The organism is Neolewinella lacunae (assembly GCF_014349155.1).
Lineage (GTDB): Bacteria > Bacteroidota > Bacteroidia > Chitinophagales > Saprospiraceae > Neolewinella > Neolewinella lacunae.
The window spans coordinates 1-115,343 of the sequence record NZ_JACSIT010000091.1; the positions used below are offsets into that span (position 1 = coordinate 1).

The following is a 115,343-nucleotide window of genomic DNA, read 5'->3' on the forward strand; positions in this document are numbered from 1 at the left end:
ACTTACCACTTTTAGTGATGTAGCAGGGGTCGAAAGCAATAACCCTGTCTTTACTCAGATGTTGCTTGACTAGGAGCAAGTTGAGTTGAAAAAAATCAAAAGATCTAGCGAAATTGTGCCGAAACGTACTCTCGTCGCGTTCGTCGTAGCGGGCAAGGTGAGTGAAGTTGTAGCGGCCGTGGATACACAGCCACAAGTCGAACAAGTCAAGTAAAAAATCTCGTTGCCAGACGCCAATGTCATCCATTTGCTGTATAATTGTGCGAGCGAGGGCGCGAGTCTTCGTAGGACAAGTCATAGCTTGGTGTGTTTGGTAACTTCCAAGATATGTACTTGTCCGTTTTCATCCAAACTGGCCCATTTTTAGCCTAAAATCACTACGGACCATTGCCCAAATCAGCAAACCCTGCACTTTCATTGTCCGGATCCTGCTCCGCGAACTCCCCAATTGGAATACTTGGCCCCAAGGAAATTCCGAGGTAACCCCTTTCGCCTTGCGCAGCCATCCCGGTTGCGATGGCCAACAGCATCAGCATAATAAGTATAGTCTTCTTCATTTGTGGTGAATTTAATTTGTTAAGCATTAGGTTTTGGAAAGCTCCCCGTTTTTCAGGGGCAGGGATCCCCAATGTTGTACGTTCTTGCTTTAAGCATAGATGCCCCCAAAAGCACCTGAAATTGGTGCTTTTCTCACCACTTCATTTTGCAGTATACTTTCGTTTAGTTTCCAGCTGAATTTTACTCCCCAATTCTCCTGATTATGCAAAGGGCATCCCCTTCCGCGAGGTGCGGAATAGACCTTCTCAACGATTGAACCTTAAATTTTCTGTTCCGTTGCTAAAATACCCAACTAGGCCGTCGGAGAGACAACAAGGAAGACAGTAAAAAATATGATCAAATGAATAGGTAAGGGTATAGCTGTATCGAAAATGGGTTTATTTATCCAGTAATAGATGGCCGGAAAGGTAAAGCGTTTTTCTGAATTTCCCACCTTCGCTGGTATATTTTTTTACTCGGAGATATAATTTTTTAGGCTCGCTACCGGTTCCAGACCTCCGGTCCGGCTGGATTTTTTAGCCCATGGAGTTACATGGAGTGAGGCATGGAGTTACTTGGAGTGAGGGCAAAACTTGAGGAAAAGACCTTCCCCGTACGTACCGCAGGCCGGAACCGAGTCAATTCATTATCAGGAGTGTGCTTAAAACTTCAGGCCAAGCCCTACGCTGAAGTTTAACGTTCTAATCTTCTGGCTCACATCACGGGTCTGGGTGGCACCCTCACTGATGCTTATCACCACATTGGAAAACTCTGGCTCTGCGGTGAAATAATCAAGGTTGGTCGTTAAACAGAGCTTGTTCCCTAAATCAAAGGTAAAACCTCCCCCGTAGAGCTGTCCGAACGCTGATGCAGTTGCGCTGCTCCGCTCAATAGTTAATATCGTTATGCCTCTCGAATTTCCTACAGCTTCTATTTTAGGCGAAGTGGCACTTACAATACCGGCCATTACCCGCACGTAAAAACTTAGTTTATCCGAAAAGGGAACCGAGCCAAACCCACCCAGCATTGCTGTGCGAACGCCCCAACTACCACTTTCAACATCATAATCAAAATCTATATCGAGTATTTCATTGAACCTCTCATACCGGACTTCGTCATCAAATGGGTTTAGCTGTCCGCGCAACATGGCCGTTATCCCATAGTTGCCCTTGCCCAGCTGGTAGACGAGAGATAGGTCCAGCATTGCGCCCATCTCCCCAAACCCTGCTTCTTCACTTCTGTCGTCCTGGCTCGCGAACACCCCAATTGGAATACTTGGCCCCAAGGAAATTCCGAGGTATCCTCTTTTGCCTTGCGCGTCCAGCCCGGTTGCGATGGCCAACAGCGTCAGCGTGATAAGTATAGTCTTCTTCATTTGTGGCGAATCTAATTGGTTAAACATAAGGTTTTCGAAAGCGGGCCTTTTTCATGGGTAGGGATCCTCGTTTTGAAACCAATTTCTACGGAGGGGTAATCTTCCAAGGCAAATGTTTCTATGAAATGTACATCGTGAAGTCAAGACGTTTTACGTCGCAGCAGACGGGATCCGGACCTCTGGTCCGGCAGGGTTTTTAGCCCATGGAGTGGCATGGAGTTACTTGGAGTTTTTGCCGAGGTCTCACCGTGAGGTCAAGATGTTTTACTTCGCAGGCAGACATCCAGGGGGCATTATTCGACGTGAAACGTCTCAACCATCCCCTACCCCTTAATCACCCGAAAAACCTGCCCCTGCACCCGCACGTAGTAGCTCCCGCGCGGGAAACTCGTCAGCGAAAAATCCCGGGCCAGGTGGGCAGCGGGGCCAGCCCAAAGCCGCTGGCCCAGGCCATCGTAGACGCTGGCGGGTGCGGCGAGCAGTGCCGTTGGTAAATCCCAAAACAGCGTTCCGGTGGTCGGATTAGGGTACGGCGCGGGCCAGCGTTCCAACCCCGGTTCCGGCACCGCGTTGGGGCTACAGGTCTCAACTTCCAGCGTCAAGCCCAGATTTTGGATAAAATCCGGGCATTCCCCGGGGGCCGATACTACCGTATAGCTGCCCGGTTGGGTCACGACCAATTCAACACCATTTTCACCCTCCAATGGGCTGCCATCGCGGAACCAGCGAACGTTCACCGCCGTCTGGTCCAACAGCCGAAAACGCAGGGTATCGCCGGGGCAGAGCAGGGATTGCCCCTCGTCTCCGATCGTGAAATCGCCCGTACTTTCCACGGCGGGCGGCAGGAAAACCAGTCCATCCACCAACACTTCGGGCGCCCGCAAAGTAGTGCCCTCACGTACGATTTCGGCCGAGAGGTAAAGTGGAGTATCTCCGTAACAGATTGATACGGTGGAGTCGGTCGCGCCCTCCAGCAACAGCGTATCCGTACTCCCGAAGGCCCGCGTGAACCAGCGGTAAGAGGTGGCGGAATCGACCCGAAACGTCTCGCACGCGTTCGGGCACAGCAGCAAATTGCCGGTGATGGAGGGCGTTTGGGCCAAAAGGCCGGGTCCGGCGAAGGGCAAAAATGCCAGGCAGCAGAGTAAAATTCGCAGCATCGTGTAGGTGATTGGGTTACTGCCTGTCCAGACGGTGGTGCGCGGCGGAAGCGTTGGTGGGTTGGGGTGGAAAATGGTTTTTATTGGGGCGCGGCCGCAGGTGCCAGGAATTGAATAAGGAGCGGGGAAGGGTTCTCGGGGCGGTCTCTTGCCCATGGAGTGAGGTCAAGAACTTTTACGTCGCAGCAGCCTGGATCTGGGCCTCCGGTCCGGCGATGGTTTTTAGCCCATGGAGTAGCATGGAGTGAGTCATGGAGTTTTGCTGCGCAGTATTTCATGCTCATGGAGGGAGGTCAAGACGTTTTACGTCGCAGCAAACCGGATCCGGCTGGTTTAAGCCCATGGAGCTACTTGGGGATCTTGCTTTAGGGCTAGCGTTGACGCACAGATCGAGAAAATTTCACTTTGCTGGGGAGAACTTATCTGGGCAAGCCTACATTTACGGTGCGGAGCGCTCCCAAAGGCCCCTTGGTTCTGCCGAAGTCCTCTGCCGGGAGAATTTCCTCCCGCAGTCCTCGTCCCTGGCAAGAGAGGGAACGTCGCTGAGGAGCGCAATACGGTAGCCAGGTGCTGTGGCGTCTCTGTTGAGTTTGAGTGGCGGCCCCGCAAAGCCAGTTGCTTTGCCGCAGCAGCCGGGAGATAGGCTTAGTGTTTAAAACAACAATAAAGCAACGATGAATCCTTTCAAAAGCACGTACAGTTCAGACCAAACGGACCAAGAACTCATCCAACAAGTCTTGGAAGGGAACAAAAATGCTTTAACCCAACTTGTGGAACGCCACCAGCCTTTCCTCTACAACACAGCGTGGAAAATGACCGGCAGCATCGCCGACGCGGAAGACCTCACGCAAGAGACCTGGATCAAAATTATTAGTAATCTCAGCCGCTTTAAACAAGAAAGTACTTTCCAGACCTGGGCTTACCGCATCGCAAAAAACCATTTCCTCAATAGTAAAACTAAGGCATCGAGCGTATTTGCCAATAACTTTGAAGAATTGGGTGCACGTTTAGATGCTGCCCCCAACACCGATTTATCCGAAAGTGAGCAAATGGAACAGCGCGAAACCATCCGGGAAGTGCGCTTGAATTGTCTGTCGGGCATGTTGCTCTGCCTGACCAAAGAACAACGCCTGATCTACATCATTGGGGAAATATTTAGTGCCGACCACACGATTGGGTCAGAAATAATGGAAATCAGCAAGGCCAACTACCGAATGAAATTGAGTAAGGCCCGGAAGGATTTGTACAATTTCATGCAAAACAAATGTGGGTTGGTTAATAAGGCCAACCCGTGCCGCTGCCACAAGAAAGTAACTTTTGCTACCGCCAACGGCATGGTGGATGCCAAAAACCTCCTTTACAACCGAAAAGAGTACTCGACATTCAAGGAGCAACTAGGGGATGATGCCAACTTTTTGGTCGACGATTCAGAACTCAAATACGCGAGCCTGCACCACGACCACAGTTTTAAAACGCAATTCGAGAAGAAAAACTTCCTCGTCCAGCTCCTGGATGACGAGAATTGGAAAAGCAGATTGAATTTGAATTGAGCGCCCGGTTTTAGCCCTTTGTTGAGCCACCATCCCACTGCTCCGGCGCAAGAGGAACAGGCAATTTAGCGCAGCTTCGCGGCAGGGCGGCAGGGCGGGCAAAAAAAATTCTCGAAAGTCTTTACACCTGCGGAGTCCTCTTGTCTAAGGAGGAAAAGACCGCTGTATGGGAGTGAAGATCTTCGACAAAAGCCTGCCACGACACATCAAAACTGGCATCTGGGCGAGTATTGTGTCAGCAGTGATGCTGATTGGCATTGGCATTTTTTGGCTGGTTCACCCTGCCGCCGCGGAAGGCTCCTTCACGATTGTCCCGGACTCCGATGCAGCCCTGCGGTTTGCAAAAATCGCCTCCATCTTTAAGGCGGTTGGCGATGTACTTCCCCCCATTTTCGTACTGTTCGCAATCCGGTTTCGGCAATACACCCTGGCTGGCTACTTCCACCTGGCGACCCTCCTTCTGGTTATTGTCGTGGACATGTTTGTCTGGGGCCTTTTCGTACCCAACGCAAGGGCTACGGACATCCTACAACACATCCCCTTTGCCATCCCCATTATGGTTGCGGCGTACTGCTTTTTGAAACCAATCAATAAAAATCCATAATCATGCTTCTCTTCATCCGCGTTTTCCTGGTGCTGTACGGCCTCATTGCCATTGCCACAGGTTTTATGGGGACTACCACTGCGTATGACCCTGCGGCAGTTGATCCGATGACGGATAACAACCACCGTTACGTTGCAGCTATTTGGATGGCCACCTCACTAGCCTTTTTCTACGTGGCCTGGAACCCGTCCGAAACCGCCCTGTTTCGTTTCCTGATGATTGCTGTTTTCTTCGGGGGTATTGTCCGGACCGCAGCCTTGATCCACTACCCCCCAACCCCCTTCATCATTTTCGGCATTTTGATAGAATTGATTCCAACCGCACTAATGCTTTGGTTTCACACGAAGCTATTAAACGCTGGTTCACTATAAAAAAACATTTATAATGTTATATTCCAATCAAAAAGTACTCATCACCGGTGGGGGTTCAGGCATCGGGCTTTCCCTTGCAAAAAAATTCCTGACCCACAACAACACGGTCATCATCACGGGTAGGAACCTTTCTAAACTGGAAAAGGTTAAAGCCGAATTTCCTGGCATCCATATCTTCCAAAGTGACGTAACCCAGGAGGACGAGGTTAAACAGCTAGCGGCAGCCGTTCAAAAAGTCTTTGGCGGCATAGATGTCTTAATAAACAATGCGGGAATAATGCTGCTCCTGGATACGGGCAACGAAAACAATGACCTGCAAAAGCAAATGGAAGAAATAGAAATCAACTTCCACTCCCCTATCCGGATGCTGCACCACTTTTTACCCCAGCTGAAGAAAAGTAAAAATGGAGTACTGGTGAATGTTTCCTCGGGCCTGGCCTTCGTTCCATTCGCTCAATCACCTGTGTATTCGGGCACAAAAGCCGCCGTGCATTTCTGGACAAAATCTATTCGTCCTCAGCTAAAACCCTATAAAATTAAAGTAGTTGAGCTTTTGCCGCCGGTGGTAGACACCAAATTAGCGGCGGATGCGGACTTAAAAGACGACAACCTGAATCCAATGCCACCCGAGCGATTGGCAGATATTTTCTGGAAAGACTACACCAACGGTAAGGAAGAAATTACCCCGGGAATTTCAAAAACATTAAAGATCATGAGTCGCTTAGCGCCCGCCTTCATTTTCAAGCAACTTAACAAGCAAGCCATTCCAAACAAATAACGCAATGAATAAATCACTGGCGTACATTTCAATAATCGGCATTGCCGCATTTGTAGGCAACATGCTGGTCATTGGCCTCGGGTTTGGGACCTACTGGCAAACGCTGGACCCCGTGGAATTCATGAAGCAATTCACGCTTCAGTTCCCCAACCTACTCCCCCCGACCATGGGCATTCTCTTGCCCGCCCTGATTGCTACCATTGCTTTGGTGGTGAAGACGAAAGGTCAAATGGAAGTCCGTAAAAACTGGAGCATTGCGCTTGCGGGCCTGGTCATTGCTTGCACGATAACCAGCGTTTATCACTTGCCCGCCAACCTAGGCTTTATGCAATCAAAATATTCCGCCGAAGAAGCTTTGAGCAAACTCCATTGGTGGGTGATCCTTCACTGGGTCAGAACCATTGTGGTTTTCACCGCTGCCATTTTTGCAGTTAGGGCTTTTGAGGTGTCTCGTAGTAATTCAACAACATAACAAAACGATGAATCCGAAAACAATTACTTACGCACTCTTAATGCTAGGCATTATGGCGTTTCTCAATATCAAAGCACAAGATGTATATCCAGGAAAAGCCCAGAAGGTAGAAAAGGACATATCTGCAGATTTCCCTTTTGAATCAAAATACTTAAGCCTGGGCGCTGAGAATATTCATTATATAGAATCTGGCGAAGGAGACCCCGTTCTGTTACTACACGGATTGCCAGCCAATGTTTATCTGTGGAGAAATATTATACCCCAGATAGATGATAATAAAAAAGTAATAGCCCTTGATTTTCTAGGTTTTGGCAAATCGAGTTTCCCAAAGGATAGCATTGTTTCAGTAGAAGTACAGTATAAAATGTTCACCGACTTCATTGAAGCCAAGCAACTCAAAAATGTTACTTTGCTCATACAAGACATTGGCTCATTGGTAGGCATGCTGTACGCAATCAGAGAGCCACAGAACGTAAAAGGAATAGCCCTCTTCGAAGCACCTTTTATGCCTGCTGAAGTGATGTACGATCAACTGCCCTTTAGCTTCAGGTTCTTTATGAAATTAACGCGTACCCAAAAAGGGAATGAAGCGTGGATGGTAAAACGGAATTTTGCAGGCAAAAAATTAGCAGTAAATTTTTTCACGGGCAGAAAATTACCAAAAGAAGCGTACCAGTATTACACTCAACCCTGGGATGAGCAAGAACGACGCTACGCAATAACCAAGGGGCCGGACCCGGCGGTATTGTCATACACGAAAGGAAAAGGCGAAAGTGAATTTGCTACTTTATTAGACACAATTTCCAGCGGAATGAAAGTAACAAAACTGCCAATTCTATATCTCTATGCCAAAAAAGGCTTGGTAAACCGAAAAGAAGCCGTGGAATATGCGATGGAAAATTTCAGAAATGCCACTTATGTATACCTGGGTAAAGGGAAGCACTTCCTGAGCGAAAGCCACCCGAAACAGATGAGTGATGAATTTAACCAATGGTTTGAAATTTTAAAATAAAAAAATGGACAATTTTACAATTTTCAACATGCAAACCATCGCAGGTTTGCTCACTTTTTACTTCGCGTTCAAGTGGTTCGTCTTTCCTAGGCTCGCTAAACTCAGTGTCCATGACGCATTGGTGCCGATGGTGCTTATTCACGGCCTTCGTTACTTAGGGATGGTCTTTATGGTAGACACCCAAGTGTACGACGAATTCCCCGACGACTTAGCATTTACCGTTGGCATTTGGGATTACGCTACAGCGATCCTTGCCGTTGCTACCGCTTTTGCTTTGAGAAACAGGTGGAAGTACGCCATACCCTTAGTTTGGGTATTTAACATCTTCGGGGTCACAGACCTGGTGGTGGCCTTCCCCCAAGTATTTGCCATAGAGTTCTACAATTATGATCTGGGGACTATGTGGTGGGCATTCACAACCATCGGCGTTGTGAATTTGATTTCCCACGTCTATATTTTCTACCGCTTACTCCGGCCGCATCCTACCGCTCCCACAGTGGCTGTAGATTACAACAAGCTCAGCGATACAATCTAAGAACTTGTCCAAATTTTTACTCCCTGATAAACAAGCAGTTTGCGACGCAAACTTCAAATTGTCAGACTTTATTTCTCTCCCTTTTCAAGATATAGTGGTTAAGCTTCTTGAAGACCCCACACCGCCATTAAATAAATAAATCTTTTCAACAAATCAATTATGACCAAGCAAGAAATCACCAGGCAGCTGAAAAAAACCATCAAGCAGCTAAAAGCGATTATCGAACAAGACAAAAAGGGCAAGAAAGCCAAAAAAGCCAAAAACAAAGCGAGGTAAAGGAAACGGATAAAGGGGAATCAGCTGAATAGTCATTGCTTCGGCCACCAAGTATAATAATTTCACGCCCTTTCATTAACTGCAATCGAAACACCTCCTCCTCTCCAAGAACAGGAAACAGTTCGGAAAAAGCAATTTTGCAAACAACACATTTTTGAAAAACGGTCCGCACATCCAAACCACTACTCCAGCACCCGATACCCCCAAAACATTGAGTGGGTCGGTAGACTTGGAAGATTGGGAGCGGGTCTTGAGCATGAAAGCAACGGAGCAAAGTATCGAACAAGAAATTGCAGCGTGTATTCGAGCTTACGCTAATAAAGTTATAGCGAAACATTATGAACAACAAAACCAGACCCACCCTTATTTACGTAATTGTCGCACTAACGGCACTGACTGTTACGAGAGCTCAGGCTATTTATTTTCTCTTCACTTTAGAAATGTTTGGTGGCACCAGTCCTGACGAGTGGCTTGGGCCATGGGTCACTGATTCCATTTTGGGGATTATGTTGCCTTTAGTCATTTACTTTATTTTAAATGGCTCGGGAATGAAAACCTGGGCCCTGATTATCGTTTACAGCGCGCTCGGTTCGTTCGACTACGCCAATGGTTTAGTAACGGAATGGCTACATCCATTACCTGAAGAAACGGCTGGAAGGATGTTAGTATTTTCCGCCCTTGCCGCCACGTTAACCTTTCAGATCGTTGCCACCTATTTACTTTTTCAGGATAAAGCAGTAGGTCATTTTTTTAAGCAGAATCATTAGTTGTTTAAATTGCTATGAGAAAAATAAAGCTTCAAAGGGTTATTGTTATCGCCCTGACCATGAGCCTCGTAGGAGGGCTACAGTCATTGTACGATTATGCCATATTAATGAGTCTTTTTAGCTTAGGTCCGTCATCGCTGTATCAGTTTAAAACCGAGTTTGTGTTCAATCTTGCGTCAGGTTTCGGAGGTGGTTTGGTAGCTGGGGTGACGCTAAATTTAATTGACGAAAGATATCGTACTAAACCTTACTACCAGAGTCTGTTCATTTTGATCGCTATGTTCATAGCCGTCTGGGTCATCAGGAATATTATCGAGGGCTTAATTCAGGTGCAAATGGGAGGCACGTTCTATTTTTCATTCGACGCAACGGACATTAAAAATATTTTCTTCTGAATGATCATCGTCATTCTCGCTTACTTCTTCCTCGAAATGAATAACAAGTTCGGCCCTGGGAAACTGCAGAAAATATTTCTAGGCAAGTTCAATACACCAGTTGAAGAAGAGCGAATTTTCATGTTTCTTGACCTGAAATCTTCCACAACCATAGCCGAAAAACTAGGGGGCATACAGTACCACCTCTTTCTAAAAGAGGTTTTTTCTGATGTCACGATCCCCATTTTGGCTACTCAGGGGGACATTTACCAATACATTGGTGATGAAATTGTCCTAACCTGGGAGATAACCCACCCGGAGAATGCAGTCAACTGCATTCAATGCTTTTTTGAAATCCAGCAATTGCTTGAAAAAAAAGAAAGCAGATACCTACGGAAGTTCGGGCTGACGCCACAATTTAAAGCTGGGGCGCACTTTGGATATGTGATAGCGGGCGAAATAGGGGTAATTAAGCGAGACATCACCTATTCAGGGGACGTACTCAATACTACCGCACGCATCCAGGGCATGTGCAACGAATTGAAAAGTAATTTCCTAATCTCCCGGCCTTTATTTGAAATGGGTGGATTGAATGCCCAGGACTACAAATTCGAGCAAAAAGGCGATATCTTGCTAAAAGGAAAGGCAGAATCAATGGAGTTAATAGCGGTTACCTTGCAGCTATAATTTCCAGCCTGGGACATCCCAGGAGAAGAGTTTAAACGCGAGGTCAAGACGTTTTACGTCGCAGGGAATTACTGTGCGACGTAAAACGTCTCCACCTCACGGCTCAACCTCACGCCGCCCTAAGCAAAGTCCTGGGCTAAAACGGAACGCACATCGGTGGCGGGTCGACCGAGGAGCGTGGGGATATCCTGCGTGACTTTATTTGCCGCTCCGGAGCGCATGAGGTTGTAAACGGGGATCATGTAGTCGGCCACGAAGGGAGGAGCTCCGGCGGCAGCCAGTGCCCCACGGTAGGTTTCGTCGCTGGGTTCGGGGTAGACGATGGTTTTGCCCGTCAGCTCAGAAATCAGGGCGGCGATGTCGTGCATGCTGTGGACCTCCGGACCGGTCAGCTCGTACACCCGGCCAACGTGGTCTTCCGTTGCCAGGGCCAGGGCCGCCACCTCGCCGATGTCGGCCGGGGCGACGAAAGCGGCTTCCCCTGCCCCCGAGGGAGTAAAAATGATGCCTCGCTGCTCGATGTTTTCCCGTTCGTAGATGCCGAAGTTGCTGGCGAAGAAGCTGGGCCGCAGGATGGTCACCGGTAAGCCGGAGGTCCGCAGTTTGGCTTCCATTTCCGCGTGGAAGGGCAGCTCCGCCAGGTCGTTCATCCCCAGGGCACTGAGGTAGGTGACGCGGGGCCGGCCGTGGTCGGCCAGGTAATCCAGGAAGGGAGCGACCATCTCGCTGAGTCCCGGTTCCAGGGGTGGGCCAACGACAAAAACGGCCGCGTGGCCATCGACGGCCGAGTAAGTACTGGGGTCTTTGAAATCGAAAATGGCCGTAGCCGTGGGGGCTCCCGCGATGGCTTGGCGGCTGGCGGCCGTGACGGCCACGCCAGCGTGCTGTTGCAGGGCAGCAACTACCTGCCGGCCAATGGTTCCGGTAGCACCGGTGACGAATACTTTAGTCATGTTAAAATGCTTTTGTTAACGGGGCAAAGTTGGGTGCGATTAGTACCTTTACGCAAGTAGGTACGAAAAAGTCAGGTAGGTACCTAAAAGTAACCAATGTTGAAAATCAGGTAATTATGTCCGAAAAAAATATGCCCCTCCGCGATGCTGGCCCCAAAAACACCGGTTTTGGGCAGTGTCCGGTGATGACCTCCCTGGCCGTCATCGGCGGGAAATGGAAGCCGGCCATCCTGTATTTTCTCCAGCAACACGGGGTACTGCGCTTCGGCGAACTGCGCAAGGTGGTGCCGGGCATCACCCAGAAAATGCTCTCGCAACAGCTCAAGGAATTGGAAACAGATGGCATCATCGTGCGCCGGGTGTACGCCGAAATTCCTCCGCGGGTGGAGTACCGGCTCAGTACGTTGGGCGAGAGCCTCCGGCCCATGCTGGACGCGATGGCGAGCTGGGGGATGGATTATTTGCGGCGTGGGTGAGCTTTAGACCGGATTAGCCCATGGAGGGGCATGGAGTGAGGCATGGAGTTGCATGGAGTTTTTTTTGCGGGAGGTCAAGACGTTTTACGAGCCCATGGAGTTACCTGGAGTTAAGCATAGAGTTACGTGGAGTGGATCCCGACCTCTGAATTTACCCCGCCTTTACACCTTTTTACATTTGGATCGGGGCCGGTGGCCGGGGCTGGCGCTACTTTGCCGGCCTTATCATCACCCGTAGTCGTGGTGTGACGGATCGTCACCCCGCACCACCCTACTCAAGCGATTTTCCCATGCATTTTCGTTCCCTGCTTTTTCTTCTTTGCTGTTTGAGTGCGTCATTGTGGGCGCAGTTGCCGCCCGTTAGCCCGAAGGCCGAGTTGCGGCAGCAGGTGGGCAATACCCATATTACGGTGGAGTTCGCCCGGCCGATCGCCCGGGGCCGGAAGATTTTTGGGGGCCAGGTGCCCTACGGACAGCAGTGGCAGACCGGCGCGGAGGCCACCTTCATCCGTTTCGACCAGCCCGTCACCATCGCCGGGAAGGAACTGCCAGCCGGTGGCTACGCGCTGATCACCATCCCCGATAAAACGGAATGGACCATCATGATCCACGACGCCGCGCACGGCAGCATGCGTTACGACAAATCAACCTATAAGGTCCAAATCTGCGTCCCCGTCACCCAGCCTAACCGCTTTTACGAAGCCCTCTCGCTGGAGTTCGACGTGCTGCAACACAGCGCCCGCCTCTACATCACCTGGACGGACGTACAGGTAAGCATCCCCATCGAAACGCAATCGGAGCAGTCGGCCACGGCCTACATCAACAACCTGCTGAAGAGCTCCACGCCATACGTCGAGGAAGACCATTTCCGGGCAGTGAATTACCTGCTCTTCAATAAGGTAGAACCCGAAAAAGCCATCTCCCTCATCCAACGGATCCAGCGGGACAATCCTGCGGAATACCCTTACCGGCAGCTCGTGCGGGCCTACCTGCAACTGGGCAAAAAAGAGGCGGCCCTAAAGGCCCTCGACGAAGGAAGAGCTGCCCTCCGCCGGGAGTACGCCGATGACCAACAGACGCTCAATGCCTTTCTTGAGGCTTATACGGAGCAGCGGGCGAAGATCGTGGCGGGCACGGCGGATGGGCAGAAGGCTTGGTGAGGTGCCTGCTTCGCAGTTTTTTTTGAACCACTAAGCGTACGAAGGGGAGCTTCGCTCTTTTTTTGAACCACTAAGCACACGAAGAGGGGCTAAGTAGGGCAAGACTGGATCCGGACCTCTGGTCCGGCGAGGTTCTTTTTGACCATGGAGTGGCATAGAGTTGCATGGAGTTTTTTGCGCGAGGTCAAGACTTTCCACGTCGCTGAAGGAAATTCAAAGCGTCCACATTCGGCGTATAACGCCTCAACCAATGGTGGAACGCTTTGACCTCACCATTCAAGCTCATTACGTAATCAAAATAGTTTCATTTTAAAATTTATTTCAACTTTAGCATCAATTTGTTTGCCCAGTTGCGTAAGCGGCCCTACTTTTGAATCAAATAGTGAACCATGGGCCACTTTATCATCAAGGACGCTACACTTTTTGGCGAAATTTTGCAAGAACACCCCTTGGACATTGACCTGGAGACGATCACTGTGCGCGACTTGATTGCGGCGAGGGTGACGGAAGAAGTGGGGCGGCGGAACAAGCTTACGCCAGAGCATTACCGCTATCTGGTGGATCTGGCCCCGGCCGAAAGCCGCCTCAACGCCATGGTGCGCAGGCTCTCGGGGCTGAAGGCAGTGGATGCGGAAAATCCGATCCTGGAAGCACTACAGGCCTTCGAGCGGAACGTCTTTTTCGTCCTGGTGGGCGACCGGCAGGTAACGTCGCTGGAAGAAGTTATTCCTGCTACGGCGCAACAGGAAGTCACCTTCATCAAGCTTACCCAATTGATTGGTGGGTAGACAAATCCTTACGCTGATGATCAAGCAATTGTTACCATTCTTCGCTCCGAAGACTTCCCCGGCACCTGCGGCCGCGCCCAATGCACCTGATTTTGCCCGCACCGTGGCCGCCATTCAGGAAACGACGGCCCCAAAAGACTTCGATTTCAATCCCTTGCTCGATGCGTTTGGCCTGCCCATGAACCTGCTGATCAAGGAGCACGATGTCGAGCCCGGCCTCCAGGCCCTGCTGCGCCACGCCGCCACCGCCTCCGCCGCAAGGCCCTCCGCCACCTGGCGCAAGAAGGCCCGGGCGCTGGGTACGGCCTTCGGAGTAGAGGCCAGCACCGCTTTTTTGCAAGATTTCCTCCTGCTACTGCACGCCATTAAACCTACTACACCCGCCGAATACACCGCCACGGAGTACCGCGACTACCTGATCCACAAAAACCACCAGCCGGTGGTGAAGGGGCTCCTTTGGCTCTGCAGCCAGCAGGACCGCGAGGATTTTGCGCACCACCTGGGCGGCATTGCGCTGGTGGCCTACAAAAAAGTACCGGGCCAGGGACCGCTGGACCTGGCCATTGGCAACGCCTGCACCGCAGCGCTGGCCCTGATGGAAGGCCACCACGGCATCGGCCAACTCGCCAGCCTCAGCTACCGCGTTAAGCAGAGCAGCATCCGCAAAAAAATAGAGCGTTTGCTGGACGAAAGTGCGGGGACTCGCAACTTGAGTCGGCAGGAAATCGAAGATATATCCGTGCGCGACTACGGCCTGCGGGGCGATGTCCTCGAAAGCAGCATCGGCGAATACACCGCCGTGCTCCGGCTGGAAAAACCTGGCAAGGTGGCCCTCACCTGGCGGAAAGCGGACAAAACGCAAAAGAGCGTGCCCCAATCCGTACGCGCGCACTTTGCGGGAGACTTGACGCGCCTGAAAGCCACGAAAAAGGCGTTGGAAAGCGACAGCAGCAGTTTGCGGGACCGCCTGGACTGGAGCCTGCGCCTGAACCGCAGCCTCCCCATGGCCTACTTTTTGGAAACGTGGCTGGGCAAGGACTTGCTGCGCTACTTCGCCGACCGGCTCATCTGGCAATTCAGCGACGGCGGAGCGGAAACGGCCGTGAGTGCCATCCGCGGACCGGAGGGCTGGGAAAATGCCGCCGGGGAACCGGTGGAGGTAAACGACAAAAGCGTGGTGCGCATGTGGCATCCCGCGCTGGCTACGACCACCGAGGTGGAAGCCTGGCGGGCTTACTGCATCGCGCGGCAATTGACGCAGCCGCTGAAGCAGGCCTTCCGCGAGGTGTACCTGCTGACGCTGGCCGAAGAAAATACCCGCACGTACAGCAACCGGATGGCGGCACACCTGCTGAAACAACACCAATTTGCGCAGTTGGCGCGGGGTCGGGGCTGGACCTACTCCCTGATCGGTGCCTTCGACCACGGCATGGCGACCCAGCCCTGCTACCAGGAGCTTCAGGAAGTGGGCATCCGCGCCGAATACCTGATCCAGGAATTGGATAACCGGGACGGCTTCAACCAGATGGGCATTTGGAACGTGGTGGGCACCGACCAGGTCCGCTTTTTCAACCTCAACAATGGCCGGGAGGTGCTGGAGCTCGTGCGGGTCCCGCCCATCGTGCTCTCGGAGGTTTTGCGGGATACCGACCTGTTCGTTGGGGTGGCCAGCATCGGCAACGACGAGCAGTGGGCCGACGGGGGCGGGGAAAGGTTCCAGACTTACTGGCGGAGCTACTCGACGGATGCGCTTACGGAGCTGGGGGCCAATCGGAAACTCGCGCTGGAGCGGCTGCTGCCCCGCCTGAAAATTCGCAACGTGGCTACGCTCGATGATAAATACTTACGGGTGCGGGGTAAAATCCGTCACTATAAAATCCACATCGGCAGCGGCAATATTTTGATGGAGCCGAATGACCAGTATTTGTGCATCGTGCCGGGGCCGACGGGTGCGCGGGCCACTCCCGGCGAAGGCCTTTATTTGCCCTTCGAGGGCGACCGGACGCTCTCGATTATTCTATCCAAAGCGCTACTCCTGGCCGATGACGACAAGATAAAAGACGTGACGATAACGCGGCAGTTGAAGCGGTGGTGATTTCCTTTTTAGTAGGGATTTTTTGGGCGCGGGCGCGGAGATGGTTGAGGGAGAAGGGGATTTACAAAATACGATTTAGGATTTAAGATTTAGGATTGGGCTACGCGGCTGGGTGGTGGGCTTGCGCGGCTCGAAGGATTTTTACTGCGCGCAGGATTTACATTGGGATAGACGATAGACGATAGAGGATATTTGATTGGGCTTGCGCGGGAGGGGGGATTTTTTGCTGCGGCCGGGGATTTAGAACTGTGATGTGAAACGACTTGACCTCGCGTTGGCCGGGGAAACTCCAACGAACTTCATTTATCGAAAACGTCGGGCTTTACCCGACGCTACGCTGGTCCCTTCCAGGGACGATCAGCTAGAGCCGAGATTTTTAGCAGGATGGGGCTGGCTGGGAAAACTCCATGCTACTCCATGCAAAGCTCCAAGCAACTCCATGGGCTAAAACGCAAATGATGCTTGGAGGCAAACCGCGAATTGGTACCACCCCAACCACTTTAAAGATCTTGCAGCACCAATCGTTTATACATTTCTATTGGCATCATCCCAATCTCCCTTCTCCGCTTATCTAAATTTTCTACATCGTCTGTTTTGGCTAATTCGACCGTTTTGTTAACTGGGTCCACTTTGCTAAACTGCGTTCCGTATAATTGGTTTTCGCCATTGTTCATTTTGATCCTATCGTACAGATAGGCAAAACTTTGGCCGTCCATGTCACCATTTTTCACGGCGCTTTCTACGTTGCTAAGCTGAGCTTGCTGCCACTCCTTATCTTCGTCGCTATGTTGAATCATTAGAAATACGCCCTGCATAGCATCCCTACCTACTAATTGCTTAGTGGGAAATCCGTGTTGTTGAAAGATTTCTTTCAGCCGGTTTCTGTTTTGCTCGTCCACTGTGACGCCTACCCCTGGAGTGACGCTGGCAGGGTCAATCTGGTATTTCTCGATGATATCTTGCACTATATTGCCTCTGGCTGCTTGGTCGGCAACGTACATACGAATTAACTCCGCCTGCAATTCTTGGTTTTCTACGGCGGGGGCAGGGGTGCTGGCACAGGATGGTAATTCTGGAGAAAATTGCTTTGCGCAAATCTCTTGCAACGCCGCTTCTTCTTGAGCATTCAATAGCGTAGCAATTTCCCCTGATTTTCCAAGTTTATTTTTGACCTTAAGCCCTACGACGAGGTACTGAAGATCGAGTTGAGGCGATATGTTCCGTAGAGAGTCAAATTGCTTATCCGCCAACACAAAGTTTTCCTCGATGGAGCTTTCGATCATGCGCCACCCCAATTTCCAAATTTCTTCCTCCGTTCTTTGAGAGGGGCCAGCTGGACCACAAGACGCTAAAAAGCCTAGGCTGGCTATCAACAAGGTTAGTATTTTCATGCTGCGTTTCCTTTTTCGGTCACTCCTCGCTCCCGCTGTGAATGCCCGGTGCTGGGCCAATTGTGATTTGTGCATTCAGCTGGTCAGGGCAGTAAAATAAGGTCTTTCACAGACTTTGGAACAAGAGACGTACCAGCGTGGGACTTGGTGCCTGAAAACGCTAGGATTTCCCTAACACGCTTGACCTATACAGCGGCAATCTGCTGGGCCCCATACTTGGCTAGCCGCGAAAAACTCCATGCAACTCCATGTTAAACTCCAAGCAACTCCATGGGCTAAATGCCGCCCACGGATAAACTAGGTCTTGACCTCACGATACAACTTCGACGTGAAACGTCTTGACCTCACGATACAACTTCGACGTGAAACGTCTTGACCTCACGATACAACTTTCGACGTGAAACGTCTTGACCTCACGATACAACTGCGACGTAAAACGTCTTGACCTCACTCCACGCAACTCCATGGGCGAAATCCCCCCCCACGTTTCGCGTTTAGTCAATAACGAGTTTGCGCTGGACGGAACTTTCTTCGTCGCCCAACTTGACGACGTAGAGGCCTTTGGGAAGGGTGGAAAAATCAAAACCCAGCGTATTGTTGCCCGGGGAAAGGACTTGCCGCTGCTGCCGGAGCCGCTTACCGCTTACGTCGAATACGGAGACGCTGATCTTCGCCGCTTCTTGGGCGTGGTAAATGAGCTGGACCACACCCGATTTACTGGGGTTGGGATAAAAGGCGCCCACCGCTTCGTTGCCGCCGGAAGTGTTTACGCTGACCACTTCGCTGTGGACGAACTGCCCGTCAAAATCAATTTGCTTGAGGCGGTAGTAGGCCATTCCGCGGGTGGGTACATCCACCAAGAAGGCGTAATTTTGCGGCTCATTGGCGGTGCCACCTCCGGCCACCTCACCGATTTTCTGGAAGGCCAATCCATCCGTGCTGGCTTCCACTTCAAATTTTTCGTTGTTCTGTTCCGTAGCCGTTTGCCAAAGCAGGGTGGTTTTATTCGCGTTTTGCACTGCTTTAAAATACACCATTTCAACGGGTAAGCCGACGGAACTTTGCACATCGCCCGTTAAGATGGCAACAGGGTCTGCACAAAAGCCCGCATTATTCCAAGTTCCCAAACTCAGGCTGGGCGGATTAGGCGCGGAAGCCGACAAGTTGAAGTACAACTCAGCAGTCGTGTAATCCGGTGCATTGAGGGGGCCGTCATTATCGAGTTGTATTTCCCACCGATCCTGGGTAACGTCCCAGATAATGCGTAATTCACAAACGCCCGCCGGACAACTTTGCGTAAAATCGCCCGGTAGGCTTTCGTAGGTATTCCGGATGACTCCGCCGTCGTTGGTCGTTCCGGAAAGACTAAGCGTAAAGTTTTGGGCACCTAAAACACCGATACAACCTCGGTAGGTAATTTGCCCCTCGGAATAGGAGCACAGGGCACATAGCAGTACCAGGATAAAAATAAATCGTTTCATTGGTCGAATTTTTAAAGCAATTGAAGTAGGTGGTAATGCTGGCCATCCTCTGAAAAATTCGCTTCCACCTTGTTTCCTTTGTCTTTTTATTCCCGATTACCTATTTCCCGCGTACAATAGGTGAAGGCCCCGGACCATTACCGAAAGGGAGTTCAGGACAGCGACCGGATTCTCCGGCCAAGTGCACTAACCCTAAGTGATTAGTCCTCCCGGCCAGGAACGCCTAAAACGACAAAGGACATCCAGGATGACCAAGCGATATTCCAGGTTTTAGTAGCGTTACCAGGGCTGTTTTGGCCTGCTTTGCAGTGGCCGCCGGCAAGATAGGCAATTATAGCAGAAACGTGTTTTTCCGGCCAACTGCGGTGGAATAGACTTTATTAGTTATCGGGGACCTGCCGTTTTGGGAAGAGCCGGGCTAAAGCTGCGACAGTACTCTGGGAGGCCTGCGGTCGTGATTGGTCGGGCTAAAGCCGCGACAATACCTTGCGGGACTTCCACCGCTTCCCAAAGACATTCCCTGGCACCTGCGGCCGCGCCCTAAAAAAACTTAGCGGTACGACAAAAGGCCCGAAATTTTGCCCAGCCAAGGGCTTGCACCCGAGTAATTTTGTAGATTGGGCCCGCTAAAGCCGATCATGTACTATGGCCAACTACAATATTGATGCCGATAAGGCGCTGACTTACGACGTCATCGTTGTCGGGTCAGGAATTTCCGGCGGCTGGGCTGCCAAGGAGTTTACCGAAAAGGGGCTCAAGACCCTCGTTTTGGAGCGCGGGCGCATCGTCAAGCACGTCGAGGATTACCCTACGATGAACCTTGACCCCTGGGACATGGAGCTCCGCGGCGGGCTCACCCCCGAGGAAAAGGACCGCCACTACAAGGGCGGCCGCTCCGGCTTCATCGGTAAGGATACCGAGCATTTCTGGGCCAACGACCGTGAAAATCCTTACACCGAGGAAAAGCCGTTCCTCTGGATCCGCGCCCACCAGATGGGCGGCCGCTCCCTGCTCTGGGGCAAGCAGACCTACCGCTGGAGCGACATCGACTTTGAGGCCAACGCCAAAGACGGCCACGGCGTCGACTGGCCCATCCGCTACAAAGACCTCGAGCCCTGGTACACCTACGTGGAAAAATTTGCCGGCATCAGCGGCTCCGCCGAGAACCTCAAACAGCTGCCCGACGGACACTTTTTGCCGCCGATGGACCTCAACGTCGTCGAAAAATCCGTCAAGGAACGCATTGAAAAGAACCACCCCGGGCGCAAGATGATCATCGGCCGCGTCGCGCACCTGACCGAGCCGCTCAACGGCCGCGGCACCTGCCAGTACCGCAACCGCTGCAGCCGGGGCTGCCCCTACGGCGCCTACTTCAGCTCCAATGCAGTGACGCTGCCGGCGGCCAACGCCACGGGCAATCTCACGATTCGCCCCTTCTCCATCGTCCAGGAAGTGATCTACGACGAAAAAGCCGGCAAAGCCACCGGCGTACGGGTCATCGACGCGGAAACGAGCGAAGTGATTGACTACAAAGCCAAAATCATTTTCCTCAACGCCTCCACCCTGAGCAGCACCCAGATCCTGCTGAATTCCAAGTCCAGCCGCTTCGAAAACGGCATGGGCAACGATTCCGGCGAGCTGGGGCACAACCTGATGGACCACACCTACCGCGTCGGGGCCGTTGGCCAGGTGGAAGGGTTTGAAGACCGCTACTACAAAGGGCGGCGGCCCAATGGCATCTACATTCCGCGCTACTGGAACATTGACCGGGAGAGCCAGTCGGATAAATTCGTCCGGGGCTTCGGCTTCCAGGGCGGGGCCGGCCGGGGTGGTTCGCGCGCAGCGGCCAACCGCGCGGAATTCGGGGCAGAATACAAGGATTCGCTCTTCGCTCCCGGCCCCTGGGAGTTCTTCATCACCGGCTTTTCCGAATGTTTGCCCTACCACAGCAACGAGGTAAAACTCAACACCGACGTGCTCGACAAGTGGGGGCAGCCCACCCTGACGATCAACGCCGAGTGGGGAGACAACGAGCGGGCGCTCAACGACCAGGCGCAGGCAGACGCCACCGAAATGCTGGAGCAGGCGGGACTGACCAACATCGTCAGCTTCAACAACCAGCACGAAATGGGCTACGGCATCCACGAAATGGGCACCGCCCGGATGGGCCGCGACCCCAAAACGTCGGTTCTCAACGGCTGGAACCAGATCCACGCCGTCAAAAACGTCTTCGTTACCGACGGTGCCTGCATGACGAGCTCGGCCTGCGTCAACCCCTCCCTCACCTACATGGCGCTGACGGCGCGCGCGGCCAACTACGCCGTTTCTGAACTCAACAAACGCAATATCTGATGCTGAACCGTAGAGAATTACTCCGCCGCGCTTCCTGGCTGACCGGTGGTGCGCTGGCCGCGCCGGCGATGCTGGCGATTTTGCAATCCTGCCAGGAAGAAGCCAAGGCGAGCTTCGAGCCCACCTACTTCACCCCCGCCGAGGCGGCGTTTGTGACGGCTTACGTCGATACCCTCTTGCCCCGTACGGAGACTCCGGGCGGCCTGGACGTTGGGGTGGATCGCTTCATCGATAAGGTGATGGCCGCGGCCGGTCCGCGCGTCGATACCCCCGGCGATTTCGGGTCGGGCATCCGCGCGATGGAGGAAGAGGCCAGCAAATTGCACGGCCGGGCCTTCGCGGAACTGGACCTGGCGCAGCGCGGCGAATTGTTTGCGGCGGCCGAAGAGCGCTCGGCCCGCTACAACCCCCAGGTGTGGGGCACGGCGGTGGGCGAACAGCCGCCGATTGATTTTTACCGCTCTTTCAAATCGATGGTGCTTTGGGCCTACCTCAGCTCGGAAACCATCGCTACCGAGGTGCTCAATTACGACCCCGTCCCAGGCGAATACAACGGCGATATTCCGCTCTCTAGCGTCAATGGCCGGGCCTGGAGTTTGTAGTTTTTTTTGCTGCGCAGTATTTCGTGCTGGGCGCGGCCGCAGGTGCTCCCCCCCGAAGGGGGGAGTTAGGATGAGGAGCAGTGACAGCCTTCGCCTCACGGTTTATCGCTGCGACGTAGAAGGTCGTGACCCTCACTCCATGCCACTTCCATGGGCTGAAAAAACCCTCGCCGGACAAGAGGTCCGAATCAGGGCTGCTGCGAACCAAACCGTCTTGACCTCACGTCCAGACCTACTTAGCTCCTCTTCGTGTTCTTAGTGGTTCAAAAATGGTAGAGCCGTTATACGGCGACCCAATCCATTTTTCGGCGTACAACACCTCAACCATCTTTTCGTATCCGAAGTAGTTCAAAAACCCTGCGCAGCAGGCACCCATGGGCTAAAAAAACGCCACCACCAAATAAAACACCGAAGGGCAAAGCAAGCACCCCAGCCCCGTATAAAACGTCGCCGTAAGCGCACCGTAGGGCACCAGCTTTTCATCCGTCGCCGCCAGGCCAGCAATTACGCCGCTGGTCGTGCCCAATAATCCCCCAAAAACAATGGCGGAATGGGGATTATCCAATTGAATGGCCTTTGCGATGAGCGGCGTGACGATGGTCGTAAAAATGGTTTTTACCACGCCCGTCGCTACGCTGATGGCAATAACGTCGGAACTAGCCCCGATCGCCGTACCGGTCACCGGCCCCACGATGTAAGTACAGGCTCCCGCGCCAATGGTCGTCAGGCTCACCGCATCGGTATACCCCATTGCTAAGGCAATTAAAACACCGAGAAAAAAGGAGACCGATACGCCGGTGAACAGGGCAATCAGTCCTGCCAGGCCGGCCCTTTTTACCTGGGATAAATCCGCACTCATCGCGGTGGAAACCACGGCGAAATCGCGGAGCATCGCCCCGCCCAGCACGGCCATCCCCGCAAAAAGGGGGACATCGGCAATGCCCTTATTCCCGCCCAACAGCGCCAGCGCCAAACCGATGACGATCGCGATGGCCACGCCGGGAATTTTATTGCCCAGCAGGTGCTTCGCCACCCAGAAGGAAAACACCATCACCAGGCCCACGCAGAGGAAAGCGAAGATGAGCCCGTTTTTATCGATAATGTCTCTAGCGATCTCCATCCTCGGGTGATTGGGGCAGGGCATTTTCATCCCCTCGCCCGATTTTAGACAGCACGGGAACGAGCAACATGCATGCCACCGTCACCCCTACGCCCGCAGCGAGCGTCACAAAACCTCCGGAAAGGGCGGCCCGGACGTTGAGGGTGGCGGCCATAGCGACGATGATGGGAATGTACATGGCGCTCCAGAACAGGATGCCGCTTTCGGTCTCGGGCGGCAGCAGGTTTTTTCTCCGCAGGTAAATATTGGCGGCCATCAGAAGAAACATGGCAAAACCTACCCCGCCGATGTCACTGTCGATGTTGATGAGCTGGCCCAGCAGGTTGCCCAGCAGCTTGCCGATTAAAAAGCAGGCGGCCAGCAGCGCGACTCCGTAAATTTTCATAGATGGCCGCTGGAGTTGACAAAAAGATCTTTGATGGCTTGCTTGGTGACTTTCCCCATTACGTTCCGCGGGAGGTCTTCCTGGAGCAGGTACTTCCGGGGCGTCTTGTAGCCGGGGAGCTGTTCGTTCATCCAGGCCTTCAGCGCGGGGAGGTCGAGGTCGGCGGCCGCCGGCACTATGCTGGCACCAATGACTTCTCCCCATTCGTCATCCGGGATGCCCACCACGGCGCAGTCTTTGACGCCAGGGTGGTTGCGGAGCACTTCCTCAATTTCAATGGCGGAGATTTTGTAGCCGCCCGACTTAATGATGTCAATCGAATTCCTGCCCAGGATCTGGTAGCTGTCTTCGTTGAGCACTGCTACGTCGCCCGTGCGGAACCAGCCATCGGGGGTGAAGGTCTTGCTGGTTTCCTCCGGCTTGCCCCAGTATTCTTTGAAGACGTTGGCGCCTTTGATTTGGATCTCTCCTGGCTGTCCGGTAGCGGTAAGGGGCTGGTCGTTTTCGTCGGCCAGGCGCACTTCCACGCCCGGCAGGGGCTGGCCGATGTGTCCGGGCCGCCGCGTTCCGTGGTAGGGGTTACTGATGGCCATGCCCATTTCCGTCATCCCGTACCGTTCCAGTAAAGTATGGCCGCTAATCGCTTTCCACTGTTCCAGAACGCTCACCGGCAGGGCGGCGGAGCCGGAGACCATCAAGCGGAACTTCACCAGGGCGGTGGAGATCGCTTCCTGTTCTTTAGCCGACAGCGTATGGTAGTAAGCAATCAACTTGAAATAGATGGTGGGGACGGCCATGAAAACGTTCACCTCCCCCCGGCGGAACAACTCAAAAACCCCGGCTTCCCGGAATTTGGGCAAAAATTCGCAGCAGGCCCCGCTCCACAGCGCACAACTTAAGACGTTGATGATGCCGTGGACGTGGTGGAGGGGGAGTACGTTGAGCGCGTGATCATCGGGGTGCCATTCCCACGACGTGGTCAGCGCCGTAATCTGGGCTTCGATGTTGGCGTGGGTCGTTACCACCCCTTTCGGTGCGCCGGTAGTGCCGCTGGTGTAGAGGATGAGGGCATTGCGGGTGGGGTCTACTTCGGGCAAAGGGCCTTTTTCCTGGCCAAGTTCTTCGGCCGGCAGAAAAACGAAGGCCGGGTTACTGAAAAGAGGGTTGAGGAGTGCCGCGTAGTCCGCCGAAAAAACCACCGTCGAGGCCTGGGTATCGGTCAGGACGTATTCAATGGACGGCAGGGGATGTTTTTCGCACAGGGGAACGGCCACGCCGCCGGCCCGCCAAATCCCCCACTGGATGGCGGCGTAAGCAAAGCCGGCGGGTACCAGGAAGGCGATGCGGGCGCCGTTGAGGTCGGGCTCCCCGTTCAAAAGTTTGCGGGCAACGCTCTCTGAGGCGGCCAGGAGCTGGGCGTAGGAATAATCCTGTCCCTCGCTTTTTATGGCTGTTCTTGTGGCGAAGGCGTGCGCCCTCTCTACTAGTTGTATCATTCCCTGTTGGTTCGGCGGTGGTGTAGACGGGGTGTAACCGGACGGCAGCTGCCCAGCACCCACGGTGGGGACGGTGAGGGCGATAAAGGTAATAGGATTTGCGAAAGCGGCAAGTGGGGAAGAAGGGCAGCAAACCCTGCTGTTCTTACCCCGCAGGAGCAGGAGGAAAAACAGCAGGGTTTCGGTGGGCAGCGGTGGCCATTCGGAGGTCCGGTCCTTTCCCGCTGGGCCACCCGCGTCAAAAAAATTTGTCCTCCTTCCAGTTTTTCGGATTGTTGATGATGTAGGCGGAAATCCTTAAGAAGGCACCATCATCGCGGATGATGTGATCGTGGAAGCGGGTCTGCCAATGGAATTCAAATCCCAGGCGGCGGGCGTGTTTCGTCACGGCGGATTTGTACGATCCCACGATGGAGGAAATGGAATTTTTGCCGATGTTTTGAAATCGTTGTTGGCCGATGGTTTTGGGGGGCGATGGGGGCGATGGGGGCGATGGGGGCGATGGGGGCGATGGGGGCGTAGAGACAGGGCATGCCCTGTCTGTACGATCCCCGGCGCCCCCATCATCCGCGCGATCCCCGGCGCCCCCATCATCCCCGCCACGATCATCCGCAATCCGATCATCCCCGCCGCCATCATCCCCGCCACGATCATTCGCGATTCCATCATCCACGCCATCATCATCCCCGCCGCCATCATCCCGCCCATGATCATCCCCCTGCGCAGGAATAATCAGAATCCCATGAATATGATTTGGCATCACGATGAATGCCCCCAATTCCACGTTTTCCGTATGGTAGGGGATCTGGTGCCACAATACATCCGCGATGGCACCCACCGGCGACAATTGCATCTTTTTATCCACAATTTCCCCGAAATAATGCGCCCTGTTGTGCGTACAAATGGTGATGAAATACGCACCCGCCCAGCGGTAGTCCCAGTGCTGGTGGCGGGCCGAAGGGATGCGGTATTTGTTTTTGTATTTTTCCACGGAGGGATGGGTTAAGGTGATGCGGTAGGATGCAGGGAGGCAAAACCGTTCTAGTCACGCCCTTGGGTTAATCAAATGGTGGCCCTTGCCCCAATGCGGGGATCTTATGCGGCGCACGTCATAAACCCGTTCCAAAAATAATAAATTTCCAATCCCCTACCCCAACAAATTATACAACACCTGCACCGCCAATATCTTCCCAATCAGCACTACCGGCAGCATGCGGGTATAACCGATGGTGGGGTATTTATTGCCCGCCTGCTCAATGGCAAAATCCAGCACGGCCGGCTGGCTGCCCACCATACCACTCAGGAAGCTGAAGGGGATGCCCAGCAGCCGGTAGCCAATCACCAGCGTAGCCAGGGTGGAAAAGATGGCGATGACGCCGCCGGCCAGGAAAAGCTGGTAACCCAGCCCGGTCTGCAGCGTCTGGAAAAAGGTTTGGCCCGAGCGGATGCCAATGCCCGCCAGCAAAAAAATGAGCCCCATCTGCCGCAGCGTCAGGTTCGCGCCGTAGGGCAAAGTCCACACAATCGGCCCCGTCCGCCGCAACTGCCCCAACAGCAAGGCCACAATCAACGGTCCACCGGCAAAGCCCAGACTAAAACTATAGCCCCCCGGCAAAGTAATGTTGATCATGCCCAGCAACAGCCCCAGCGTAATGCCGAACCCGAAGGAAAGCAAATTCACCCGCGCCAGCGCTTCGTAGCTGTTGCCAAAGACTTTCTCAATGGCCGCAAAATCATTGCGGTGGGCCACCAGCAAAATGCGGTCGCCCAGCTCCAATACCGTGTCGCCCGAGGCCAACAGGTCCATATCCCCCCGCTGCACGCGCGTGATGAGCACGTTGAAATGCTCCTGCAAATTGAGCGAGGCAATCGTCTTACCCGCAATGCCGTCGTTGGAAACAAAGAGCCGGCGGGTGTCGAAAACGGAACGATCGTAGGTCAGCTGCCCTTCGTCGGGCGGACCAATCAGCGGGCCCACCGTAGCCAAATGCTCTTCCGTGCCGACCACCACCAGCAAGTCGCCGAGCTCCGGAATGGTCTCCCAGGAAGTCAGCGAAGTCCGCCCTTCGTGCAGGATGCGGCCGAAGACGACCCGCGCGGGGTGCGCACGGTTAAAATCGCGGAGGGTCCGCCCGATTACGGCGGCATTTTCCACGCGGTAGGTGACGCTCGTCAGCTCTTCGCCGAGGGGATAATCGCGGTGCAACGTGCGGGCCTCGGCGGGGTAATCCACCCGCAGCAGCCGCTGGTAGGCGACGATGGCCATCATCACCCCCAGCACCCCCATCGGGTAGGCCAGGGAGTAGCCCACCACGGCTTGCTCGCTCATCCGGTCCACCGCACCTGCGTCCGCGCCCTTCTGGATCGCGTCCAAAAGCCCCGCCAGCGCCGGCGTATTCGTCGATGCCCCCGCGTACAGCCCGCCCGTGAGTGCCGCATCAAAGCCCAGCCAGCGGCCAATGCCGTAGGCCATCAGCCCCGAAAGCAGCACCGTAAAGAAGGCAAAATAGACGTCGCGAAAGCCATGCCGCCGGAAACTGGCGAAAAAAGCCGAGGCCGAACTGAGGCCCACCGTGTACACAAACATGGCCAGCCCCAGAAAAATAATGAACTGCGGCACCGTCAACTCCGGACTCAGCGCCCCGAAGCCCAGCCCAACGAAAAGCACTGCCGCCACCCCCAGTTTAAAACTGCCAATGCGTAATTCCCCCACCCCATAACCCAGGGCAATGACGGTAAAAAGCAGCAGGAGCGGAGATTGGATGAAGGCTTGAATCATGGCCAGAAAATTGCGCGCTTGAACCCGCCACACAGCAAGTTGGGCGCGAACGCAGGTGCAAAGGACGGGATAATTGAGCAATGGCGGAGCGGCGGCCGAGATTTAGCCCTTCATCTTTGCCTAAAAAACTCCAAGCAACTCCATGCGCCAAAATTTGATAGACGATATTGGATATTTGATTTAACTGTCGCTTTTATCGAAAACGTCGGGCTCCACCCGACGCTACCCAAGCGCCCGCTACGGGGGAGATCCGCTAGGCCCGAGATTTTTGGAAAGATCAAGAAATAAAAAATACTCCAAGTAACTCCATGCTTAACTCCATGCAACTCCTTGGGCTAAAAAAACGCCCCCTTACCCCGCAAAATAACTCCGGTACTTCCCCTCCTCCCCTTCCGGAATCCGCTGGAACTTATTAAAATACCATTCATACTTCCAGTGAAAACCCGTCACTTTCTGCAACGCAAAGAGCCCAAATGACTTGAGCACAAACTTCACCGTCCGCCAGGCCCGCGCGTAGTTCCCCGGAAAGTGCTTACGTTGCAGGGCCCAGGCATCCTGCCAGCGCTGGCGCACGGACCGAAACCGGGAAAGGTCCCGCGAAAGGCCCCCAAGTTCGAAGATGACCGTCAGGCTGGGAATGTGCTGGTTGGGGTAGGCGCGCAGGGCCCGGATCTTGTAGTCGTCGTCCGCCGCAATCCGGAAGCTGAGGTCATAGCGGTTGTTTTGGTAAAAGGCGCGGGGGAAGAGGCTGGCCTGGTGATTGGGCAGTCCTCGTGCCGGGCAGAGGGGACCCACGGGGCGGGCCATGGGGTTGAGCCGGAAGATGTGCTTACCGTCGGTCATCACCGCCGTGCCGTAGTAATAGACGTCGGGCTCCGTAATCTCCGCCACCAACTCCGCCAGGCTCTCCGGCGCGTAGAAGGCGTCGCCCGCGTTGAGGAAAAGGCAAAAGTCGCCGGTGGCCTGGTCGAGCCCCTTGTTCATCGCATCGTAGAGGCCCGCGTCGGGGGCGCTGGCGAAATAGCTGAGTTGGGAGCGGTATTGTTCCAGGTACTCCACCGTCCCGTCCGTACTGGCTCCATCAATGATGATGTACTCCACGTGGGGGTAAGTCTGGCCGAAGACGGAGGCCAGGGTGAGGGGCAGGGTGCTGCGGCGGTTGTAGACTACGGTGATGATGGAGATGCGGGGCGGGACGTTCATTGCGCGGAAAGTATTTGCTGGTACAAAGCCCGGTATTCCCCGGCAATGGCGGTGGCCGAAAAGCGTTCCGTGGCCTGCTGCCGGGCCGCTGCGGTCATCGCTGCGTACGCGGCGGGCGGCAAAGCACAGATGTGGCGAACCCCCGCCGCGAGGCCTTCAGGGGCGAAGGGAGGGGCAGCGTAGCCGCTCACGAGGTGCTCCACCAAGGCCCCCGTACCCGTAGCGTTGAAACAAACGACGGGCGTGCCACAGGCCATCGCCTCCACAATCGTTTTGCCAAAAGCCTCCTGGATGGACGGTGCCACGAACACATCGGCTGCTGAGTAGGCCAGCCGCAGGTAAGCATCATCTTCCACGTAACCGAGTGCCGTGTACCGGCCAGCCAGGGGTGCCAAAGCCGCCGGGTCCACCCGCCCGAAAAAGACGTAGTGAATGTCCGGTCCCTCCGCCCCCAGCAATTCCATGGCCCGCTGGTACTGCCCAAATCCTTTGTACGGGTTGGCGCTGTTGATGGCCCCGCTCAAGACCAGCTTCCGTCCATCGTCGGGCAGGCCCAGGCGCTGGCGGGCCAGGTGCTTTTCTTCCGGAAAGAAAAGGTCCATATTGACGCAGTTCATAATCTGGTGCACGGCGTGCCCGGCGGGGTGGTAGACGGGAGATTGCCGCAGACAGTCGGCCATCCACGGACTGATCGGCGCCCAGTGGATGGGCAGGGCTGCAAAAGCCGCCCGCTTGGCCGCCAAGCGCCGCGAAGAAAGGTCGGGGTCGGCCGCAGATTGCAGTACCGGACAAGCCCCGCAGCCCGTAGTATATTTCGTACAATCGAGCGAGTAATGGCAACCACCGGTGAAGGGCCACATGTCCCGCACCGTCCAAACCAGGGGTTTGTTGAGCGCGGCGATGTTGCGGACCCCGAGCATGCCGTTGTTGATCCAGTGGAGGTGGACAATATCAGCCGCCTTTACCAAAGGGTGCTGCGCCAGGTCGTTGCCCAGCACGCCCGGAGAAAACAGGCGCTTGTTTTTGAGGGGATAGCGGAGCAGCAGCAGACGGTCCAGGCGCGGCAGCATGCGCTGTTTAAACCACGAAGGACGGTCCGTGCCGATCAAGGAGTGGATGCCCGCCTCCGCATCCGGCGAAGCTTCCTGGCTCAGCACCTGGCTATCAACGCCCAGCTTCCTCAGGCCCTGGTGCAACCACAACACGCCCCGGCCCGCGCCGCTGAAAAGTTTCGTCCCGTTGAGGTGGAGGATCTTCAAGTCATCGGGGATTAGCGCACAAAAATGCCGTCAACCTGCAATTGCTCACCGGTGTCGGAATGGTAAAAGCCGGGTTCGAGGCCCACCAGGCGGAAGCCGCGCTCCGTCAGCAAGGCCATACATTCTTCCAGGCCGAGACCCTGGTCGTAGAGCGGGACCAGCGAAATTTCCAACTGGATGGCCCGCACATCCCCCAGGCTCTGCTGCGCGCCTTTGAGCACCTCCCGCTCGTAGCCCTGGGTATCAATCTTCAGGTAGGTTTTTTTGCCCGCCAGCCGGAGGGCGGCGAATTGCTCGTCAACGGTACTCAGTTGAATCGTCTCCTTGGCCACGTACACGCTATCGGGCGCACCCTCGAGGTGTTCGGGCAGCAAGTCGCGGAGGGAGCTGCTGTAGCTGTTTTGCGATACGTTGATCTCCCCCACCCCGGCGGCTGCCCCCAGGGCGAGTTGGTGGACCTGCCACTGCGGATCCCCAGCTGCAACGGCCTGTAACGCCGCAAAAGCAGCGGCCGTAGGCTCGAAGGAATGGATGGTCCCCGTGTAGCCCAATTGCCGGAGTTCTCCGCCGTATTGCCCCACATTCGCCCCCACGTCCAACACCATCTCAATGCCATGGTGCCGCAGCAGGGCCCGCCGCCGCCGCAATTCGTGGGGCGGCTTCAGCTGCACGTACAGCCCGCGTGCGGCGAGAAAATCCTGAATCTTTTTGGCGATGGACATTGGCAAAGGCATGGTTCGGCCCCGGATGATCCGGCAAGACCCCAACGGCGGCAAAGTTAAGCCTTCCCGCCCAACTGCGCTCTGCTGCGGAATTACGGGGTTTGGGGAGTAAGCACACGGATGCGAACTGCGCCCCGACCAACACGTACTTCCTCTCCGCTCATGGCAAGCCCTGCAAAAACCCTTTCATCGCCCGGTGCTGCTCATCCACCCGGCCAACCACCGCCCCCAGCCTCGGCCAGCCGTGCGCCCGTTCGTATTCGTAGATGCGGATGACGTCGTCGGCCAGACCTTCAAATGCCCCGAAGCGATCAAAACTGCCCCGCCCCAGTTTGCGCCGGATTTTATCACGCAGGCCCGGCGAGCGGAACGCGTAGGTGTCCAGAATTACGCCCCCCAGAACGTCTTTCAGCCCGCGCCCGCGACCGTCTTCGGTCAGCAAAATACTCGGCTTGCGCAGGCTGCTCATGCAGATGTGGGCGTGTACGCGGTAGCCGACGTGAAAGTCGGCCGCCTGGTACAGGGCCAACAGTTTATCTACGCCGCCACTGATGTCTTCGTAAGCAATGCCCTCCGCCTGCAACCAATCCACCAAGGCCCGGTGCTGGGTCACGAAGGGGTTCGGACGGTCACCGTACACCGCCGCAATCACGGCAGGCTCCACAGAATGGTGAAAAGCAACCGTCAGCCGCTCCCGCCCGAAGTGCGCAGCTAAGCGCAGCAACAAGTCTTTGGCCTGTTTCGCTAATCCCGGGCTCTGCACGAAATTAACGCCCGGTGAAAACACCACCCGCCCGGGCCCCGCGGCCGGTAGACCCACGAAGGGCGTCCCGATGCGCTCCGGGACGTAGAGGGCCGGACAGCCCGTCATTACGCCCCCGGGGATGCCAGCACGATCCAGGGCGTTCAAGGAGCGGTAATCCCGTACACTCAGGCCCAGCCCATCCGCCGCGCAGCGTTGCAACAAGGCCAAAGTTTGGTCGGTAAACCGGTAGTTGCGGCTGTCTTCCCAGGTCCCCGGGTAGGCGTGCCACCCCGCGCCTAGCGTGGTAATGGGTGCGGTGATTTCCCGCAGGTCTTCCCGCAGGGGATAGACGTTGGGGTACATGTCTTTGCGGAGGGCAGGGCCACCGAGTAAGATCAGGGCAGCGGCACCGTTGACGGTCGCTAGGTCTTCGTCGGTAAAAGTTTTCCAGCCATCGAGGTCAACGACAGCGCGGTCGGGCCGGTGGGCCGCCAGCAGGGCGTGGCCGCGGTGGCGGATGAGGAAGTCGCCTGCGTTGTTCCGCGAGCCCGTCAGGGTTACGTAGTAGGGGCGCATCACTCGAGTTGGTTCCAGTAAAGAATGGCATCAGCAGCCAGGGCAACGCGGGCTTTGCGGCCCACCACCTCCCCGAGGAACTGCGGCGATATCCCGAAGGCAGGGCGCTTCCAGGTCAGGTCGTCGGAGCGCAGTATCTCCCCCGCCGCCACGTCGCGGCGCAAGACCAGGCTCCGGCGGGCGTTGCGGCGGGAAATGTCTTCCTCCGGCAAGGCACGCTTCTGGAAACTGCCCAGGCGGGAGAAAAGGACGTCCATCCGCCGCTGAAAGGCCCGCAGATCGTCCTTGTCCATGGCGTGGTAGTGGTCGTTGCCCGGCAGGCTTTTATCGTGGGTGAAGTGTTTTTCCAGAACCGGTGCGCCCAGGAGTACGGCCGTTTCCAGGACCGACATATCTCCCGGTAAAGTGTGGTCGCTGTAACCCAGGGTGCGGCCGGGGAAGCGCTGCCGGAGGTCGAGAATCATCCCCAGGTTGGCCAATGCATCGGGGGTGGGGTAATTCAGGATGCAGTGCAACAGGCACAAGGGGTTGCCCTTCGCCTCGATGCGCTGGACGGCCGCGAAGACCTCATCCAAGTTGGCCGCCCCCGTCGAAAGCAAAACGGGCTTGCCAAAATCACACATGAATTCAATGAAGGGGTGGTTGGTCAGGTCCGAACTGCTGATTTTGTACACCTCCATCAGGTCGTTGAGAAAGGTGGCGCTTTCCACATCAAAAGGGGTCGATAAAAATTCGATACCCACCCCATCGCAGTGGATTTTCAGGGCCTCGAATTCTTCCTTCCAGAACTTGTCGTATTTCTGGAACAGCGCGTGCTGGCTGGTGGTGGGTTCCTTACTCAGATCCCAGTAGGAGGGGCTGTGGCGGGCGGCGATTTTGTCGGCCTTGTACGACTGAAACTTTATCGCATCCGCTCCGCCCTCGGCTGCTTCTTCGATCAGGCGCTTGGCCAGTTCCATGGAGCCTTCGTGGTTGACGCCCGCCTCGGCGATGACGAAAGGACGTCGGATCTCGGCTGCCCGGGGATCGTTGGTCCGGATAAATTGCGCTAGGCTCATGGTTGGTCGATGGTTTGCTTAATCAATTGAAGTACGCGGTCCAGGCCCGTGCGGATTTCCTGGGCCAACATCAATTCTCCCAGGTGGCGGCGCTGCTCTGCGGAGTCGAGCAGCCCCAGGAAGGCATCCAGAATGGCCCCATCCTCGGCCTCCGCCCCCAGGCCCAGGTTGATGAAGCCGTAGTTGGGGCCGGCGAAGAAGTGGGTAGTCTCACGCGGGTTCTGGCACAGCACGATGGTGGGTAAGCCCAGTGCGGCGGTTTCGAAGGTCGTCCGGCCCGCCGAGGTAAACGCCAGGTCGGCCCCCAGCATGTGCTCGGCCATATCCCGCACGTCATCCAGCAACTCAATTTCCCCCGTGTAGTCCTTCAGGCTCGCGCGGGCGGCGTAGCCCCGGCCCAGAATGACTTTTACCCGGATGCCCCGCCGCCGGCATTCCGGCAAAATCAAGGCAAGCACCCGCTGCGTGAAGTTGTTCGGGTCTACCCCGCCAAAAGTCACCAGCACGTCCTGCACCACTGGGCGCGTCACGACCGATTCTCCGGTGAGCAGGAATTCCGGTCGCAGGCAGAAGTAGCGGTGCCCGAAGTAATGGTTGAGCAATACTTTTTGTTCCGGATACATGGCATTGATGACCAGGTCGGCGTAACGCGCCCCAGGGCCCAAGTCTTCAAAGTTGATCAGGGGCACCCCCAGCGCCTTCAGCTCGGCCATTTCCGCTGCGGTGGTGTCGAGGCGGTCATTGATGATGACGTCGGGCGCCAACTCGGCCAGGCAGCGGACGAGCTCACCGGGCGCACTCATCCGCACGGGGTAGTTGTAGGCAGCGATCGTCGAGAACGCCAGCTGGCTGTTGGCGTCCACGACGAAGTTCAGTTCGTGGTCCAGAATACCGCTGGCGATGGCGAGCAGGTTATGGACGTGCCCCAGGCCAATGGCCGGATAGCCCGCCGTGACCAACGCAATACGCTTCCGGCGCAGGTAGTATTCGCACAGGGCCCAGTCGGCAAAAGTGTCCACGTCGATGCTTTCCCGGTCGGAAATGGCGAAGACGGCCACCTCCGCCCCGAAGCGGGAAGTTGGCGTCACCACCCGGCGGCGGGCGATGAAAAAGCCCCCCGTCTCGCGGTACCGCGGCGGCAGGTATTGGCGGTTGAGGCGCGCGGTGTAAGCCGGCACCAGCTTCCCATCTCGTTCTTCCCAGGACAGGTGGCGGTCGTCAACGGCACTGATGAGGGTATCAATAGTAGGGTTGGCCAACATCCGGTCGATGGCCGCATCAAGGGTCGCCGTTTGCAGGAGCGGGGAGGTCGGCTGGGCCGTGATGACCAGGTCGTAGGGCTGTCCGCAATTGGCTTCGGCCTGCACCGTGGCATCGTAAATGACGCTGTCGAGCGTAGTCGCATCCTGGCTCAGCGAAGGGTCTCTTTCGATGACGCCCGCCCCCAGCTTGCGGGCCACCATCCGGATTTCTTCGTCTTCGGAACTCACCACCACTTCCGCCCCGTGGCGACTGCCCTTGGCCATGCGAATGGTGTAGTACAACAGGGGCTTGCCGCCCAAAGTCCGCAGGTTTTTTCGCGGAATGCCTTTGGACCCTCCCCGGGCGGGGATGACGATGAGGATGCGGGGGTTCATTGGGTAAAGGTAGTACGTGCCAGCGGATGGCCAAGCATCCATTGGCCGTAAGAAACGCCGATCCACGCCCCAAAAAACCAAATTGCCAAGGGCCCGACCAGAGGTGCGGATCCGGTCTGCTGCGACGTAAAACGCCTTGACCTCACAAAACTCCAAGCAACTCCATGCCTCACTCCATGTTACTCCATGGGCTAAAAAATCACCGGACCAGAGGTCCGGATCCGGTCTGCTGCGACGTAAAACGCCTTGACCTCACAAAACTCCAAGCAACTCCATGCCTCACTCCATGTTACTCCATGGGCTAAAAAATCACCGGATTAGAGGTCCGGATCCGGTCTGCTGCGACGTAAAACGTCTTGACCTCACAAAACTCCAAGCAACTCCATGCCTCACTCCATGTTACTCCATGGGCTAAAAGAGCCAGCCGGACCAGAGGTCCGGATCCGTCAGGCCAGCGCCTCCCGGTAGTGGGCAATGACCCGCTCTTCGGCAAAAACGCTCAGCACCAGTTCCCGACTCCGCACGCCCAATCCGGGCAGATCCGCAGCCGGGTCCGCTGCCGCCAGGCAGGCTGCTGCCAGCGCCGCGGCATCTCGCGCGGGCACGAGCCAACCATTGACGCCCGGCAAAACGACCTCCCGCACGCCTGCCACGTCCGCCCCAATCAAGGCCCGGCCCGTTGCCCCCGCTTCCAGGAGGACCCGCGGACAACCCTCCCGGTACGAAGGCAAGACGACCACCGCCGCCCGCGCCAGGTGCGGCCGCACGTCAGTCGTCGCCCCGGCGTAACGGATGACGCCCTCCCCGATCCAGCCTTCCAGCTCCGCCGCACTGATGCCCGTGGGGTTTTCGCCGTCAAGCGGGCCCAAAACGTCGAAGACCAGGTCCGGACGCTCCCGTCGCACCAGCCGCGCCGCCGCCACGTACTCCCGGATGCCCTTATCCGCGAGCAGGCGCCCGACGAAGAGAAAATGCCCCGCTGCGGCCTGCGCGTAAGGCACCAGCGGGAAGTCGGCCACCCGCACACCGGAGCCTGGCACCACGCCTGCTTGCTCCCCCGTCACCAGGCCCGCTTGTAAAAACAGGTCGCGGTCGTCGGGATTATGAAAAAATACCCGCGTGCTGCCGCGCAGGGCCCAGCGGTACAAGTGCCTGACGATCCAGGCCGTTGCCCCGCCGGCCAGAAAGGTGTAGCCCAGCCCCGTCAGCGTATTGATGCTTCGCACCCCGTTGCGCCGGGCGGCGATGGAGCCGAAAATGACGGGCTTGATGGTGTAGTGCAGCACTGCCGCCACCCCCTCCCGGCGGTAGTGCTGCGCCAGTTCGCGGGTCAGGGCCAGGTCTTGGAGGGGGTTGAGGCCACTGCGGCGCAAGCGCTGTAAGGCGATGAATTGCGCGCCCGTAGCTTCCAGGGCGGCGCGGGCCGGGCCATCGGGGGCCAGCAAAATGACGCGGTGCCCCTCGGCCAGCAATGCTTCGATGATGCCCCGGCGAAAGTTCCAGAGGTTCCAGGCCGTATTGGCCACCAGCGCAATGGTTGGGGGGGCGGAGCGTTCGATGGGCAGTACTTGAGGGGGCAATTTACGGTGCCAGCGGCCCTGCGTCGAGAAATTGGCGCAGGAAATGGGGGTTGGCAGACCATTCCAGGGTCTGCGTTGGGAGCCAGGCCCGGTAGCGGTCGAGCAACCATTGCCGGACCTCCCCTTGCTCTTCCGTCGGGAACACGGCACCTGCGGCCGCGCCCGCAATAATGCCCCGCAATTCGGGGTCGTCGGGGCCATTGACGAGGGCCAGAATGGGTCGGCCACTGGCCAGATAATCCCACAATTTGGCCGTCAGCACGCCGTAATAGCCAGGTGCCGACCAGCTGAGCAGCAGTAAAAGCGTAGCGGATTGTTGCATTTTTTGCGCGGCCGCAGGTGCAATGGAAGTCTGAATATCGAGGCACTCCGCCGGCAGCTCCCGCATCCACTCCCGGAACAAATCGGCGTCTTTGCCCCGGTAGAGCAGGCGCAGGTGGCGGGCCGGGATCTCCCCCGCCGCCAGCAAATCCGCCAGGGCTTCAGCCAGGGGTGCGGCCGACTGCAAACCCGCGTACAAACTGCCCGTGTAGACGATGGTGAAGTGCACGGTTCGGGGTGCCGTAGTCGCCGGCGGCAAGCCCAAAAGGGCGTTGCGAAACACCTGGATGCGGGGGTGCCAGCCCGCCAGCTGCGCCCGTTGCCCCTCGGAAACGGTCCAGACCACGTCGGCCAACTTCAGCACCCGCCCCCCCCAGCGGCGTTGCAGGGCTGGCCACCAGACGTCGGCGCGAACCAGATCCACCGGCAGGTCGCGGAAATCGGCCACCCAGCGCAGGTGGGGAAACTCCCGCTTCAGCTGCCGGGCCACGAGGTGATCCGTCCAGGGCTGGTACGAAGAAAAGACGGTATCGATGCCTTCCTCGCGGATGAGCTGTCGGGCCAGGGCGAGGGCCTTCCGCCGGTAGTCCGCCCCCCCGTCGTCGGTAAAATACACGAAAGGGAAGGCCTGCCGGAGGGGCAACAGAAAACGGTACAAAGGCTTGCGGCGGGTAGCGCTGCCCAGGGTTTGCCCGTCTTTACCCAGCCAATTGCGGAGGTCGTTGGCTGCAATGGCGTAGGTAGCAGCTACGAACGGCAAGGGCTCGCGCGCCGCGCCCCGGCAAATGACGAAAAGCTTCCCCTCCCGCGCGAAGTATTCGGCGAGGTGCCGCAGCCGGCGCGCGGCGGGCCCGGCGTGGGGCGGGAAGCGTTGGGTGAGGAAGAGCGTCGGCATGTCTCAGAGGGGGCGGGCGATGCGGTAATAGATTTCAACGCCCGTTTTGGCCAGGTAATCCGTAGCGCCGGGGGCCAGCCGCAGGATGTCGGCGTGGTAGTGCAACACCTCCGATCCCGTAGCCGCAACGTGGAAGGCCAGGGTGCTGATGCCGGTGATGAAGGTGATCCGGTTGCCGGCGGCCAGGGATTCAATGCTCGTCGTTTGGGGCAATTCCCGCAGCTCGATTTGGTCCCTAAACTCGGCCAGCACGGCGCGGTACTGCGGGGCATTCTCCGGGTGGCGGGCCTGGACGGGGTGCAGTTTTACGTACAACACCGTGATGCCGCGCGCGACGATCTTGGTGAGCACCGTCCGGAGCAAAGTCAGGTACACCGGCAGGGCAATGTAACCGGATTCCACGAGGCAGGAAGTCCCCAGCACATAGGCACCGGTGTATTCACCCACGAACTGGGGAGGAAAGACTTCCCGGACCACCACGCGTTTTTCCGGCGCGGCCCAGGGGAAGCAGCCGGGGAGCGTGCTGTAGCAGCGCCCTACGCCGTCGAGCAGGGCAATGGTGCGGCCCACGTTCAGCCGCTGCCCGGGCACCATCGTCGTGCGCGCTTGCCAGGCCCGGAGCTGTTGCCTCCAGCCCTCCACCCGCAAGAAATTGAAGTAAAAGCCCAGCTCTTCGCGCGACTGGTAGCTGCCAAACCCGTCTTCCAGCACGTGGTAGGCGGCTGCGTGGTGGGCCAGGACGTTGATGTACCAGTAAGTATACATCGGGGCGTAGACCTGGAAATCGGGCGCCACTTGGTCCAGTACCTCCGCCTTAAAGTGGGCGTAGCGGCGGCGGTTGGTGCGGCGGTGGCGGAGGAGGTTGCGGCCGTTGGCAGCCAGGTATTCCTCTCCGTTGCGGATGGGGTAAGCGGCGGTATCCCCCGCGCGGTAGCTGCCCCGGCTGCGGATGACCAAGACGGTGGCTGGGTCAAGGTTCTCCTGCCGGATGATGGCGTCCGTCAGGCGTTCCTGGAGAATGGCGTGGGTAACGAAAACGTGGGCGAATGCCATGGGAAAGAGAGGTAACGTCAGGTTGGGGAGTGGAAGAAAATATTTTCCCGCTCAAAGTCGCGCTGCTCAGTACCATTCTTCTCCCGCCAGGCTGGCGTAGACGGCCTCGATGCCGGTGCGGAGGTCAATGCGGTGCTTCCAGCCGAGGGCGTGGATTTTACTGACGTTCATCAGTTTGCGGGGGGTGCCGTCGGGCTTGGATAAGTCGTGGGTGATTTCCCCGGGGTAGCCGACGATGTCTTTTACCATCTCCGCGAGGGCGAGGATGGAGAGGTCTTCGCCCGTGCCGATGTTGACGAAGCCAGCCTCGCTGTAGTGGTTCATGAGGTAGACGCAGGCTTCGGCCAGGTCGTCAGCGTGGAGGAATTCCCGAAGGGGTGAGCCAGTGCCCCACATGACGACTTCGGCGGCACCTTCTTTCTTGGCGGTGTGGAACTTGCGGATGAGGGCGGGCAAGACGTGGCTGCGCTCGAGGTCGTAGTTGTCGTTGGGCCCGTAGAGGTTGGTGGGCATCGCCGAGATGAAATCGCAGCCATACTGGTGGCGGTAGGCATCGCAGAGTTTGATGCCGGCAATTTTGGCGATGGCGTAGGGCTCGTTGGTGGGCTCCAGCAGTCCGGTCAGCAGGGCGTCCTCCGTCAGGGGCTGGGGGGCCAGCTTGGGGTAGATGCAGGAGGAACCGAGAAAGAGCAGTTTCTGCACCCCGTACTGCCGGGCGGCCTCGATGATGTTGGCCTCGATCATGAGGTTATCGTAGAGGAATTCGCCGCGGTAAGTGTTGTTGGCCAGGATGCCCCCCACCTTGGCGGCGGCCAGAAAGACGTAGGCCGGGCGCTCCTCGGCGAAGAAGCGGTTGACGAGGCGCTGGTCGCGCAGGTCGAGCTCGCGGCTGCTGCGGGTAATGAGGTAGGTGTAGCCCTCAGCTTCGAGCTTGCGTTGAATGGCGGAGCCGACCATGCCGCGGTGGCCAGCGATGTAAATTTTATCTGTTTTGTTCATTGTCTTTTTTGGGAAGCTTCGCTCCCTTTTTTTGAACCACTAAGAGATGGTTGAGGCGTGGTACGCCGAAGAAGGAATTGGGTCGCCGTACAACGGCTCCACCATTTTTAAACCACTAAGGACACGAAGAGGGGCAAAAGGGACTAAATCTTAGTCCCTCTTCGTGTTCTTAGTGGTTCAAAACAGGAGCGAAGCTCAAAAAACCTACTCATACTGCTCCCGCACCACAAACCCCGCCTCCTTCAGCAACTGGTGCTTCCGGAAAATCTCTACGTCGGCCCGGACCATCTCCGCACACATTTCCGCCAGGGTGTAGGTCGCCTTCCAGCCCAGTTGCTGCTGGGCCTTCTTGGGGTCGCCCAGGAGCAAGTCGACCTCGGTAGGCCGGAAGTAGGCCGGGTCTACCGCCACTACGGCGGTGCCAACGGGAAGCGGGAAAGCGGGGTCGGCCACGGAGGCAATCCGCCCTACTTCGTGCACTCCCTTGCCCTGCCAATCCAGTTCCACCCCCACCTCGCGGAAGCTCATCACCACGAATTCCCGCACGCGGGTGGTCACGCCGGTGGCCAAGACGAAGTCTTCCGCCACGTCGTGTTGCAGGATGCGCCACATGCCTTCGACGTAGTCTTTGGCGTGGCCCCAGTCGCGTTCGGCGTCGAGGTTGCCGAGGTAAAGTTTGTTTTGGAGACCAAGGCTGATTTTGGCCACCGCGCGGGTGATCTTGCGGGTCACGAAAGTCTCCCCGCGCAAGGGGGACTCGTGGTTGAACAAGATGCCGTTGCAGGCAAACATCCCGTAGGCTTCGCGGTAGTTCACGGTAATCCAGTAGGCGTAGAGCTTGGCCACCGCGTAGGGCGAGCGGGGATAAAAGGGCGTCGTCTCCCGCTGGGGGACTTCCTGCACCTTGCCGTACAGTTCGCTGGTGGACGCCTGGTAAAAGCGGGTTTTCTCCGTCAGGCCCAGCAGGCGGATGGCTTCCAGCAGGCGGGTCGTGCCGATGCCGTCGGTGTCGGCGGCGTACTCCGGCATATCGAAACTGACCTTCACGTGGCTCATCGCGCCGAGGTTGTAGATTTCGTCGGGCTGGACTTCCTGGACGATGCGGACCAGGTTGGTGGAGTCCGTCAAGTCGCCGTAGTGTAAGACGAAGTTGCGGTTATCGACGTGGGGGTCCTGGTAGAGGTGGTCAATGCGGTCGGTGTTGAACAGGGAGGAGCGGCGTTTGATGCCGTGGACTTCGTAGCCTTTCTGCAACAGCAGTTCCGAAAGGTAGGCACCATCCTGGCCGGTGACGCCGGTAATGAGGGCGCGCTTAGACATACAAGATTTTTTTTGCGAAGGTAGCGCATTTCGGCGGGCCAGCGGAAGCAAGTGGGCCAAACGTATTGCTGCCCGGCGGATGTCTGCGGTCACTTTCCTTGCCACTGCTTACCTTTGGAGACTGGCCCGCCGCCGCAAAAAAATGAAGGAACAACCGCAAGCTTTCAAATTATCCGCCGGCGGATCCCTTTGGCTCGACCTCCTCCGCGGGCTCAGTGCCCAGGCCGTCGTTATTGGCCACGGCCTTTTCTTCTGTGGCCTGATGAACCTGGAAACGGACCCCGGAATTTTCGTCGTGCAAAATTTTGCCGTCCTCCTGTTCTTCATCCTCTCGGGTTTCCTCATCACCTACTCTACAGCGGGGAAGCTGGTACGCACGCCGGGTTACGGATTTAGCCACTTCTTCATCGACCGCTTCAGCCGCATTTATACCGCCTTCGTTCCCGCCCTGGTGCTGGTTTTCTTGATCGATAGCTGGAGCATCTACCTCAACGCCGCAACCTACCAATACGGCGCAGGCTACAACCCAAAAACCTTCGTGGGCAACCTGCTCATGCTCCAGGATGCTCCCGGCGTCAGCCTGCTGCTGGGCCGCCTGACCAGCTTTGGCTCCGGCCGCCCTTTCTGGACCTTGAGCGTAGAGTGGTGGATTTACCTCTGCTTCGGCTGGTTGCTGCTGCGGGTGCTCCGCCCCGCCCGCAGGCGCTGGTACGACGCGCTGCTTTTGCTGCCCCTGCTGGTGATCCCCGCTTTCAATTTCTGGGGCGGAAAGGGCAACGGCCTCATGGTTACCTGGCTGTTCGGTGCGGTAGCTTATCTGCTCTTGGCGGGGCACCAGCTCCAGAAATTACGCCCTCAATGCTACCTCGCCGGAGCACTCCTATTTGCCGCTCTGGGGGCCCTGCGCTTCCGGGAAACGGGGCAGGAATACGACGTCATTTTGGCCTTCGCCGCCACCGGGGCCGTAATGACCTTACTGGCCTACTTTCAACATACCACCTGGCCCCGCCGGCTGGCCAGCGCGGTACGCACCAACGCCGCTTTTTCCTACACCCTCTACCTCCTCCACTACACCGTTTACGATTTCCTACGCAGCCACCTGGGGGATTTTTTCACGCCGTGGACGCTGCTGCTGGCGGGTTTTCTGCTCTCCAACCTCCTCAGTTTGGCCGTCGGGCTTTTCTTTGAGACCAAGGCAACGCGGTGGGTGAAAAATGGGCTGTACCGCCGTTTTTTGCCGGGGGCGTAGCGGAGGCTTCGCTTTAAGTGGAACTGATGAATAATTACAACTCAGCAACCAACACCACTTCGAGCTCATCCAACTTTACCAGGTCCTTGTCATTCGTCAGGAATTTTTCACAGCCTTCGTCAATCGCTACGGCAACCTGAAAGGCATCCATTCCCTTAAGACTTTGGTATTTGCCACGTAGTTTGGCGGCCAATTCAGCCCGGATAAGCGAAATCGGGAGAACATCGATTCCAGTGTGTTCGATGAAATCCTTGAGCTGAACGATGATCTCTAAACGCTGATCCCGGATAGGTTTGACGGAAAATTCCGATAGCGTAACCACACTCGTTACAAACTCATCCCCCGATTTAAATCGATCAATAAAGTATGCTTTTACCTTCTCAGCAAAATCGGGGTGCTCCTCTATCAGATAGATGAATGGAGCCGTGTCGATAAAGATTTTCATTAGAGCTTGTCTAAAATTTTTAAGAACTGATAATCAATGACTTATGGTTCTGGCTAGACAAAAAATTGCGCGCATAGTGGGCTACGTAAGTCATTTTTTGTGACGCCAGGTTCATAAGTGCTTGGTTATCAGGAAGTAAAAATTTAGACAAGCTCTTAGAAGGACCTTTCTTCCGAGCGAAGTTCATTTACGTATGCTTGAGCATCGCCGCCCCAAAAACCCTTGCCCGCCCCGACAAAGGCCTGTAAGGCTTCTTCCATCCGGCGCTGCCTGCGCAAACGTTCTTTTATTTCGTCCAAGATCAACTCAAGTTCCTCTTTTTGTAAGAGCTTGATGTTGGTCAGCACTTGTTCCACTAATGCCGTCATGACTTTTCCTTTATCAACGACTAAAGATAGCGAACGGTTGCTTACCCACTCTTCGCTTGTCTAATCGCTCATCGTAGCTCAGCCCAAGCGGGTGATTACTCGCCCGCAGTTTCGGGCTCAAGCCCCCAACTCCGCCAGCAAAATATCCCGGATCCGCTCTGCAGCCCGCCCATCCCAGAGGGGTGGAATGATGCCGGTTTTGGCGCGGCCGGCCAGGATGTTGTCGATCTCGGCCAAGACGGTATCGGGGTGCAGATCGGCCAGCAGCAGGTTCGTGCCCAGCTCCACCGTGATCGGCCGCTCGGTCGTGTCGCGGAAGGTGAGGCAGGGGACCTGCAGGTAGGTCGTCTCTTCCTGGATGCCGCCGGAATCCGTCACAATCAGGCGCGCATTGTCCATGAGCTGCAAAAATTGCAGATAGCCCTGCGGCTCCAAAAGGTGGAGGTTTTCAATGGCCAACACTTCATCCAGCAGGCCAAAATGCGCAAAATTATTGCGCGTCCGCGGGTGCATGGGAAAGACGACGGGCAGGCGACGGGCACTGCGCCGCAAAATATCCAGTATCGCCCCCAGCCCCTCGGCACCGTCTACGTTGTGCGGCCGGTGCATCGTCGTCAGGAGGTAAGATTTTGCTGCCAGCCCGAGGCCCTCCAGGACTTTCTCCTGCGCGGCTTTTTCCCGGAAGTGGATCAAAGAATCGATCATCACGTTGCCCACCAGGTGGATGCCCCGGCTCAGGGTATTTTCCCGGGCCAGGTTGACCAGGCCGCTGTGTTCCGTGACGAAGTGGTACTGGCAAATGGCGTCGGTCACTACGCGGTTGACTTCCTCGGGCATCGTCCGGTCCCCACTCCGCAGGCCCGCCTCCACGTGGGCTACGGGGATGCCCATCTTCACCGCTACCAGCGTGGTAGCCGTCGTGGCGTTTACGTCGCCCACCACCAAGACCAGATCGGGTTGCTCGGCCAGCAAGACCTCCTCGAATTTCAACATCACGTTGGCCTTCTGGTAAGTATGGCTCCCCCCCCCCACGCCCAGGTGAAAGTGTGGCTCCGGCAAACCGAGTTGGTTGAAGAAGATGTCGCTCATCTTCGCATCGTAGTGCTGGCCGGTGTGGACAATGCGGCTGTCAATCTGGCCCGAAGCCACGAAGGCGCGGTGCAGCGGAGCTACTTTCATGAAGTTCGGCCGGGCACCGACAACGGATAGGATCTTAATCATCGGACAAAGGTAGGGACAGTCCTGCTTTCCACGGCCAGCCAGCCCGGGCTTTGGCCCAACCTTGCTCCTTCACTTTTCCCTGCACCTGCGACCGCGCCCTCCGCAACAATTCCTACATCCGCAGCCACGTGGCGGGCACCAGATCCGAAGTATCGATACTGGGGTCGGTAAACCAGTTGGCCGGGGCAACGACGGTTTTCTCCGGACCCACGTTGAGCCAGGCCGCCCACCAGGCGAAGGAACTGTTCGGGATGATGAAGTGGCGGCAGGCCTGCATCAGGCGCAGGTAGTTGCCAAATTTCCAGCCCTTGTGCTCGTGCCCCACCACCTCGGTCGGGAAGTCCAGCACAATATTTTCCCGGCACCACGCCACATCATCGGAAAAGATGAAAAAGCGGGGTTCACTAAGCGTGCGCCCCAGGTGGTCGGCCGCCCGCAGGAAGTACTCGCGGTTGGTGGCGTTGAGAATGGCGTCCTGCAAAAAGTCGGTGCGGCGCACGTTCAGGCAAATCGAATTGCTCTCCCTGATCCGCGCCAGCAGGGCTTCCGACTCCGGCAAGAGCGGCCGACTGAACTGAAAGTCGCGCCGGATTTCGTCCTCCACCCCGGCAAAGTAACGGGGGCTCTGCCACCAACCGTTGTAAATGACGCCCTCCTGCGGAGCCGCCAGCACCGAGGCGTCGAAGTGGAAATGCGGCTCTTTGTACACCGCTTGCTTGCGCAGGTAAACGTAGCGCAGGCCCAGGCTCAAGTAGCGGTTTCGGAGGTTAAAGACGGTCCGCAGCAAGGCTGGCGGCTGGAGGAAATCCGCCTCCACCCGGAAAACGTCCAGGTCATAATCCCGGTACACGAAACCCGGCGGGTTGTTGCGGTAGAGCAGGTTGGTGAGGTCGAATTTCAATTCCGTCCCCAGCTGCCGGGCCAACTGTTTGCCCAGGGCGTACTGGAACATCTGGTTCCCCATGCCGCCTTTTAGTCTGATCAGGATCATGTGGTCTTAAGTGGTTTACTCGACGGCTGGCATTCGCGCGGCCATTTCCCCGAGGAGTTTTTCGCCCAGCTTGCGGTGGACGGCCAGGTGGTCAATACTGGTTTGGAAGACGCGGTATTGGGGGGCCAGAAAGGCCGCCGCGGCCGCCAGTTCTTCCGCCGCCAGGTGCTGGGCTTCGTAAAGGATGAAAGTGGGGGCGTAGCGGCTCAGGTCCAGTTGCCCGAGAATTTTCCAATCGTAGCCCTCGGTGTCGATGTGGAGCAGGTCGATGCCCGCAATATTGTGCCGCGCCAGTAAGTCGGCCAGCGTAATGCCCTCCACCGTGGTGGTGCGGACGTAAGGGGTCAAGACGCCGTCGAGTTCCTTTTCGATGTGGCCGCGGTAGAAGGAGCCCAGTTGTTCGTACCAGTAGGGCAGGTCGGGCAAGTCGGTCTTGGCCCGGGGGTCTACGTAGTAAAAGGGCAGCGCAGTGCCGTCGTTGATGGCGACGTTGGCGAGTTGGAAGCGTTCCCGGTCGGGGTAGTTTTCCTGGAGGCGGGCGAAAGTGGCCGGCAGTGGCTCCACCAGCAGGCCGCGCCAGGCGGGGTAGCGTTGGAACAAGGGGTAGAGGGGGTCGCCCGTCTTACCGTCGTTGCTGCCGATCTGGACGATCTGGGCCGGGTGCCCCCCCAGCACCCTGGCGAACCAGTAGGCGGGGAAGCGAGGGTCCCGGAGGTAGGGCTTGCGCAACAGGCGGCGGCGCAGTTTTTTGAGGAAGGCTTTGATCATGGTCGGATGACTTGTTCGGTGGGCATTTGCAGCCATTCGGCCACGCGTTTCTCGAGCGTTTGGGCAGTGGCGTAGGCCTGGCAAGACTGGCGCATGGCCAGCACCCGTTGCCGGTAGGCGGGGTCTTCCAGCACCGTCGCGATGTTGCGGGCAATGGCCCCAGCGTCGTCCACGTCCTTATCCGCCAGCAAGCCAACGCCGTGGTAATGGACACGGGCGGCGCAGCCCGGTTGGTCCGATTGTTTGCCGGAATACACCAGCATGGGCACCCCACAGTGCAAACACTCGTGGATGGTGTGGATGCCCCCGTGGTTGATGGAAAGATCGGCCTGCCGCAGCACCCGCAGCTGGGGGACGTAAGTAAAAGTGTGGACTTGCTCCGGCAATTCCCCCAGCGCAGCGGGATCAAAAGTACCGCCCAAGCCGAGGAATAGCGTCCAGTTCCTCCGAACCGCCACCGCCGCCACCAAGCGCCGGAGGAAAGCCGCATCGCCACCGGAAAGGGTGCTGATGGTGCAGAGGATGAGCTTGCGGCCCGACTTCGCCTGCTCCTCCAGCAAGTCACTGCACCTGCGGCCGCGCCCACTCCACGCATCGGCTTCCCACCGCTTTGCGTAGACCATTGGCCCAACGTAATGCAGACCCGGCCGGGGGACGTGCGGAAACTCCATCTCGTAGGGCGTCATCGTCAGCACCGGCAGTCTCGCGTAGCTGAACACTCCCGGCCACCAGTTTTCCCGGATGTAGGCCGGCGGGAAGCCATTTTCCCGCGCCAGGGCCAGCAGGACGCTGCGGCGGTCGGTGCCAAAACTGCGCCAGGCCATGCGGCGAAACATCCACTGTCGCTGCCGCCGCACCCGCTCCCAGTGGGCTGCAATGCCGGCCGGGCTCCCGCGTTCGCCCCCCCGCCCTGGAATGACGTCGGTCAGCAAATAAGGCAAACCCGGCTGTCGCCAAAGGGAGTACCACTGGCTCAGTAAAGCAAATTTCTGGCCCAGCCCGTAGGCGGCAAAAATGTATTCGTGCAGCTCAATGTCGATCAAAACCAGGTCGGGGCGCAGTCGTTCCACCAAGGATTGAAAGGCGCGGGGGCGGTAGCGCTCCAGGGCCATCCTGCGCCGCTGCCGGCGCTGCCGGAAGCGCCACCAGATTCTGCCCACTTTGCCCAGGCCCGCTGGTAGTGACGGGGCCGGATCCGTGGAGATGAAAGGCAACTCCTCAAAGACAAAACCCTCGGTTTCTACCCTTTCCCCCACCGGACGCGGAGCGGCCAGCACCACCCCGTGCCCCGCCGCCGTCAGGCGATCCGCAAGGGCCAGGCTGGCGTGGAGAATGCCCGTAAGACCGGTGGTGACGATCAACAACTGCGCCATCTATTCTTCGTTCATGGCATCCAGCAGGCTGCGGATGACGGCCTCGGTGTGGGCCGCCAAGCTGCGCACCGTCGGGAAACGGAAAATGGTGTTGGCGGGCAAGTCAAGCTCCAGGGCATCGTTGATTTGGTTGATCAGGCGGATGGCCGACAGGGAGTGCCCCCCCAGGTCATGAAAACTCGTCGTTACACCAATGTCTTCCAGCCCCAGGGTGTCCCGCCAGAGCTGGAGGATGATGCCTTCTAATTCGTTGGCCGGAGCGGTGGCCTCGCCAGCCCCACCAACCAACACCGGCGCGGGCAAGGCGGCGCGGTCAATTTTGCCGTTGCTGTTCAAGGGGAAGTCGGCCAGGACCATGTAGTGCCCCGGCACCATGTAGGCGGGCAGTCGCTCGGCCAGGAAGGCCTGGGCCCCGTCGGCAGAAAAATCGTCCGCCACTACGTAAGCTACCAGGTAGGCGTCGTGCCCTTCCTGCCGGGCCAGCACCTGGGCCCGCGTCACCCCCGGCAGCGTGAGCAAAACCGCTTCGATTTCCCCGAGTTCCACCCGGAAGCCGCGTAGTTTGATCTGGGAATCGATCCGCCCCAGGAAATCAATGTTGCCGTCGGGCAGCCACCGTGCCAGGTCGCCCGTGCGGTATAGGCGCTGGGGCGTGCCCCGGCCGTCGATGGCTACCCGGACGAATTTCTCGGCCGTCAGCTCCGGCTTGCCGTGGTAACCGAGGGCCACCTGCAGGCCGCCGATGTGGAGCTCTCCCGGCACCCCCGGCTCGCAGCGCACCCCGTCGGGCCCCAGAATGTAGAGCGGAACGTTGGGCAGGGGCCGCCCGATGGGGACTTGCGTTAGCGCCGGCCCCGCCGCGGGAGCCCGCCAGTGCGTCACCTCAATGGAGGCTTCCGTGGGGCCGTAGAGGTTGTGGAGTTCTACGCCCGGGAGCCGCGAGCGGAAGAGGTTCACCTGGTGCGGCGTCAGCGCTTCGCCACTGCAAAAAACGCGGCGAAGGCTCGGCAATTCCAGCGGCCCGCCCAGAAAAGCCTCCAGCATGGGCGGCACAAAATGGGCGATCGTGATGCCTTCGCGCCGGATGAGGGCAGCGAGGTATTGGTTGTCTTTGTGCCCCTCGGGTTTGGCAAATACCAGCTTCATGCCCGTCATCAAGGGCCAGAAAAGTTCCCAGATGGAGACGTCGAAACAGTAGGTCGTTTTTTGCAGCAGCACGTCGGAGTCCGCCGATACGGGGAAGGCCCGGAGGCCGAATCTGAGGCGGTTCATCACCCCCCGGTAGCGGTTGCGCACGCCCTTCGGCTGGCCCGTCGATCCCGAAGTATGGATGATGTACATGAGTTGGTCCGGGCCGGGCCGGAGAATGGGGCGGCCCGCCGGATGGTCGGCAAAAACCGGCGGAGCGGCATCGAGCAAGACCAGTTCACCCTCGTGCAGCGGGCGCAGGGTCGCCGCGTAGCGTTCCTGGGTGAGCAAGACCGGGGCGGCGGTATCTTCCAGGAGGTAGCGGATGCGCAGGGCAGGGTAGGTGGGGTCAATGGGCACGTAAGCCGCCCCCGCCTTGAGGATGCCGAGCAGGCCCACCATCATCTCCACCGAGCGGTCCAGGCAGATGGCCACCGGCGTTTCGGGCGGCAGCTGGAGGGCCAGCAGGTAGTTGGCCAGGCGGTTGGAGCGCTCGTCGAGGGCCGCAAAAGTGAGGGACGTCGCTTCGGCCACCACGGCGGTGCGAGCAGGGTGGTAATCAACGCTGGCGTAGAAAAAATCGAGCACCGTGTCTTCCCCGAGCAGGCTGGGGTCGACGGGATTAAAAGTATCGAGCAGGGCGCGGCCGCAGGTGCTGGGGAAGTTGACCGGCAAGGAGCGGTCGGCCAGGAAATCCTCCAGCAAATCCAGGTACTGCTGCGGGAGCAAGCGCTGCAAGGCCGGGTCGATGATGGCATCGTTGCAATCAAAGCAGAGGTCCAGCCGTCCTTTCCCCTCGAAGTCGAAAACCTGAAATTTGAGGTGGTGCCCGGGCTCGGTGTGGCCAGGGTGCAGCCATTCGGCCTCCAGCGCGGGGTCCCCCTCCCCCACCAACGCCTGGTTGAGGTAGTTGAAAAGTACGTTGAAGCGCTGGTTGAGCTGCGCAGAACTCGTGCCCGGCTTGGCGTAGCGCAGCCATTCCATGGTTTCGGCCCGGACTTTGGCCAAGAGGCTGGCGAAGGTGTCTTCCGGACTGATCTGCACGCTCTGGGGAAAGAGCTCCATCAGCAGGCCGGGCGTCTTTTTGTCGGCCGCACTCAGTCGGTGGTGGGCGGGAACGCCGATGCAGGGCCGTGCGCCGCCGCTGATCCGGTGGAGGAGGGCGAAGAGGACGGTGGCAAAAACGGTGTAGCGGGCCAGGTCCACCGACCAATTGCGCACCTCCGGCGTAGCACAGACTGCGTCGAGGCGGGCCATCGTCGCCGCGTCCAGCGTACGGAGGTAGCGGAGGGTGCGGCTGGCCCGCTCGGGGTTGCCCCGGCCGAACAACAAGGGGGGCGTGGGGAGTTCCCGGGCTTTTTCCGCCCAGTAGGCCGTGGTTTTTTCCCGCTCCGGCGTTGTTGCTGCCAGCGCATCCGCTTCCAGGTAACGGCGGAAGCTGGAGAAGTCCCCCTCCGGAAGAGGCAAGCCAGCGGCCAGTGCAGCGTAGGCGGCCTCGACGTAGCGGAATTGCAAGGCCAGGCTCCAGCCGTCGGTGATGAGGTGGTGCTGGTTGAAGTACCAAACGTAGTGATCTTCGGCCACCTTCAGCAGGGCGAGGTCGAAGAGGTGCTCCCCGGGCGAGAACACGCGCTGGCAACGTTCGTCCAGCCAGGTGGCCAGTAGCCCGGCGGGGTCGGCGGCGGCGGAGCAATCGAAGTAGCTTAAGGCAGCGGACGGTGGCACCGCGAAGGTCTGCTCGGGTTCTCCGTCGCGTTCCCCGAACACCAGGTGCAGGGCATCGAAGCGCTCCACCAGCGCCTGGCAGGCTTGGCGAAAAAGTTCCGGGTCAATGGCGCGCCGCCAGGTGAAGGCGAACGCCATGTTGTTGAGCGGACTACCGGGCAGCAGGCGTTGGCCGGTCCATACCCAGGTTTGGGTCCGGGTGAGGGGATAACGGTCGGCGTTGGACGATTGGCTAGGCATGGTGGTCAGCGTTTGGGTTCCTTAGGCTCTGCGGGCAGCGCTTACGTAACGGGCCATTGCAGCCACGGTCAGGAAGTTTTCGATGGCCATATCCTGGGGTTGGACCCGGAAGTGGAAGGTGTTTTCCAGGTGTTCGACGAGGCGCATCATTTCCATGGAGCCGAGCAGTCCACTGCCCAGGAGGTCGTCCTCGGGGTCAATGTCCAGGCTTTGGTCTCCGGCGTGGATCTCGTTTTTGATGTAGTCGATGATGGTTTGTTCCATGTTGGATCGCTTGGGATGGTCGGTTCAGGAGGGGACTTGGTCCGCCAGGAGAGATTGGAGCGCCGGGCGGTCAATTTTGTCGGATCCGGTGCGGGGGAAAGATTCCCGAAGGTACAGGCTTTCGGGGAGGGCGTACCAGGGGAAGGCGGCGGCGAGGTGCTCTTGGAGGTCTTGCACGGTGGCTTCGTCGCCGGCCCGGAGGATGACGGCCACGACAATGCTGAGGGCATCGGCCTGGCGCTGGACGGTCACCGCCGCCGCTTCCGCTACGGCCGGATGGGTCAGCAAGTGGGCTTCGAGTGCACTGAGTTCTACGCGGTAGCCCCGGATTTTCACCTGATGGTCGCGGCGGCCCAGGAAGTGGAGGACGCCAACGGGGTCTTCCCGAACGAGGTCGCCCGTCCGGTAAAAACGCTCCGTGGATCCTCCCTGGGTAACGTGGGTGTACCAGGCCCGCGTGCTCAACTCCACTTGGTTCCAGTAGCCGAGCATGTTGGTGGTGGCGCGGATGAGGAGTTCCCCGCTGTTGCCCGTTGCGACGGGCTGGTCTTGGTCGTCGACAATCAGGCGTTCGGTATTGTCCCACACCTCTCCGATGGGGATGGACGCGTCGTCTTGGGGCGGACCGGGGAGGTCGTAGACGGTGCAGACGTTGGTTTCGGCCGGGCCGTACCAGTTGGCGATGCGGGTAGTCGGGAGCAATTCAGCCAGCTGCCGGGCGTAGCGGGGGGCGAGGGGCTCGCCGGCGTAAAAGAGGTAGCGGAGGGAAGTGAGGTCTTGGCCAGCCAGTGCCCCGGCGTTGAGGAGCTGGGTTATGGCCAGGGGAACGGAGTACCAGACCGTCAGCCGTTCTTCGCCGAAGAGCCGCCCCAGGCTGGCGGGCAGGACGGTGTGGGCATCAGTGGCCAGTACGGCGGTGGCGCCCACGAGCGGAGCGCCGAAATAGGCCAGTTGGGAGATATCGAAATAGATGGGCGCGTGGTTGCCGAAGCGGTCTTGAGGGCCAAAGGCGTAGCGGGCCGCAGCGTTGCGCACGAAGGCCAATCCGCTGGCGTGGCTGTGCATGATGCCCTTGGGTTGGCCCGTCGAGCCGGAAGTATAGATGAGGTAAGCCAGGTCGGTTTCCACCTGGCGGGGAACGGCAAAAGTGGCGGGAGGAGCAGCGAAAACCGTGGGCCAATCCACGGCTGGGTAGTCCTCCACCTCGCTCATTCCAACGATGCCCTGCACCTGCGGCCGCGCCCCCAACAGCTTCAGTAGACTGCGGCGTTGGGAAGGGTGCGTGACGAGGATGCGGATGCCACAGTCTTGCAGGAGGAAGTGGTTTTGGCTTTCGGGGGCCTTGGGGTTGAGGGGGACGTAAACCGCGCCGCAGCGCAGGATGCCGAAGATGGCCACCGCCGTTTCTAAGGAACGGCCGAGGAAGATGCCGACGCGGTCGCCCCGCCGGACGCCAAAGTCGTACAATACCGTGGCCAACTGGTCCGCCCGCTGCACCAGCTCGGCGTAGGTCAGTGCCGCGCCCGCACAGCGAAAAGCCTCCTGCGTGGGGTCACGGTCGGCGGAAGCCAGGATGGTATGCGGCAGGAGATAGATCAAAGCCCGAGGAGTTTGGCGATGATGTTGCGCTGGATGTCGGAAGTGCCGGCGTACAGCACGCCGCCAACGGCATCGCGCAGGTCTTTTTCGACGCCGTAGTCGTGAAGGTAGCCCGCGCCGCCGTGGGTGCGGATGGCATCGAGGCTGGAGGCCACGAAGGCTTCGCTGAGCTGGAGTTTGAGCAGGGCCGCTTCGAGGCGGGCGGCTTTGCCCTGTTGTTTGAGCCAGGCCGTTTTGTAGAGGAGGAGGCGGGAGGTTTCCAGGCGGAGCTTCATATCGGCGATGCGGTGGCTGACGGCCTGAAAGCCGCCGATGGCCTGCCCAAACTGCTTGCGCTGGCGGGCGAAGGCGATGGCCGTTTCCAACTGCCGCTCCATGGCCCCGAGCTGGGAGGCGAGGATGGCGCAGCGGTCGTACTCCAGAGAGTGGTTCATGATGGAGAAGCCCAGCCCCTCCGTGCCCAGCAGGCTGCTGGCCGGCACGTGGCAATCGGTAAAGGTGAGGGACCCGAAGGGGATGGACCGCATGCCCATCTTGCTCATCTTCTCGCTGCTGCTGAAGCCCGGCGTTCCGCGCTCCACCAGAAAGGCCGAGATGCCCCAGCTGCCGCGTTCGGGCCGGGCGTTGGCAAAGACCAGGACGACGTCGGCAATGGGGCCCAGGGTGATGAGGGCTTTGGTGCCGTTGAGGACGTAGCCAGTGTCGGTCTTGCGGGCGGAGAGCTGCATGCTCATCACGTCGGAGCCCGCGTCGGGTTCCGTCAGGGCGTGGGCCCCGATGCTGCGCCCCTGGGCCATGGCGGGCAGGTAGCGTTCCTTCTGGGCGGCATTGCCGAAGTGCAGGATGGGCGTCATCACCGTCCACATCTGGGCGTTGAGGGCGAAGGCCAAACCGTTGTCGGCACAACCCCGGCCGAGGGCCTCCATGGCCAGGATGGCGCGCAGGAAGTCGACCTTCTCCAGTGGTCCGCCGTAGGCCGCTGGAAGGGCCAGGGCCTGGATGCCAAAGGCGGCACAGCGCTCCCAGTCCTGGCGCGGAAACTGCTGCTGTGCATCGTTATTCAGGTGTTGCGCGCCAAGCTCGGCGGTGGCAAAGTCGGTGACCGATTGCTGGTAAGTCAGGTAAGCTTCGGGCCAGGAGAAATCCATGCAGTGGGGGGATTGGGGTGGGCCGTAGGAAATTGCTTTCCTACGGCCCACCAAGGTACACGCAGCGGCGCTAAGCCTCCGCCTTCCCGGAAATTCATCTAGAAAGTATAGCGCAGGACGCCACGAATCTGGAAAGGGGTGCCGGGGGTGAAGTGAATCTCTTCGACGCTGTTGAGTTCGTTGCGCAGCCGCGACTCGGTGGCGAACTGGGTTTCGTTCCAGTCTACGTCGAGGAGGTTGTCAATCGTCAGGCCGAGGGTGAAAGGGCGGAAGTTGTAGTTGGCGTTGAAGTCCACCACGGTGTACCCCTTGGCTACAATGCTGTTGTCTTCGTTGGCGGGTCGGTCGCCGAGGTAGCGCAGGCGGATGCCGCCGGTGAAGTCTCCCTGAATGGCGTTGAGGGCACCTACGAGGGTGGAAATTGGGGCCAGGGGGATGAGGTCTTCGCCCTCCGCCGCTTCGAGGCTGCGGGCGCGGGTGTAGGTATAATCGACCGTGGCGTAGAGCCAGTCGGCCGCCTGGTAGCGCAGGCCTACGTCGATGCCGTAGCGGCGGGTTTCGCCACTGGGTTCCACGATGCCGGCGTCGCCGACGTACACAAATTCCTGGTCGAGTTTCAAGTACCACAGCGCCACGTTGGCGACCATGCGGGGCAGGGGCTTGAAGATGGCCCCCAGGTCGGCCCCGTAGGCGGAGGGGAGGATCTCGCGGTTGTCTTGCTCCAGCACCACGCGGGTGTCGTTGGAGTGGAATCCAATGCCAGTTTTGAAGAAGAGCTGCACGTCGTTGCTGGCGTTGTAGATGGCGCTGAACTTGGGCGTCACCTTGCCTCTCGTCTGGCCCAGCGGATCGTAGAGGGGCGTCAGGTCGTTGAGGTAGTTGTACTGGAAGTAGTCGTAGCGGAGGCCGGGGCGGAAGACGAAGTTGCCCACGTCAAATTCCGCATCGGCGAAGGCGTAGAGGTTGCGCTCATCGACGTCCCCCTGCTGGATGATTTCCAGCGTTTCGGTGCGGTTGAGGGTACGGCTCAGGGAGTTGCCTTCGCTGCGGTCGGCACGCAGGCCCGCCCCGATGCGGAACAGTGCGCTGACGTCGCCGAGGTAAGCCACTTTATTGTAGCTGCTTTCGAAGCCGAACAAGCGGCGGTCTTCCACCTGGCGGATCTGGTCGCCGTTGACGGGGTCTTCGAGGAAGAATGTGAAGTTGGAGAAGAGCTCAAAATCGTACAGCGAGTAGTACATGTTGGCCTTTACGAAGGAGTTCTTCGGCATGAGGCGGCTGAGTTCGAGGGCGACGTTGGTGCGGCTGGTGTTGCCACCCTCCGTATCGTCGATGGCCCCAAAGCGGGTGATGGTGCCGTCGGCAACGGCGCGTTCGGGGATCTGCCCAGAGGCGTCCCACTCACTCTCGAAGTGCGAAGCCAGGAGGGAAAATTGCAGGCCATTATCCAGCACCCCTGAGTACTTCGCCATCAGGTTGTTGCGGTAGAAATTCTGCGACGACTCAAAGGGGCCGTCGGAATGGAGGTACTCGGCAGCAACGTAAGCGTGGCGGTTGGCCGTATCGAGCAGCGAGACCATACCCAGGGTGCGGAAGGTATTGAAATTGCCCACTTCCAAACCGATCTGTGAGGATTCCAGGCGGTCTTTGGTTTGGAAATTGACGTAGCCGGCGGTGTTGAAGTTGCCTACATCGGCGTAGTAGGGCCCTTTGCCAAAGTCGATCTTATCCACCGTTTCGGGGATGAGGAAGTGCAAATCGGCGTAGCCCTGCCCGTGGGCGTGGGAGACCATATTAACGGGCATACCGTCTACCGCGATGGCGATGTCCGTTCCGTGGTCGATGTCAAAGCCGCGCAGAAACAACTGTTCGGCCTTGCCCCCTCCGGCGTGCTGGCCGATGAACAGCCCGGGAACTTTGCGGAGGATTTCCTGGCTCGACTTGACGGGGTCGATCTCGACGTCAATGGCCGAGACGAGGTTGAACTCCCGGCTGTTGTTTTTCACAACGATCTCGCCGAGGTCGTAGTAGGATTCTTCCAGGACGATCTTCAGGCGGGCCTCGGGATCCCGGACAATCACCCGCGCGGGCTTGAAGCCCAGGTAGGTCGTCAGCAGCGTATCGCCGGTATTGACGCCGCGGATGAGAAAGTTGCCAAATTCGTCGGAGTGGGTATGGGTGTCACTTCCGGCCAAAGAAACGTAAGCCCCCAGCAGCGGAGTACCGGCTTCAGACTGAACGCGTCCCTGGACATTTTGCCCCGGCACGACGCCGGGCGTGGCCACGCAGGCCAGCAAAAAAAAGAAACTCAACACCCGGTGGCGGAGTAAAAACTGTTCCATATAGCTGATATTTAAAGTGAGTGTTATGGTGCTTCACTGGAGAAGTACCGATCTGGATTCCTCCGGTACGCTGTAATGACCTTTAATCGATCAGCGAACGGTAGGCTGCGGACCCTACGGGGCAGTAATTTTAAAAGATGCTTTTTGGTTCCGTGGCTACCATCCGGAATTGGCAAAATACGTGACAAAGTTGCGAATGGATTTGGGCCCCGGAGGGATACGGACTTCAAAAAGTGAAAAAATTCGCGCGGTGCGGCCAGAAGACGCAGGTGCGCGGACGGAGCGAAGTCCGGCCAAGCGCTTACTTTTACCGAAGGCTTCCCAAACCAAAAAGACCGGGCCTTGCGTAGGTGGGGGGCGAATGCAGCGCAGGGATGGGCAGCCACAACAAATTGGCTGGACCGATCCTTAGGCAACACATGAGGGTCCAGATGACGCACAAAGTATGCACGAACTAAAAAAAGTAGTGGCCATTCTCTCGCTGGCGGAGCGAAAAAAGTTTGCCTGGCTGGCCCTGGTGATCTTTGTGATGGGCCTGCTGGAGGTGGTGGGCGTGGTGTCTATTTTACCCTTCATCAAACTGGTGGCCGACCCCGGCATTGTAGACCGGCACCGGGTGCTCTACAACATCTACCACTGGCTCCACTTCAGCAGCCAGCGGCAGATGCTCATCTGGGCCGGGGTGGCCGTCATCGTCTTGCTGCTCCTGACCAATGCCTTCTCAGTGTTCAAGACCTGGCTGCAATTCCGCATCTCCTGGAGTGTGGCCCACCACGTGAGCATGCGCCTGCTCCAGACCTACCTGGGGCGGCCCTACGAGTATTTCCTGCGGCGGAATACGACGGAGTTTACGGCCAACGTCATCGGAGAAACCACCAACTTTACCAACGGGGTGGTTTTGCCCCTCATCGAGATCTTCTCCCGGGGCCTCGTCTCGCTGATCATTTTCGGTCTCCTGGTGTGGGTAGATCCCTTCATCGCCCTGGTGATGTTTGGCTTCTTGGGGGCGGCCTACCTGGTCATTTACTTCGCCCAACGCAGCTACCTGCGCCGCATCGGGGAGTTGCGCATGGCCCTGGTCATCAAACGCTATAAAAACCTGCAGGAGATGTTTGCCGGCATCAAGACAGTGCAAGTCTTCAACCGCCAGGCTTTTTTCGCCGACCGCTACGAGGCGGCCTCCCTGGATTTTTGCGACATCCAGCCGAAGTACAATGTAATTGTCGCCTCCCCCCGCTACATCCTGGAAGTGCTGGCCTTCGGGGCCATCGTGGGCATTACCATCTACCTGTACCTTACCGAGGGCAACATCGCCAAACTGTTCCCTAAGTTGAGCCTCTACGCCGTGGCGGGTTACCGCTTATTGCCCGCGCTGCAATCGGCCTTCGCGGCGGTGGGAAAGTTTGTCCACAACTACCCCGTCATCGATAAGCTCTACGCCGCCCTTTACGCCGATCACCTGCCGCAGGAAGCGGCCCTACAGCCCCCCGGCGAGGCCCTGCCCCTGCGCGAAGCCATCACGCTGCACCAGGTCGGCTTCAGCTACGAGGGCAACGAACAGGCGACCTTACGAGACATCAACCTGACCATCCGCCGGGGCGAAACCGTGGCCTTCGTGGGCACCACCGGATCGGGCAAAACGACCTTGGTGGACCTCATCGTGGGCCTCCTGCACCCCAGCCGGGGCAGCGTTTGCATTGACGGCCGGGCGCTATCCGCCGAACAGCTGGCGGCCTGGCGCAGCAGCGTAGCTTACGTGCCACAAGACGTTTTTCTCTTCGACGACTCCGTTGCCCGCAACATCACCCTGCGGGAGGGGGGCGTGTCCGACGAGCGACGCCGGCTGGATGAGGCAACGCAGCTGGCCGACATTCACCGCTTCATCCAGGAAGAACTGCCCGCCGGCTACGCAACCCAGATCGGCGAAAAAGGCGTCCGACTCAGCGGTGGGCAGCGGCAGCGCCTCGGCCTGGCCCGCGCCTTTTACCACCGGCCCTCGGTCCTGATTCTGGACGAAGCCACCAGCGCGCTCGATAACGTCACCGAACGCGGCATCATCCATGCGCTCCAGGGACTGCCCGAGGGCATTACCACCATCCTGATCGCCCACCGCCTGTCTACCGTCCGCTACGCCGACCGCATCTTTTTGCTCGACGAGGGCCGGCTCGTAGCCTCCGGAACCTACGAAGAACTGCTCACCCACAACGACCTTTTCAAAAACATGGCCCAGGCCTACTGAGTCCAGTTAATTCCCCACTATGCGATTTTCTACCCATCAACTGCTGCCCCTGCTGTTCAGCATGCTCTTCCTTTTCCCGCCGAGCGCCCACGCCCACGCCCCAGACCAGAGCTACCTCTACCTCAGCATTTACCAGGACAACATCAAGGGACGCTACGAGATTTCGCTTTCCGACATCAACCGCGCCGTCGGGTCCCAACTAACACGGCCCATGACCGCAGCGGCCTTCGAGCCCTACCTGGAGCCACTGCGGGCTTACATCCAGCGCCGCTCCAGCTTTACCGGAAACGTCCCGTATACGATCACCTTTACCGACTTTGAGGTCGTCAACCTGGAAGAAGAGGAAGACTTCGTCCGCATCGGCTTCACGCTGGGTGCGCTTACCAGCATTCCCGATTCCTTGGACATCACCTACAACCTGCTGTTCGATGTTTCCCCCAACCACAGCGGCGGCCTCATCCAAGAGCACAACTGGAAGGCGGGGGTGCTGAACAACTACGCCAAACTCTCGGCCATCTTCGATAAAAACACCACGCGGCAAACGCTGGACCTCACGAACGGCTCCGTTTGGCAAGGTTTCACCGCCCTGGTAAAACTCGGCATGTGGCACATCTGGATCGGGCTGGACCACATCCTTTTCCTCGTAGCCCTCATCCTGCCTTCCGTCGTGCGCCGGCGGCCCCGGGCAATTCCTATGGCAAAAGGCAAAAACTGGGAGTGGGTCCCGGTGCAAGACTTCAAATCGGCGTTCCTGTACATCCTCAAGATCGTCACGTCCTTCACCATCGCCCACTCCATCACGCTGGCGCTGGCGTCGTTGGACATCGTCACGCTCAATTCCCGCCTGGTGGAAAGCATCATTGCCTTTTCCATCGCCGTGGCGGCTTTCCACAACATCGTCCCCATTTTCCGGGCGCGGGAGTGGGTGATCACCTTCATTTTTGGCTTGTTCCACGGCTTCGGCTTCGCCAGTGTGCTGGGGGAAAAGGGCTTGAGCGGCGATTACATGGCCTATTCCCTGCTGGGCTTCAACATCGGGGTAGAAATTGGACAGGTGCTCATTGTCTGCATGATCTTCCCCATCCTCTTCCTGATCCGGAAAACCCGCTTCTACCCCCACTTTGTCCTCTGGGGGTCGGTCTTCCTCATCCTCATGGCGCTGCACTGGGTGATCGAGCGGGCCTTCGATTTCAACTTCAAGTTTTTTGACCTGTTCAAAAATATCTTTGGCATTTCCTAAGTGCGTGTCTAACGACTTTTCCTATGTCTTCAGCCCGGCCGCCTCTTTCTCAGTCTGACCTGCTGCGCCAGTGGCGTAACCGGGCCAAGCCGCTCGATCGGTCCATTCCGCAGCGGCCGGCGGAGAGCGTAGTCCATCCCACCAGCGGCCAGGCCCGGCTGTGGTTGCTGCAGGAGCTGTATCCCGACAATGCTTTTTACCAGTACGGCCACCGCTACCACTTCCGGGGCCCCCTGGACGCCGACCGGCTGGAGGCCTGTTTCCGCCTGGTCATCGACCGCCACGAAATCCTGCGCAGCAACTACCGCCGCGAGGGGGAGGACCTGCTGCTCGTCGTACGCCCCACGGCCGACTTCTCCCTGGAGCGCGCCGACCTGAGCGCCGCACCTGTCCCCGAGACCCTGGCCCGGGAGCACGCCGACCGCGCGGTACGGAAGACCTTCGACCTGGCCAAAGACCCTCTGCTGCGGGCGACGCTGCTCCGCCTCGGGCCGGAGGAACACTGGCTCATCGTGAGCATCCACCACATCATCGGCGACCGCGCTTCCTTGCTGGTCCTCAACGACGAAGTCTACCGCAGCTACACCGCCCTGAGCAACGGAGAGTCACCTACGCTGCCGGAGCTGGCCCTGCAGTTTCCCGACTTTGCCCACTGGCGCAACCAACGTCCGGAGGCCGAAGCCAGCCTGGCCTACTGGGCTGAACAGCTGGCGGGCGACTTGCCGCAGTCGGCGCTGCCTTTCGACCGTCCACGGCGGGGCGATGCCTCCTACGCCGGGGCAACCATCTCCCTGGATTTGAGCGAAGACGTCTCGGCTGGCCTCAAAGACCTGGCCCGGGCGGCGGGTACTACGGCCAACGTGGTCCTCCTTGCCGTCTACCAAACCTTGCACCTGCGTTTTAGCGCCCAAAAAGACCTCACGGTGGGCACGCCGATCAGCATTCGCGACCGGACGGAGCTGGAAAACATGATCGGTTTCCTCAACGAAACGATGGTACTGCGCAGCCAATTTCCTGACCCCAACGAATCCTTTCGCGGGCTCCTCGACCGGGTAAAAAGCCAGGTGGAAGCTGCGCTGGAGCACAAAGATGTGCCCTTCGACCGCTTGGTGCAGCACCTCCAGCCCGCCCGCGTGCCCGGGGCCAACCCGCTATTCCAGAATATGTTTGTGTTCAACACCGAGGCCCCGGCGGCGGTCTTGCCCGCGGGGCTGACGGTAGACGATGCGATGCTCGACCTGGGCGTGGCCAAGTTCGACCAGACCCTCTTTGCCACCGATCGCGGCAGCCACTTCAGCCTGGCCCTGGAGTACGCCACCGACCTGTTCGAGCCCGCCACCGCCCGCCGGATGCTGGAATCCACCGCCCAGTTGGCTGCCGCCGTAGTGGCCAATCCCACGGAGCGCCTGACCCACCTGGATCTGCTGCCGCCCGCCGAAAAGCACCGGATGCTGGTGGAGTGGAACGCCACGGCAAGGCCCGCGCCCGCCGCCCGTACCGTGGTGGAACTCATCGTCGCCGCCGCCCGCCGCAACCCGGAAGCCTGCGCGGTTGCCGACGCCAAGCACACCCTCACCTACGGCGATTTGCTGCACCGGGCCGACCGCCTGGCCAGCGACCTCCGCAGCGCCGGAACGCGCCCGGGCGACCTGGTGGGGCTCTACGCCGACCGCCACGTGGCGACCATCGTGGGCCTTCTCGGCATCCTCCGGGCGGGGGCGGCCTACGTGCCCCTCGACCCCGAGTACCCCGAGGCCCGCACCGCCTACGTAGTGGCCGATGCGGGCATCCGGACGGTCGTCCTGCTCCCCGAATCCCGCGAAAAATTCCCCGTTGCCACCCTGCAATTGCTCGACATTCCCGGTGCCAACGGCCCGGCCGCTACGCTGGATTCCCTACCTGCGGCTACCGACCTGGCCTACCTCATCTACACCTCCGGCAGCACGGGCCAGGCCAAGGGCGTCGCCATCACCCACGGCAACCTGCTGTACTCCACCGCGGCGCGGTTCGGTTACTTCCAGCACCAGCCCACGGCCTTTCTGCTGCTGTCTTCCTTCGCCTTCGATAGTTCGGTCGCGGGTATTTTCTGGACGCTCTGCCAAGGGGGCAAGCTCGTCTTACCCCCACCCCGGAGCGAGCAAGACCTCGGCGGATTAGCTGGCCTCATCCGCCGCCACAGCATTTCCCACACCCTCCTCTTGCCGTCGCTTTACCAGCTGCTGCTCGAGTTTAGCGACGCCGAAGCCCTGGCGAGTTTACGCACCGTGATGGTGGCCGGGGAGGCCTGCCACGCCGCCCAGATAGCCGCCCATTTTGCGCACTTGCCGGGGGTGGAACTCGTCAATGAATACGGCCCCACCGAAGGCACGGTCTGGAGTACCGCCCACCGCATCGAAGCCAGCGACCTGGCGGGCGTGGTGCCCATTGGCAGGCCCATCGCGAACGTCAAACATTACGTGCTTGACGCGCATTTGCAGCCCGTACCGGTGGGGGTGGCGGGCGAACTTTACATCGGCGGGCCGGGCCTGAGCCCGGGTTACTGGCAACGGCCGGAACTTACGGCGGAGCGGTTTCCGGAGCTTCCCGCCGCGACTTTGGGCCTCGCTGGCGCTAAGGTGGGCGCGGCCGCAGGTGCCACGAACGTTGAACGAGCGAGGCTCTACCGGACGGGGGACCTCGTCCGCTACCGGCCCACGGGGCAGATCGACTTTTTGGGGCGGGCCGACCAGCAGGTCAAAATCCGGGGTTTTCGCGTGGAGCTGGAGGAAATCAGCCGCCAACTCGAAGCCCTGCCCGCCGTGCGGGAGGCCGTCACTACCGTCGATCATTCCCCAGCGGGCCCCCAGCTCGTCGTTTACTACACCCTCCGGACGGAAACGACCGAAACGGCCCTGCGCAGCGCCCTCAGCCGGGTACTGCCTGCCTACATGGTCCCCGCCGTCTGGGTGGCGCTGCCCGAATTGCCCCGCCTGCCCAATGGCAAAGTTGCCACCGCGGCCCTCCCCGCACCGCAGCCGCTGAACCACAGGGGCCCCAGCCCCACAGCCCTACCGACGACGCCAACCGAACAAGCCCTGGCCGCCATCTGGGAAAAAGTCCTCCAAAGGGGCGCGGTGGGGCTGGACGACAACTACTTCAGCAGCGGCGGTGATTCCATCCGGAGCATCCGCATCATTGCCCTGGCGAGCAAGCAGGGCCTCCACCTGGCTCCGCACCATATTTTCACTTACCAGACGGTACGGGAGCTGGCCGCCGTGCTCGACGAGGCGGCTTCGGTCTTGGCCGCTGGCAGTGCGGAGGCCAGCACGGTTGTCCCCCTGCGCGTAGGCGGCGAGGGCGGCCCCCTTTTCTGCATCCACGCCGGTGGTGGCCACGTTTTTTTCTACCAGCCCCTGGCCCAGCATTTGCCGCCCGGCCGGCCCGTGTACGCCATCCAGCCCCGCACCCTGGCGGGCGAGGAGACGCTCCCCGGCAGCATCGCAGAAATGGCGGCGGATTACCTGGCGGAAATGCGTAAGGTACAGCCCACGGGCCCCTACCACCTCCTCGGCACCTGCTTCAGCAACGCGGTAGTCCTGGAGCTGGCCCACCAGCTCACGGCGGCGGGCGAAACGATAGGCAGCCTCTTTTTCATCGACTCCGGCCCCACCCGCCTGGAGGCCATCCAGCGGGTGCGTTTTTCCCCGCTCTACACCGCCGTGCGCATTTTGCGGGAGCGGAACTGGAAACAACTGCGCCGCACCATCTACCGCTACTGGTTTTACACCCGGCAGGCGCTGGGCATCCCACTGGAAGACGCGCAGGGCAAGGTGCTGCGGCAGACGGTCAATGGCCTGTTCCGCCTCTATTCCGATTACGATTGGCGGCCGGTGGAGCAACGCCTGACCCTCATCCGCAGCACCCAGTTTGCTGGCGACCCGGGCAAGCAATTTCACCTCGACCAACTGGGGCGTTTGGCGGGGGGTGGGTTGGACGTCCGCGTCACCCCCGGCACCCACGGCGATCTTTTTGCCGAGCCCTACGTTGGTGGCTTAGCTACAATCATCGAAGCATGTCTGCAGGAAGCCACTACCACCGTTCGCTAGCCGCTACGCCCTGGGCCATCGGGTCGCCCGAGCGTGCCTGGCCCGCGCCGGGGATCGTCGAGGTCTGGCGGACGCCCCTGCCCGGGACGCCGGAGTCGGCGGAGAGTGCCTATCCCTTGCTGTCGGCCGGAGAACGGGAGCGGGCCGAGCGCTTTTATTTTCCGGCGGACCGCTATGCCTACGTTCGTACCCGCGGCATCCTGCGGCGTTTGCTGGCGGGCTACCTCGGGCAACGGGCGGAAGACCTCGTTTTCCGCACCAACCCCTACGGCAAGCCCTACCTGGCCGACCATCCCGAGCTGGCCTTTAACCTCTCCCACGGCGGTGGCTACGGCTTGTTCGCCTTTACGGGGGCAACAACCGTTGGCATTGACCTGGAATCCATCGCGTTGGACGTGGATACCGACCAATTTTCCCACCGGGTTTTCTCCCCCACCGAGCGCCTGCGGGTCTTGGAACTGGAAAACGCCGAAGAACGCCGGGCCACCTTTTACCGGACCTGGACGCGCAAGGAAGCCTTCCTCAAAGCCCACGGGGAGGGCCTCACCCTTCCCCTCGACCAGTTTACGGTGCCCGCCGACCTGGCCGCACCCCTCCGCATCGAAAGCATCAAGTGGGACCCGGCCAGCGCCGAAACATGGTCCTTGGCCTCCTTCATGGTCACGGAACAACTGCCCGCCGCCCTGGTCATCGCTGGCCCCTTGAAAGACATCCGCTTTTTTGATTTTGGGTAAAAACCTGAGATTTACTAGCCATCCTGCTGACTCGTCCTGAAATTGGTTGACACCAAATTATGTCAACTACCCGCCGGCCGGGGATTTTTAACTGTCAACCTAATCCAGGACGAGTCACCTCCTTTTCCCCCTTCCCCCCTTTACTCCCTTCCCCCCTTATTCCCTTATTCCTTTCCCCCCTTTATTCCTTTCCCCCCTTATTCCCTTCCCCCTTTATTCCTTACGCCTTTCCCAGCTTTCGACGATCTCCTCAAACACCGTCTGGAGGGGCTTCGTGATGTTCCAGTTGGGGTAGTGGGCCCGCATTTTACTCAGGTCAGAGATGTAGCAGATGTGGTCGCCCTGGCGGTTTTCTTCGGTGTAGGTGTAGTTCATGGCTTTGCCGGTGATGCCCGCCACGCGGTCGAAGGCCTCCAGGATGGAGGTGGAGTTGGCGCGGCCGCCGCCGATATTGTAGACCTCGCCACTGCGGGGGGCGGCGAAGAATTCCTCGATGAAGCGGGCCACGTCGTAGGAGTGGATATTGTCGCGCACCTGCTTGCCCTGGTAACCGAAAACGGTGTAGGTGCCGCCGGTTACGTTGACGCGGATGAGGTAGCTCAGGAAGCCGTGCAGTTCCACCCCCGAGTGATTTGGCCCCGTCAGACAGCCGCCCCGCAGCGCGCAGGTGGGCATGCCGAAATAGCGACCGTATTCCTGGACCATAACGTCGGCCGCCACCTTTGAGGCACCAAAGAGCGAATGTTTCGACTGGTCGATGGTGAAGGTCTCGCGGATGCCCGCCTGGTACTCGGGGCTGGCGTAATCCCAGCGGGTGGGTAGTTCCACCAAGTCCAGCCGGTTGGGCGCATCGCCGTAGACTTTATTGGTGCTCAGGTGGACGAAGGGTGCTTCGGGGCAGTACTGGCGGGTGGCCTCCAGCAGGTTAAGGGTTCCGCCGGCGTTGACGTCAAAATCGTCGAATGGCCGCGAAGCCGCCAAATCGTGGGAAGGCTGCGCGGCCGTGTGCGCCACGTGGGTAGGCCGCAACTCCGCAAAAAGCGCGAGTACCCCCGCCCGGTCGCGGATGTCCAGCTCGATGTGGGAGAAATTGGGGCATTCCGCCAGCAGTTGCCCCTGGTTCCAGCGGGTATCGCCCCGGGGACCAAAAAAATCGGCCCGCATGTTGTTGTCCACCCCGTACACGCGCCAGCCCAAGGCGTGAAAATGACGAACGACTTCGGAACCGATGAGGCCGGAGGAACCGGTGACTAGTAATTTTTGCATGGGAACGGGAGGTAAAAAATTTAGGTCGTGGGGTGAATGTTGAGGGTCAGGCTACCCGTAAAATCGATTTCCAGGCACTGGGCGGCTTGCCAACGGTTCCAGCTCAGCGCTTGTTGGTAATCCGTCAGCCGGGCCGGGTTAGCGGGCCAGTGGAGACTAAGTCCGCCCACCAGGGCATTCCCCGGCCGGAGTTCCACCGCCAGCCCCGCCTGAAAGTGCAGGTAGGCCGTGGCAGAGGTACGGGGGCGGAGCTCGTCGTGGATTTGCAGCCCGCCCTCCACGAGTTGAAAGGTGCGACGGTGGTGGCCCGGGTAGCCACCGTGGCGGGCGCTGAGGGTGTCCATAGACTCAGCCACGAGCGTGGTGCGGGCCCGCCGCCCAACGCGGAAGCCCCCCCAGACGTCGGAGGAGTTCTTACCATCCACCACCACCGTATTGTGGGCGGCGGTGGAGCGCTCCCAGGCGCGGCGGGCGTCTTTTTCGTAGGTCCCGCTGCCGGCGTCGACGATGACGGGCTGGCCATCGAGGTGCACCACAAAAGTCAGGTTATCGGCGTGGGCGTGGCCCGGTTGGTGATCGGGACCGATGGCGGCAGCGTCAATCCAGACGTCGAGGCGGTCCGTGCGCCAGCGGCGGTAGCCACTGTCTTTGAGGATGCCCGCCGCCGGGGAAAAGCCGAGTTGGCGGGCGTAGGCCAGCACTTGTTGGGGCGGCGGGGCCACACCCGGGCTGCTGTCGTTAAAGTGGGGGTAGTGAGCACTGGGGCTGAGCATGGCCAGCAGCCACGCCAGTTGCTTCTCCAAGGTAGTGTGCAGGGTGACCCGCAGTTGATCGCCGGGGGGAAGGAAGGCGTAGACGTCCAGCTGCCGCCAGAGCAAAATCAGGTGGTACATCACGCTCAGTTCGTAGTGGCCGCCATCGGGGTAGTACTGTTCGCGCAGTTCGGCCCGCAGCAGGTTATCGGCCCGCTGGCGGCCGGGACCGTCGTTGAGGTAGCGGGAAGTAAGGCTGAGGGCCAGGGCATTCTCCAGCAAATGATTACCGCCCAGGTGGTACTCCACCTTACGCAGCAGGGTGAAGTACTGCCGGGCGACCGAGGTGTGTACCGAAGGAGGCAAACACCGGTGGCCCTGCCGGCCGTAAAAGTGGAGCCAATTGACCAGGCGGAGGCTGATGGGATAAGGCTCCCAGCCATCGCGGTGGGTCGCCTCCGCCGCCATCCAGGCTTCCACCAGTGCGTAGCCCAGGGCGGGGTCCAGGCCGGGCTGCCGCAGGTACTCGAAGTAGTTGAGGTGGTAGGTCCAGAGTTTGCCGAAAGCGGGGTAGTTCCAGTCAATGGCATCCGGCTGGCCAAAGTCTTTGGCCTGGTGCAGGAAGCGGAAGTGGGCAGCCCCTTCGAGCGTGGGGGGCAGGGTGGCTTCGGATGCTGCGGAGAGACTGGGCAGCGTCCCCTGCTCCTGGGTCTTTACTCCCCCCTTCGGGGGGGCGGGGGGGAGCACCTGCGTCCGCGCCCCATTTTCCAGCAATCGGCCAGAAAGGCGGTACCAGGCCTGGAAGACGAGTTGCCGGGCGCGGAGGTGACGCAGCGTGTGCCAGTAGCGGAGGAGGGAGTGGATGGCGGAAAAATTTGCGGATGGGTCGGGCCAGAAAATACTGTCGCCCCAATCCCGCGAGGGGAGGGGGGCGACAAATATCGAATTTATTCGGGCTTCTAACGTGGTTTAGCGCACGATAAGCAGGCGGTGGGTGCTGGAAGTTTCGCCGCTGATGACCTGAACGGAGTAGGTGCCGTTGGGGAGGTCTTCGAGGGGAAGTTGGAATACGCTGCCCGCCTGGGTACGGCGCTCACCGCGTACCCGTCCGTTGGCGTCGAAGACGCGCAGGACGACCTCACCTTCGAGTTCGGCGGGGATGCTGATGTTGACCATGGCCAGTGCCGTGGGGTTGGGAAAAAGCTGTACGCTGGCGTGCAGGTTGTTGGCCAGGGCCAGGCCTTCGGGTTGCTCCAGGCCGTCGGTGAAGTTGCTGCAGCCGCCGATGAGCTCGATCGCCCCGATGTCGCGCGTGCCGTCGGGAGACTGGCCAGCTTGGTCGGGCGATGCGTCGGCGGGGTTGCCATTGCCTACGGCGTCGCTGGGGCAGGTAGGCGCGTGGGTCAGGGTCGTGCCGCCGTTGTTGGCCAGGGGCCCGAGGTTGGCGTTGCCGCCCTCGATGTCGGTTCCAACGGCGGGGAATTCGTTGGCGATGTCATCACCAATCAGGTTGTAGCCGCCGGAGTTTACCGCTGCTGCGGCCGTGACAAAATCGGGGGCGATGCCCGCGAAGTTATCGGCCACGATCGTTCCGGTGATGTCCAGGCTGGCGTCTTCAAAGGCTTGGGCAATACCGCCGCCGGCCGCTGCCGTGTTCTGCGTGATGGTGCTGTTGACGATGCTCATCGTACCGTCGTTGGTAATACCTCCACCGGCACCGCCCGTCATGTTGGAAGACACCGTGGAAGCCGTCAGGGTAAAGACACCGCCGGAACGGTTAAAGATACCGGCACCCGCCGTTGCCTCAGCGGCCACCGTATTGAAGGCGATGGTAGAGCCCGTGACGTTGACGATACCGCCGTTGTTAAAGATTCCACCACCAGCGTCGCCAGGAGCCGTGCCATTGACGGTGTTGTTGAAGATGGAGACGTTTTCTACCGTCATCGTGGCCATTCCACTCTGGTTCCAGAGGCCAGCGCCTTCGTTGCCAGCAAAGTTGTCCATAACCATGCCACCGGTGAAGCTGGAGGTGCTGCTGGTACCCGTTACGTGGAAGGCTCCACCGTTGCCGGGCGCGCGTCCAGTAACATTGCTGCGGTAGGTGACGTCGATGGAGGTGTAGCTGCCGTCAACTTGCTCGACCGCACCACCGGCGCGGTTGGAAGAGTTGCCGAAGAAGTTGCCACCAGTGACGGTCACTGCTCCGGCCGTACTGAAGAGGCCACCACCGCTGCCCGCCGTGCCGGTTGCTGCGTTGTTGGTGACTTCAACGTCTTCCAAAATCATGGTGCCGCCGTTGTTGAACAGTCCGCCTCCACCGTCGTCGGCCTTAACGCCGAGGGCGATGTTGCCGTCCACTTCTACGCCGATGACGCGCATGGTACCGACGTTGTTCCAGAGGCCGCCGCCTTCCTGTCCGGCGCGGTTTTCGTTTACCTGTCCACCGCGGATCGTAACACTGCCGTTGCCGCCCACGTGAAGGCCACCGCCGTTACCGGGTGCGTTGAAAACTTCGTTATTGGAGAGAATGGCGTTGATGATCATCACCTCGGAACTGTCGCCGGAGATGTCCTCAATACCACCGCCAGCGCGGTTGGCCGTGTTGCCCATGATGATGGCGCTATCGATTTGCAGGGTAGCACCGCCGTGGTTGAGGATGCCACCACCGCTGCCGGAAGTACCGGTGGCCGAATTGTTGGTGATCGTTACCCCGGGGGTAAGTACCATGGTGCCGCCGCCATTGCTGTAGAGGCCGCCGCCGCCTTGGTCGGCGTCATTGCCTTCGGCGGTGTTGCCGTCGATGACGACGGAGCCGCCCAGGGTCAGGGTTCCGGTGGCGATCCAGATGCCGCCGCCTTCGGAGCCTGCGATGTTGCCATTGACGGTGCCACTGACGAAGTTGACACTACCGTTGCCCCCTACGTGGATGCCGCCGCCGTTGCCGGGGGAGTTGAACACTTCGTTGGAGTCTACGCGGGTGCTGGTGAGGACGGTGACGAGGGAGTCGCCAGAGACGTCTTCAATGCCGCCGCCGGCCCGGTTGGCCGTGTTGCGCATGATGCTGGCTCCGGTGATGGTCAGGCCGCTGTCTTCGTCGACCAAAATACCGCCGCCGCTGCCGAGCGTACCCGTGGCGTGGTTGTCGGTAATGACCGTTCCGGCGCGGATGACGATGCGACCGCCGCCTTCGTTGTTGTAGAGGCCACCGCCGCCCTGGTTAGCGGCGTTACCGGAAGCTTCGTTACCACTGATGGTAACGCCTTCAATTTCCAGGAGGCCCCGGTCGACCCAGATGCCGCCGCCTTCCGCGCCCGCTTTGTTACCGTTGACCGTTCCGCCGGTGATGCTCAGATTGCCGCTGCCGCCGATGTGGATGCCGCCGCCGTTGCCGGGGGAGGTGAATACTTCGTTGGAGTCGATGGCCGAGTTGGTAACGACGAAAAGGCCGTTGGCACCGCCAATGTCTTCGATGCCACCGCCAGCACGGTTGGCCGAGTTGTTCTTGATCGTAGCGTCAATGACTTGCATGCGACCGCCCGGGGCATTGAATACGCCGCCACCGGAGCCCGCCGTGCCGAGGGCGCGGTTGTTGGATACTACGGTACCGGGACGGATGTTGAGGGTACCTCCGTTGTTGAAGATGCCGCCGCCACCGTCGTCGGCAGCCGGGCCATTGGCTTCGTTGTTGTCGACAAAAGCATTGATGACGTGCATAATGCCGGAGCCGTTCCAGAGCGCGCCGCCTTCGCGGGCGGCCGTGTTGTTCGTGTAAGATCCGCCGATGACCACCAGGTTGGCTCCGCCGGTGATGTGGACCCCACCGCCGTTGCCGGGGTTAGGGCCCGTGCTGTTTTCGAGCATCGTACAGTTGACCAGGCGGGAGGTTCCGCTGCCTGAATTGTCTTCAATCGCACCGCCCGCACGAGAGGCCGTATTGCCGGAGAAACGACCGCCAGTAATGTTGAATGTGCCGCCTGGGGAGTTCAAAATCGCCCCTCCGTTGCCCGCAGCACCGGTGGCACTGTTGTCAATGAAGCGCACGAGGTTGCCTTGCAGGTTGCCCATGTTGTGGACCGCCCCACCGCCTTCCGTCGCCGCAGCTCCCGCCGCAGTGGAAGTGGTGATTTCCATTCCGTCCAGGAAAAGAATACCGTCCATGTTTTGAATGGCTCCGCCGCTTACGGCCGTAGCACAGTTGCGGATGGTCAGGATGCCGATGTAGACGTTGCCCGCGCCGGAGATACGGAAAGCCCGCGTGGTACCGCCGCCGTCGATGATCGTATTGCCCATACCGTTGCCCCGCAGGGTCAGGGGCTTATCGATCAGGATTTCACTGCTCAGCACGATTGGCTCACGCAGGGTAGCGGAGCCAAAGCGAATGACGTCGCCAGCAACGGCGCTGCCCACCGCATCACGCAGCGAGCCCGGGCCAGCGTCGGCCGTCGAGGTCACCACAATCGTGGCCGCAAAAAGTAAGGGGAGGGAAAAGATGCCGAAGACGGCGGTAAGCGTTAGCCTACGTAAGTACAGGTTTAACATGTGTTTTTGGTTTGATGATTTAGATTACACCAGCAGAATGGATTCCTGCCGCCTAATCACCTACGAAACCAAAGGGGGAATTGGATTTTAACAAAAGGAAATTTTTCCACTTTTTATTTTCCCCGCACTTTATGCTAAGTAATGCTTACATCTGAGGCCAGGGTTGCGTCCGCTTCGCCAGCCAATTGCCGGTACTCGCGGAGGTAGGCGTTGAAACTGTCTTCGGCATCGGCCAATAGGCTGTGGCGCGGGCCGGGGCCACGTTGCCAGACGTCGAGCAGGTGTTGCAGCAGGGCCGCGTCGTCGCCCTTCCGGTAGAGGAGGGCGGCGCTGCACCGCCGGCAGACGTCGGTGGCAATGGCGGGCGTCCCCACCAGTAAGCTTTCCGCCACGCAAAGGCCGTAGCTATCGAGCAGGGAGGGCCGGATGAAAACATCCTGCGCGGCCAGCACCTCCAACACATCGGTGCGGTCTTCCAAAACCAGCACTTCGATGTGCTCCCGCGCTGCGGAAATCTCGGCCAACACCCGCCGTTGGTAATCCGGTTCGCAGCGGATGGTGGATTGGAGGATGGTCAAAGTGGTGGCCACGCCGGTGGCGGCGTGGAAGTTGAGGGCGGCGCGCACGGCCTCCTCCACATTATAACGTTGTTCCCAGACGCCAATGGTGGCCACACGCATCCGGCTGCGGTCGGCAGCGGAAGGCGGCAGCGGGGGCAGCCGCTTCGCCGGCGGGGCGAGGTAGGGGTTTACCGTCACCACCCGCGCGCCCAGCCACGGATAGCGCCGCCGGATGCGCGCACACTCCTCGGGGTTCATAAACACCAGGCGGTCCAGCCAGCGGAAAAACAGCGTATTGAGGCGGTCGTAGCTGGGGTGCTCCTCCAGCCAGCGGTCGTAGCCGTAGCCGGAATGCAACGAAAGCAGCACCTTGCCACCCAGCAGTTTCAGCAGCGGGGCAAACAGGTAAAACACCAGCGCCCGATTGCTGGCGTGAAAGTGAAACACCCGGGCCCCCGCCAGCCGCAAACGTAGCAGCCGGAAGCCGATCTTGAACATGATCCAGGCACGGGAAAGCACCGTCGGGCGCTGGAAAATGAAGGCAAAATCAATGCGCTCCACCGGCAGCCCCGCCTCCCGCAGGCGCTCGTAGAGGTTGCTGCTGTGCACCGCCACGCCGCCGATGAGGCTCTCGCGAAAAATCGAAATCAGGACTATGCTGTGCTTCATTGGTTCATCTTTTTTGCTTCGCAGTATCTCATGCTGGGCGCGGCCGCAGGTGCTCCCCCCCGACCCCCCGAAGGGGGGAGAAAGTTGAAGGAGCAGGGGAAGTCCACGCCAAGCGCCGTAATTTAATGCGAGGTCGGGGGGTATGAAACGTGGATATTCGCTGACTTTCAGATGGTGGGATCGCAATGGTTTTTAGTTCGGTAGTTTTGTAGTTCGGTAGTAGACGATGCCCCACTACCGTGCTACCGAACTACAAAACTACTATACTACCGAACTGCCTTCTAGCGGCCGTTGAAGACCAATCAGTAGTGATTATTGCAAAGGGTGAACCGTCAGCGTACTTCCTTTGGCCTTCCCTACCATACGCAGTTTTTGCCCCACCGAGTTTTCGTTGAGGAACATGGGAATGATCAACATCCCCGAAATCAGGCTGATGGTGAAGGGAGTCGAGGATTCAAAAAAGCCCCGTATCAGTAAGGCAAAAAGAAAGGCACTGGCCAAGGGAGAGCTGCTGGTCCAGAAAAAACCCAGCATCAGCACCAAAAAACCCGCCAGGGCCACCCAGCCGCCTTCGACCAAGACTTTCAGGTAGGTGTTGTGCGGACTGATTTCCTCTCCGTAATAATCCTCCAGGGCCTCGGTAGACATGCCCAGGCCCACCCCCTGGGGCTGCTCGTCAATCAACTCCAGCGAGTAAAAAAACAGCTCATCCCGGTGGGCCAGGCCCCGCTCCCGCTTGGAAGTGTAGGTCGTTTGCTGAATGGTTTCCAGCAGCTTAAACTGGTCGTTGGTAATCAGGGTGTAGTACGCTAAGCAGGCCACCCCGAAGCCCAGTACGAGAAGGCTGCGCAGGGTAGTTCTGAAGACGAAGCGCTGCCCAAAATAGAGCAGCACAAAAATGATCAGCGCGCCGAAGATGGAGCGGCTTTCCCCCCAGAACAGAAACAAGCCCAGCACCAACAGCACCAGCACCTGTAGGCGCCAACGGTCGCGAAAAAGCAGCATCCCGAAGTACAGGGTGGAAAAGACCACCGCACTGTAGTTGTTGGGGTTCCCGTAGATGGAGTCAATCCGGTTGCTGAAGCCGAAGGGGATGATGCTCACGCACAAGCCCCCGAAAATGATGGCCAGGTGGGCCTCAGTCAGTTCAATCTTTTCGTAGAGGGGGTAGAGGAAAAAGTTGAGCACGGCAAAAACGACGTACAGCAGCGACTGCCCGTTGCCGTACAGGACGCTCGGGATGGCCGAGCCCACAATGACCATCATCCCACCCACCCAGTACCAGCTGCGTTTGACCGTAAAAATGCGGCGTCCGGCGGCCACAATCAGCAAGATCAGGCCGAGGATGGGCAGGTAACGGTAAATGTTTAAATCCACCAGGTGCGTGAGGGCCATGGCAAAGAAGGTGGCCGCAAGAAGTGCTTTCATGGCAAACGGTCTTTGGGCACCAGCCCCAGGACGTAATCAACGCACCAGGCTTTGCCCACCGTATCCAGGCGGAGGGCGGCGCGGCCAATCCAGGCTGCGGAAGCCAGCGCTTGCCCAGGCCCCAGGCGGTAGTGCATCATCAGGATCCGGACGAGGTTGGCCAGGTGAAAGGCAAAACCACAGGCGGCAGTCAGGCCACCCCGGGCCGTCTTGAGGTTGACCAGCCGGCGAAGGGTGAACACTTCGCTCTTGCGCGCATTGGTGGCCAGGCTCTGCCCGACTTTGTGGTACACCACCGCGCGGAGGCAACAGACGGCCACCATCCCGTTTGTGCGGAGCCGCCAGCTGAATTCCACGTCTTCCTCCCCAAAAAAGAAACGCTCCGTCAGCAGGCCCGTCCGCTGGGGGCGGAAGAGCAGGGCACAGCCCGTGACGAAGCTAACGGGCAGGTAATCCGCCGCCGGCAGGCGGTCCACCGGCGCATTGGCGAAGTGGTATTTTTTGCGGCCCGGCCAGCGCAAAGCACCGCCGCAGTTCCACACCCGCCCGGGTTCAGCGTAAAGCCGGATCTGGGGGATGAGTACCGCCGTGGGGTGGACCTCCCGGGCGGCCCGGAGCCAGCGCAGAAAATCCGGTGCCACCGTCGTATCGTTGTTCAACAGCAGCACTTCTTCGTAGCCTTGGTCCATGGCCAGGCGGGTCAGCAGGTTGTTGCCCGCGGCGAAGCCGAGGTTGACGGGACTGAACAGCAGGTGGTGGCCCGTGCCGGGGGACCCTTCCGTCGGGTGGCCAGCGGCGCTGAGATGGATGGTGTGGGGGAAGAATTGCTCGCGGTCGTTCCAGCTTTGGAGGCGATTGGCGGAGTCGTCCGCGCTACCGTTGTCCAGCAGCCAGAGGTGGGCACCGTCGAGCTGGGCGGCGCGCAGGCTGGCCAGGCAGTCCAGCGTATCGTCCACCCCCCGGAAGTTGAGGATCAGGATGGCCAGGCGAAGGGTATTGCTTTCCATCACGACTTCCTTGCGTCGCCAATGACCCGCGCGGGAATGCCGCCGACGATGGCGTAGTCGGCTACGTCTTTGGTGACGACAGCGCCAGCCGCAACAATGACGTTGCGGCCCAGCGTCACCCCGGGCAGGAGGATGGCCCGCCGCCCGATCCAACAGAGCTTACCAATGCTGATGGGCCGGTGGACGAAGCCTTGGTCGAGCAGGGGCAGGTCGGGGTCCCCGAAGGCGTGGTCGCGGGTCATGATGACCACCTCGGCGGCAATTCTTACGTCGTCGCCAATGTCGATGTCGGCCCCGATGGCGCGCAGTTCGGAGCGGCTGCCGACGGCGCAGCGGGCCCCGATCCGGCAACGGGCGTTGATGGCCGAAACGAGGGCCTCGGTTTTGACGACGCTGGCGGGGCCGATGTCGATGGTGCCGGGGGCGTCCTGCGGCGTCCAGGTCTGGGCTTCGAGGCGGGCCTTTCGCTCCAGCGTACACCCTTGGAGGTGGATGAGGGAGTGCCGGTCTTTCCGCATCCGGATGGGGCCCTGGACCCGGTAGCCTTGGCCGCGTACGGGGTAAAAGAACCGTAGGACCAGGGTGTGAAACAGCGTCAGTACGCGGGCCGTCGCCAGGCGAAGCACGAAACGGAGGCCGCGCTGCCGGAGGATGTTGCGGAATTTACGCACGGGCAGACGGGGTTGGTGGGGGGACTTCCCTCGCTCCTTGTCCCGTTCCTGGCACCTGCGGCAGCGCCCGTACCAAGGCCGCGACCACGCGCTCGGTGGCCTTGCCATCCTGGTCCCCAATTTGCCGGAAAAGGGCGTGGGCGCGGGCTTCGGCACCCGTCTCGGGCGCGGCCAGCAGGGTGGTAATCTGGGCCAGCAATGCGGTGTGGCTTTCGACGACCGCGCCGCCGCCATCGCCGATGAGTTTGGCCAGGTGGGGGTAATCGCGCAGGCGACGGGCCGACTGTGCATAGGGGCGATTTTCGGGACCATCGTAGGACGTGATGACCACCGGACGGCCCAGCGCGAGGGCCTCCACGGCCACGGTAGAACCGCTGTTGAGTACGACGGCCGCGCCGCGCAGCAGGCCCACCAGCTCGTGCATATCACTGTCTTGCACGCTCCAGTTCATCCGGCTGCCGGCCACCATTTGGGGCAGGCTGACGAGGAGGCCGTGGGTGTTTTCGAGCCGCCGCAGGGCGTCCAGGGTGGCGGTATCGCGCATGACGCCCGCCAGGGCCGAGGGATGGGGGCGGGCGACGATGCGCACGCCAGCCAAGGCGCCCCCCGGCACCGTAGCCTCGCAGAGCTGGGCCAAAATGGCTGTTTCGCCCGGCGCGTAGCGGGCGGCCGACATGGCAAAGAAGAGGTAGGGACGCCCGCCAGCCAACTGCTGAAGCAACGGACTTTCCACGGGCGTGGGTGGCTGGAAGTAGAGGTCGAAATGCGGCACGCCGCAGCGCGTCATGCGGTCGGGCGCAACGCCGTAAAATTGTTGCAATTCTTCCTCCATCGTCGGCCCCCAGGTGAGGTAGTGGTCGGCCAGCGCCTGAAAATGTCCCTTGGCCGTGATGTTGTCCCAGCTCAGCAAGTGCAAGACCGTTTGCAGGCCCAGGGCGCGGGCGGCCAGCAGCAACTCCGGCTCCGGCGCCGCCACGGGGTAGGTGGCCACCAGCGTTCGCACGCCCAGCTGCCGCAGGAAAGCGACCACCTCCGAACGCAACAAAAGACGCTGCTCGGCGGCCAGGAACCAGCGGCGCAGGATGGGCAGTTGCTCCACCACGTCATTGATGAGGAGGCCCAGGGTGGCCGCCATTTTTTTGTGCGGACGGCGGGCGTTGGCGGCCAGTACTTCTTGGTGTTTATCCCAGAGGCAGGGGTTGCGGCGGATGTCTTCCACCACGTACTTGCGCAGGCTCTTGAGCCAACGGGCCGCCGGCGCGGGCGAACAGGGATAGGCGATGGGGACGACCCCGTCGCGGCGGCACAGTTCCACCAGGTTCTGGTCTTGGGCGTCGGGGACGATCACGCCCACGCGCAGGCCCCGGGCGGCGAGTTGGCCGAGCAATCCCGTTTGGAAAACCATCCGCACGGCAAATCCGTGGGTGGCGACGTAGCAGAGGTCGAGGTCGGTGGGCAATGCGTTCATCAGTAGCCCAGGCAGTAATCCAGTTGAGCGCGGTTGATGCGGCCCAGGGGCGCTTCGGTGAGTTCGAAGGCGTGGAGTTCCAGGTCGGGAAATTCCCGGTAGCTCCATTCGCGCTGGAAATTGTTTTTGAGGAAGCGGGCGTTGGCCGTCCGCCCGTCGAGGAGGATCAGTGTGCCGGGCAGGAGGAAAGGTTCGAGCATCAGCACGTCAGCGGCCATCGGCAGGCGGTCGGTGGTGGCGGTGGTGATGCCCCGCACGTCGCCCACCACCCCAAACTGGCTGGGTCCGTCGATGTAGATCAGGTCAGGACAGACGTTGGGTAGGCTGCGGTAGGCCGTGCAGATGCGGTCGTTGAAGGTGGTCATTTCGACCTCCGTGACGGTGAAGTGAACACGGCCGGCTTCCGCCGGGGGCAGCGCGGCGCGGCAGGCTTCCACCCAGTCGGGGAAGTTGTCGACCGCAAAAAGCTGGAAGGGGTGGGCCCGCCGCAGGTGTTGCTGCACGTAGGCGCCGTGTTCCCGCTCGTTATGGGCCAGGGCACGGGCGAAGACCTGGGTACTTTTGCCAACGCCGAATTCCAGCACCGTCGTTACCCGCCGGTTGAGGCACAGGAAGTGCAGGCGGATGAGGTCATCCAGTTCCGCCGGAAAGGGGACGCGGTTGGCGGGGTCTACCGCAGTAAGCAGGCCTTTACTAGCCTTTTCCGTTAGGTCAGCACCCTCCCCTACGGCAATGCCAAACCAGTCGCTGATGCCGTACTGGGCGTTCCAGGTGTGGTAATCGAGTGGGGTGCCGGTGCTGCGGGAAGTAAACAGGTCTTGCATCGTGGGGACTGGGGTAGGCCGAAGAGCTACGGATTGGGGAGGGGGAGTGGATTGGCGGGTTAGCGGTCTGCCGCTCGGCTCAGCAAAAATTCGGCCCAGGCCCAGTCGAGTGGGTCGTTGATGTCGACGGAGCGTTCGCGGGGCATGCGGTAGGCGCGGCAGTCGGGGCCGATGATGTGGCCGGCGGCGATGGTTTCCCGGCGGGCGACGTAGACGGAGCCATTGCGTACGTAGACCTTGGGCAATTCGTGGGCCGCCATGCGTCCTTTTTCCTCGGTAAGGTAATCCACCAGACGGTCTCCGTCGAGGGTTTTGAATTTGTAGGGGTGGAGGTCGTGGGGAATCTCCACGACGCTGACGGCCGAGTCGGCACCGCTGCTGCGCAAGAGGGCCACCGTAGCGTCAATGTCCTCCGCCGTCGTGAAGGGCGAGGTGGGCTGCACGATGGCCACGGCGGCAAAGTCGCCGCGCTCTGCCAGGGCGTGGCGGACGTAATCGATAGCCGGCGCGGCCGCACCACTCAGCTCCGCAGGACGGCGCAGGGCGATCAAGCCGGGGTAGGCCGCGGCGAGGGCCAGCACCTCTTCGCTGTCGGAGCTTACGACTATTTCGGCCAGGGACGTCGCCTGGGCCGCAGCGGCCAGGACGTAATCGATCAGGGGCCGGCCCGCCAGCGGCCGCCAGTTCTTGCCCGGCACGCGCTCGGAACCCGCCCGGGCGGGGATGATGCCCAGTACACGCATTAGGAATTGTTTTGGGGAAGGTCCGCCCACGCCGCCACCACCCGCTCGGCGATGAACTGCTCGGTGCGGGTGAAGGACTCGTAGGTATTGCCCCCGATGTGGGGCACGAGCAATAAGTTGGCGTTTTCGCGGGCGTAGGAGACCAGGGGATGGGAGGCCGTGACCGTACGTTCGGCATCCACCACATCCAGGGCAGCGCCGGCGAGGTGGCCGGATTGCAGGGCCGCCAGCAAGGCCGCTTCATCGATCAAACCGCCGCGGGAGGTATTGACGAGCACCGCGCCGGGTTTGCACTGCGCCAGGGCCGTAGTGCCGAGCATACCCCGGTTGCCGGGGTGGTAATTGACGTGGAGGGATATTACGTCGCTCTGCGCCAAAACGGCCGCCAGCGTGGTAAGTCGCTCCACGCCCGGGGGAATTTCCGCCAGCGGATCGGGGTCGTAGGTAAGTACCCGCATCCCCATGGCCAGCAGGTAGGTGGCGACGATGCCGCCGAGGCGACCGCAACCGACGATGCCCGCCGTTTTGCCGTACAGCTCCCGGCCGCGGAAGGCATCGCGGTCCCAGGTCCCCGCCCGCACCGACGCGCTGGCGGCGGACAGGTGGCGCAGCAGGGAAAGCAGGATGCCGATGGTGAGCTCGGCGGTAGCCCGGATGGTTTTGAGAAATTCCCGCTCGCCGCGCAGGCAGACGATCCGGATGCCGAGTTGGGCACAGCGGACTTCGTCGATGTGGTCGATGCCCGTCACCGGCGTAGCGATGATGCGGCAACGGAGGCCGGGGCGAAGGACCGTCGCATCCAGGTGGAAGGCGAGGCGGAACCAGAATACGTCGTAGCTCCGCAGGGCTTCCGCTACCTCTTCGGGGCCGATGGCGCGCAGGTCCACCTCCGCCCGCTCGCGCAGCCAGGCGACGACGGAAGGACTGAAATCTTGGGGTTCGGCGATGAGGATTTTCATGTGAGGTCAAGACGTTTTACGTCGCAGTGTCAGGTGAGGTCAAGACGTTTTACGTCGCAGTGTCAGGTGAGGTCAAGACGTTTTACGTCGCAGTGTCAGGTGAGGTCAAGACGTTTTACGTCGCAGCAGATGGGATCCGGACCTCTGGTCCGGCTGTGTTTTTAGCCCATGGAGTTACATGGAGTAGGGCATGGAGTTACATGGAGTTTTTTGCTGGTTCCGGACGAGACGTCCGGAACCAGTCAAGACGTTTTACGTCGCAGTGTCAGGTGAGGTCAAGACGTTTTACGTCGCAGTGTCAGGTGAGGTCAAGACGTTTTACGTCGCAGCAGATGGGATCCGGACCTTTGGTCCGGCTGTGTTTTTAGCCCATGGAGTTACATGGAGTAGGGCATGGAGTTACATGGAGTTTTTTGCTGGTTCCGGACGTCTCGTCTGGAACCAGTCAAGACGTTTTACGTCGCAGTGTCAGGTGAGGTCAAGACGTTTTACGTCGCAGCGGATGTCTTTAATTCGACGTGAAACGTCTCAACCTCACCACCCTTTCTTCGACGTGAAACGTCTCAACCTCACCCACAAAACTCAGTGTGCTTAGTGTGCTTAGTGCCCTTAGTGGTTCAAAAAACGCCCGAGCCGCAAAGCGGCGAGGGGGGGGACCTCAGTAAGTAATTCGTTTACTGAAACTCAGCCCCATCCTTGCCAGCTCGGCAGCGATCATTGCACCTGCGGCCCCGCCCCCGTACACGTTGGAAGGGGGAAAGAGGCCGTGGGCGACTTGTTGTTGGATGGCGGCGACGATGGCCTCGGTGTCGTAGGGCACGTCGCGCACGTTGGGCCCGCGCTGGCGGCCGTCCTGGCGGGTGCCGATGTTGACGACGGGTACGCCGAGGTAGGCGCATTCGCGGATGCCGACGCTGGAGTTGCCCACCAGGCAGCGGGCGTTGGCCAGGACGCGCAGAAAATCGCTGCCTTCCATGTTTTTGAAAAAGTGGAAGTGGGGCAGGCGGTAGCGTTCGCGGTACACCCGGATGCCCTTGCTGGTGCCGTCGCTGCCGGCGTCGACGTTGGGCCAAAACCAGAGGGTGGGCAGGTTGAGGCTGGCCACCGCCGCCAGCGTCAGCTCAATGTGGCGGCGCGCGTCGGCGTATTCCGTAGTGACGGGGTGTTGCATCACCACCAGGTAGCCGCCGGATAGGTCGAGCCGCTCCCCCACCCCGCCGTAGCGGGCGAAGAGGTCAAAATCGAGGGCCGGACTAGCCCGCACCGCAGCGGCCAAATCAATGGACGGGCAGCCGGTGTTGACCACCGTTTCGGGTACTTCGCCCAGGCGGATGACCCGCTGCCGGGCGTCTTCGCTGGCCACCAGGTGGCGGTCCGCCAGCTTGGTGATGGCGTGGCGGACTTTCTCGTCGATGTTGCCCGTCACCTCGCCACCCTGGATGTGGACGAGGGGGATGTTCATGTAGCTGGCCGCAATGGCCGTGGCCATGGTCTCGAAGCGGTCGGCCACCGTCACCACCACGTCGGGTTGCAGGTTGGCAAAAACGCTGGAGAGTTCCATGATACCGAGTCCCGTGGTTTTGGCCTGGGCCGTGAGGTTTTCGCCTTCCAGGACGTTGAAGACGCGGGCGGCAATCGAGAAACCATCGGCTTCGATGTAGTGGACGGCCGTGCCGTAACGCTCCAGGAGGGCGGAGCCGGCCACGACGAGTTGGAGCGTCAGCTCCGGGTGGGCATCGATGGCGTGCAGGGCCGTTTTGATGCGGCTGTAGCTGGGGCGGGCCGTAACGACGACGCATACTTTGCGGGGGGCGGTAGTCGTCATGGCTCCAGGTCGGCGGCGGTGAGGAAGGCGTAGCGGGAGAGGGGATGCCGGAGTTTCCGGCCGAGGACGGCGCGGAAGTCGGCCGCCGCCAGGCCGTAGCCCGCGGGTTTTTTCGCCTCCAGGTCGTCGAAGGTCAGGACGTGGCCGGCCGGTAAATCGCGGCCGACGGCGAGGGACTTTTCGAAGATGCCTTTGAGTTCGCCGTAGGCACTGTTGTCGGACTTATCCACGGGGTTGGCCAGCATGGTTTCTACCTGCCGGACGCCCGCGACCAGGCGGCTGATCTCATCGATGGTCAGTGAGCTTGGGGCGTCGGGACCAAACATCCGCCGGTCAAAAACGGCGTGGAATTCCAGGACTTCCGCGCCCAGGGCCACGGCGGCGATGCCCGTGGCCACCAGGGCGGTGTGTTCACTGAGGCCTACGCGCACGCCGGGGTAGCGCGCCCGCAACTCGGCCAGAACGTTGAGGCCCACGCGCTCGGGCGGCGTTGGGTAGGCGGTGGTACACTGTAAAATGCTCAGGTCATTGCCGAAGGGGCGCAGGAAGTCTACGGCCGCGTCCAGCTCCGCGTAGTTGCTCAGGCCGGAGCTGAGGAGGATGGGTTTGCCGGTGCGGGCGATCTTTTCCAGCAGCAGGAAGTTGGTCACCTCCCCACTGCCCACCTTGTAGCGGGCCATGCCGATGGCTTCCATCATGTCCACGGCCGCCTGGCTGAAGCAGCTCGAAAGGAACTCTACGCCCGCCTCCGTGCAGTGGTCTTTGATGCCTTGCCACTGCGGCAGGGTGAAGCCCATCCGTTCCCAGTAGTCGTAGCGCGTGGCGTCGGCGTAGCTGAAACGGACGCGGAAGGGTTCGTGCGCACTCGATTCGGCGGCGGCGACGTGGGTTTGGAACTTGACGGCGTCGACGCCCGTTGCGGCCAGGGCATCGATGTAGGAGTGCAGGATGCCGAGGCTGCCATCGTGGGCCTGGGCCACTTCGGCGATGAGGTAGACGGGGCGCTGCTTAGTCATCGCTGTGCATGATGTTGCGGTAAAGGAAAACGGCGCAAAGGCCCAGGAAGGCCAGTAGCGCACCGATGATGCCCCAGCGGATGCCCGCCTTGAGGGGCTGCGGGTAGGCCGGGCGGAGGGGGGAGAAGGGCGCATCCACCAGCTGGAAGAAGGGCGTGAAGCCATCCATGGCAAACTTGGCGGTTTCGAGGTTGCGCACTACCTCGCCGTAGGCCAGGGTGGCGATGTTGACCTGGCGCTGGAGTTGGAGGCGCCGCACCTGGTCGCGCTGCCGCGTGAGGCTCAGCTGGGTATCGGCCAGGTTGGCCAGTTGGTACTCCGCGCGGTTGATTTCCGTGAGCAGGGAGTCGGCGCGGGCCTTCAGGCGCTCCACGGAGGCGAGCGACTGCCCGGTGCTTTCCTCGGTGTAGAAATCACTGAGGTAGTGGTAGAGGGCGGTAGAAAGGTAGATGCTCAGGGCCTCGTTGCGGGTGCGGGCGGTGATGGTGAGCATGCCCGTTTCGTCGGAGATGTCTTTTTGGATGGGCTTTTCGGGGTCGAGGGTGAGGTAGGCGTAGACCATCTTGAGCAGCGAGCGTTCCTGGCGGGAGAGGGAATCGAGCTGGTTGGTGGAGAGGCGGTCGAGGCCGTAAAGTTCCTGCAGTTTCCACTCCTCGGCGAAGCCCGATTGCTCGATCAGGTGGTTGATGAAGAGGTCGTGGCGGCCGCCCAGCTCGGCGGTATCCAGCAGCAGGCGGTGCAGCAGTTGCCGCGAGGTGGCAAAGGCCATCACCCGCTTGGGACTGTGCCCCGTATCGCCAGCGCCGCCGCCCAGGCCGAAGCGCCCCAGCACGGAGCCCAGGGCGTTGCCCCCGCTCTGTTGTTTGTTGACCACAAAAACGGTGGCGGCCTCGTAGAACACGGCTTCCTGGTTCACGCGCCAGGCCTGCAGGCCGCCCAGCAACAGGGCACCCAGCAGCAGCCAGGGCCAGCCGCGCAGGCCCGCCCGGCCGTAGGTTTGCAGCGTCAGGATGACGTCGCGCAGGGGGATTTCTTTAACGGGAACTTGCTCCACGGATTAGGTTTGTGAGGTCGAGACGTTTTACGTCGAGGTGAGGTCAAGACATTTTACGTGAGGTCGAGACGTTTTACGTCGAGGTGAGGTCAAGACATTTTACGTCGAGGTGAGGTCAAGACATTTTACGTGAGGTCGAGACGTTTTACGTCGAGGGGGGGCTTGAGCGTCATTTGCTGCGACGTGGAACGTCTTGACCTCACGTCTTGACCTCACAAACTCCAATTTAACTATCTTAGTTCCATGAAAGAAGGAACGCCCAGAATCCTACACCACAATCTTGACTACCAACCCGTGCACCTTTCCTACCGTTTGGCGGGCAGCCTCCCAGTAGCCGTATTGGACAAGATAAAATCGGACTACGAGCAAAGAAAAGCACAGTTGACAATACGATCAAATGAGCATCGTGCCCAGCCGCCGTCGAAGGACTATGCGAGGGAGATATTTGCCCTCCATGCCCGGTTCGAACTAGAAATTGACGAGGCCCTGCACTCCATCAAAAGTGGCCCTTTTCACTTGGCCGATCCCTCCCTGGCTAAAGAGATAATTGATTCTTGAAGTTTCTGCACGATCGTCAAGAGATTTACCTGTACGTCGTTTGCGTGATGGGAAACCACGTACACGCCATCGTCCGCGCGCCCGAAGGAGTTGAGAAAGTAAACATCGGCAAATTAATGAATCGCCACAAGACACACACCGCCCAAGTGTGTAATAAGCTTTTGGGAAAAACGGGTGCCCCCTTCTGGGATCATTTCTACTTTGACCGGACCATCCGCAAAAACAAATTTGAAAGGGCTATGTGGTACGTTCTGAACAACCCGGTGGAAGCTGGCTTGGTGCGGGATTGGCGGGATTGGGGAGGGACTTACCTTAATCCAGATTTTGATTCGCTGTTTCGTGGTTGAGGGGAGGTCGAGACGTTTTACGTGAGGTCGAGACGTTTTACGTCGAGGGGGGCTTGAGCGTCATTTGCTGCGACGTAGAACGTCTTGACCTCACGTCGAGGGGGGCATTAGCGTCTTTGCTGCGACGTAGAACGTCTTGACCCCACCTGAGGTCGAGACGTTTTACGTCGAGGGGGGGCATTAGCGTCTTTGCTGCGACGTAGAACGTCTTGACCTCACCTGAGGTCGAGACGTTTCACGTCGAGGGGGGCTTGAGCGTCTTTGCTGCGACGTAGAACGTCTTGACCTCACCTGAGGTCGAGACGTTTCACGTCGAGGGGGGCTTGAGCGTCTTTGCTGCGACGTAAAACGTCTTGACCTCACGTCTTGACCTCACCTGAGGTCGAGACGTTTCACGTCGAGGGGGGCATTAGCGTCTTTGCTGCGACGTAAAACGTCTTGACCTCACGTCTTGACCTCACCTGAGGTCGAGACGTTTCACGTCGAGGGGGGCTTGAGCGTCTTTGCTGCGACGTAGAACGTCTTGACCTCACGTCTTGACCTCACCTGACACTGCGACGTAGAACGTCTTGACCTCACGTCTTGACCCTCACCTGAGGTCGAGACGTTTCACGTCGAGGGGGGGCATTAGCGTCTTTGCTGCGACGTGGAACGTCTTGACCTCACGTCTTGACCTCACCTGACACTGCGACGTAGAACGTCTTGACCTCACGTCTTGACCTCACGTCTTGACCTCACGTCACCACCTCCCGCAACGCGCCGAGCATCTCCAGCGCCAGGGTTTTGCGGTCGTAGGCGGCGGCGAGGGCGGCGCAGTTGGCCTGGCAACGGGCGTAGAGGACGGGGTCTTCGCTTAGCTTGCGGAGCTGGCGCAGGAAGTCGACCTCATCTTCCGGGCGGAAGCAGCGGCCAGCTCCGTAGCGTTCGATGATGGCCTGGCTCTCGCCCTGCACGCCGAGCAGGATGGGTTTGCCCATGGCGGCGTTCTCGAAAATCTTGGAGGGGATGACGGTGCGGAAGGTCCGTGATTTGCGGAGGTTGACCAGTGCGACGTCAATTACCGACAAGTAGCGGGCCACTTCGGCTTTCGGGACGACCGGCAGGATGGTGACGTTCGTCAGCTGGTGTTTCGCCACCAGGCCTTCGAGCTGTTGCCGCTTGGCACCGTCGCCCACGAGCAGGAAGTGGACGTTGGCCGCCACCTTCGGCGCACAGCGGAGGATGAAGACGAGCTTGTGCGCCAGCCCGAAAGTCCCCAGGTAACCGACTACGAATTTGCCCGACAATCCCAGCTTCTCAACCAACGCTGCATCCTGCGGCCGCGCCCTGAACTGCTCGAGGTGAACGCCATTGGTGACGACCGTGATTTTCTCCGGCGGGATGCCCCTTTCGGCGATGTTTTTTTTGAAACTGTGGGTTACCACAATGACCTTGCGGGCGGAGCGGTAAAGGAACAATTCGAGGTGCTCCAGGCGGGAGAGGACCCGCGCTTTGCCAGAAACGGCGCCAACGGCCTTAATGCTGATGGGCCACAGATCGCGCACCTCCATCACCCAGGGTTTGCGCTTGCAGACGCTGGCCAGGTAGCCCGCAACGGCGGTAAAAAACTGCGGCGAAGTGGCCACAATCAAGTCCGTGCGCACGAACAAGGAAGCCACAAAAGCGCAGCCGCAAAAACTGACAAAATCGATCACCCGCCGGTAAAAACCCGCGTTGGGCGCGATGTAGGACCAGACGCGGATGACGCGGATGCCCTCCATCTCTTCCTCCTGCCAGAGCCGGTTGCGGTAGCCGGGGTAGACCTTCCCCTGCGGGAAATTCGGCGCGCAAGTGATGACCGTGACGGACACCCCCTGCCGCACCCACTCCAGGCAGTGCTCGAACGTGCGGGTCGCCGGAGCATTGACCTCGGGCGGAAAATTATCGGTGAGAAACAAAAGGCGCATACGGGCTACCAGGAAGTGTGGAAGGTAGGTACGCTAAACGGGGGTGAGGTGGTTTGGTTTTTGGAGGTGAGGTCGAGACGTTTCACGTGAGGTCGAGACGTTTCACGTCGAGGGGGGCATGAGCGTCTTTGCTGCGACGTAAAACGTCTTGACCTCACTGCGACGTAAAACGTCTTGACCTCACGTCTTGACCTCACGTCTTGACCTCACCGCCAAGCCCTCAACCACTGCTTCACCTTCCGCAGCGGCTTGAGCAGCGCCAGCGCGGCTGGCGGCTGCAAGCCATTGAGTTCCCAGGCGCGGCGGTCTTCGCGGTTGGCGGCCAGGCGGTTGGCGAGGCTTTTGTTGCTCACGCCGCCTACGCGCATGTGGACGAGCACGCGGGGCAGGTACACCACCTTGATGCCGTGGCGGTAGCAGCAGCGGAGCATAAATTCGTAGTCGGCCGCTAAGCGGAGGTCCGTCTGGAAACTCCCGTAGCGTTCGTAGACGTGGCGGCGGACGAAAAAGGTCGGGTGCGGCGGCATCCAGCCCCAGCGCCAGGCGGCATGATCGTATTGGCGGGCGATCCAGCGCCGCACCACCCGCTCGGTCCGCTCGGCCGCAACGTACACCAGGTCGCCGTAGAGCGCATCCACCTCCGGGCGCCGGGCGAAGACCTCCGCCACCCAGTGCAGCACCTGCGGCGAAGGGTAAAAATCATCGGAATTCAGTATCCCAATCACCTCGCCCGTCGCCCGGGCAATGCCCCGGTTCATCGCGTCGTAAAGCCCTCCATCGCGCACACTTTCGATCCGGACAAAAGGATAACGCGCGGCAATCTCCAGCGTAGCGTCGGTACTGCCGCCGTCCTGCAAAATCACCTCCAGCCCGGGCCATTGCTGGGCCAGCAGGCTATCCAGGGTATCCGCCAGGGTGGCGGCAGAGTTGTAGGTGGCGGTGATGATGGAAATGGTCACGGTAGGGATGGGGCCTCTTTCCCGCGACCTCTTGGGAGGGGGGAAGTTGAGGTTTGACTTTTGCCCTCTCCCCCGGCCCCTCTCCAAAGGAGAGGGGAGAAGAAGAGGTTTGACTTTAATTAAATAAGTTAGATTGTTGAAAGGCGCGTGGTTTCGTGCTGCAGCAAACCACGAAGTCGCAGCGGAGCTAATCAAATATCAAGTATCGTCTATCGTCTATCCAATAGCGTTTCAAAGAGTGCTGGCTCGTGCGCAAGCTAAATGCTGACCGCCGTAGGCAGCAGCGTAGTTAATTGAGAAGGTTAAATTCTCTTCGCCCAGTATTATCCGCCTACTGACAAAATTTAGCTAAATGCCGTCAGTACAGTGACCCCATTTAGCTTAAATTGGTCAGTTTCCGGTGCTTTCGGGTTGCTCCCCTACCCTACCCCACCACCGGGCAGCGGCTGCTTTTGCTCCGCAGGGTTTTGCGTTGGGCGCGGCCGCAGGTGCTCCCCCCCGACCCCCCGAAGGGGGGAGAAGGTTGGGGGAGACGGTTGGTCATCCACGGCTGAATGGGGATTTCCCGCCGTGGTGGTTGGGGTGGGGAGATGGTGCTGCCTCGGGAACGTCACCCGGTAATGTTTCTGCTGCGAACGGGTTGGGCGGGGTTGCCTTGGTAGATGGTGTAGGGTGCCAAATCGCCGGTGGCCACACTCCCTACGGCCAGGACGGCGTGGGTGCCGACCTAGGACCTACTAATCACAATATTTTCCAACACCAACATATCCATCTTAGTTCTTAAATAACAATCGAGGGCATGTTCAGGGGAATTTACGATCGGTTCATTTTCATTAAAGGAGGTATTCAACAAAATGGGGACACCCGACTTTTCTCGGAATTTTTCAATCAACTTATAGTAACGTGGTGAGACATCTTTGTTAACAGATTGTAATCTTCCGGTACCATCAACGTGGGTTACGGCAGGAATTTCGGCCTGTTTATCTTTTTTGATGAGAAATACCTTTTCCATGAAGGGTACCCGATCAGTTTTTTCAAAATAATGTTCAACGTGGTTTTCCAAAATGGAAGGTGCAAAAGGGCGGAAACTTTCTCTGCGTTTTATTTTGCTGTTCAGTATTTCCTTTGCGTCATTTCTTCGTGGATCGGCTAGAATTGAACGAGCACCCAAGGCCCTGGGCCCGAATTCTGCTCTTCCCTGAAACCATCCTACAACCCCGGCATTAAGTAAGCAATCCGTAACCACATCGAAAAGTTTTTCATCGTCTAGTCGCTGGTACTCGATGTTTCGCGATTTCAGGTACGCTTCAATTTCTTCATTGCTGAATTTAGCGCCAGTGTAAGCCGACCAGATTGCGGGTAAACGATTCATTCCCAATTTCTGGTGCTGAACAAATAATGCAGCTCCCATCGATATTCCGGCATCGTGCCCAGCACTGGGAATATATACATCCGTAAAATCAGTCTGAGACGTTATTTTCCCATTAGCTACTGAATTTTGGGCTACCCCACCAGCAATACAAACCTTGGTTAAGCCAGTTCTTTTTTGCAAGGACTGTAAGATGTGCATTATCACCGTTTCACAATACTTCTGAACCGATGCCGCAATGTCCTTGTGGTCTTGAGTCAGTTCTTCTCCGGCAATTCTTGGCTTGCCAAATAGCGTTTCTATTTTACTGCTAAAAAGCTTGGCTACTACTGGAATATTGTCAGCACCGTAACTTACTACTCCACTTTTGGTAGCTAAAAAATACGCAAGGTCTAACTCAAATAAACCGTTTGGCAATAGCTTTACCATTTTCGCCAGTTTATCAACGTACTTGGGAACCCCATAAGGTGCCAGGCCCATAACCTTATATTCATCTCCGTAGTGATGAAATCCTAGAAACTGGGTCATCGCCGAATAAAAAATGCCCAAAGAGTTCGGAAAGTCAATCGAGTCTAAAATTTCAATACTGCTACCTCTACCAATACCGATCATGGTGGTACTGAAGTCGCCTGAACCATCAATTGACAACAATGCGGCCTCTTCATAAGGCGACGCAAAAAATGCGGAAGCCAGGTGTGCCCTATGGTGCTCAACCTGGTGAATTTTATTTTTCAGTACTTCCTTATTTACATCGGGGAAAATCTCGGCAAATTCATCCTCTAAGGAGCTAACTTTTTTAGCGTTACTCATCCTATCCGCAATTACGCTAAACCCAATCAAGGGATGGGACAGCGCAAATTTTATTTTTTGCCAATACTTCGCCTTAGGATCCCTTCCAATGGCAATATGATCTACTTCATGAATTGAAATACCTGCTTCTCGCAAACAAAATTTAATCGATTCCGAAGGAAAACCCGCCCAGTGCTTTACCCTTCTGAATCGCTCTTCTTCCGTAGCCGCAATCATTATCCCATCTTTAAAAATCGCAGCAGAAGAATCCGCATGATAGGCGTTCAATCCTAAAATAAACATAGTTCAAATTTTAGTTACTAGAAAAAGAGCTGACTTTGATAAAGTTGCTCGGTTGAGGTTTGTTATGGGATAGAAGTAAATCCAGACGTTTCCCCTAATACAGCAGTGGCTCTCCATCCGCAAATGCCAGCGATACTTAATGTTGGTGGCTGGCTTTAAAATGGCGTTTTGGCCGAGTTTGGCACCTAAGAGGGAGATGGAAAGGCGATTGAGGCCGTAAAAAGCCAGAAACAGTTCAAAGAAATTATAGTATTGATAAAGTGCCAGAGGACTCTTACAAACTTACTTGCTAACCTTTAATATCGGGTCATTAAATGTATTTAGATCAAAGTATGCTAGCCTATAAGGATTGCTTTAACAATCTCTCGTACGAGATGTACTGTTCTGCGGCAACAACTTCCGTAGAGTAGGTAGTGTTCACAAATTCCACAGCGTCTCTACCCATATCTAGAAGAGTCTCTTCACTAGTTTGAAGAAATAATTCTAATTCTTTAGTCATTATATCCACATCTGTTGAGAGAGAAAAAGCAACACCAGTCTTAATAGCATCAGGTAGATTGCATCCTTTTGAAAGCAGTGAAACGCATCCATACTGCATTGCCTCAAGTACTGAAGTCGGAAGACCCTCATTTTCCGAAGGGAGAGCAAAAAATGCAGCACTTTCCATTAAAGCAGATTTCTCTTCCCCATACACCGGGCCAACATAGGCAATATTCCCCCAATCTGATTGTGGAAATAGATTCTCTATCTTAGCCAACTCACCTTGATCAGGGCCAGCAAGCACTAACCGATAAGATGGATTACAATAAAGCTTTGATTCTTTCCAAGCCTCCACTAGTTTAACAGGGTTTTTCTGAAAGTGAAGGCGACCAAGATATAATAATGTTACAGGTACTCTATATTTATTACTGACTATTTTCTTATCATTTACCTCGACACAGTTAGGAATACGACGAACGTCTACTCTGGGAATAATTTCCTTCAACCTATCCATTTCTGGTTGACTCACAGCTCTAATTAGATCCGAAAACGATAAAGCTGGGCGCTCTAGAAGCCCAAAGTATATTTTTTTTATTAGCCATCTTTTTTGCAAACAATAAGGTTCCAGCATCCCATGTGGAACAGCAATCCATACAAAACCCTTCTCTTTAAGACGTTTACCCCATCTCGTGGGATAGCGCCAGCAGCCGTGTGAAACAACTATGTCCTCAGCGGGATTCATATTCAAATCCTTAATAATTTTCAGCACACCGTTTAAAGAAAAATCTGAAGGGTGATAATTCTCTAATCCTACTATCTCAGGGCATGTAAAAGAATCATCATTCGGCCCTACCAGTACACTTTTGACCCCGTGCGTTCGATATAATTTTTCAACAGTAGCAATTGCTGCATTCCATACCCCAAAATTTATTTTAGCCAAGCTGTCAACTAAGTTAATGATGCGCATATGTGTATATTAATTCATTTGTTAGAACGCAGTACTTTCATTATCCCCTGGGTCATTTGACCTGCGGCCTTTTGCGGAGTAAAATCGGAAATAATTTCGGCTGAATTTGATCCCATCCTTTCAATTTCCTCAGGATGATCCACAAAATAGTACATCTTTTCAGCTAGCTCTTGAACATTCTCCGGATCAAAGCTAAATCCATTTACCCCGTCGACGACTAAATCTCCACTAGCCCCACAACGAGAAGAAACAATAACTGGAAGATGACATAACATCGCTTCATTTACTACTAGGCCCCAAATTTCACTCAAACTTGGCAATACCAAAACATGTGAATAATAATAAAATTTCACTACTCCTACCCAGTCAGTACTACCTTGAAAAACAACTCTTCCAGATAGACCAAGTTTTTTAACCAACTCCACAAGTCCTGCTTTTTCAGGTCCTTCCCCGACTAAACTTAGCTGCGTATTGTTAGGTAGGAGTTTGAACGCCTGGATTAGTGTGGAAACATTTTTCTCGCTTGAGAACCTGCCGACAAAGAGGAATTTTATGGCGCTACCTTTTTCCGACGCTTCTTCAGCGGCCTTATATTCATAATATTTTTCCAATATTCTATCATTATTCGTCGCTTGAACACGGACCCAAATTTTTCTATCGGGTATACCTAAAGATCGTAAATATGTCTTTTGGCTGCTTCCATAGCAAAAAACCAATTCTGCTCTGCATAAAAGAAGATACTTTATTTGCTCCTTTAACCAAAATCTTTTATGGTCAAAATAAGTGGAGTCGCTACTTTGAATAAATTTAATTTTATTAAAAATAAGCATAGCCGTTAGTATCCACACAGCCTTGTCTATATATCCCGGCAAAATAATGATATCCGGCTTAAATTGTTTTATCCAATAGCGATACTTTTTGATTCTCTCCCAGACCGTAGTTGTTTCAAAAGATGAATCGAAGAGTAGTTCAAATGGGTATCGGTGGATCGATTTATCGACCGCAGAAAGGGCTTTCTGCCCTGATCCCGTCAGGGCCGTTTGCAGCACTAGTATGTTGAGCCCTTCTTTTTTAGTCTGCTTATGAAGCTCACTAAAAACTGTAGCTTTGTAGTGGCTCCACATAATATTATGAATGATTAATATACGCATCATTTACAACTGGACTCAAAGTTAACTTAAGCAAGGCTTCCGTTTCAGCCCTAGATACATACTCACTCCTCCCCAGAGTGCGACACTTTGAAATAAACTCCCTGAAGTAATCAGGGAAAACAAAATAGCTATGAGTAAAAGACCAAAGAAAACTCCATGAGACCGTTGGTAAACATCTTGCACAAACAAGACCAAGGCAATAACAATCATCCCGAAAAACCAGAAGCTACCAATTACTCCTGTCGCCATGGGTGCTTCTAGATAGACGTTATGGGGGTAAAAATCAAAAACACGCTCAAGGTAACGATCTCCCCAAATGGGATACTTTTGAAATTGTTCAATAGCGGACGCCCACTGCAACTCCCTTGGATCAACAACCTGCGTCTCAGCCATTTTCTGCAAACGATTAAGTGCAACAATCTGTGTATTATTGAGACTGGTTGATATCCAATACCCAATACCAAAGGTGGTGCAGAGGAAGATTATAGACATCCACAAAAGGTTTAGGGGAGTCTTACGTGTGTAGAGCACCTGAATCAAAGTGATAGTCATCAGCATAAAAATCGTGCCGAGCAATGGTCCCCTTGATGCCCCTAAGAGCATCACCAAAATACCAGCTATAAATAAAGGCAAAGCCCACAAAGTTCTTATTAATGTCAAACGACCACGCAAGAAGAGGTAGGCAATTACGACGGCAAATAACTCCCCTGTCAATGAAATGGTAATTGGATTGAGGACATCTCTACCGTGTTCAGAGCCGTCATCAATTGTGAAACGCGCTCTCGCGGCAATCTCAGCGGGATTTATACTTTGGTACTGATAAATAACCCCTGCCAGAACACCCACGCAAGCAAGGCCAATAGTCCAAGTAAACAAACTCCGGGCAAACTGAATTGGCGCAAACCGAAAAGTTAGCAATGTCGCAATGGCACCTAACAAGCAATTACCAAAAGCAAAGCCATATAGTTTTAACTTGTCGCCTTTAAAAACTAAGTCAGTTATTTGAACATCGTAAACCAAACGAAGCCCATAGATGAGCCAAAAGACAAGTAAAAACCAGCCTCCTAAGGCAATACGTCTAGTCTCCGCATGAAAGTAAGCTCCTATGACTAGATACATACTCAAGCCCGTGTATCCTACGCGGAGCAACATATTGAAGACATAAGATTCCATGTTCAGGAATAATGGGACCAATGAAGTGAGTGGGAAAGCGAAACATAATAGAGCCACATTTATTGCACTAAGGTAGCCAAGTACGCTTTTGCGCATAAGTAGAGGAGCACCAGCAGTGGTAATAAAATCGCTCTTCACTTCCTTCGGGCGGGTAACGACAACCAACCTAAACTTTCTAGTCCTGTCATGATAAGTCCTCGAAAGCCGAAATGTTGGGCCACGTAGAAATAGCGGGCTCGGCGCGCTTCCCAGCTTATCCGGCTACTGATTCCTCCTCCCATAAAGTAAGCGACCGGAATATCGATATACATCCTAAGGTGTTTTTTTGCCACAATCCTGCATACGAGGTCAAACTCATTGACTAGCGGGAAACGTTCACTGTAAAAAATATCATCTCCAAGTATATCCCTATTGAAGAGCATTGATTGATGGCAGGCCATAATAAGACCATACTGTAAGCTCGCCTCTGGATAGGGCTTCACCTCTCCTCTCCCAGCATAAACTGTATTTCCGTAGACTAGCCCAGCATCAGCGTACTCGGTCAATTTTATTGACTGAAATGCCGCAGGGTCAGCAATACCGTCGCCAGCGTTAATGAAAATGACCCATTTCCCTCGTGAATGACGAATGCCCTTATTCATGGCATCAAAGGTTCCTTTATCCGGTTCACTAATGAAGGTGTCTACTAGTTCACCGTAACTCTGCACTAACTCTGCTGTACCATCATCACTTCCCCCATCCACAATCACGAACTCAATGCCTCCCTGCTTTACCGCTTTGATGGATTCCAAAGTAGCAGCCAAATTTTTTGCATCCCGGAAACAAACCGTGATTATGCTAAGTATTGGACGCTCACTCATTAGCCAAGGCATTCAATAATGTCCGTAAGTAGGCTTGGGTGACAGGAGAGTTCAAGCGTTCAAAATCTTCGGTACTACCCTCTCTCTTCTTCTCTAGATTGTAAAAGTAGCGTTCAGAGCTCCACCAAATGAGCCCATCGATTTTGTGTCCGGCCCATTTGGTTGTCACTGTAGTTCGTAGCAATTCTCCAAATTCACCCGGTGGGATCAAAGTTCTACCAACTTCTTTATTGCTGTCGTGGTAACGGTGCCAAACAAACGGGAATACTGGCTTTTTAAGCTGGGAGCCTAAGCGAAGTGCCTCCGTTACATTGTCTTTCACGTATCCCAACTCCATTTCCCGATTCTTATCCGTGGTGGGATAAAAATCGTAAAGGGAAGGGAATATTGCATCTACTTCTCTTAGAAAAGGGGCTAAAGCTAGGTTGCGGGCGCGCCAATCATCATTCCGGTTCCAATAGTCGCGTGCCGGAAAACCGTAAAAACCTACAGTGGTCTTAGGCCGCAATTTTTTTACCAGATGATAAGCACGCATCATTTGCTCCTTTGCTTGCCAATAGTCGGTTGTTTGCCCCATCGCTCCCTCAAAAATTTGTTGCATGCGCTCACCTTCCCAGTCCAGCACTACCATTGCCCGACTTTTCTTGTTGGGAAGTTGTTCAACAATGTGTACCGCTAACCCGACACTGTCAAGAAAAAGGCCATCTTGGGTGTGAACATGTTTTCCGTTCACGAGTAAGATTTCGCCTACGCCCAAGGAGGAAAACGTATCCTGCGCAGCTTGCCCTACTCCACCGAGACTTTGGTATACTTCAACACCATTGACGCGCAATACCTTTCGGGGAGTAGTACAACTGCAAAGCACGAGAAGGAATATTATGCTACTGGCAACTAAAATTTGCCTTTTGTAACGATTTACCTGCATGCCATTTAGTTTGAGCCCATCCAACAAAAGTGTCTATGCGGTTTGCAGGCATTCAACCGCTAGGCTCAGCGAATATGAATATCCATGAACTAGAACCTCCTTATAGGAATGGCGGTACTAGCTAATTTCAATCCTCTTTCGATCTAAAAAACACCCCATCAAATTGCAGCATACGCCCGGTGTTTTCGTCACACAAGCCGGGCTCCATAGAATACAGTTCGTAGCCGTATTGCTTGAGGTGCAGAATGATGTCTTCGTAGAGCCATTCTCCGGTGTATACCGGTGTGAGGGACAATTCAATTTGTAATCCAGTGATGTGGTTTTGGAGGGTGTTGCTTGCGCCTTTGAGAACTTTCTCCTCGTAGCCTTGGGTATCTATTTTAAGAAAGACCTTGCGCCCATCCAGTTTTAAGGAAGGTGCTACTTCGTCAAGGGCTTTAATGCTGATGCTTTCCTTGCGGAGATAACCGATGTTGGGAGCGGCACTTTTGTGACTCGGTTCAAACTCCAGGATCGAACTGCTGGCCAGATTCGAGGCTACGTTGATGGAAATCGTCTCTTCGCTTAGCCCCAAGCCGTAATTAAAAACCTTCCAGAGCGGATCTTTGGCGGCTGCGTTAGCCAGGATACCGTACGCTTCAGCCAGGGGTTCGAAAGAGTAAATTTCTCCTTGGTAACCAATGCTGCGGAGTTCCTGCGCGTACTGTCCTTTGTTGGCTCCTACGTCCAGGATTAAGTCAATCCCCTGGGTTTGGAGCAATTGGCTCCGATTGCGCAGTAAACGGGTGGGGTATCGCCTGATGTCAAAGCCCATTTGCTGGCCCCAGCGGCTGATGATACTTGATAAACGCATTCGCTTCAAATTGGTGTTAGGGTCCGCCTGGCTCATACCTCGTTTTCTCTAATCCCTATCCACTGCCACTCTGCGTAATTTTCTACCCGGTAACCAGCAGATTTCAGGAGTACAATAATGTCGGCAATGGTATAGCCGAAGCGAATGCAGTATTGTTCAAAGGCCTCAAATACGATATAGCGCGGTCTCAACTGCTGCAGTACCTCTTCGGCCCCCTGAAAAAAAAGTAACTCCGCTCCTTCAATGTCTACTTTAATGAAGTCAATTCGCTTAAGCCCATGCTGGCTCACGAAAGTGTCCAATTTTATGGTTTCTACCACTTCAGCGCCGGTGTCGCTCGGGTCAGTATCGAGTTGAAAGGAGTTAAATGCATCGCTGGAGGATCCACGGCCCACGCTGGTGGGTATAGACATTTGCGCTGTTCCATTGGCGTTGGAAAGGGCAATTTTAAAGGTCTTCACGTTTTCACCGGCTTGATTCAGTCGCAGATTCTCGTTGAGGGCGCCGTGGGTGGCGTGTACGGGTTCAAATGCGTATACCTTTCCCGCAGGACCCACCAATTTGCTGGCCAGCAGGGTGTACATCCCCACGTTTGCACCGACGTCGAGTACCACGTCGCCTGGCTTGACCAAAGTCGTAAACTTGGCTACGGTTTGGTACTCAAAGCCTTTGCCGTAGCGGTTCAATGGCTGGTGAGCGTACAAAATTTTGACGATCTCGCCGTAGGTGTTGAAGCGAAAGCGGTGGCCTTGTTCCAAAGAAAGGGCAATCTCTGAAGTCCATCTTTTCTTCCAAGCCCAAAACTCCAATCGCGCCCAAACTAGGAGCCTCGCGACAAAAACCCGAATGAGGGCAAATAATGATTTCACGCAATGTATTTTTTCACCAAGACGTAAGAAGGCAGGAAAAATGTGGTCAGCATACCGAGCGTGGTGACCACCAGCAAGCCAGGTATGCCGTAGTAGTAACAGGCTAACGCTTTTCCCACAATGCTGCTGACCATCGCTAGAGGGTAAATCCAGGTGAGTTTAGAAATGAATGGGGTAGCCATCATGAAAAAAGAAAAGAACGGATTCAAGTTGGCAAAGACCAGAAACACCGAAAACGCCAGCACCAGTTCCGGGGGCATTTCATATTCCGACCCGAGCCAGTAGCGAATCACGAAGTTGGCGCAAAAGTAAAACCCGAGGCAAATACCTACCGTGGTGAGCAGCGAAAGCATTAACCCTTTGCTGAACAGCCTGCGTACCCAGGGCTTGTCATTTTTTTCTAAGGCATCGTTGATAGCGGGCAAAGACGGCCCCATCACAGCGTTCATCGGCATTACCAGCAAGCCGACCAAGCGCATCCCGATGGCGAGGATGGCTACCCTCTCCGCGCCTAGAATCTGGCTGACGATGACGTTGTCGGAAGCCGTAAACAGCGCAAAACTCACCTGCACGAACATGAAAGACAGCCCATCGCGAACGATGATGCGCAGCAGGGCGGGGTCCACCAAACTCACCCTAGGCAACAAGTACCCCCGAATCCGCAGGAACTGGTTGAGAAAATTGAGCAGCAGCCCCAGCGTATTCGCGCCGTAGATGGCCAGGATGATGCCAGGTACACCCAGTTGCCAGTGAATGGCCAAAAAGATGAGGGCCAGGCCCAGCACATTGGCCCCCGTGGCCCAGAGGTTATTGAAGTATCCCTCCTGAAAACCGCCCTGCACCTTTTGTACGATGGAGATCGGGAGGTTCACAATCAGGCAGAGGAACAAGACCGTGATGCTTGTGCCGGCTTCCTGCTGGGCCAGTTCCGACTGGACGTTAAACAGCCGGTGCCAGGGCACAAAGGGGTGGACCACAAAAAACACCACCGCCAACAGCGCCGCCGAACCTACGAGGAAGTAAAAGGTACTGCTGACGGCGGCCCGGATTTTTTCCTCGTCTTTTTCAAACTCCGGGATGCGGTTTTGCAGTCCGTAGCCGAGGCCAAAGTCCGCAAAATTCATCAACACCAGAAAGGACACGATGGTAGCCATCATGCCGTAGCGTTCTTCCCCCAGGTAGTTCAAGGTGAGGGGAAGGGAGATGAAACCCACCACGATGGAAATGCCCTTGCTCCCCAGCAGGCTCAGGAAGGTGAGGAATATCCTGCGGAGCCGGAAGTTGTTGCGAAGTCGGGCGGGAAGCAAAGCCTGGGGTTTGGGTGGTTTTCGGGGTGCGGGCTATGAAACTAAGCGTCCTCACGCCAGCGCATCCCGCACAATCTTCATCCCCCCGAACAACAAAACGGAGAAGAAACCGCCCAAAAATGCGCCGATGAGGATCCACCGGGTTTTCGAGGCCTTACTGGGGGGCAGGGGTGGTATTACGTCGTCTACTACCTGTAGGAAAGGCGTTTCATTGCTCAAGACGAAGCTGGCCGTTTCCCGGTTTTTGAGTGCTTCGGCGTACATCGTACTCAACACCAGCACATCCCGGCGCAGGCGGTCCTGCACCACCTGGTCGCTGCGTTGCAGGAGGCCAAGGGAGCGGTCCTGGACCTGCGCCAGGCGGTATTCCGCCGAGCGCAGCTCGGTGGCGATGGAATCGACCTTGGCCTGCACGGTGGTGAGGGTAGCCAGTTGTTTTTCGATGGATTGGGAGACGTAGAAGTCGCTCAGGTGGGCGTAAATCCTTTTGGCCAGGGCGATGGAGAGGTCTTCCCGGCCCGTCCGCACGGCAATGTAGAGGATGCGGGAGACGTCGGAGTAGGAAGCTTTGAGGATTTTCTCGCTGTCCTTTTGTTCCGGGGTCCCGACGATGCGGTAGTACAGGGATTTGAGGATGGCGTTTTCCGTGCGGGTGAAGCGGGTGCGGTCGGTGTGCTGGAAGTAAAAGTTGGCGTAGCTGGGGTCGGTAGCGTCTTCCCATTCCTCGTGGAGTTCCAGCTGGCGGATGAGGTGGTTGCCGAGGAGGTCGTTTTGCCCGTTCACCGTGGCACTATCGAGGATGGTGCTGAAGATGATGCGGTTGGAGCGGCAGAGTTCCAGGATTTTGTCGTAGTTCAGGTCGCCGGCTCCGCCGCCGCCCAGGCCGAACTGCCCCAACAGGGAGCCGAGACCGCCGCCGTCGCCCGTTTCTTCGTTGACCATGTAGGAAATCTGGGCGTTGTAGGTCACCGGTTTCAGGTAAGCCATGATCCCCCCGATTCCTGCGCCGAGGAGGACGGCCAGGATGATGTACACCTTCTTGGTGAACAAGAACCCCACGATGGCACCGATGGCGTGGACGAGTTCTTTGAAGGTGAGTTCGTCTTGGTGCCGGGTGTTGTTTTCTTGCATGGTTTTATCTTAAGGGGGAGGTGAGGTCGAGACGTTTCACGTCGAGGTGAGGTCGAGACGTTTCACGTCGAGGTGAGGTCGAGACGTTTCACGTCGAGGGGTATATGAGCGTCTTTCCTGCGACGTAAAACGTCTTGACCTCACTGCTCAATCACCAGCCTTAGCCCCTCTTCGTGTCCTTAGTGGTTCAAAAATGGTGGAGCCGTTTTATGGCGACTCATCACCTTTCGCCGTACAACGGCTCGAGCATTTGCCCGTCTCACACTGCGACGTGGAACGTCTTGACCTCACCTGGCAGCTGCGACGTGGAACGTCTTGACCTCACCTGGCAGCTGCGACGTAAAACGTCTTGACCTCACCTGACACTGCGACGTAAAACGTCTTGACCTCACCTGACACTGCGACGTGAAACGTCTTGACCTCACCTGACACTGCGACGTGAAACGTCTTGACCTCACCGCCGCAACAAAATAAACGTCGTCAAAGTCGTCGCGGCACCCAGCACCACCTGCGCCAGCCCGATCCAGTCAAAGCGTTCTTCCCGCCGCTGCTTCTGTTGCTTGGGCGGTGCGGCCGCCACGCGAATCGAGGCCCCGGGCCTTACCTGGGGGTAGGCCTTGATGCCCAGGAAGTTGTTCGTTTCCTGCACACGGCCGTTGGCGTATTCCACCGTCGTCCAGCGCTTGCGGGCGGTATCGTCGTTGAAGCCGCCGGCGTAGCGATCAATGTACCATTTGGCGGATTTCTCCCCCTGGAAAGCGACCTGGATGGTGCCGTCCACGTTCGTGGAGTCGGTGCCGAAGCGGGTGGCCAGCGTCCGGGCGGTGTAGATCGTCACCAGTTCGTTGCGTTTGGGGATGTAGAGCGTATCCTGGTTCAGCAGCACCATGTTCGTGGGGTCGGCCGGGTCGGCCACGGCCCGCTCGAGGTTGAGAATGACGTAGCCGATGCCCTGTTCGCCCCGGTAGAGGGTGGCGGCTTCCGGGCTGGCCTCCTGGGTAAGACCGCCGGCCCGCTGGATGATGTCGCTCAGCCGCTCGTTGTCTTTGAGCAGGGCGTACTGGCCGGGGTAGCGGACTTCCCCGAACACCACAACGTTGCGGATGAGTTCAAACTCGGCGGCGTTGCGGACGATCACCTCATCGAAAGGCTGCAGCGCAAAATCGCCGGCGGCGGCCAGGTCCAGGGTAGTCAGTAGCGTTTTGGTTTCGGCGCCGTCGAGGATCTGGAGGCGGAAGACGTCGATGCGGTCGCTGGCGGCTCCCGTGCGCAGGCCGCCCGAGAGGTAGATGAGGTCATTGAGCTGCAAGCTGGCGCTGTAGGGGTAAACCCCACCGGAGCGCACGGCCCCGGAGATGCGCACCACCGGCTGGTCCTGGTAGCGCTCGCTGTTGTAGACGCGGACCTCATCGAGGGGTTCGAGGACGAAGTCGCCGCTGACGCGGAGGTCCAGGCGTTGGTAAACCCGCTCGTCGCGGTTGCTGATGGGGGTACGGATGAGCATCACCTCGGGCAGGGCGTTGGGCAGGAGGCCGCCGGCCAGGAGGATGGCTTCATCCAGGGTGACGCCTCCATCCTGGGGGAAGGGCAAGGTGACGGCAGAGTCGCGCACGGCTCCGCTGACCTGAAAGGTACTCTGGTCTACGTAACTGGCCTGGGCGAGGATGCGGAGTTGGTCCCCACGCTGCAGTTCAACGTTCCCTGCACCTGCGTTCAGCGCCCCGTTGTTCACGGTGCTGCTGTCTAAGGCCACGCGGATGAGGCGGTTGGTGCCGTTGTCGTTTTGGCGGAAGAGGAAGGCAACGTCGCGGCGGGCCCCGGGCCTGGGCCGGCCGAGGGCAATGAGCCGGTCGAGCGTCATGCCCTCCTGGAAGGCGTAGCGGCCGGGCAGGAGTACGGCGCCCTCGATGCTGACGAAGTCTTCGATGGGGTTTTCGACGAGGCCAACCGTGATGCTGTCGCCATTCTGGAGGCCGAAGCCGGGGTTGGTGGCCAGGTCGACGTCAAAGACCCGCAGCGCCCCGTTTTGGTAGCGCGTGACGCTGATGTTGGAAAGTTCGGCGCGGGGCAGGGGGCCGCCGGCGAAGTCGAGGAGGTCTTTGATCGTCTCGCCGGCCCGCATTTCGTAGCGCATGGGGCGCTGTACGCCGCCCGTCAGGTCGACCACCGTACTGGCCAGGGGCACGAAGATGGTGGCGTTGTCGGTCAGGAAGAGGTCGCTGCGCTGGCGGGGGTCCTGGAGGAATTTGTAGACGTCGAGGGTGACGGTTTGGTCGCCCTTGGTGAGGAGGATGTTGCGGACGCTGCCGCGCTCGGTGGGGCCGCCGGCGGCGGCCAGGGCGTTGAAGCCGGTGTTGAGGCCCGACATGGTAAAGTTGCCATTGTTTTCCACCTCGCCGAAGATGTTGACGTTCACGGTGCGGGCCACCTGGATGCGGATGCTGAGCTGGCCATCGCGGAAGGCGTAGTACTGTTTGAGGCGGTTGCCAAGCACCTCGCGGGCCTGGCCAATGGGGATGCCGGCCAGGGGCAGGCGCAGTCCGTTCTGGAGTTGCACGAAGCCGCGGTCGTCAATGCGCAGGATAAAGTCGGTCTGGCTGGCGCCGAAGATGGTGACGGCAATTTCGTCCCCCACCCGCAGGGGGTAGCTGTCGGGCGGGGTGGCATTTTCGGTGGCGCGGTACACCTGGAGGCTCTTGTTGCGGAACAGTTCGTGGCCGTAAATCATGCTTTCTTCCAGGCCCTCGGTGCTGGGTTCCGGGGGCGGCGGCGGTTCGGGCAGGGTGTCTTGCGGCATGGCGGGCGGGGTGCCGGGGCGGGTGGTGGGCGGGGGCGTAGCCGCCCGTTTTTCGGCTTCCATCTGGGCGATGATGGCCTCGATGCGGGGCTGGGCGCGCAGCAGCTCGTCGGGGGCCATGCGGTCTACGTCAATGCCCTCGGCCAGCAGGCGGCGGCGCAGCTCGGCCTCGTCGATGTCGCGCTCCCGCAGTTCCTGCCGGGCCTGGGCCTGGGTGGGTACGGGGGTATTTTGCGCGGCCGCAGGTGCCAGGGCCAGGACGAAGAGCAAGGCCAGCAAGGCGCGGTAAAGCGGCTGCACTGGCGAAGGGATGGTTTTACGTGGAAGCATACTTGCGTAAATTACGAAGGCTGGGGCTTAGTTGGTTGATGGTGGGGAAGGGATAATGGCTTATGGCTTTGCCGACCGGTTGAGCACCAATCGGATGAGCCGCCAATCGGGCACCAGCGCACCCACGTACTCCCCCAATGTAGCCCCGCTGGGGAGGGCAATCAGGATTTTCCAGGTGGGCACAAACATCACCACAATCAGCGCCAGCAGGCCGTAGGCCACCCCAACCGCACCGGAGAAGTGCCCCGCGTACACGAATACCGGAAATGCGCCCAGCAACAGGAGGTTCCAGTAAAAATTCAGGTCGGTGCGGCCCGTGGCCACCAGCAAACTTCCCGAAGGGTTAATGATGGCCCGGAAATACATGTACCCACACAAGACGCGGACGATCGGGACGATATCCAGCTGTTCGCTCCCGTAGTAAATCCTCACCACCGGCTCAGCCAGCAGCGCCAGTGCGAGGTATACGGGGAGATTGATGCTGGCCACCATGTTGAGGATCTTGAGGAAATTGGTCTTCAGCTCTTCTTTGGTTGCTTGCAATTTGGCCAGGTAGGGCGTCGCCACGCTCGTGACGATGGGGTTGAGCAGGGTCATTGGTTTTTGCGCCAGTTGTTTGGCCAGGCTATAGCCACCCAACACCTCGGTACCCAGCAATTTCCCGATCAGCAGCACGTCAATGTCGCGATTGAACTGGTTAATGACTTGCCCCATCACTTCCCAAAGACCGATTTTGAGAAAGGGCTTGGTATCGCCCCAGGCAAAATGAAATAACAAGCCGTTTTCCCGCACACCCATCAGAAAAAAAGCAGCATTGCTCACCGCGTAATTGGCTATTGTAGACCACACCAGGGCTTGCACCCGCCAGCCTTGCACGGCCAGCACAACCCCCACAATCAGGGAAACCAAAACCGCAGCCATTTCCACTAAGGCCAGGCGCTTGAAAGCAAAGTGCTTTTGGTTGACGGTTTTAAACTGCCGCCCAACGGCTGAAATGATCAAGCCCAGGCCCACCAGGCGGATAATTGAGGCCAGTTCGGTTTCTTCGTAAAACTCCCCAATCGGGATAGCCAGTAAGAAGATCATCCCGTAAAGTAACAGGCTAAAAAAAACATTAAGCCAGTAGAGGCTTGCGTATTCTTGTTTTGTGATGTCTTGTTTGTGCAGTATGGCGGTAGTGATGCCCATGCCCATAAACAAAGTCGTCATCCCAATCACGAAATTAGCCAGGGCCATCAGCCCAAAATCAGCCTTCTCCAGGTACCGTACCAGAATGGCCACCCGCAGTAAACCTGCTGCAAAAATAAAGATGTTCAGTAGGGTCGTCCATTTGACGCCCTGACGAATGGTTTCAGCCATTTTCAGTCCTCACGGCGCTTAGAGCGGGTAGAAGTTGTAGTGGGCACCTTTCAACAGGAAGCCTCCGGTCCTGTACCTGATCTGCCCCTTGGCTTTGGCCAGGCCGGCCCACTCCTGCAAAATGCTTTTTTCTCCGGCCCGGTCGCAGTCGTCCAAATACACCAGGGAGTTCTCCGCCAGGTGCTCCGCAAAAAAGCTGTAGGCCAGTTCGCGGTTGCGGGCCTTTTCTTTGGTATAAGCCGTTGGGCCGTCCACCATCAGCACATCTATTTTGGCTGCGGCCGGAAAATGCTTCGCCAAGCTAGCCTTGTCGTACCAGGAAGATGTCGGGTACTGGACTACGGGCGCGACAATCAGTTCCACCTTTTCCGCCAGCCCTTCCGCCGCGAGTTGCTCCCCGATGTAGCCCAGCCAGGCGGGGTCTTCATCTACGGTGTAGAGTTTACCCGGGATGCCATAGTGCTTGAATACCGCTGCAAAATAGAGCGTAGAGACTCCCGCGCCCAACTCCACAATGGTTTGCCGCCGGTTGATGACGATGTCGTTCACCAAGGCTGCCAGGCAAATGGGGCGCAGTGCCGAACTCGTAAACAACGGAGGCCGCTTAAAACGCCCGGTAATCTCCCGTAGGAGCTCCATACCGTAAATGTCTTGCGCCGTTGCACCGCACCTAATGCTTTTTATGGAAATAAGTGACATACTGACTGAGTTGAATAAAAAACAGTAGACTGGAGAGAAATCCAATAATGGGTTAAAAAAAAGCTGGTTTAGGCAGCTAGCGATAGTGAGTAATAAGCACCTTGTATACTGGCAAACGTACCCATCTGACGGTCACTTCGCAATAGTCAGCGGAACTGCGGTAATACCATTAAAAATCCCTCCCGAGTACTCCTTGCGGTCATGCGTTGGGCCAATTAACCGGGGTGGGGCAAAGCTTTCCGGGCTGTAAACACCTAAATACCTGTCTCCAGTAACAAAAAATACTGATGTACCAATTACTGCTACGTCCGTTGCAGAAAAATATTTAGTTCTCAACACCCTCGTTGGTTGCATTGGCGAAGTCAAAGAGTAACGATCCACGCGGAAAACGGAAAGATCAATGTTCCTTCTGTTGTCATCGAAAAATAAATCCCCATCCCAGAAATAGATGTTGTCCATATCAGTGTACTGATAGGAAATGGGCAATTGATTGACTAGATTACATTCTGCAGTTTCCAAGTTAACTGTCAATAGCAAATTCGATAGCCCTCCTCTGGAAGACAGGGCCCCCGCCGCAAATACTTTTCCGTCAGATTCTCGGAGAGTCAATCCTTCACAAAGTCCAAGACGCTCGCCTTTGAGCTTGAGACTTCCGATCTCTTTATAGCTCCCATCCCATCCTATCCTCACCAACTTTGGGTAGTTAAGCGCGTTAATGTAGGTATAAAAAGCGTTATCGGCTTTGCTGTAAACCAAGTCATCCGTGACGACGTTCGCTGGCACGTTCACCTCAGCAAGCACCGTAATTTGTGCCGTTTGCTGATGAATGCTTACTAATTGATTACCGATGATACCCATTATTATCTCCGACTGCCCCGCAAGCACTCCCGGGCCTGAAACCATGAGAAGGAATAGATAAATTATTAAATTTTTCATAGTTCATATAAATTTTTCACCCTACCGCACAAGGTGCACACCTCCACTGTAGGAAAGTACAGCACCGCTGGCAAATGCTATCTGAGATACGTAAATGTAAACCCCTTCTTCCAACTTACTATTACCGGAGGTTCCATCCCACCACTCAACTGACGACGCAATATCAAAATTAGCCGCAATGTAGACTTTTCCACCCCAGCGATTATAAATTTCGTAGGTTAGAACTTCTGCAACCCTTCCAACACCTTCAAAAAATTTAAATTCATCGTTTATGCCATCACCATTCGGTGAAAAACTTGTAGGAATATAAATTAACTTCCTATTATCACACTCCCCTGCATTGATTGGAATACCAGGCGTATAACACTGCCCGCATTCATTGAAAAAAGATTCGCCAAAGGGGATTCCTGCACAATCCAAACATTCGTTAAAGTTTGCAGCTAAAGAATCCACACATTGCCCACATTGATCAATTATAGAGGACCCGTTGATAGCACCTGCACAATCCAAACAATTATTAAAATCAGGAGCACTCGGTGGCAGGCAAACTCCGCAATCATCAACAATCGCATCACCATTGATGACTCCGTAACAATCTAAACAAATTCTGTTAAAATTTATATCTGTGGGCTCCAAACATTCACCACACTCATCTTTGATCGATTGCCCTTCTCGAACCCCTGCACAATCTACCAATTCAACATTGTCAATAGCTGGCCCACAAAAGCCCCCGTTTTTACTTAAAAACCGGACCGAAGATACGGCAGCCACTGCCGTAAATGTAAATACCCTTGGCTCCCACCCTAAATCATTTATTGAACGCGCGCTGGTATTGAAAAGATATACTTCTCTCGTCGAACCAACCGAAACTTCAAGTACTTTTTCTAACGGGGAATCACAGACAGGATTTCCAGCGAAATCAAATTTAATATAATACTCTTTTCCAATTTGCGTAGCGAACGATTGTGATATAGAGCCACTTTCGGAGCCATTTAAATCAATACTTCTGTTACCACTTGAAGGTGTCCAATAAGAACCAATATAATCTATATTTCCACTTTCCACACTCCAACCTATAACGCCATCTCCACCTGGGATTACTTGGCGAAACGGTGTTAAGAGTTGAAACTGCGCGTTTTCAAAATCCCCATTCACAATGTTCTGTCCAGCCAAGGTGCTTACTCCGTTCAAAAACAAAATTAATAAAAAACAAAAATAGAGGCAATTCTTTTTCATCTTAGGGCTTTATTTAAATAAATATTAGCGTTTTAGTGGACATTAGCCCGCTCGGAAATACTCCCAGCAACTCCATGCAACTCCATGGGCTAAGACTTACCGGACGGGACGTCCGGAACCAGGAAAAACTCCCAGCAACTCCATGCCAAGCATGAAATACTGCGAAGCAAACTCCATGCAACTCCATAGGCCAAAAAAATCCTCACAACCGCCAAACCTCCTCCCCCTCCCGCAGTTCCGCACGGTTGAAGATGGATTTGAGGTCAAAAAGCAGCAGTGCATCTTTGCTCACCGCGCGGAAATCATCGAGGCTTTTGGCGCGGAATTCCCGGTGGGCCACCGCCACTACGATGGCGTCGTATTGTTTGCCAATTTCGTCGATCATCGTCAGGCCGTATTCGTGGGCCACCTCGTTGGGGCTCGCGTGGGGGTCGTAGAGGTGGACATTGACACCGTACTCCATCAGTTCCCGCACCACATCCACCACCTTACTGTTGCGGATATCCGATACATTTTCTTTGAAGGTAACGCCGAGCATGAGCACCTTGCTCTGCTTCGGGTTTTTATTGATTTTCAGCAGGTGCTGCACCAGTTCTTTGGCGATGAAGGCGGGCATCGAGTCGTTCACCCGCCGGCCGCTGGCAATCACCTGGGGGTCGTAGCCCAGTTTCACGCTTTTGTGCAGCAGGTAGTAGGGGTCAACGCTGATGCAGTGGCCACCCACCAGGCCTGGCCGGAAGGGCAGGAAATTCCACTTCGTCCCGGCGGCGTCGAGCACGTCCTGGGTATCGATGCCCATGCGTTTGAATATTACGCTTAATTCATTGACGAAGCTGATGTTGAGGTCGCGTTGGCTGTTTTCAATCACCTTGGCCGCCTCGGCCACGCGGATGGTGGCCGCCTCGTAAATCCCCGCAGTAATAATGTCTCCGTAAATCCCCGCAATTACGCGCAGGGTAGCGGCGTCGCTGCCACTGACGATCTTCAGGATTTTATCCACCGTGTGTTCCTTGTCGCCCGGGTTGATCCGTTCCGGCGAGTAGCCGACGGTGAAGTCGGCGCCAAAGCGCAGGCCACTTTCTTTTTCCAGCACCGGCACGCAGTCTTCCTCCGTGCAGCCGGGGTAGACGGTCGATTCAAACACGGCAATATCCCCCACTTTCAGGGCCTTGCCCACGGTGGCCGAGGCGGCCAGGAGGGGCCGCAGGTTGGGCGTGCGGCTGTCGTCCACCGGCGTCGGCACCGCCACAATGTGCAGGGAGGCTTCGCGGATTTTTGCGCGGTCGCAGGTGAAAAGAATGTCTTTATGAGCAAAGGCCGCAGGCTCCAGTTCTTCGCTGGGATCCTCGCCGCGTTGCATCATCTCCACCCTGCTCTCCGATATGTCGAAGCCGATAACCCGGAATTTCTTGGCCAGTTCCAGCGCCAGCGGTAAACCCACGTAGCCGAGGCCGATGACGGAAATGGCCCGCGTTTTGTTGCGGTATTCTGCCAGCTGCTGTTCCGCATCGATGCTGGCTACGCTGCCATTGAGGTTTTTCATTGTTTTTGGTTTTTACCGGTTCCGGACGTCCCGTCCGGCAGATTCAGCCCATGGAGTTAAACATGGAGTTCAATGGAGTTACTGACCGGTTCCAGATGTCCCGTCCGGCAGTTTTAGACACGCTCTTAGAGCTTGTCTAAAATTTTTAAGAACTGATAATCAATGACTTATGGTTCTGGCTAGACAAAAAATTGCGCCCATAGTGGACTACGTAAGCCATTTTTTGTGACGCCAGGTTCATAAGTACTTGGTTATCAGGAAGTAAAAATTTAGACATGCTCTTAGTGTAACTCAGTGCCCTTAATGCCTTAGTGGTGAAAAGAAACCGCGCAGCGGAAAAAATCACCCCACCTTCTCCCGAAAGTAAGGCAGGGTTTTGGCCAATCCTTCGGCGCGACTGACTTTAGGTTTCCACCCCAGGAGTTCTTCGGCCAGGGTGGTATCGGGCCGCCGCTTCTTGGGGTCGTCTACCGGCAGGGGGCGGCGGTCGAGGTGGGCTTTGGGGTTACCAACGAGAGACAGGATCTCGTTGGCGAACTCCAGGATGGTAATTTCTTCGCTGTTGCCGATGTTGACCGGCTGGGCGTAGTCGCTCAGCAGCAGGCGGTAGATGCCTTCCACGAGGTCATCGACGTAGCAGAAGGAGCGCGTCTGGCTCCCGTCACCAAACACCGTGAGACCCTCGCCGCGGATGGCCTGGCTGATGAAGGCGGGCAACACCCGGCCGTCGTTGATGCGCATCCGCGGACCGTAGGTATTGAAAATCCGCACGATCCGGGTTTCCAGCCCGTGGTAGGTGTGGTAGGCCATCGTCATGGCTTCCTGAAAACGCTTCGCTTCGTCGTAGACCCCCCGGGGACCGACGGGATTAACGTTGCCCCAGTAGTCTTCCCGCTGGGGATGAACCAGGGGGTCGCCGTACACCTCGCTGGTGGAGGCAATCAGCATCCTCGCCCGTTTGGCCCGCGCCAGGCCCAGCAGGTTGTGCGTCCCGAGGCTCCCCACTTTAAGGGTCTGGATGGGCATCTTCAGGTAGTCGATCGGGCTGGCCGGAGAGGCAAAGTGCAGGATGTAGTCCAGCTCCCCCGGCACGTGGACGAACTTGCTGACGTCGTGGTGATAAAAAGTAAAATCCTTGCGGGGCATCAGGTGCGCAATGTTGTCCATCGACCCCGTGATGAGGTTGTCCATCCCAATCACCTCGTACCCTTCCGCCAGAAAGCGGTCGGATAAGTGAGATCCTAAAAACCCGGCCGCGCCAGTGATGAGTACTTTCATAATGTAGTTATTAGCCCATGGAGTACCATGGAGTAAGGCATGGAGTTACCTGGAGCGCTGAGGTGGAGACGTTTCACGTCGACCTAGTCTTTTAGCCCATGGAGTACCATGGAGTAAGGCATGGAGTTACTTGGAGCGCTGAGGTGGAGACGTTTCACGTCGACCTAGTCTTTTAGCCCATGGAGTACCATGGAGTAAGGCATGGAGTTACCTGGAGCGCTGAGGTGGAGACGTTTCACGTCGACCTAGTCTTTTAGCCCATGGAGTGCCATGGAGTAAGGCATGGAGTTCATTGGGGCGCTGAGGTGGAGACGTTCCACGTCGACATAGTCTTTTAGCCCATGGAGTACCATGGAGTAAGGCATGGAGTTACCTGGAGCGCTGAGGTGGAGACGTTTCACGTCGACCTAGTCTTTTAGCCCATGGAGTACCATGGAGTAAGGCATGGAATTACCTGGAGCGCTGAGGTGGAGACGTTTCACGTCGACTGTAATCCTCCCCTGCGCCACCTAACTCGTGATTGAACCCAGTAAACCCCTCGACGTAAAACGTCTCGACCTCACGCCCAGCCCCAAAACTTAGTGTTCTTAGTGCCCTTAGTGAACTTAGTGGTGAAAAAAAAGAGCGAAGCTCTACACCTAAAGTGGTGAAAAAAAAGAGCGAAGCTCCAAAAATCCTTCGCCGTACAACGGCTCAACCAGGCCTCACAAAAGCCGCAACAAATACTCCCCGTACCCACTCTTTTGCAGCGGCGCGGCAATGGTCCGGAGTTGTTCCTTATCGATGTAGCCCATGCGCCAGGCCACTTCTTCGATACAGCCGATTTTAAAGTCCTGCCGTTTTTCAATGACCCTGACGAATTCGGCCGCATCGTGCAAACTCTCGAAGGTGCCGGTATCCAGCCAGGCGGTGCCGCGTTGCATAACGCCTACTTCGAGCTCCCCCATTTCGAGGTAGCGGCGGTTGACGTCGGTGATCTCGTATTCACCGCGGGGGCTGGGAGCGATACTTTTGGCGATTTCCGTCACGCGTTCGTCGTAGAAGTAAAGGCCGGGCACGGCGTAGCGGCTCTTGGGCTGGGTGGGTTTTTCTTCGATGGAGATCGCTTTTTGGTCTTGGTCGAACTCCACCACGCCGTAGCGTTCGGGGTCGTGAACGGGGTAGGCAAACACCCGGGCGCCGCGTTCCAGGCGGGCACTCTGTTGGAGGAGCTGGCTCAGGCCCGCTCCGTGGAAGATGTTGTCGCCCAGGATGAGCGCCGCCTTTTCTCCCGCCACAAATTCTTCGCCAATCACGAAGGCCTGGGCCAATCCGTTGGGCACTTGCTGGATGGCGTATTCAAAACGGCAGCCTAAGTCGCTGCCGTCACCCAGCAGGTTGCGGAAGGCCGCATTGTCTTCCGGGGTAGTAATGATGAGCACTTCCCGAATACCCGCCAGCAGCAGGATCGAAAGCGGATAATAAATCATCGGTTTATCGTACACCGGCATCAACTGCTTGCATACGCCCTTGGTGATGGGGTAAAGCCGCGTCCCAGATCCGCCGGCCAGTATGATTCCTTTCATATCTTTTCGTGAGTTGGTGGGTTAGTGAGTTGGTGGGTTGGTGAGTTGGCCGCAGGGGAGACTGTTCAGCTAAGTGTGTCTAGTGAACTATGCACTAGTGAACTTTGAACTATCCCGTTCCCAGCACCTGCGGCAGCGCCCCTTTATTCCTTACTTCCCATACATTTTGTCATAATACGCCTGGTAATCGCCGCTGGTAACGCCTTCGAGCCAGGCTTCGTTTTCCAGGTACCAGTCGATGGTCCGGGCGAGCCCTTCCTCGAAGTGAAGGCTCGGTTCCCAGCCCAGTTCGTTGCGGATTTTGCTGGCGTCGATGGCGTAGCGGAGGTCGTGGCCGGCGCGGTCGGTGACGTAGGTGATCAGGTTTTCGGAAGTCCCCTCGGGCCGTCCCAGTTTAGCGTCCATCAGCTTGCAGAGGAGGCGGATGAGGTCGATGTTCCGGTATTCGTTGTGGCCACCGATGTTGTAGGTCTCGCCGGGCTTGCCTTTGTGCAGCACGTCGTCAATGGCCCGGGCGTGGTCTTCCACGTAGAGCCAGTCGCGCACGTTCACGCCTTTGCCGTACACGGGCAGCGGTTTGAGGTGCTTGATGTTGTTGATGAACAGGGGCAGGAGTTTTTCGGGGAACTGGTTGGGGCCGTAATTATTCGAGCAATTGGAGATTACCACGGGAAGCCCGAAGGTATGCCCCCAGGCCCGCACCAGGTGGTCGCTGCCCGCCTTGGAGGCGGAGTAGGGGCTGCGCGGGTCGTAGGCGGTGCTTTCGGTAAAGAAGCCCAGCTCACCGAGGCTGCCGAATACCTCGTCGGTACTGACGTGGTAAAACAGCTTGCCCTGGGGGTGAGGGCCCCAGCTTTCCTTGGCTACCTGCAGCATGGTCGCCGTGCCCAGGAGATTGGTTTTGACGAAAATCAGTGGGTCATCAATACTGCGGTCCACGTGACTCTCCGCCGCGAGGTGAATGACGGCGTCTACCTGGTGCACCGCAAAAACGGCCCGGATGCCTTCCAGATCGGTGATGTCGGCCCGCACGAAACTGTAGTTCGGCGCGTCGGCCACGTCGGCAACGTTGGCCAAATTACCTGCGTAAGTCAACGCATCAACGTTGACAATATGGTAGTGCGGGTAGTTGTTGACCAGCCGCCGTACCACGTGGCTGCCGATGAAGCCGGCTCCGCCGGTGACGATGATGGTGCGTTCTAGTGCGCTCATGGGATAATGAGTGGATGCGTGAATGAGTGAATGAGTGAATGGGCTACCGCTGTTAGGAGTAGCGCAGGCCATTAGCTAGCGTTGCAGCCTACGGCGGTCACTCAAAATTTGTGTTGGCTTTTGCCTTAGCTACTATTAACAGTAGTTCCTGCCATTCTTTACCCAAAGTGGTGATGGCTGCGTTGTCAGTGGGTACGTCTGAGTCACGCAGGAGTTCTAGCCAGAAGAGTGTTTCGTCGGTTTCTTCGACGACGATACAGATTTTGGCGAAAAATTCCTTTTTCGAGCGGGCCCGGCAAGCTGCTCGGTAGTTGGCAGCAGCAGAGGTGGCTGACTTTAGTAACTGGTACCTTATCACTCCAAGGGCGGGTGAATTGGGCTGCTTTTCAAAATAGTTTATCACATTAAGGGAAGCCACCTTAAATCGCTGGCGGAGATTTTGTACAAACTCTGACTTCTCCTCTGAATTGTTGTACGCACTTTTCGGATCCTCCACCCAGGCGGTAAGCTCCATAGGTAAGAAGTACTCAAAGGCTTCATTTTCTTTTTTTTGCATGGTGTTGGTTTTTTTTAATGAGCACGCACTGATATCTAGCAGCAGTCACGAATTTACCCATTGCCTCATTAGCTAACGTTTCTACTTCCAGCAAACATTAAATGCGCTGCTGTCTCGTACGGTGCATATCCAGTGTGGTAGCCATTAGCTGCGCTGCTGCCTACGGCGGTCACGCATTCACTCATTAGCTCATTAGCTCCGTGCGGTAGCGTGTCACTTGCGGTAGCCATTAGCTAAGCTGCTGCCTACGGCGGTCACTCATTCACGCATTCACGCATTAGCTACGCTGCTGCCTACGGCGGTCGCTCATTAGCCCCCGTGCGGTAGCATGTCGCTTGCGGTAGCCATTCACGCATTCACGCATTCGCTCATTCACTCATTAGCCCCCGTGCGGTAGCATGTCGCTTGCGGTAGCCATTAGCTAAGCTGCTGCCTACGGCGGTCACGCATTCACGCATTCGCTCATTCACTCATTAGCCCCCGTGCGGTAGCATGTCGCTTGCGGTAGCATGTCGCTTGCGGTAGCCATTCACGCATTCACGCATTCGCTCATTCACTCATTAGCCCCCGTGCGGTAGCCTGTCCCTTGCGGTAGCCATTCACTCATTCACGCATTCGCTCATTCACTCATTAGCAATCCTCCCCAGCAACCCAGCAATCTTCCCCGCCCCACCCCGCCGGGTAAAACCCTGGATGGCCGTGGGGTCTCCGGCCTGGAGGGGTTCCCCAGACTGGTAGGCCCGGTACAAGGTACGCAGGGCTTCTTTCATGGCCGCACGGTCCTGGAATCCACACAGCGTGCCTGCGCCGGTTTCGCGGAGGATGCGTGCGCTATCGCCGTCCGGCGCGCCGATGGCCAGGATGGGCCGCCCCGCCGCCAGGTATTCGAAGAGCTTGCCGGGTACTACGCCCATGACGTTGGGCGTATCGTTGGTCAGGAGCAAGAGCACGCGGGCTTTGCCGAGGGCGGCGACGACTTCGGCGTGGGGGACGTACTCCACCCGCTCCACGTTATCGCCCAGCCCCAGAGTGTCGAGCTGGGCAAAGGTGGCTGCTTCTGTCTTGCCGATGAAGCGGAGGCGGAGGTCGCGGCGGAAATTGTCGTCCTCCCGCGCCAGTTCGGCCAGGCTTTCCCAGAGTGCCGGGCTGTTGCGGTCTTTGTTGAGGGAGCCCACGTGGCAGATGGCGAAGGCGGCGTCGGGGGCCACGGCGTCGGTCGGCGGAAAGTCGGCCGTATCGAAACCGTTGGTGATGACGGCTACGTCCGGGCGGCCCAGGCGCTGGAAGTCTTCGGCCCAGCTCCAGCTGACGGTATCTACCGCATCGGCTTCGCGGAGAACGCTCTGCTCGAGTCGTTTGTGGCGCCGGTCGGCCCAGCCAGTGAGCATGAGTTGGTCGTAGAAATCGATATTCGTCCAGGGGTCCCGGAAGTCGGCCAGCCAGGGGATGCCGTGCCGGCGCTTGAGGTTTCTGGCGATGAGGTGCACGCTGTGCGGCGGCCCCGAGGATAGGATGGCATCGACGGGGTTATCGCGCAGCCAGCGGTTAAGCAGGCGAACGGATGGGCGGATCCACAGCGCGCGCGCGTCGGGGATGAAGAGGTTGCCGCGCAGCCAGACGGAGAGGCGTTGGGCGAGCGAAGGCCTGGCACCGGCGTCCATAAAACCGGAGTACACCCGTTCTTTTTTGTTTTGGCCGGTGAAGCGCTTGTAGAGCTCGTAGGGCTCCCAGATGGGGCCGTAGAGTACTTTCTGGCCGGCGGGGACGTCGTGGAGGAGGCTGGCGTCGAGTACCGGGTAGGCGGCATCCTGGGCGGTGAAGACGATGGGCTCCCAGCCGAAGTCGCGCAGGTATTTCACCGTCTTGAGCATACGCTGCACGCCCGCCCCGCCGCTCGGGGGCCAGTAGTAGGTGATGACGAGGACCTTCCTGGAGGTGGGTCCGTTCGTCCTTTGCTCTTGTTGTTCTTTACTTTGCACCTGCGTCAGCGCCCTGATGGGGTTGGTAATAGTTGCGGTACCAGTCTACGAAGGCCGCGATGCCCGTTTCCAGGCCCGTGGTGGCGCGGTAGGCGTAATCGCGTTCCAGGGCGGAGGTATCGGCGAAGGTTTTTTCTACGTCGCCTGGCTGCATACCGGTGAAGATTTTTTCGGCCTTTACCCCCAGTTGTTCTTCGAGCAATTCGATGAACCGGAGGAGGTTGACGGGCTGCCCCTTGCCGATGTTGTAGATGCGGCTGGGCACGCCGCTGCTTTCCGGCCGCGGCTGGAGGAGCACCCGCACGAGCCCGCCGACGATGTCGTCCACGTAAGTGAAGTCGCGCGACATGGCCCCCTGGTTGAAGACCTGGATGGGCCGGCCGGCCAGGATGGCGTCGCTGAAGAGGCTGTAGGCCATATCTGGTCGTCCCCAGGGGCCGTAGACGGTGAAGAAGCGCAGGCCCGTGGTGGGGAGGCCGTAGAGGTGGCTGTAGACGTGGGCGAGCAGTTCGTTGCTCCGCTTGGTGGCCGCGTAGAGGCTGGCGGGCTGGCTGACGTCGTCGGTTTCCGCAAAGGGCACCTTGGCGTTGAGGCCGTAAACGCTGCTGCTGCTGGCGTAGACGAGGTGGCCGACGCGGTGCTGCCGGCACTGTTCGAGGACGTTGACGAAGCCGGTAACGTTGCTATCGACGTAGGCCTGGGGGTTGGTCAGGCTGTAACGCACGCCCGCCTGGGCGGCCAGGTTGCAGACGGCCGTGAAGGAAAATTGCTCAAAGAGCCGGGCCACGCCCGGGCCGTCTTCGAGCCCGAGACGGAAGAAGTGATAGTTGGGGAAGCGGCTGCTGCGGGCAGTGCCGCTTTCCTCGACGGTCCGTTGGTCAATACCGGCTGCCGCCAGGCGGGCCCACTTCAGTTCCGGGGG

General features: G+C 57.7%; 94 protein-coding genes and 1 pseudogene (1 of these 95 running past the window's edge). 23 read left to right on the plus strand and 72 right to left on the minus strand.

What is annotated here, in order from left to right; translation table 11 throughout:
• The 4 genes and pseudogenes from H9S92_RS07925 to H9S92_RS07940 form a co-directional block, all read right to left on the minus strand.
• Nucleotides 1–247, minus strand: a pseudogene (locus H9S92_RS07925) (transposase); the annotation flags it as partial.
• Between the two features lie 130 nt (nt 248–377).
• Nucleotides 378–557 (minus strand): hypothetical protein, encoded by a 180-nt coding sequence (locus tag H9S92_RS07930; RefSeq protein ID WP_187466175.1) that lies wholly within the window; start codon nt 555–557, stop codon nt 378–380.
• Between the two features lie 641 nt (nt 558–1,198).
• Nucleotides 1,199–1,939: a hypothetical protein gene (locus tag H9S92_RS07935; protein ID WP_187466176.1), complete on the minus strand. Its 741-nt coding sequence runs from the start codon at nt 1,937–1,939 to the stop codon at nt 1,199–1,201.
• 296 nt (nt 1,940–2,235) lie between these two features.
• Nucleotides 2,236–3,072 (minus strand): T9SS type A sorting domain-containing protein, encoded by an 837-nt coding sequence (locus H9S92_RS07940; RefSeq protein ID WP_187466177.1) that lies wholly within the window; start codon nt 3,070–3,072, stop codon nt 2,236–2,238.
• 674 nt (nt 3,073–3,746) lie between these two features.
• On the opposite strand from H9S92_RS07940, the gene H9S92_RS07945 reads away from it, so the two are divergent.
• The 10 genes from H9S92_RS07945 to H9S92_RS07990 all read left to right on the plus strand — a co-directional run bounded on the left by H9S92_RS07945 (nt 3,747) and on the right by H9S92_RS07990 (nt 10,498).
• A complete protein-coding gene (locus tag H9S92_RS07945; RefSeq protein WP_187466178.1) occupies nt 3,747–4,622 on the plus strand; it encodes an RNA polymerase sigma factor in 876 nt (291 codons plus the stop codon).
• A 166-nt stretch (nt 4,623–4,788) separates the two neighbouring features.
• On the plus strand, nt 4,789–5,226 hold the full coding sequence (locus H9S92_RS07950; protein ID WP_187466179.1) for a hypothetical protein: 438 nt from the start codon (nt 4,789–4,791) through the stop codon (nt 5,224–5,226).
• 2 nt (nt 5,227–5,228) lie between these two features.
• Nucleotides 5,229–5,597, plus strand: a complete 369-nt coding sequence (locus H9S92_RS07955) for a DUF4345 family protein (RefSeq protein WP_187466180.1) — start codon at nt 5,229–5,231, stop codon at nt 5,595–5,597.
• A gap of 13 nt (nt 5,598–5,610) precedes the next feature.
• Nucleotides 5,611–6,375 (plus strand): SDR family oxidoreductase, encoded by a 765-nt coding sequence (locus tag H9S92_RS07960; protein WP_187466181.1) that lies wholly within the window; start codon nt 5,611–5,613, stop codon nt 6,373–6,375.
• A gap of 4 nt (nt 6,376–6,379) precedes the next feature.
• The gene (locus tag H9S92_RS07965; RefSeq protein ID WP_187466182.1) at nt 6,380–6,847 is read left to right on the plus strand and encodes a DUF1772 domain-containing protein; all 468 of its coding nucleotides are present in this window, start codon (nt 6,380–6,382) and stop codon (nt 6,845–6,847) included.
• Between the two features lie 7 nt (nt 6,848–6,854).
• Nucleotides 6,855–7,859, plus strand: a complete 1,005-nt coding sequence (locus tag H9S92_RS07970; protein WP_187466183.1) for an alpha/beta fold hydrolase — start codon at nt 6,855–6,857, stop codon at nt 7,857–7,859.
• Between the two features lie 4 nt (nt 7,860–7,863).
• Entirely contained in the window at nt 7,864–8,394 is a 531-nt protein-coding gene (locus H9S92_RS07975; RefSeq protein ID WP_187466184.1) for a hypothetical protein, read from the plus strand.
• A gap of 614 nt (nt 8,395–9,008) precedes the next feature.
• Nucleotides 9,009–9,437 carry a hypothetical protein gene (locus H9S92_RS07980; protein WP_187466185.1) on the plus strand — a complete coding sequence of 143 codons (429 nt, stop codon included), beginning with the start codon at nt 9,009–9,011 and terminating at the stop codon, nt 9,435–9,437.
• Between the two features lie 14 nt (nt 9,438–9,451).
• Nucleotides 9,452–9,832: a hypothetical protein gene (locus tag H9S92_RS07985; RefSeq protein WP_187466186.1), complete on the plus strand. Its 381-nt coding sequence runs from the start codon at nt 9,452–9,454 to the stop codon at nt 9,830–9,832.
• Nucleotides 9,833–10,498: an adenylate/guanylate cyclase domain-containing protein gene (locus H9S92_RS07990; protein ID WP_187466187.1), complete on the plus strand. Its 666-nt coding sequence runs from the start codon at nt 9,833–9,835 to the stop codon at nt 10,496–10,498. It begins immediately after the preceding gene.
• A 119-nt stretch (nt 10,499–10,617) separates the two neighbouring features.
• On the opposite strand, the gene H9S92_RS07995 is transcribed toward H9S92_RS07990, so the two are convergent.
• Nucleotides 10,618–11,451: an NAD(P)H-binding protein gene (locus H9S92_RS07995; RefSeq protein WP_187466188.1), complete on the minus strand. Its 834-nt coding sequence runs from the start codon at nt 11,449–11,451 to the stop codon at nt 10,618–10,620.
• 116 nt (nt 11,452–11,567) lie between these two features.
• On the opposite strand from H9S92_RS07995, the gene H9S92_RS08000 reads away from it, so the two are divergent.
• The 4 genes from H9S92_RS08000 to H9S92_RS08015 all read left to right on the plus strand — a co-directional run bounded on the left by H9S92_RS08000 (nt 11,568) and on the right by H9S92_RS08015 (nt 15,970).
• Nucleotides 11,568–11,927, plus strand: coding sequence for a winged helix-turn-helix transcriptional regulator (locus H9S92_RS08000; RefSeq protein WP_264757915.1), 360 nt, complete (start codon nt 11,568–11,570; stop codon nt 11,925–11,927).
• A gap of 290 nt (nt 11,928–12,217) precedes the next feature.
• Nucleotides 12,218–13,087: a DUF2911 domain-containing protein gene (locus H9S92_RS08005; protein WP_187466189.1), complete on the plus strand. Its 870-nt coding sequence runs from the start codon at nt 12,218–12,220 to the stop codon at nt 13,085–13,087.
• Between the two features lie 389 nt (nt 13,088–13,476).
• Nucleotides 13,477–13,875: a hypothetical protein gene (locus tag H9S92_RS08010; protein ID WP_187466190.1), complete on the plus strand. Its 399-nt coding sequence runs from the start codon at nt 13,477–13,479 to the stop codon at nt 13,873–13,875.
• A 16-nt stretch (nt 13,876–13,891) separates the two neighbouring features.
• Complete coding sequence (locus H9S92_RS08015; protein WP_187466191.1) at nt 13,892–15,970, plus strand: DUF4132 domain-containing protein; 2,079 nt, start codon at nt 13,892–13,894, stop codon at nt 15,968–15,970.
• Nucleotides 15,971–16,470: 500 nt separating this feature from the next.
• Here H9S92_RS08015 and H9S92_RS08020 read toward each other — a convergent pair whose 3' ends face one another.
• Both H9S92_RS08020 and H9S92_RS08025 read right to left on the minus strand, forming a co-directional pair.
• The gene (locus tag H9S92_RS08020; RefSeq protein ID WP_187466192.1) at nt 16,471–17,361 is read right to left on the minus strand and encodes a DUF6624 domain-containing protein; all 891 of its coding nucleotides are present in this window, start codon (nt 17,359–17,361) and stop codon (nt 16,471–16,473) included.
• A 494-nt stretch (nt 17,362–17,855) separates the two neighbouring features.
• Nucleotides 17,856–18,842 (minus strand): T9SS type A sorting domain-containing protein, encoded by a 987-nt coding sequence (locus tag H9S92_RS08025; RefSeq protein WP_187466193.1) that lies wholly within the window; start codon nt 18,840–18,842, stop codon nt 17,856–17,858.
• Nucleotides 18,843–19,487: 645 nt separating this feature from the next.
• On the opposite strand from H9S92_RS08025, the gene H9S92_RS08030 reads away from it, so the two are divergent.
• Together H9S92_RS08030 and H9S92_RS08035 are read left to right on the plus strand one after the other, a co-directional pair.
• On the plus strand, nt 19,488–21,194 hold the full coding sequence (locus H9S92_RS08030) for a GMC oxidoreductase (RefSeq protein ID WP_187466194.1): 1,707 nt from the start codon (nt 19,488–19,490) through the stop codon (nt 21,192–21,194).
• Nucleotides 21,194–21,796: a gluconate 2-dehydrogenase subunit 3 family protein gene (locus H9S92_RS08035; RefSeq protein WP_246463733.1), complete on the plus strand. Its 603-nt coding sequence runs from the start codon at nt 21,194–21,196 to the stop codon at nt 21,794–21,796. Before H9S92_RS08030 ends, H9S92_RS08035 begins: the two co-directional genes overlap by 1 nt.
• 379 nt (nt 21,797–22,175) lie before the next feature.
• On the opposite strand, the gene madM is transcribed toward H9S92_RS08035, so the two are convergent.
• The 16 genes from madM to gmd form a co-directional block, all read right to left on the minus strand.
• Complete coding sequence (gene madM, locus H9S92_RS08040) at nt 22,176–22,916, minus strand: malonate transporter subunit MadM (protein ID WP_187466195.1); 741 nt, start codon at nt 22,914–22,916, stop codon at nt 22,176–22,178.
• Nucleotides 22,903–23,301: a malonate transporter subunit MadL gene (gene madL, locus H9S92_RS08045; RefSeq protein ID WP_187466196.1), complete on the minus strand. Its 399-nt coding sequence runs from the start codon at nt 23,299–23,301 to the stop codon at nt 22,903–22,905. The genes madM and madL overlap by 14 nt, the downstream gene beginning before the upstream one ends.
• Nucleotides 23,298–24,797: an acyl-CoA synthetase gene (locus H9S92_RS08050; RefSeq protein WP_187466197.1), complete on the minus strand. Its 1,500-nt coding sequence runs from the start codon at nt 24,795–24,797 to the stop codon at nt 23,298–23,300. The genes madL and H9S92_RS08050 overlap by 4 nt, the downstream gene beginning before the upstream one ends.
• A gap of 238 nt (nt 24,798–25,035) precedes the next feature.
• Complete coding sequence (locus H9S92_RS08055) at nt 25,036–25,788, minus strand: transposase (RefSeq protein ID WP_187466198.1); 753 nt, start codon at nt 25,786–25,788, stop codon at nt 25,036–25,038.
• A 156-nt stretch (nt 25,789–25,944) separates the two neighbouring features.
• Nucleotides 25,945–27,576, minus strand: a complete 1,632-nt coding sequence (locus H9S92_RS08060) for an aspartate:alanine exchanger family transporter (RefSeq protein ID WP_187466199.1) — start codon at nt 27,574–27,576, stop codon at nt 25,945–25,947.
• A 351-nt stretch (nt 27,577–27,927) separates the two neighbouring features.
• Nucleotides 27,928–28,779, minus strand: a complete 852-nt coding sequence (locus tag H9S92_RS08065; protein ID WP_187466200.1) for a glycosyltransferase family 2 protein — start codon at nt 28,777–28,779, stop codon at nt 27,928–27,930.
• Nucleotides 28,776–30,038, minus strand: coding sequence for a glycosyltransferase (locus H9S92_RS08070; RefSeq protein WP_187466201.1), 1,263 nt, complete (start codon nt 30,036–30,038; stop codon nt 28,776–28,778). The genes H9S92_RS08065 and H9S92_RS08070 overlap by 4 nt, the downstream gene beginning before the upstream one ends.
• An 11-nt stretch (nt 30,039–30,049) precedes the next feature.
• Nucleotides 30,050–30,760 (minus strand): FkbM family methyltransferase, encoded by a 711-nt coding sequence (locus tag H9S92_RS08075; protein WP_187466202.1) that lies wholly within the window; start codon nt 30,758–30,760, stop codon nt 30,050–30,052.
• 160 nt (nt 30,761–30,920) lie between these two features.
• Nucleotides 30,921–32,081, minus strand: a complete 1,161-nt coding sequence (locus H9S92_RS08080; RefSeq protein ID WP_187466203.1) for a polysaccharide pyruvyl transferase family protein — start codon at nt 32,079–32,081, stop codon at nt 30,921–30,923.
• Nucleotides 32,081–33,139 (minus strand): N-acetylneuraminate synthase family protein, encoded by a 1,059-nt coding sequence (locus H9S92_RS08085; protein WP_187466204.1) that lies wholly within the window; start codon nt 33,137–33,139, stop codon nt 32,081–32,083. Before H9S92_RS08085 ends, H9S92_RS08080 begins: the two co-directional genes overlap by 1 nt.
• Nucleotides 33,136–34,776, minus strand: a complete 1,641-nt coding sequence (locus H9S92_RS08090) for a cytidylyltransferase domain-containing protein (protein WP_187466205.1) — start codon at nt 34,774–34,776, stop codon at nt 33,136–33,138. Before H9S92_RS08090 ends, H9S92_RS08085 begins: the two co-directional genes overlap by 4 nt.
• A gap of 446 nt (nt 34,777–35,222) precedes the next feature.
• Complete coding sequence (locus H9S92_RS08095; protein WP_187466206.1) at nt 35,223–36,356, minus strand: glycosyltransferase family 4 protein; 1,134 nt, start codon at nt 36,354–36,356, stop codon at nt 35,223–35,225.
• A gap of 1 nt (nt 36,357) precedes the next feature.
• A complete protein-coding gene (locus H9S92_RS08100; protein ID WP_187466207.1) occupies nt 36,358–37,572 on the minus strand; it encodes a glycosyltransferase family protein in 1,215 nt (404 codons plus the stop codon).
• 3 nt (nt 37,573–37,575) lie between these two features.
• Nucleotides 37,576–38,625: a hypothetical protein gene (locus H9S92_RS08105; RefSeq protein WP_187466208.1), complete on the minus strand. Its 1,050-nt coding sequence runs from the start codon at nt 38,623–38,625 to the stop codon at nt 37,576–37,578.
• Nucleotides 38,626–38,691: 66 nt separating this feature from the next.
• Nucleotides 38,692–39,624 (minus strand): GDP-L-fucose synthase, encoded by a 933-nt coding sequence (gene fcl / locus H9S92_RS08110; protein ID WP_187466209.1) that lies wholly within the window; start codon nt 39,622–39,624, stop codon nt 38,692–38,694.
• A 204-nt stretch (nt 39,625–39,828) separates the two neighbouring features.
• Nucleotides 39,829–40,944, minus strand: coding sequence for a GDP-mannose 4,6-dehydratase (gmd, locus tag H9S92_RS08115; RefSeq protein WP_187466210.1), 1,116 nt, complete (start codon nt 40,942–40,944; stop codon nt 39,829–39,831).
• Nucleotides 40,945–41,086: 142 nt separating this feature from the next.
• Here gmd and H9S92_RS08120 point away from each other — a divergent pair, with 142 nt between their 5' ends.
• A complete protein-coding gene (locus tag H9S92_RS08120; RefSeq protein WP_187466211.1) occupies nt 41,087–42,193 on the plus strand; it encodes an acyltransferase family protein in 1,107 nt (368 codons plus the stop codon).
• Nucleotides 42,194–42,227: 34 nt separating this feature from the next.
• Here the strand turns inward: H9S92_RS08120 and H9S92_RS08125 are convergent, their stop codons facing one another.
• From H9S92_RS08125 to H9S92_RS08175, 11 genes are all read right to left on the minus strand, one after another.
• Nucleotides 42,228–42,638: a type II toxin-antitoxin system VapC family toxin gene (locus H9S92_RS08125; RefSeq protein ID WP_187466212.1), complete on the minus strand. Its 411-nt coding sequence runs from the start codon at nt 42,636–42,638 to the stop codon at nt 42,228–42,230.
• A 155-nt stretch (nt 42,639–42,793) separates the two neighbouring features.
• Entirely contained in the window at nt 42,794–43,006 is a 213-nt protein-coding gene (locus tag H9S92_RS08130) for a hypothetical protein (RefSeq protein ID WP_187466213.1), read from the minus strand.
• A 117-nt stretch (nt 43,007–43,123) separates the two neighbouring features.
• Nucleotides 43,124–44,227: a non-hydrolyzing UDP-N-acetylglucosamine 2-epimerase gene (gene wecB / locus H9S92_RS08135; RefSeq protein WP_222936024.1), complete on the minus strand. Its 1,104-nt coding sequence runs from the start codon at nt 44,225–44,227 to the stop codon at nt 43,124–43,126.
• A 112-nt stretch (nt 44,228–44,339) separates the two neighbouring features.
• Complete coding sequence (locus tag H9S92_RS08140; protein ID WP_187466214.1) at nt 44,340–45,218, minus strand: alpha-1,2-fucosyltransferase; 879 nt, start codon at nt 45,216–45,218, stop codon at nt 44,340–44,342.
• A gap of 15 nt (nt 45,219–45,233) precedes the next feature.
• A complete protein-coding gene (locus H9S92_RS08145; RefSeq protein WP_187466215.1) occupies nt 45,234–45,986 on the minus strand; it encodes an FkbM family methyltransferase in 753 nt (250 codons plus the stop codon).
• Nucleotides 45,983–47,359 carry a nucleotide disphospho-sugar-binding domain-containing protein gene (locus H9S92_RS08150; protein WP_187466216.1) on the minus strand — a complete coding sequence of 459 codons (1,377 nt, stop codon included), beginning with the start codon at nt 47,357–47,359 and terminating at the stop codon, nt 45,983–45,985. Before H9S92_RS08150 ends, H9S92_RS08145 begins: the two co-directional genes overlap by 4 nt.
• Nucleotides 47,360–50,512, minus strand: coding sequence for a non-ribosomal peptide synthetase (locus H9S92_RS08155; protein WP_187466217.1), 3,153 nt, complete (start codon nt 50,510–50,512; stop codon nt 47,360–47,362).
• 21 nt (nt 50,513–50,533) lie between these two features.
• A complete protein-coding gene (locus tag H9S92_RS08160; RefSeq protein ID WP_187466218.1) occupies nt 50,534–50,776 on the minus strand; it encodes an acyl carrier protein in 243 nt (80 codons plus the stop codon).
• A 24-nt stretch (nt 50,777–50,800) separates the two neighbouring features.
• A complete protein-coding gene (locus H9S92_RS08165; protein WP_187466219.1) occupies nt 50,801–52,375 on the minus strand; it encodes an amino acid adenylation domain-containing protein in 1,575 nt (524 codons plus the stop codon).
• Nucleotides 52,372–53,523 carry an acyl-CoA dehydrogenase family protein gene (locus H9S92_RS08170; protein WP_187466220.1) on the minus strand — a complete coding sequence of 384 codons (1,152 nt, stop codon included), beginning with the start codon at nt 53,521–53,523 and terminating at the stop codon, nt 52,372–52,374. Before H9S92_RS08170 ends, H9S92_RS08165 begins: the two co-directional genes overlap by 4 nt.
• A gap of 98 nt (nt 53,524–53,621) precedes the next feature.
• Nucleotides 53,622–55,865: a TonB-dependent receptor gene (locus H9S92_RS08175; protein ID WP_187466221.1), complete on the minus strand. Its 2,244-nt coding sequence runs from the start codon at nt 55,863–55,865 to the stop codon at nt 53,622–53,624.
• A gap of 445 nt (nt 55,866–56,310) precedes the next feature.
• On the opposite strand from H9S92_RS08175, the gene H9S92_RS08180 reads away from it, so the two are divergent.
• From H9S92_RS08180 to H9S92_RS08195, 4 genes are read left to right on the plus strand one after another with little or no spacing between them, the layout of a single operon-like run.
• Nucleotides 56,311–58,104 (plus strand): ABC transporter ATP-binding protein, encoded by a 1,794-nt coding sequence (locus H9S92_RS08180; protein WP_187466222.1) that lies wholly within the window; start codon nt 56,311–56,313, stop codon nt 58,102–58,104.
• A gap of 19 nt (nt 58,105–58,123) precedes the next feature.
• Nucleotides 58,124–59,344 carry a HupE/UreJ family protein gene (locus tag H9S92_RS08185; RefSeq protein ID WP_187466223.1) on the plus strand — a complete coding sequence of 407 codons (1,221 nt, stop codon included), beginning with the start codon at nt 58,124–58,126 and terminating at the stop codon, nt 59,342–59,344.
• A gap of 23 nt (nt 59,345–59,367) precedes the next feature.
• Complete coding sequence (locus H9S92_RS08190) at nt 59,368–63,429, plus strand: non-ribosomal peptide synthetase (protein WP_187466224.1); 4,062 nt, start codon at nt 59,368–59,370, stop codon at nt 63,427–63,429.
• Nucleotides 63,396–64,163 carry a 4'-phosphopantetheinyl transferase family protein gene (locus H9S92_RS08195; RefSeq protein ID WP_187466225.1) on the plus strand — a complete coding sequence of 256 codons (768 nt, stop codon included), beginning with the start codon at nt 63,396–63,398 and terminating at the stop codon, nt 64,161–64,163. The genes H9S92_RS08190 and H9S92_RS08195 overlap by 34 nt, the downstream gene beginning before the upstream one ends.
• Nucleotides 64,164–64,376: 213 nt before the next feature.
• Here the strand turns inward: H9S92_RS08195 and H9S92_RS08200 are convergent, their stop codons facing one another.
• The 14 genes from H9S92_RS08200 to H9S92_RS08265 all read right to left on the minus strand — a co-directional run bounded on the left by H9S92_RS08200 (nt 64,377) and on the right by H9S92_RS08265 (nt 82,944).
• Nucleotides 64,377–65,429: an NAD-dependent epimerase/dehydratase family protein gene (locus H9S92_RS08200; RefSeq protein ID WP_187466226.1), complete on the minus strand. Its 1,053-nt coding sequence runs from the start codon at nt 65,427–65,429 to the stop codon at nt 64,377–64,379.
• A 20-nt stretch (nt 65,430–65,449) separates the two neighbouring features.
• Nucleotides 65,450–66,928: a heparinase II/III family protein gene (locus H9S92_RS08205; RefSeq protein WP_187466227.1), complete on the minus strand. Its 1,479-nt coding sequence runs from the start codon at nt 66,926–66,928 to the stop codon at nt 65,450–65,452.
• Nucleotides 66,929–67,150: 222 nt separating this feature from the next.
• Nucleotides 67,151–70,720: a choice-of-anchor Q domain-containing protein gene (locus H9S92_RS08210; protein WP_187466228.1), complete on the minus strand. Its 3,570-nt coding sequence runs from the start codon at nt 70,718–70,720 to the stop codon at nt 67,151–67,153.
• Nucleotides 70,721–70,854: 134 nt separating this feature from the next.
• On the minus strand, nt 70,855–71,949 hold the full coding sequence (locus tag H9S92_RS08215) for a glycosyltransferase (RefSeq protein ID WP_187466229.1): 1,095 nt from the start codon (nt 71,947–71,949) through the stop codon (nt 70,855–70,857).
• Between the two features lie 312 nt (nt 71,950–72,261).
• Nucleotides 72,262–73,377 carry an O-antigen ligase family protein gene (locus tag H9S92_RS08220; protein WP_187466230.1) on the minus strand — a complete coding sequence of 372 codons (1,116 nt, stop codon included), beginning with the start codon at nt 73,375–73,377 and terminating at the stop codon, nt 72,262–72,264.
• Entirely contained in the window at nt 73,374–74,384 is a 1,011-nt protein-coding gene (locus tag H9S92_RS08225; protein ID WP_187466231.1) for a glycosyltransferase family protein, read from the minus strand. The genes H9S92_RS08220 and H9S92_RS08225 overlap by 4 nt, the downstream gene beginning before the upstream one ends.
• Entirely contained in the window at nt 74,384–75,055 is a 672-nt protein-coding gene (locus H9S92_RS08230) for an acyltransferase (RefSeq protein WP_187466232.1), read from the minus strand. Before H9S92_RS08230 ends, H9S92_RS08225 begins: the two co-directional genes overlap by 1 nt.
• The gene (locus tag H9S92_RS08235) at nt 75,048–76,523 is read right to left on the minus strand and encodes a glycosyltransferase family protein (RefSeq protein ID WP_187466233.1); all 1,476 of its coding nucleotides are present in this window, start codon (nt 76,521–76,523) and stop codon (nt 75,048–75,050) included. The genes H9S92_RS08230 and H9S92_RS08235 overlap by 8 nt, the downstream gene beginning before the upstream one ends.
• Nucleotides 76,523–77,347, minus strand: coding sequence for a class I SAM-dependent methyltransferase (locus H9S92_RS08240; protein ID WP_187466234.1), 825 nt, complete (start codon nt 77,345–77,347; stop codon nt 76,523–76,525). Before H9S92_RS08240 ends, H9S92_RS08235 begins: the two co-directional genes overlap by 1 nt.
• 59 nt (nt 77,348–77,406) lie before the next feature.
• Complete coding sequence (locus H9S92_RS08245) at nt 77,407–78,090, minus strand: acylneuraminate cytidylyltransferase family protein (RefSeq protein WP_187466235.1); 684 nt, start codon at nt 78,088–78,090, stop codon at nt 77,407–77,409.
• A complete protein-coding gene (locus H9S92_RS08250; protein WP_187466236.1) occupies nt 78,090–79,049 on the minus strand; it encodes an NAD(P)-dependent oxidoreductase in 960 nt (319 codons plus the stop codon). Before H9S92_RS08250 ends, H9S92_RS08245 begins: the two co-directional genes overlap by 1 nt.
• Nucleotides 79,050–79,707: 658 nt before the next feature.
• The gene (gene neuC / locus H9S92_RS08255; RefSeq protein WP_187466237.1) at nt 79,708–80,874 is read right to left on the minus strand and encodes a UDP-N-acetylglucosamine 2-epimerase; all 1,167 of its coding nucleotides are present in this window, start codon (nt 80,872–80,874) and stop codon (nt 79,708–79,710) included.
• A complete protein-coding gene (locus H9S92_RS08260; protein WP_187466238.1) occupies nt 80,871–81,890 on the minus strand; it encodes an N-acetylneuraminate synthase family protein in 1,020 nt (339 codons plus the stop codon). The genes neuC and H9S92_RS08260 overlap by 4 nt, the downstream gene beginning before the upstream one ends.
• Entirely contained in the window at nt 81,883–82,944 is a 1,062-nt protein-coding gene (locus H9S92_RS08265) for a hypothetical protein (RefSeq protein WP_187466239.1), read from the minus strand. Before H9S92_RS08265 ends, H9S92_RS08260 begins: the two co-directional genes overlap by 8 nt.
• 243 nt (nt 82,945–83,187) lie before the next feature.
• Between H9S92_RS08265 and H9S92_RS08270 the strand changes: the two genes are divergently transcribed.
• Together H9S92_RS08270 and H9S92_RS08275 are read left to right on the plus strand one after the other, a co-directional pair.
• Nucleotides 83,188–83,502, plus strand: a complete 315-nt coding sequence (locus H9S92_RS08270; RefSeq protein WP_187466240.1) for a hypothetical protein — start codon at nt 83,188–83,190, stop codon at nt 83,500–83,502.
• On the plus strand, nt 83,499–83,849 hold the full coding sequence (locus H9S92_RS08275) for a transposase (RefSeq protein WP_187466241.1): 351 nt from the start codon (nt 83,499–83,501) through the stop codon (nt 83,847–83,849). The genes H9S92_RS08270 and H9S92_RS08275 overlap by 4 nt, the downstream gene beginning before the upstream one ends.
• A gap of 734 nt (nt 83,850–84,583) precedes the next feature.
• Here H9S92_RS08275 and H9S92_RS08280 read toward each other — a convergent pair.
• The 24 genes from H9S92_RS08280 to H9S92_RS08395 all read right to left on the minus strand — a co-directional run.
• Nucleotides 84,584–85,795, minus strand: coding sequence for a glycosyltransferase family 4 protein (locus H9S92_RS08280; protein ID WP_187466242.1), 1,212 nt, complete (start codon nt 85,793–85,795; stop codon nt 84,584–84,586).
• Between the two features lie 206 nt (nt 85,796–86,001).
• On the minus strand, nt 86,002–86,754 hold the full coding sequence (locus H9S92_RS08285; RefSeq protein ID WP_187466243.1) for a glycosyltransferase family 2 protein: 753 nt from the start codon (nt 86,752–86,754) through the stop codon (nt 86,002–86,004).
• A 727-nt stretch (nt 86,755–87,481) separates the two neighbouring features.
• On the minus strand, nt 87,482–89,215 hold the full coding sequence (locus tag H9S92_RS08290; protein ID WP_187466244.1) for a carbamoyltransferase family protein: 1,734 nt from the start codon (nt 89,213–89,215) through the stop codon (nt 87,482–87,484).
• 340 nt (nt 89,216–89,555) lie between these two features.
• Nucleotides 89,556–90,662 (minus strand): glycosyltransferase, encoded by a 1,107-nt coding sequence (locus tag H9S92_RS08295; RefSeq protein ID WP_187466245.1) that lies wholly within the window; start codon nt 90,660–90,662, stop codon nt 89,556–89,558.
• Nucleotides 90,663–90,676: 14 nt separating this feature from the next.
• Nucleotides 90,677–91,816: a glycosyltransferase family 4 protein gene (locus tag H9S92_RS08300; RefSeq protein WP_187466246.1), complete on the minus strand. Its 1,140-nt coding sequence runs from the start codon at nt 91,814–91,816 to the stop codon at nt 90,677–90,679.
• A gap of 18 nt (nt 91,817–91,834) precedes the next feature.
• Complete coding sequence (locus tag H9S92_RS08305) at nt 91,835–92,986, minus strand: O-antigen ligase family protein (protein WP_187466247.1); 1,152 nt, start codon at nt 92,984–92,986, stop codon at nt 91,835–91,837.
• A 134-nt stretch (nt 92,987–93,120) separates the two neighbouring features.
• Entirely contained in the window at nt 93,121–93,858 is a 738-nt protein-coding gene (locus H9S92_RS08310; protein WP_320055158.1) for a glycosyltransferase, read from the minus strand.
• The gene (locus H9S92_RS08315) at nt 93,839–94,771 is read right to left on the minus strand and encodes a hypothetical protein (RefSeq protein WP_187466249.1); all 933 of its coding nucleotides are present in this window, start codon (nt 94,769–94,771) and stop codon (nt 93,839–93,841) included. The genes H9S92_RS08310 and H9S92_RS08315 overlap by 20 nt, the downstream gene beginning before the upstream one ends.
• Before the next feature lie 127 nt (nt 94,772–94,898).
• Nucleotides 94,899–95,624, minus strand: coding sequence for an FkbM family methyltransferase (locus tag H9S92_RS08320; protein ID WP_187466250.1), 726 nt, complete (start codon nt 95,622–95,624; stop codon nt 94,899–94,901).
• 32 nt (nt 95,625–95,656) lie between these two features.
• Nucleotides 95,657–96,493, minus strand: coding sequence for an FkbM family methyltransferase (locus H9S92_RS08325; RefSeq protein ID WP_187466251.1), 837 nt, complete (start codon nt 96,491–96,493; stop codon nt 95,657–95,659).
• Nucleotides 96,490–97,800 (minus strand): oligosaccharide flippase family protein, encoded by a 1,311-nt coding sequence (locus H9S92_RS08330; protein WP_187466252.1) that lies wholly within the window; start codon nt 97,798–97,800, stop codon nt 96,490–96,492. The genes H9S92_RS08325 and H9S92_RS08330 overlap by 4 nt, the downstream gene beginning before the upstream one ends.
• A gap of 51 nt (nt 97,801–97,851) precedes the next feature.
• Nucleotides 97,852–98,931 carry a hypothetical protein gene (locus tag H9S92_RS08335; RefSeq protein WP_187466253.1) on the minus strand — a complete coding sequence of 360 codons (1,080 nt, stop codon included), beginning with the start codon at nt 98,929–98,931 and terminating at the stop codon, nt 97,852–97,854.
• Between the two features lie 454 nt (nt 98,932–99,385).
• On the minus strand, nt 99,386–102,058 hold the full coding sequence (locus tag H9S92_RS08340) for an SLBB domain-containing protein (RefSeq protein WP_187466254.1): 2,673 nt from the start codon (nt 102,056–102,058) through the stop codon (nt 99,386–99,388).
• A gap of 60 nt (nt 102,059–102,118) precedes the next feature.
• Complete coding sequence (locus tag H9S92_RS08345; protein ID WP_187466255.1) at nt 102,119–103,417, minus strand: MOP flippase family protein; 1,299 nt, start codon at nt 103,415–103,417, stop codon at nt 102,119–102,121.
• Nucleotides 103,418–103,435: 18 nt separating this feature from the next.
• Nucleotides 103,436–104,116, minus strand: a complete 681-nt coding sequence (locus tag H9S92_RS08350; protein ID WP_222936025.1) for a class I SAM-dependent methyltransferase — start codon at nt 104,114–104,116, stop codon at nt 103,436–103,438.
• 132 nt (nt 104,117–104,248) lie between these two features.
• A complete protein-coding gene (locus tag H9S92_RS08355; protein WP_187466257.1) occupies nt 104,249–105,052 on the minus strand; it encodes a hypothetical protein in 804 nt (267 codons plus the stop codon).
• 21 nt (nt 105,053–105,073) lie between these two features.
• Complete coding sequence (locus H9S92_RS08360) at nt 105,074–106,288, minus strand: choice-of-anchor C family protein (RefSeq protein WP_187466258.1); 1,215 nt, start codon at nt 106,286–106,288, stop codon at nt 105,074–105,076.
• A 202-nt stretch (nt 106,289–106,490) separates the two neighbouring features.
• Nucleotides 106,491–107,831, minus strand: a complete 1,341-nt coding sequence (locus tag H9S92_RS08365; RefSeq protein ID WP_187466259.1) for a nucleotide sugar dehydrogenase — start codon at nt 107,829–107,831, stop codon at nt 106,491–106,493.
• Nucleotides 107,832–108,173: 342 nt separating this feature from the next.
• Nucleotides 108,174–109,109, minus strand: a complete 936-nt coding sequence (locus H9S92_RS08370; protein WP_187466260.1) for a UDP-glucuronic acid decarboxylase family protein — start codon at nt 109,107–109,109, stop codon at nt 108,174–108,176.
• Between the two features lie 704 nt (nt 109,110–109,813).
• Entirely contained in the window at nt 109,814–110,674 is an 861-nt protein-coding gene (gene rfbA, locus H9S92_RS08375; protein ID WP_187466261.1) for a glucose-1-phosphate thymidylyltransferase RfbA, read from the minus strand.
• Between the two features lie 150 nt (nt 110,675–110,824).
• A complete protein-coding gene (gene rfbB / locus H9S92_RS08380) occupies nt 110,825–111,886 on the minus strand; it encodes a dTDP-glucose 4,6-dehydratase (RefSeq protein ID WP_187466262.1) in 1,062 nt (353 codons plus the stop codon).
• Between the two features lie 97 nt (nt 111,887–111,983).
• The gene (locus H9S92_RS08385) at nt 111,984–112,442 is read right to left on the minus strand and encodes a four helix bundle protein (protein WP_222936026.1); all 459 of its coding nucleotides are present in this window, start codon (nt 112,440–112,442) and stop codon (nt 111,984–111,986) included.
• Nucleotides 112,443–113,065: 623 nt separating this feature from the next.
• A complete protein-coding gene (locus H9S92_RS08390; protein ID WP_187466263.1) occupies nt 113,066–114,421 on the minus strand; it encodes a glycosyltransferase family 4 protein in 1,356 nt (451 codons plus the stop codon).
• Nucleotides 114,411–115,343 carry the 3' portion of an NAD-dependent epimerase/dehydratase family protein gene (locus H9S92_RS08395; protein ID WP_187466264.1) on the minus strand. The gene runs 108 nt beyond the window's last position, so only the last 933 of its 1,041 coding nucleotides appear in the window; the start codon falls outside the window, past its right edge — the gene reads right to left on this strand; the stop codon is at nt 114,411–114,413. The genes H9S92_RS08390 and H9S92_RS08395 overlap by 11 nt, the downstream gene beginning before the upstream one ends.

What these genes read in the sequence shown, in the direction of transcription:
- H9S92_RS07930 (WP_187466175.1), bottom strand. Translation starts at nt 557, where the DNA reads ATGAAGAAGACTATACTTATTATGCTGATGCTGTTGGCCATCGCAACC.
- H9S92_RS07935 (WP_187466176.1), bottom strand. Translation starts at nt 1,939, where the DNA reads ATGTTTAACCAATTAGATTCGCCACAAATGAAGAAGACTATACTTATC.
- H9S92_RS07940 (WP_187466177.1), bottom strand. Translation starts at nt 3,072, where the DNA reads ATGCTGCGAATTTTACTCTGCTGCCTGGCATTTTTGCCCTTCGCCGGA.
- H9S92_RS07945 (WP_187466178.1), top strand. Translation starts at nt 3,747, where the DNA reads ATGAATCCTTTCAAAAGCACGTACAGTTCAGACCAAACGGACCAAGAA.
- H9S92_RS07950 (WP_187466179.1), top strand. Translation starts at nt 4,789, where the DNA reads ATGGGAGTGAAGATCTTCGACAAAAGCCTGCCACGACACATCAAAACT.
- H9S92_RS07955 (WP_187466180.1), top strand. Translation starts at nt 5,229, where the DNA reads ATGCTTCTCTTCATCCGCGTTTTCCTGGTGCTGTACGGCCTCATTGCC.
- H9S92_RS07960 (WP_187466181.1), top strand. Translation starts at nt 5,611, where the DNA reads ATGTTATATTCCAATCAAAAAGTACTCATCACCGGTGGGGGTTCAGGC.
- H9S92_RS07965 (WP_187466182.1), top strand. Translation starts at nt 6,380, where the DNA reads ATGAATAAATCACTGGCGTACATTTCAATAATCGGCATTGCCGCATTT.
- H9S92_RS07970 (WP_187466183.1), top strand. Translation starts at nt 6,855, where the DNA reads ATGAATCCGAAAACAATTACTTACGCACTCTTAATGCTAGGCATTATG.
- H9S92_RS07975 (WP_187466184.1), top strand. Translation starts at nt 7,864, where the DNA reads ATGGACAATTTTACAATTTTCAACATGCAAACCATCGCAGGTTTGCTC.
- H9S92_RS07980 (WP_187466185.1), top strand. Translation starts at nt 9,009, where the DNA reads ATGAACAACAAAACCAGACCCACCCTTATTTACGTAATTGTCGCACTA.
- H9S92_RS07985 (WP_187466186.1), top strand. Translation starts at nt 9,452, where the DNA reads ATGAGAAAAATAAAGCTTCAAAGGGTTATTGTTATCGCCCTGACCATG.
- H9S92_RS07990 (WP_187466187.1), top strand. Translation starts at nt 9,833, where the DNA reads ATGATCATCGTCATTCTCGCTTACTTCTTCCTCGAAATGAATAACAAG.
- H9S92_RS07995 (WP_187466188.1), bottom strand. Translation starts at nt 11,451, where the DNA reads ATGACTAAAGTATTCGTCACCGGTGCTACCGGAACCATTGGCCGGCAG.
- H9S92_RS08000 (WP_264757915.1), top strand. Translation starts at nt 11,568, where the DNA reads ATGTCCGAAAAAAATATGCCCCTCCGCGATGCTGGCCCCAAAAACACC.
- H9S92_RS08005 (WP_187466189.1), top strand. Translation starts at nt 12,218, where the DNA reads ATGCATTTTCGTTCCCTGCTTTTTCTTCTTTGCTGTTTGAGTGCGTCA.
- H9S92_RS08010 (WP_187466190.1), top strand. Translation starts at nt 13,477, where the DNA reads ATGGGCCACTTTATCATCAAGGACGCTACACTTTTTGGCGAAATTTTG.
- H9S92_RS08015 (WP_187466191.1), top strand. Translation starts at nt 13,892, where the DNA reads ATGATCAAGCAATTGTTACCATTCTTCGCTCCGAAGACTTCCCCGGCA.
- H9S92_RS08020 (WP_187466192.1), bottom strand. Translation starts at nt 17,361, where the DNA reads ATGAAAATACTAACCTTGTTGATAGCCAGCCTAGGCTTTTTAGCGTCT.
- H9S92_RS08025 (WP_187466193.1), bottom strand. Translation starts at nt 18,842, where the DNA reads ATGAAACGATTTATTTTTATCCTGGTACTGCTATGTGCCCTGTGCTCC.
- H9S92_RS08030 (WP_187466194.1), top strand. Translation starts at nt 19,488, where the DNA reads ATGGCCAACTACAATATTGATGCCGATAAGGCGCTGACTTACGACGTC.
- H9S92_RS08035 (WP_246463733.1), top strand. Translation starts at nt 21,194, where the DNA reads ATGCTGAACCGTAGAGAATTACTCCGCCGCGCTTCCTGGCTGACCGGT.
- madM (WP_187466195.1), bottom strand. Translation starts at nt 22,916, where the DNA reads ATGGAGATCGCTAGAGACATTATCGATAAAAACGGGCTCATCTTCGCT.
- madL (WP_187466196.1), bottom strand. Translation starts at nt 23,301, where the DNA reads ATGAAAATTTACGGAGTCGCGCTGCTGGCCGCCTGCTTTTTAATCGGC.
- H9S92_RS08050 (WP_187466197.1), bottom strand. Translation starts at nt 24,797, where the DNA reads ATGATACAACTAGTAGAGAGGGCGCACGCCTTCGCCACAAGAACAGCC.
- H9S92_RS08060 (WP_187466199.1), bottom strand. Translation starts at nt 27,576, where the DNA reads ATGATTCAAGCCTTCATCCAATCTCCGCTCCTGCTGCTTTTTACCGTC.
- H9S92_RS08065 (WP_187466200.1), bottom strand. Translation starts at nt 28,779, where the DNA reads ATGAACGTCCCGCCCCGCATCTCCATCATCACCGTAGTCTACAACCGC.
- H9S92_RS08075 (WP_187466202.1), bottom strand. Translation starts at nt 30,760, where the DNA reads ATGTCCATCGCCAAAAAGATTCAGGATTTTCTCGCCGCACGCGGGCTG.
- H9S92_RS08080 (WP_187466203.1), bottom strand. Translation starts at nt 32,081, where the DNA reads ATGCGCCCCTACTACGTAACCCTGACGGGCTCGCGGAACAACGCAGGC.
- H9S92_RS08085 (WP_187466204.1), bottom strand. Translation starts at nt 33,139, where the DNA reads ATGAGCCTAGCGCAATTTATCCGGACCAACGATCCCCGGGCAGCCGAG.
- H9S92_RS08090 (WP_187466205.1), bottom strand. Translation starts at nt 34,776, where the DNA reads ATGAACCCCCGCATCCTCATCGTCATCCCCGCCCGGGGAGGGTCCAAA.
- H9S92_RS08100 (WP_187466207.1), bottom strand. Translation starts at nt 37,572, where the DNA reads ATGCCGACGCTCTTCCTCACCCAACGCTTCCCGCCCCACGCCGGGCCC.
- H9S92_RS08105 (WP_187466208.1), bottom strand. Translation starts at nt 38,625, where the DNA reads ATGGCATTCGCCCACGTTTTCGTTACCCACGCCATTCTCCAGGAACGC.
- fcl (WP_187466209.1), bottom strand. Translation starts at nt 39,624, where the DNA reads ATGAACAAAACAGATAAAATTTACATCGCTGGCCACCGCGGCATGGTC.
- gmd (WP_187466210.1), bottom strand. Translation starts at nt 40,944, where the DNA reads ATGTCTAAGCGCGCCCTCATTACCGGCGTCACCGGCCAGGATGGTGCC.
- H9S92_RS08120 (WP_187466211.1), top strand. Translation starts at nt 41,087, where the DNA reads ATGAAGGAACAACCGCAAGCTTTCAAATTATCCGCCGGCGGATCCCTT.
- H9S92_RS08125 (WP_187466212.1), bottom strand. Translation starts at nt 42,638, where the DNA reads ATGAAAATCTTTATCGACACGGCTCCATTCATCTATCTGATAGAGGAG.
- H9S92_RS08130 (WP_187466213.1), bottom strand. Translation starts at nt 43,006, where the DNA reads ATGACGGCATTAGTGGAACAAGTGCTGACCAACATCAAGCTCTTACAA.
- wecB (WP_222936024.1), bottom strand. Translation starts at nt 44,227, where the DNA reads ATGATTAAGATCCTATCCGTTGTCGGTGCCCGGCCGAACTTCATGAAA.
- H9S92_RS08140 (WP_187466214.1), bottom strand. Translation starts at nt 45,218, where the DNA reads ATGATCCTGATCAGACTAAAAGGCGGCATGGGGAACCAGATGTTCCAG.
- H9S92_RS08145 (WP_187466215.1), bottom strand. Translation starts at nt 45,986, where the DNA reads ATGATCAAAGCCTTCCTCAAAAAACTGCGCCGCCGCCTGTTGCGCAAG.
- H9S92_RS08150 (WP_187466216.1), bottom strand. Translation starts at nt 47,359, where the DNA reads ATGGCGCAGTTGTTGATCGTCACCACCGGTCTTACGGGCATTCTCCAC.
- H9S92_RS08155 (WP_187466217.1), bottom strand. Translation starts at nt 50,512, where the DNA reads ATGCCTAGCCAATCGTCCAACGCCGACCGTTATCCCCTCACCCGGACC.
- H9S92_RS08160 (WP_187466218.1), bottom strand. Translation starts at nt 50,776, where the DNA reads ATGGAACAAACCATCATCGACTACATCAAAAACGAGATCCACGCCGGA.
- H9S92_RS08170 (WP_187466220.1), bottom strand. Translation starts at nt 53,523, where the DNA reads ATGGATTTCTCCTGGCCCGAAGCTTACCTGACTTACCAGCAATCGGTC.
- H9S92_RS08175 (WP_187466221.1), bottom strand. Translation starts at nt 55,865, where the DNA reads ATGGAACAGTTTTTACTCCGCCACCGGGTGTTGAGTTTCTTTTTTTTG.
- H9S92_RS08180 (WP_187466222.1), top strand. Translation starts at nt 56,311, where the DNA reads ATGCACGAACTAAAAAAAGTAGTGGCCATTCTCTCGCTGGCGGAGCGA.
- H9S92_RS08185 (WP_187466223.1), top strand. Translation starts at nt 58,124, where the DNA reads ATGCGATTTTCTACCCATCAACTGCTGCCCCTGCTGTTCAGCATGCTC.
- H9S92_RS08190 (WP_187466224.1), top strand. Translation starts at nt 59,368, where the DNA reads ATGTCTTCAGCCCGGCCGCCTCTTTCTCAGTCTGACCTGCTGCGCCAG.
- H9S92_RS08195 (WP_187466225.1), top strand. Translation starts at nt 63,396, where the DNA reads ATGTCTGCAGGAAGCCACTACCACCGTTCGCTAGCCGCTACGCCCTGG.
- H9S92_RS08200 (WP_187466226.1), bottom strand. Translation starts at nt 65,429, where the DNA reads ATGCAAAAATTACTAGTCACCGGTTCCTCCGGCCTCATCGGTTCCGAA.
- H9S92_RS08210 (WP_187466228.1), bottom strand. Translation starts at nt 70,720, where the DNA reads ATGTTAAACCTGTACTTACGTAGGCTAACGCTTACCGCCGTCTTCGGC.
- H9S92_RS08215 (WP_187466229.1), bottom strand. Translation starts at nt 71,949, where the DNA reads ATGAAGCACAGCATAGTCCTGATTTCGATTTTTCGCGAGAGCCTCATC.
- H9S92_RS08220 (WP_187466230.1), bottom strand. Translation starts at nt 73,377, where the DNA reads ATGAAAGCACTTCTTGCGGCCACCTTCTTTGCCATGGCCCTCACGCAC.
- H9S92_RS08225 (WP_187466231.1), bottom strand. Translation starts at nt 74,384, where the DNA reads ATGGAAAGCAATACCCTTCGCCTGGCCATCCTGATCCTCAACTTCCGG.
- H9S92_RS08235 (WP_187466233.1), bottom strand. Translation starts at nt 76,523, where the DNA reads ATGAACGCATTGCCCACCGACCTCGACCTCTGCTACGTCGCCACCCAC.
- H9S92_RS08240 (WP_187466234.1), bottom strand. Translation starts at nt 77,347, where the DNA reads ATGCAAGACCTGTTTACTTCCCGCAGCACCGGCACCCCACTCGATTAC.
- H9S92_RS08245 (WP_187466235.1), bottom strand. Translation starts at nt 78,090, where the DNA reads ATGCGTGTACTGGGCATCATCCCCGCCCGGGCGGGTTCCGAGCGCGTG.
- H9S92_RS08250 (WP_187466236.1), bottom strand. Translation starts at nt 79,049, where the DNA reads ATGAAAATCCTCATCGCCGAACCCCAAGATTTCAGTCCTTCCGTCGTC.
- neuC (WP_187466237.1), bottom strand. Translation starts at nt 80,874, where the DNA reads ATGACGACTACCGCCCCCCGCAAAGTATGCGTCGTCGTTACGGCCCGC.
- H9S92_RS08260 (WP_187466238.1), bottom strand. Translation starts at nt 81,890, where the DNA reads ATGACTAAGCAGCGCCCCGTCTACCTCATCGCCGAAGTGGCCCAGGCC.
- H9S92_RS08270 (WP_187466240.1), top strand. Translation starts at nt 83,188, where the DNA reads ATGAAAGAAGGAACGCCCAGAATCCTACACCACAATCTTGACTACCAA.
- H9S92_RS08280 (WP_187466242.1), bottom strand. Translation starts at nt 85,795, where the DNA reads ATGCGCCTTTTGTTTCTCACCGATAATTTTCCGCCCGAGGTCAATGCT.
- H9S92_RS08290 (WP_187466244.1), bottom strand. Translation starts at nt 89,215, where the DNA reads ATGTTTATTTTAGGATTGAACGCCTATCATGCGGATTCTTCTGCTGCG.
- H9S92_RS08295 (WP_187466245.1), bottom strand. Translation starts at nt 90,662, where the DNA reads ATGCGCATCATTAACTTAGTTGACAGCTTGGCTAAAATAAATTTTGGG.
- H9S92_RS08300 (WP_187466246.1), bottom strand. Translation starts at nt 91,816, where the DNA reads ATGATGCGTATATTAATCATTCATAATATTATGTGGAGCCACTACAAA.
- H9S92_RS08305 (WP_187466247.1), bottom strand. Translation starts at nt 92,986, where the DNA reads ATGGAATCTTATGTCTTCAATATGTTGCTCCGCGTAGGATACACGGGC.
- H9S92_RS08310 (WP_320055158.1), bottom strand. Translation starts at nt 93,858, where the DNA reads ATGCCTTGGCTAATGAGTGAGCGTCCAATACTTAGCATAATCACGGTT.
- H9S92_RS08315 (WP_187466249.1), bottom strand. Translation starts at nt 94,771, where the DNA reads ATGCAGGTAAATCGTTACAAAAGGCAAATTTTAGTTGCCAGTAGCATA.
- H9S92_RS08320 (WP_187466250.1), bottom strand. Translation starts at nt 95,624, where the DNA reads ATGCGTTTATCAAGTATCATCAGCCGCTGGGGCCAGCAAATGGGCTTT.
- H9S92_RS08335 (WP_187466253.1), bottom strand. Translation starts at nt 98,931, where the DNA reads ATGCAAGAAAACAACACCCGGCACCAAGACGAACTCACCTTCAAAGAA.
- H9S92_RS08340 (WP_187466254.1), bottom strand. Translation starts at nt 102,058, where the DNA reads ATGCTTCCACGTAAAACCATCCCTTCGCCAGTGCAGCCGCTTTACCGC.
- H9S92_RS08345 (WP_187466255.1), bottom strand. Translation starts at nt 103,417, where the DNA reads ATGGCTGAAACCATTCGTCAGGGCGTCAAATGGACGACCCTACTGAAC.
- H9S92_RS08350 (WP_222936025.1), bottom strand. Translation starts at nt 104,116, where the DNA reads ATGTCACTTATTTCCATAAAAAGCATTAGGTGCGGTGCAACGGCGCAA.
- H9S92_RS08355 (WP_187466257.1), bottom strand. Translation starts at nt 105,052, where the DNA reads ATGAAAAATTTAATAATTTATCTATTCCTTCTCATGGTTTCAGGCCCG.
- H9S92_RS08360 (WP_187466258.1), bottom strand. Translation starts at nt 106,288, where the DNA reads ATGAAAAAGAATTGCCTCTATTTTTGTTTTTTATTAATTTTGTTTTTG.
- H9S92_RS08365 (WP_187466259.1), bottom strand. Translation starts at nt 107,831, where the DNA reads ATGAAAAACCTCAATGGCAGCGTAGCCAGCATCGATGCGGAACAGCAG.
- H9S92_RS08370 (WP_187466260.1), bottom strand. Translation starts at nt 109,109, where the DNA reads ATGAAAGTACTCATCACTGGCGCGGCCGGGTTTTTAGGATCTCACTTA.
- rfbA (WP_187466261.1), bottom strand. Translation starts at nt 110,674, where the DNA reads ATGAAAGGAATCATACTGGCCGGCGGATCTGGGACGCGGCTTTACCCC.
- rfbB (WP_187466262.1), bottom strand. Translation starts at nt 111,886, where the DNA reads ATGAGCGCACTAGAACGCACCATCATCGTCACCGGCGGAGCCGGCTTC.
- H9S92_RS08385 (WP_222936026.1), bottom strand. Translation starts at nt 112,442, where the DNA reads ATGCAAAAAAAAGAAAATGAAGCCTTTGAGTACTTCTTACCTATGGAG.